The 115343-nt window shown below is 56.1% G+C and carries 102 protein-coding genes and 1 pseudogene (2 of these 103 only partly in view); 39 read left to right on the top strand and 64 right to left on the bottom strand.

Annotated features, from left to right (window positions below; all coding sequences use genetic code 11):
- The 7 genes from eutB to LAC81_RS26610 all read right to left on the bottom strand — a co-directional run.
- Positions 1-764, bottom strand: the 5' portion of a protein-coding gene (gene eutB / locus LAC81_RS26640) for a hydroxyectoine utilization dehydratase EutB (protein WP_223730125.1). It extends 244 nt beyond the left edge of the window; 764 of the gene's 1008 nt are visible here — the first part of the coding sequence; its start codon is at positions 762-764; its stop codon lies beyond the left edge, outside the window.
- Complete coding sequence (locus tag LAC81_RS26635; RefSeq protein WP_223730124.1) at positions 743-1234, bottom strand: hypothetical protein; 492 nt, start codon at positions 1232-1234, stop codon at positions 743-745. Before LAC81_RS26635 ends, eutB begins: the two co-directional genes overlap by 22 nt.
- Positions 1227-4163, bottom strand: coding sequence for a sarcosine oxidase subunit alpha family protein (locus LAC81_RS26630; RefSeq protein ID WP_223730123.1), 2937 nt, complete (start codon positions 4161-4163; stop codon positions 1227-1229). The genes LAC81_RS26635 and LAC81_RS26630 overlap by 8 nt, the downstream gene beginning before the upstream one ends.
- Positions 4160-4426 carry a sarcosine oxidase subunit delta gene (locus tag LAC81_RS26625; protein WP_223730122.1) on the bottom strand — a complete coding sequence of 89 codons (267 nt, stop codon included), beginning with the start codon at positions 4424-4426 and terminating at the stop codon, positions 4160-4162. Before LAC81_RS26625 ends, LAC81_RS26630 begins: the two co-directional genes overlap by 4 nt.
- Positions 4427-4436: 10 nt before the next feature.
- Positions 4437-5693 carry a sarcosine oxidase subunit beta family protein gene (locus LAC81_RS26620; RefSeq protein WP_223730121.1) on the bottom strand — a complete coding sequence of 419 codons (1257 nt, stop codon included), beginning with the start codon at positions 5691-5693 and terminating at the stop codon, positions 4437-4439.
- 10 nt (positions 5694-5703) lie between these two features.
- Positions 5704-6852 carry a M24 family metallopeptidase gene (locus tag LAC81_RS26615; RefSeq protein ID WP_223730120.1) on the bottom strand — a complete coding sequence of 383 codons (1149 nt, stop codon included), beginning with the start codon at positions 6850-6852 and terminating at the stop codon, positions 5704-5706.
- A 154-nt stretch (positions 6853-7006) separates the two neighbouring features.
- Positions 7007-8134 carry a M24 family metallopeptidase gene (locus LAC81_RS26610; RefSeq protein ID WP_223730334.1) on the bottom strand — a complete coding sequence of 376 codons (1128 nt, stop codon included), beginning with the start codon at positions 8132-8134 and terminating at the stop codon, positions 7007-7009.
- 240 nt (positions 8135-8374) lie between these two features.
- Here LAC81_RS26610 and ehuB point away from each other — a divergent pair, with 240 nt between their 5' ends.
- The 6 genes from ehuB (at position 8375) to ggt (ending at position 14357) form a co-directional block, all read left to right on the top strand.
- Complete coding sequence (gene ehuB, locus LAC81_RS26605) at positions 8375-9238, top strand: ectoine/hydroxyectoine ABC transporter substrate-binding protein EhuB (RefSeq protein ID WP_223730119.1); 864 nt, start codon at positions 8375-8377, stop codon at positions 9236-9238.
- Between the two features lie 57 nt (positions 9239-9295).
- Positions 9296-10024, top strand: a complete 729-nt coding sequence (ehuC, locus tag LAC81_RS26600) for an ectoine/hydroxyectoine ABC transporter permease subunit EhuC (protein WP_223730118.1) — start codon at positions 9296-9298, stop codon at positions 10022-10024.
- Complete coding sequence (gene ehuD / locus LAC81_RS26595; protein WP_223730117.1) at positions 10024-10674, top strand: ectoine/hydroxyectoine ABC transporter permease subunit EhuD; 651 nt, start codon at positions 10024-10026, stop codon at positions 10672-10674. Before ehuC ends, ehuD begins: the two co-directional genes overlap by 1 nt.
- Positions 10675-10676: 2 nt before the next feature.
- Complete coding sequence (ehuA, locus tag LAC81_RS26590) at positions 10677-11456, top strand: ectoine/hydroxyectoine ABC transporter ATP-binding protein EhuA (protein ID WP_273700214.1); 780 nt, start codon at positions 10677-10679, stop codon at positions 11454-11456.
- Positions 11457-11458: 2 nt separating this feature from the next.
- A complete protein-coding gene (locus tag LAC81_RS26585; protein ID WP_223730116.1) occupies positions 11459-12187 on the top strand; it encodes a GntR family transcriptional regulator in 729 nt (242 codons plus the stop codon).
- A gap of 421 nt (positions 12188-12608) precedes the next feature.
- The gene (ggt, locus tag LAC81_RS26580) at positions 12609-14357 is read left to right on the top strand and encodes a gamma-glutamyltransferase (protein WP_223730115.1); all 1749 of its coding nucleotides are present in this window, start codon (positions 12609-12611) and stop codon (positions 14355-14357) included.
- A gap of 196 nt (positions 14358-14553) precedes the next feature.
- On the opposite strand, the gene LAC81_RS26575 is transcribed toward ggt, so the two are convergent.
- From LAC81_RS26575 to LAC81_RS26545, 7 genes are all read right to left on the bottom strand, one after another.
- Positions 14554-15348, bottom strand: a complete 795-nt coding sequence (locus LAC81_RS26575) for an ABC transporter permease (protein WP_223730114.1) — start codon at positions 15346-15348, stop codon at positions 14554-14556.
- Between the two features lie 11 nt (positions 15349-15359).
- Complete coding sequence (locus LAC81_RS26570) at positions 15360-16223, bottom strand: ABC transporter permease (protein WP_223730113.1); 864 nt, start codon at positions 16221-16223, stop codon at positions 15360-15362.
- Complete coding sequence (locus LAC81_RS26565) at positions 16220-17293, bottom strand: ABC transporter ATP-binding protein (protein WP_223730112.1); 1074 nt, start codon at positions 17291-17293, stop codon at positions 16220-16222. The genes LAC81_RS26570 and LAC81_RS26565 overlap by 4 nt, the downstream gene beginning before the upstream one ends.
- 20 nt (positions 17294-17313) lie before the next feature.
- Complete coding sequence (locus tag LAC81_RS26560; RefSeq protein WP_223730111.1) at positions 17314-18369, bottom strand: ABC transporter substrate-binding protein; 1056 nt, start codon at positions 18367-18369, stop codon at positions 17314-17316.
- Positions 18370-18418: 49 nt separating this feature from the next.
- Positions 18419-19081, bottom strand: coding sequence for an RraA family protein (locus LAC81_RS26555; protein ID WP_223730110.1), 663 nt, complete (start codon positions 19079-19081; stop codon positions 18419-18421).
- Positions 19082-19092: 11 nt separating this feature from the next.
- Positions 19093-19896, bottom strand: a complete 804-nt coding sequence (locus tag LAC81_RS26550) for a carbon-nitrogen hydrolase family protein (RefSeq protein WP_223730109.1) — start codon at positions 19894-19896, stop codon at positions 19093-19095.
- Positions 19897-19999: 103 nt separating this feature from the next.
- Positions 20000-20896 (bottom strand): LysR family transcriptional regulator, encoded by an 897-nt coding sequence (locus LAC81_RS26545; RefSeq protein ID WP_223730108.1) that lies wholly within the window; start codon positions 20894-20896, stop codon positions 20000-20002.
- A 451-nt stretch (positions 20897-21347) separates the two neighbouring features.
- Here LAC81_RS26545 and LAC81_RS26540 point away from each other — a divergent pair, with 451 nt between their 5' ends.
- On the top strand, positions 21348-21752 hold the full coding sequence (locus LAC81_RS26540) for a DoxX family protein (RefSeq protein WP_223730107.1): 405 nt from the start codon (positions 21348-21350) through the stop codon (positions 21750-21752).
- Between the two features lie 22 nt (positions 21753-21774).
- Entirely contained in the window at positions 21775-22395 is a 621-nt protein-coding gene (locus LAC81_RS26535; protein ID WP_223730106.1) for a TetR/AcrR family transcriptional regulator, read from the top strand.
- Positions 22396-22542: 147 nt separating this feature from the next.
- Here the strand turns inward: LAC81_RS26535 and LAC81_RS26530 are convergent, their stop codons facing one another.
- Positions 22543-23343 (bottom strand): IclR family transcriptional regulator, encoded by an 801-nt coding sequence (locus LAC81_RS26530; protein ID WP_223730105.1) that lies wholly within the window; start codon positions 23341-23343, stop codon positions 22543-22545.
- A 128-nt stretch (positions 23344-23471) separates the two neighbouring features.
- Between LAC81_RS26530 and LAC81_RS26525 the strand changes: the two genes are divergently transcribed.
- The 9 genes from LAC81_RS26525 to LAC81_RS26485 all read left to right on the top strand — a co-directional run bounded on the left by LAC81_RS26525 (position 23472) and on the right by LAC81_RS26485 (position 31700).
- A complete protein-coding gene (locus LAC81_RS26525; RefSeq protein WP_223730104.1) occupies positions 23472-24698 on the top strand; it encodes an ABC transporter substrate-binding protein in 1227 nt (408 codons plus the stop codon).
- 27 nt (positions 24699-24725) lie between these two features.
- Positions 24726-25199, top strand: coding sequence for a MaoC family dehydratase (locus LAC81_RS26520; RefSeq protein ID WP_223730103.1), 474 nt, complete (start codon positions 24726-24728; stop codon positions 25197-25199).
- Positions 25199-26824 carry an acyl-CoA synthetase gene (locus LAC81_RS26515; protein ID WP_223730102.1) on the top strand — a complete coding sequence of 542 codons (1626 nt, stop codon included), beginning with the start codon at positions 25199-25201 and terminating at the stop codon, positions 26822-26824. The genes LAC81_RS26520 and LAC81_RS26515 overlap by 1 nt, the downstream gene beginning before the upstream one ends.
- Positions 26821-27222, top strand: a complete 402-nt coding sequence (locus LAC81_RS26510) for a RidA family protein (RefSeq protein WP_223730101.1) — start codon at positions 26821-26823, stop codon at positions 27220-27222. The genes LAC81_RS26515 and LAC81_RS26510 overlap by 4 nt, the downstream gene beginning before the upstream one ends.
- A gap of 1 nt (position 27223) precedes the next feature.
- A complete protein-coding gene (locus LAC81_RS26505; protein WP_223730100.1) occupies positions 27224-28090 on the top strand; it encodes a branched-chain amino acid ABC transporter permease in 867 nt (288 codons plus the stop codon).
- Between the two features lie 4 nt (positions 28091-28094).
- A complete protein-coding gene (locus LAC81_RS26500; protein ID WP_223730099.1) occupies positions 28095-29045 on the top strand; it encodes a branched-chain amino acid ABC transporter permease in 951 nt (316 codons plus the stop codon).
- Positions 29045-29833: an ABC transporter ATP-binding protein gene (locus LAC81_RS26495; protein ID WP_223730098.1), complete on the top strand. Its 789-nt coding sequence runs from the start codon at positions 29045-29047 to the stop codon at positions 29831-29833. Before LAC81_RS26500 ends, LAC81_RS26495 begins: the two co-directional genes overlap by 1 nt.
- On the top strand, positions 29817-30515 hold the full coding sequence (locus tag LAC81_RS26490; protein ID WP_223730097.1) for an ABC transporter ATP-binding protein: 699 nt from the start codon (positions 29817-29819) through the stop codon (positions 30513-30515). The genes LAC81_RS26495 and LAC81_RS26490 overlap by 17 nt, the downstream gene beginning before the upstream one ends.
- Positions 30516-30578: 63 nt before the next feature.
- Positions 30579-31700 (top strand): alkene reductase, encoded by a 1122-nt coding sequence (locus LAC81_RS26485; protein WP_223730096.1) that lies wholly within the window; start codon positions 30579-30581, stop codon positions 31698-31700.
- Positions 31701-31733: 33 nt separating this feature from the next.
- Here LAC81_RS26485 and LAC81_RS26480 read toward each other — a convergent pair whose 3' ends face one another.
- The 3 genes from LAC81_RS26480 to LAC81_RS26470 form a co-directional block, all read right to left on the bottom strand.
- Entirely contained in the window at positions 31734-32642 is a 909-nt protein-coding gene (locus LAC81_RS26480) for a LysR substrate-binding domain-containing protein (RefSeq protein WP_223730095.1), read from the bottom strand.
- 97 nt (positions 32643-32739) lie between these two features.
- Positions 32740-34200 (bottom strand): aldehyde dehydrogenase family protein, encoded by a 1461-nt coding sequence (locus tag LAC81_RS26475; protein WP_223730094.1) that lies wholly within the window; start codon positions 34198-34200, stop codon positions 32740-32742.
- A gap of 31 nt (positions 34201-34231) precedes the next feature.
- Positions 34232-34651, bottom strand: coding sequence for a RidA family protein (locus tag LAC81_RS26470; RefSeq protein ID WP_223730093.1), 420 nt, complete (start codon positions 34649-34651; stop codon positions 34232-34234).
- Between the two features lie 226 nt (positions 34652-34877).
- Here LAC81_RS26470 and LAC81_RS26465 point away from each other — a divergent pair, with 226 nt between their 5' ends.
- From LAC81_RS26465 to LAC81_RS26430, 8 genes are all read left to right on the top strand, one after another.
- Entirely contained in the window at positions 34878-35513 is a 636-nt protein-coding gene (locus LAC81_RS26465; protein ID WP_223730092.1) for a flavin reductase family protein, read from the top strand.
- A 108-nt stretch (positions 35514-35621) separates the two neighbouring features.
- Positions 35622-36755 carry an ABC transporter substrate-binding protein gene (locus LAC81_RS26460; RefSeq protein WP_223730091.1) on the top strand — a complete coding sequence of 378 codons (1134 nt, stop codon included), beginning with the start codon at positions 35622-35624 and terminating at the stop codon, positions 36753-36755.
- 61 nt (positions 36756-36816) lie between these two features.
- Entirely contained in the window at positions 36817-37851 is a 1035-nt protein-coding gene (locus tag LAC81_RS26455) for a branched-chain amino acid ABC transporter permease (RefSeq protein ID WP_223730090.1), read from the top strand.
- A 1-nt stretch (position 37852) separates the two neighbouring features.
- Entirely contained in the window at positions 37853-39619 is a 1767-nt protein-coding gene (locus LAC81_RS26450; protein WP_223730089.1) for an ABC transporter permease subunit, read from the top strand.
- The gene (locus tag LAC81_RS26445) at positions 39619-40362 is read left to right on the top strand and encodes an ABC transporter ATP-binding protein (RefSeq protein WP_223730088.1); all 744 of its coding nucleotides are present in this window, start codon (positions 39619-39621) and stop codon (positions 40360-40362) included. The genes LAC81_RS26450 and LAC81_RS26445 overlap by 1 nt, the downstream gene beginning before the upstream one ends.
- Before the next feature lie 114 nt (positions 40363-40476).
- A complete protein-coding gene (locus tag LAC81_RS26440; RefSeq protein WP_223730087.1) occupies positions 40477-41448 on the top strand; it encodes an MBL fold metallo-hydrolase in 972 nt (323 codons plus the stop codon).
- Between the two features lie 410 nt (positions 41449-41858).
- Positions 41859-42302 carry a hypothetical protein gene (locus LAC81_RS26435; protein WP_223730086.1) on the top strand — a complete coding sequence of 148 codons (444 nt, stop codon included), beginning with the start codon at positions 41859-41861 and terminating at the stop codon, positions 42300-42302.
- 395 nt (positions 42303-42697) lie between these two features.
- Positions 42698-43723: an IS1595 family transposase gene (locus tag LAC81_RS26430; RefSeq protein WP_223730085.1), complete on the top strand. Its 1026-nt coding sequence runs from the start codon at positions 42698-42700 to the stop codon at positions 43721-43723.
- Here LAC81_RS26430 and LAC81_RS26425 read toward each other — a convergent pair.
- The 11 genes from LAC81_RS26425 to LAC81_RS26375 all read right to left on the bottom strand — a co-directional run bounded on the left by LAC81_RS26425 (position 43720) and on the right by LAC81_RS26375 (position 56331).
- Complete coding sequence (locus LAC81_RS26425; RefSeq protein WP_223730084.1) at positions 43720-44181, bottom strand: hypothetical protein; 462 nt, start codon at positions 44179-44181, stop codon at positions 43720-43722. The genes LAC81_RS26430 and LAC81_RS26425 overlap by 4 nt on opposite strands.
- Positions 44182-44293: 112 nt before the next feature.
- Entirely contained in the window at positions 44294-45208 is a 915-nt protein-coding gene (locus tag LAC81_RS26420) for a LysR family transcriptional regulator (protein WP_223730083.1), read from the bottom strand.
- A gap of 69 nt (positions 45209-45277) precedes the next feature.
- Positions 45278-46225: a PDR/VanB family oxidoreductase gene (locus LAC81_RS26415; RefSeq protein ID WP_223730082.1), complete on the bottom strand. Its 948-nt coding sequence runs from the start codon at positions 46223-46225 to the stop codon at positions 45278-45280.
- 145 nt (positions 46226-46370) lie between these two features.
- Positions 46371-47840 carry a glutamine synthetase family protein gene (locus tag LAC81_RS26410; protein ID WP_223730081.1) on the bottom strand — a complete coding sequence of 490 codons (1470 nt, stop codon included), beginning with the start codon at positions 47838-47840 and terminating at the stop codon, positions 46371-46373.
- Between the two features lie 28 nt (positions 47841-47868).
- Positions 47869-48480, bottom strand: coding sequence for an aromatic-ring-hydroxylating dioxygenase subunit beta (locus tag LAC81_RS26405; RefSeq protein WP_223730080.1), 612 nt, complete (start codon positions 48478-48480; stop codon positions 47869-47871).
- A complete protein-coding gene (locus tag LAC81_RS26400; RefSeq protein ID WP_223730079.1) occupies positions 48473-49828 on the bottom strand; it encodes an aromatic ring-hydroxylating oxygenase subunit alpha in 1356 nt (451 codons plus the stop codon). The genes LAC81_RS26405 and LAC81_RS26400 overlap by 8 nt, the downstream gene beginning before the upstream one ends.
- Positions 49829-50202: 374 nt before the next feature.
- Positions 50203-51681, bottom strand: coding sequence for an amidase (locus tag LAC81_RS26395; protein WP_223730078.1), 1479 nt, complete (start codon positions 51679-51681; stop codon positions 50203-50205).
- 85 nt (positions 51682-51766) lie between these two features.
- Positions 51767-52462, bottom strand: a complete 696-nt coding sequence (locus LAC81_RS26390; RefSeq protein WP_223730077.1) for an ABC transporter ATP-binding protein — start codon at positions 52460-52462, stop codon at positions 51767-51769.
- Positions 52462-54171: an ABC transporter permease subunit gene (locus LAC81_RS26385; RefSeq protein ID WP_223730076.1), complete on the bottom strand. Its 1710-nt coding sequence runs from the start codon at positions 54169-54171 to the stop codon at positions 52462-52464. The genes LAC81_RS26390 and LAC81_RS26385 overlap by 1 nt, the downstream gene beginning before the upstream one ends.
- Positions 54158-55015, bottom strand: coding sequence for a branched-chain amino acid ABC transporter permease (locus LAC81_RS26380; RefSeq protein ID WP_223730075.1), 858 nt, complete (start codon positions 55013-55015; stop codon positions 54158-54160). The genes LAC81_RS26385 and LAC81_RS26380 overlap by 14 nt, the downstream gene beginning before the upstream one ends.
- Before the next feature lie 152 nt (positions 55016-55167).
- Entirely contained in the window at positions 55168-56331 is a 1164-nt protein-coding gene (locus tag LAC81_RS26375) for an ABC transporter substrate-binding protein (RefSeq protein WP_223730074.1), read from the bottom strand.
- Positions 56332-56584: 253 nt separating this feature from the next.
- Here LAC81_RS26375 and LAC81_RS26370 point away from each other — a divergent pair, with 253 nt between their 5' ends.
- Positions 56585-57133, top strand: a complete 549-nt coding sequence (locus LAC81_RS26370) for a bifunctional diaminohydroxyphosphoribosylaminopyrimidine deaminase/5-amino-6-(5-phosphoribosylamino)uracil reductase RibD (RefSeq protein ID WP_223730073.1) — start codon at positions 56585-56587, stop codon at positions 57131-57133.
- A 118-nt stretch (positions 57134-57251) separates the two neighbouring features.
- Here the strand turns inward: LAC81_RS26370 and lhgO are convergent, their stop codons facing one another.
- From lhgO to tnpA, 14 genes and pseudogenes are all read right to left on the bottom strand, one after another.
- Positions 57252-58487: an L-2-hydroxyglutarate oxidase gene (lhgO, locus tag LAC81_RS26365; RefSeq protein WP_223730072.1), complete on the bottom strand. Its 1236-nt coding sequence runs from the start codon at positions 58485-58487 to the stop codon at positions 57252-57254.
- 467 nt (positions 58488-58954) lie between these two features.
- Complete coding sequence (locus tag LAC81_RS26360) at positions 58955-59293, bottom strand: DoxX family protein (protein ID WP_223730071.1); 339 nt, start codon at positions 59291-59293, stop codon at positions 58955-58957.
- Positions 59294-59483: 190 nt separating this feature from the next.
- Entirely contained in the window at positions 59484-61067 is a 1584-nt protein-coding gene (locus tag LAC81_RS26355) for a GMC family oxidoreductase (RefSeq protein ID WP_223730070.1), read from the bottom strand.
- Between the two features lie 72 nt (positions 61068-61139).
- Positions 61140-62561: a GMC oxidoreductase gene (locus LAC81_RS26350; RefSeq protein WP_223730069.1), complete on the bottom strand. Its 1422-nt coding sequence runs from the start codon at positions 62559-62561 to the stop codon at positions 61140-61142.
- A 112-nt stretch (positions 62562-62673) separates the two neighbouring features.
- Entirely contained in the window at positions 62674-63624 is a 951-nt protein-coding gene (locus LAC81_RS26345; RefSeq protein ID WP_223730068.1) for a sugar ABC transporter substrate-binding protein, read from the bottom strand.
- A gap of 47 nt (positions 63625-63671) precedes the next feature.
- On the bottom strand, positions 63672-64664 hold the full coding sequence (locus tag LAC81_RS26340; protein ID WP_223730067.1) for an ABC transporter permease: 993 nt from the start codon (positions 64662-64664) through the stop codon (positions 63672-63674).
- Positions 64661-65632: an ABC transporter permease gene (locus tag LAC81_RS26335; RefSeq protein ID WP_223730066.1), complete on the bottom strand. Its 972-nt coding sequence runs from the start codon at positions 65630-65632 to the stop codon at positions 64661-64663. The genes LAC81_RS26340 and LAC81_RS26335 overlap by 4 nt, the downstream gene beginning before the upstream one ends.
- An 11-nt stretch (positions 65633-65643) precedes the next feature.
- Entirely contained in the window at positions 65644-67188 is a 1545-nt protein-coding gene (locus LAC81_RS26330) for a sugar ABC transporter ATP-binding protein (protein WP_223730065.1), read from the bottom strand.
- Between the two features lie 93 nt (positions 67189-67281).
- Positions 67282-68667 (bottom strand): amidohydrolase family protein, encoded by a 1386-nt coding sequence (locus tag LAC81_RS26325; RefSeq protein ID WP_223730064.1) that lies wholly within the window; start codon positions 68665-68667, stop codon positions 67282-67284.
- Positions 68668-68678: 11 nt separating this feature from the next.
- Positions 68679-69782: an alkene reductase gene (locus LAC81_RS26320; protein ID WP_223730063.1), complete on the bottom strand. Its 1104-nt coding sequence runs from the start codon at positions 69780-69782 to the stop codon at positions 68679-68681.
- A gap of 598 nt (positions 69783-70380) precedes the next feature.
- Positions 70381-70681: pseudogene (locus LAC81_RS38580) on the bottom strand (hypothetical protein).
- On the bottom strand, positions 70681-72249 hold the full coding sequence (gene tnpC / locus LAC81_RS26310; RefSeq protein WP_223728247.1) for an IS66 family transposase: 1569 nt from the start codon (positions 72247-72249) through the stop codon (positions 70681-70683). The pseudogene LAC81_RS38580 and the gene tnpC overlap by 1 nt, the downstream one beginning before the upstream one ends.
- 72 nt (positions 72250-72321) lie before the next feature.
- Entirely contained in the window at positions 72322-72669 is a 348-nt protein-coding gene (tnpB, locus tag LAC81_RS26305; protein WP_223728248.1) for an IS66 family insertion sequence element accessory protein TnpB, read from the bottom strand.
- Entirely contained in the window at positions 72666-73019 is a 354-nt protein-coding gene (gene tnpA / locus LAC81_RS38575) for an IS66-like element accessory protein TnpA (RefSeq protein WP_223730332.1), read from the bottom strand. Before tnpA ends, tnpB begins: the two co-directional genes overlap by 4 nt.
- Here tnpA and LAC81_RS26295 point away from each other — a divergent pair.
- A complete protein-coding gene (locus LAC81_RS26295; RefSeq protein WP_223730447.1) occupies positions 72903-73262 on the top strand; it encodes a hypothetical protein in 360 nt (119 codons plus the stop codon). The genes tnpA and LAC81_RS26295 overlap by 117 nt on opposite strands.
- A gap of 212 nt (positions 73263-73474) precedes the next feature.
- Here the strand turns inward: LAC81_RS26295 and LAC81_RS26290 are convergent, their stop codons facing one another.
- The 7 genes from LAC81_RS26290 to LAC81_RS26260 form a co-directional block, all read right to left on the bottom strand.
- Entirely contained in the window at positions 73475-76018 is a 2544-nt protein-coding gene (locus LAC81_RS26290; RefSeq protein WP_223730062.1) for a DEAD/DEAH box helicase family protein, read from the bottom strand.
- A 534-nt stretch (positions 76019-76552) separates the two neighbouring features.
- Positions 76553-77425 carry an NAD(P)-dependent oxidoreductase gene (locus LAC81_RS26285; protein WP_223730061.1) on the bottom strand — a complete coding sequence of 291 codons (873 nt, stop codon included), beginning with the start codon at positions 77423-77425 and terminating at the stop codon, positions 76553-76555.
- 83 nt (positions 77426-77508) lie between these two features.
- A complete protein-coding gene (locus tag LAC81_RS26280; protein ID WP_223730331.1) occupies positions 77509-78639 on the bottom strand; it encodes a CobW family GTP-binding protein in 1131 nt (376 codons plus the stop codon).
- Positions 78640-78680: 41 nt separating this feature from the next.
- Complete coding sequence (locus LAC81_RS26275) at positions 78681-79934, bottom strand: M24 family metallopeptidase (RefSeq protein ID WP_223730060.1); 1254 nt, start codon at positions 79932-79934, stop codon at positions 78681-78683.
- A 23-nt stretch (positions 79935-79957) separates the two neighbouring features.
- The gene (locus LAC81_RS26270) at positions 79958-81271 is read right to left on the bottom strand and encodes a dihydrolipoamide acetyltransferase family protein (RefSeq protein WP_223730059.1); all 1314 of its coding nucleotides are present in this window, start codon (positions 81269-81271) and stop codon (positions 79958-79960) included.
- Positions 81268-82257 (bottom strand): alpha-ketoacid dehydrogenase subunit beta, encoded by a 990-nt coding sequence (locus LAC81_RS26265; protein ID WP_223730058.1) that lies wholly within the window; start codon positions 82255-82257, stop codon positions 81268-81270. Before LAC81_RS26265 ends, LAC81_RS26270 begins: the two co-directional genes overlap by 4 nt.
- The gene (locus LAC81_RS26260; protein ID WP_223730057.1) at positions 82245-83300 is read right to left on the bottom strand and encodes a thiamine pyrophosphate-dependent dehydrogenase E1 component subunit alpha; all 1056 of its coding nucleotides are present in this window, start codon (positions 83298-83300) and stop codon (positions 82245-82247) included. Before LAC81_RS26260 ends, LAC81_RS26265 begins: the two co-directional genes overlap by 13 nt.
- 725 nt (positions 83301-84025) lie before the next feature.
- Between LAC81_RS26260 and LAC81_RS26255 the strand changes: the two genes are divergently transcribed.
- Together LAC81_RS26255 and LAC81_RS26250 are read left to right on the top strand one after the other, a co-directional pair.
- A complete protein-coding gene (locus LAC81_RS26255; protein WP_223730056.1) occupies positions 84026-85732 on the top strand; it encodes an extracellular solute-binding protein in 1707 nt (568 codons plus the stop codon).
- Between the two features lie 33 nt (positions 85733-85765).
- Entirely contained in the window at positions 85766-86716 is a 951-nt protein-coding gene (locus LAC81_RS26250) for a glutathione S-transferase family protein (protein WP_223730055.1), read from the top strand.
- A gap of 64 nt (positions 86717-86780) precedes the next feature.
- On the opposite strand, the gene lpdA is transcribed toward LAC81_RS26250, so the two are convergent.
- The gene (lpdA, locus tag LAC81_RS26245; RefSeq protein WP_223730054.1) at positions 86781-88241 is read right to left on the bottom strand and encodes a dihydrolipoyl dehydrogenase; all 1461 of its coding nucleotides are present in this window, start codon (positions 88239-88241) and stop codon (positions 86781-86783) included.
- On the bottom strand, positions 88231-88542 hold the full coding sequence (locus tag LAC81_RS26240) for a hypothetical protein (RefSeq protein ID WP_223730053.1): 312 nt from the start codon (positions 88540-88542) through the stop codon (positions 88231-88233). The genes lpdA and LAC81_RS26240 overlap by 11 nt, the downstream gene beginning before the upstream one ends.
- A 151-nt stretch (positions 88543-88693) precedes the next feature.
- Between LAC81_RS26240 and LAC81_RS26235 the strand changes: the two genes are divergently transcribed.
- Positions 88694-89638: a GlxA family transcriptional regulator gene (locus tag LAC81_RS26235; protein WP_223730052.1), complete on the top strand. Its 945-nt coding sequence runs from the start codon at positions 88694-88696 to the stop codon at positions 89636-89638.
- Positions 89639-89647: 9 nt separating this feature from the next.
- Here LAC81_RS26235 and LAC81_RS26230 read toward each other — a convergent pair whose 3' ends face one another.
- Positions 89648-90298 (bottom strand): HD domain-containing protein, encoded by a 651-nt coding sequence (locus LAC81_RS26230; protein ID WP_223730051.1) that lies wholly within the window; start codon positions 90296-90298, stop codon positions 89648-89650.
- A 256-nt stretch (positions 90299-90554) separates the two neighbouring features.
- On the opposite strand from LAC81_RS26230, the gene LAC81_RS26225 reads away from it, so the two are divergent.
- Together LAC81_RS26225 and LAC81_RS26220 are read left to right on the top strand one after the other, a co-directional pair.
- A complete protein-coding gene (locus LAC81_RS26225) occupies positions 90555-92012 on the top strand; it encodes a catalase (protein WP_273700211.1) in 1458 nt (485 codons plus the stop codon).
- 241 nt (positions 92013-92253) lie between these two features.
- Positions 92254-93159, top strand: a complete 906-nt coding sequence (locus LAC81_RS26220) for a LysR substrate-binding domain-containing protein (protein ID WP_223730050.1) — start codon at positions 92254-92256, stop codon at positions 93157-93159.
- 19 nt (positions 93160-93178) lie between these two features.
- Here the strand turns inward: LAC81_RS26220 and LAC81_RS26215 are convergent, their stop codons facing one another.
- The 6 genes from LAC81_RS26215 to LAC81_RS26190 form a co-directional block, all read right to left on the bottom strand.
- Positions 93179-93991, bottom strand: coding sequence for an ABC transporter ATP-binding protein (locus LAC81_RS26215; protein WP_223730049.1), 813 nt, complete (start codon positions 93989-93991; stop codon positions 93179-93181).
- Positions 93984-94991: a FecCD family ABC transporter permease gene (locus LAC81_RS26210; RefSeq protein WP_223730048.1), complete on the bottom strand. Its 1008-nt coding sequence runs from the start codon at positions 94989-94991 to the stop codon at positions 93984-93986. The genes LAC81_RS26215 and LAC81_RS26210 overlap by 8 nt, the downstream gene beginning before the upstream one ends.
- Complete coding sequence (locus LAC81_RS26205) at positions 94988-95977, bottom strand: FecCD family ABC transporter permease (protein ID WP_223730047.1); 990 nt, start codon at positions 95975-95977, stop codon at positions 94988-94990. The genes LAC81_RS26210 and LAC81_RS26205 overlap by 4 nt, the downstream gene beginning before the upstream one ends.
- Positions 95978-96004: 27 nt before the next feature.
- The gene (locus LAC81_RS26200) at positions 96005-96922 is read right to left on the bottom strand and encodes an ABC transporter substrate-binding protein (protein ID WP_223730046.1); all 918 of its coding nucleotides are present in this window, start codon (positions 96920-96922) and stop codon (positions 96005-96007) included.
- A 56-nt stretch (positions 96923-96978) separates the two neighbouring features.
- Positions 96979-99132, bottom strand: a complete 2154-nt coding sequence (locus tag LAC81_RS26195; RefSeq protein WP_223730045.1) for a TonB-dependent receptor family protein — start codon at positions 99130-99132, stop codon at positions 96979-96981.
- A gap of 300 nt (positions 99133-99432) precedes the next feature.
- A complete protein-coding gene (locus tag LAC81_RS26190; RefSeq protein WP_223730044.1) occupies positions 99433-100290 on the bottom strand; it encodes a MurR/RpiR family transcriptional regulator in 858 nt (285 codons plus the stop codon).
- 370 nt (positions 100291-100660) lie between these two features.
- Between LAC81_RS26190 and LAC81_RS26185 the strand changes: the two genes are divergently transcribed.
- The 4 genes from LAC81_RS26185 to LAC81_RS26170 all read left to right on the top strand — a co-directional run bounded on the left by LAC81_RS26185 (position 100661) and on the right by LAC81_RS26170 (position 105020).
- A complete protein-coding gene (locus tag LAC81_RS26185; RefSeq protein ID WP_223730043.1) occupies positions 100661-101110 on the top strand; it encodes a transposase in 450 nt (149 codons plus the stop codon).
- Positions 101111-101179: 69 nt separating this feature from the next.
- Positions 101180-101725, top strand: a complete 546-nt coding sequence (locus LAC81_RS26180; protein WP_223730042.1) for a hypothetical protein — start codon at positions 101180-101182, stop codon at positions 101723-101725.
- Between the two features lie 532 nt (positions 101726-102257).
- Positions 102258-103793, top strand: a complete 1536-nt coding sequence (locus LAC81_RS26175) for a cyclic nucleotide-binding domain-containing protein (protein ID WP_223730041.1) — start codon at positions 102258-102260, stop codon at positions 103791-103793.
- A 210-nt stretch (positions 103794-104003) separates the two neighbouring features.
- Positions 104004-105020, top strand: a complete 1017-nt coding sequence (locus LAC81_RS26170) for a hypothetical protein (protein WP_223730040.1) — start codon at positions 104004-104006, stop codon at positions 105018-105020.
- Between the two features lie 100 nt (positions 105021-105120).
- On the opposite strand, the gene LAC81_RS26165 is transcribed toward LAC81_RS26170, so the two are convergent.
- A complete protein-coding gene (locus LAC81_RS26165) occupies positions 105121-105726 on the bottom strand; it encodes a CDGSH iron-sulfur domain-containing protein (RefSeq protein ID WP_223730329.1) in 606 nt (201 codons plus the stop codon).
- A 138-nt stretch (positions 105727-105864) separates the two neighbouring features.
- Positions 105865-106788: a LysR family transcriptional regulator gene (locus tag LAC81_RS26160; RefSeq protein WP_223730039.1), complete on the bottom strand. Its 924-nt coding sequence runs from the start codon at positions 106786-106788 to the stop codon at positions 105865-105867.
- Between the two features lie 350 nt (positions 106789-107138).
- Here LAC81_RS26160 and LAC81_RS26155 point away from each other — a divergent pair, with 350 nt between their 5' ends.
- From LAC81_RS26155 to LAC81_RS26145, 3 genes are all read left to right on the top strand, one after another.
- A complete protein-coding gene (locus LAC81_RS26155; RefSeq protein ID WP_223730038.1) occupies positions 107139-107771 on the top strand; it encodes a hydrolase in 633 nt (210 codons plus the stop codon).
- Positions 107772-108530: 759 nt separating this feature from the next.
- Positions 108531-109469: a pirin family protein gene (locus LAC81_RS26150; RefSeq protein ID WP_223730037.1), complete on the top strand. Its 939-nt coding sequence runs from the start codon at positions 108531-108533 to the stop codon at positions 109467-109469.
- Positions 109470-109499: 30 nt separating this feature from the next.
- Positions 109500-111275, top strand: a complete 1776-nt coding sequence (locus LAC81_RS26145) for a monovalent cation:proton antiporter-2 (CPA2) family protein (RefSeq protein ID WP_223730036.1) — start codon at positions 109500-109502, stop codon at positions 111273-111275.
- Positions 111276-111540: 265 nt separating this feature from the next.
- Here LAC81_RS26145 and LAC81_RS26140 read toward each other — a convergent pair whose 3' ends face one another.
- From LAC81_RS26140 to LAC81_RS26130, 3 genes are all read right to left on the bottom strand, one after another.
- Positions 111541-112908, bottom strand: a complete 1368-nt coding sequence (locus tag LAC81_RS26140) for a RidA family protein (protein WP_223730035.1) — start codon at positions 112906-112908, stop codon at positions 111541-111543.
- A gap of 44 nt (positions 112909-112952) precedes the next feature.
- Complete coding sequence (locus LAC81_RS26135; RefSeq protein WP_223730034.1) at positions 112953-114476, bottom strand: sugar ABC transporter ATP-binding protein; 1524 nt, start codon at positions 114474-114476, stop codon at positions 112953-112955.
- A gap of 61 nt (positions 114477-114537) precedes the next feature.
- Positions 114538-115343 carry the 3' portion of a sugar ABC transporter substrate-binding protein gene (locus LAC81_RS26130; RefSeq protein WP_223730033.1) on the bottom strand. Its footprint extends 235 nt past the window's final position, so 806 of the gene's 1041 nt are visible here — the last part of the coding sequence; the start codon falls outside the window, past its right edge — the gene reads right to left on this strand; it ends in the stop codon at positions 114538-114540.

Genomic DNA, 115343 nt, shown 5'->3' with positions numbered 1-115343 from the left:
AGCGCTCGGCACATTTCGAAGGTCACGGCGTTATCGAGGCCGATGCCGCCACCGAGGGAATCGGCAAGACTTGCCACCTCCTCGACTTGCACCGGCCGTCCCACGTCAAGGCTCGCCTTCATCGCAGCCCCTCGATCCATGGTGAGGCCGATGACGCGGGCCTTCGGTGACCTTCCTTTCACGGCCGCGGCCACACCGGCTGCAAGCCCACCTCCCGAAAGCGGCACAAGCACTGTCATCACGTCCGGCATCGCGTCGACGATTTCAAGCCCGAGCGTGCCCTGGCCGGCGACGACGTTTGGATGATCGAAAGGCAGCACCAGCACGAGTCCGTTGTCGGCGGCTAGGCGGTTTGCTTCTTCCTGAGCGTCGTCCTGCGATTTGCCGACGATGCGGACATTGGCGCCGAGGCTGCGAATCTCAGCGACTTTGTTGTCGGGAACCAGATGGGACATGCACACCGTCGCATTCGAGCCCTGTAGCTTTGCCGCGTAGGCAAGCGCGCGTCCATGATTGCCCGTGGATGCAGTCACGACGCCACGGGCTCGCTCTTCGGGCGTCAGTGACAGAACCGCATTCGTAGCGCCGCGCAACTTGAAGCTGCCCGTCCTCTGGTGATGCTCAAGCTTGAGGCCAATAGGCGCGCCACACAGCTTTGTCAGTGTAGCTGATTGCACGAACGGTGTGCGGTATACGTAGCGCTCTATACGTTTCCGCGCTGCAACGATGCTCTCCAGTTGGATCACAGGCATTCCTCCAACCATTCTTGGATGCTCTGAGCGAAGGTGCGCGGTACTATGAATTCACCGTCACTTGCAGAAGATCGCATGAACAGCACGGGAATACGGTGCATCGACGTAAACGTTGCCACACCTTCGCTCGCCTCCCAGTCGATTGCGAGGCATTTCGAAACGACGCGCCGCAGGTTCGCCGCACCGACCTTTATGCGTATTCGGCCCTCGCTGAGATGTAGCGCACAACCTAGTTCTGGCGGAATGCTCAACTTGAAAGGGGCGTTCGCCGAAAAGACCCAGAACCGACCAGGTCGCGCGCGCGCGATGGTGAGGTCACCATGAACCGTTATCTGGCCTGTCTCGGCCGGCAAGGGGCCTCCGATATCCTGGGCGACTTTCGACTCGAATGCAGATAGCTCGCCGGCCCAGGCGTCCAATTGGACAATGGGGCAGTTTGAGACAGTGACTGTCAGACTCTCGGAGCTTTGAAGCTTAGGCATGCATGCGTTCTCCGGCAGGGTCTAAGAAGATAGGCGAAACTATCTTGGCTCGAACGATTTCGTTTTTCATTGGGTAGCTCGCTATGATGTCTTCACCAGCGACATCCGCTGCGAGCAAACCGAGACCGATGGAGCATCCGAGTTCAGGGCTGAAGGTCGTCGATGTGACGCGTCCGCGGCCATGCCCCGTCAACGGATCTCCAGGTGCGAATAGAAGCGCGCCACCGCGAAGTCGTTTTCCGGTGTCGATGCATTGCAGGCCCACAACTCGCTGCCGGTTTGCCGTTTGGAAGGCTTCACGGCGGCTCAAGGCCTCACCGACATAGCCGGTTCGCTTGGCGACCATCCGCCCCATGCCAAGATCCGCCAGTGTCGTCCTGCCATCGATTTCCGGGCCGGCGACATGGCCCTTTTCGATCCGTAGCGCTCCGAGCGCTTCGACACCGTATGGCTTCAGGCCACGGCGCGACCCGATGTCGAGTATATGTTCCCACGCGGCCGCTCCTTTCGAGGCACCGACATAGATTTCATAAGCCCGCTCACCCGAGTAGCTCAAACGCAATATCCTGAGCGCGCTACCCTGGAAAGTACCTTCTGTCATGGCCATATGAGGCAACGCTTCACCGGAAACATCCAGCCCGTGGAACGCCTCCGTCAATATAGCGTGCGCGTTGGGGCCAGCGATGGACATCCCAGCCCACTCGTCAGTGATTGAGGAGACCGAAACGCGCAGATCCGACCAAGCGCTGTCGAGCAGGAATTCGAGCCAGGAAAGAACATCCGCTGCCTTTGCGGTTGACGTCGTCATGAAATAGCGGTCCTGGCCAACACGCGTCGTCGTTCCATCGTCGAATACGATACCGTCGTCACGTAACATCACGCCATAGCGTGCCCGGCCGAGCTTGAGGCTCGCGAATCCGTTGGCATAGACGCGGTCAAGAAAAGTGGCCGCATCCGGTCCCTGAACATCGATCTTACCCAGTGTCGATATGTCCATTAGGCCCGCTTCGGTACGGACGAGTCGCATCTCATTGACGTAGGCCGCGTTCACATCGTCGCCGAATTCCCGGAAGAACCAAGGGCGCATCCAGAGGCCAACTTCAACCATCTCCGCGCCGTTTGCGATATGCCAATCATGCATGGGCGTACGACGAACCGGACGGAAATGCACACCGATTGCCCGGCCCGCCAGAGCGCCAATTGCCACTGGCGTGTAAGGTGGACGGAACGTGGTTGTACCGGTTGCCGGAACCGTTGTCCCTCGCAATTCAGCCATTGCTTTCAACGCACTAATATTACTGGTTTTTCCTTGATCCGTCCCCATTCCGAGCGTCGTGTACCGTTTTAGATGTTCGATCGCTTCATATCCTTCGCGCTGGGCCAACTGGATATCATCGAGTGTTACGTCCATCTGAAAGTCGATGAACGCCTTGCGTTGACCAAAGGCCGGCTTGTGGACTGCGCCGGGACCGGTGGAATCGGCGATGTCTGGAGCCGCCAAATCCGCGATCTCTCTATGGTAGCCGACAGCCGCTGCAGCAGAACGACCAGCTCTAAGCCCTTCCATGACTGCCTGTGTTGTGGCCACGCTCCCTGTGATTGCGCCGGCGACGAATTGCCCCTCGGGTAGTTGACCTGGCACAAATGCGTCGATTTCGGACCGGTAGGTTGGTTTAACGCCTTGATGCGATGTCAGGTGTAGGACGGGGGACCAGCCGCCTGACATGCCGACGACATCACAGTCAATGCTTGTTGTTCCGCTCTTGCCCGAAAATTGGACAGAGCGAGTGGCTAGTCCACCCGTTACGTTGCGGATGTGGGTTTCAAGATGAACCTCGGCGCCGGCGTTTCGCACCCTGTCGAGCAACACCGGGTTCAACGAGGGACGCGTGTCCGCAACGGTAACGCGCACACCCTTGCTAGCAAGCTCGTACGCCAGCGCATAGGCGTTGTCATCGACGGTGCTGATGACGACGTTGCGACCGGGCAGGATGGCAAATCGGTTCAGATAGGTCCTGATGGCCGAATTCAACATCACACCGGGTCGGTCGTTGTTGGAAAAGACCATTGGGCGTTCGATGGCGCCTGTGGCGAAGACAATTTTCTCTGCACGCAGCAACGTGAAGATTTTCCGGGCATCGCCGGGTTTGGTCGCAACTGGATCGGCCTCTTCTAGGAGCGCGAGAGAATTGCCGTCATAGTGGCCGAACGCGACTGTTCGGTTCATGACGCAGACGTTCGGCATCGTTAGCAAGTTGGTCCGGACGGCATCGAGCCATGTGGTGGCCCCGGGTTCCGACAGGAGTTGGCCGCCCAGTTCGAAATCCTGTTCGATGAGAACGACACGTGCTCCCGCCTGTGCGGCCGCAGTCGCCGCCGCGAGCCCCGCCGGGCCGGCACCCACGACGGCCACTTCCGTGAAGTCATCTCGAGCGCTGTAACTGTCCGGATCTACCTCAATCGTTCCACGGCCCAGGCCCGCCGCCTTCCGGATGAAGTGCTCGTAGAACATCCAGGCCTTGCGGGTTGGGCCCATGAACGTCTTGTAATAGAAGCCTGAGGAAAGAATCGGGCTGAAGAGTCCATTGATGCTCTGCAGGTCGAAGCGCAGGGAAGGCCAATTGTTTTGGCTGAACGCCTCGAGACCCGAACTGAGCTCGGCGGTCGTCGCAGGAATGTTCGGTTCGCGCCGAGCCCCGCTGCCGATGGTGAGCAGCGCGTTGGGTTCCTCAGCGCCGGCGGACAAGAAGCCCCGCGGCCGGTGATATTTGAAGCTGCGCCCGACAAGCGTGACGCCATTGGCCAGTAACGCCGAAGCCAAAGTATCACCCTTGTAGCCGGAAAATACCTCACCATCGAAGGTAAACTTGAGAACCTGCGAACGATCCAGGTGTCCGCCGGATGGAAGTCGCTTTTTGTTCGACGTCATGCCCGCTGCTTTCTTGCAAATTCGACCGAGCTGATGGAATGGGTTACGGTGTCACGTTCGACTACGAGCCACTGGCGGCATCCAAAGATATGCTGCCAGTATTCTTGGTGCAGTCCTTTCGGGTTCGGCCGAACGTAAACGTACCTAAACCACGCTTCCTGGTCGGCGTTGTCATAGGAGGGCCGTTCCACGGTAGCATCGCCTCCATAGCGAAACTCCCCTTGGTCGCGAACACCGCAGGAGGGGCAGGCAATACGAAGCATTTGTCATCTCCTATTGAAGCCATGCGAACGGGCCTGCTCCGGCCTCATCAATCATGTGTCCCGTCCGGAAGCGGTCGAGCCTGTAGCAACGGGTGAGTTCGTGTGTTTGGTCGGTCGCCAGCATGTGCGCGAAGCACCAGCCTGACGCAGGGGTTGCCTTGAAGCCGCCGTAGCACCAACCGCCGTTCAGATAGAGGCCGTCGACAGGTGTCAGCGAGATAATCGGACTAGCGTCCGGCGTCATGTCCATAATGCCCCCCCAGTGGCGAAGTAGACGCAGCCTGGAAATATTCGGCATCAGCGCGATCGCGGCTTCACAAACTTCCCGTAGCACGCCTGTGTTTCCACGCTGGGAATAGGAGTTGTATCCGTCTAGGTTCCCACCAAAGACGAGCCCGCCCTTGTCCGATTGGCTCAGGTAAAAGTGGTCCGCGCCATAGGCGATAACGTGGTCAACGAGTGGCTTGACGGGCTCAGTCACGAATGCCTGCAGCAAATGGCTTTCGATCGGCAGTTCCAGACCAGCCTTCTGGCCGAGAACCGAGGTGTGACCGGCCACCGCGAGCCCTACCTTTCCTGCGCCGATGCGCCCGCGTGTGGTCTCGACGCCGACAATTCTGTCTCCGTGCCGGATGAAGTCTGTGACTTCGCATCCCTCGATAATATCGACGCCATGGCCGCTTGCGGCGCGAGCGTAGCCCCAGGCGACAGCGTCATGGCGCGCCGTCCCCGCCCGTCCCTGGAATATCGCACCGTGGATGGGAAATCGTGCCGTTTCGGAAAAGTCCAGATATGGCACGAGCTTGCGTACTTCTTCTCGATCGAGAATGTCCGCATCGATTCCATTCGAGCGCATAATGTTCGCACGGTGGCTGAACGTGTCCATCTGATCTGCGGAGTGCGCCGTTACCAGTTGGCCGCGCTGGGAGAACATGACGTTGAAGTTCAGTGCGCTCGACATTCCCTCCCAAAGCTTCATCGAGAATTCGTAGAATTGGGTGTTGCCGTCGAGCAAGTAATTTGAGCGAATTACGGTGGTGTTGCGACCAACGTTCCCGCCCCCGATATAGCCTTTTTCGAGAACCGCAACGTTCCGAATCCCATGGTTTTCGGCGAGGTAAAAGGCGGTGGCGAGGCCATGTCCGCCACCTCCAACGATGACAACGTCATAGGAGGGTTTCGGGACAGCCGCACGCCAGGCGCGCTGCCATCCCGTATTGCCAGTCGCCGCCTGGCGAAGCAATGAGAAAACGGAGTAACGGCCCATGTTCAATTCCCTATCGAACAATCGGACCGAGAGGCGTGCGGGTTAGCACCTCTGCGCCGGTCTCGGTCAGGAGGACGGTGTTTGAGATGAAGTCGTCGCCCTTGCCCGTACCCATCAGCCACGACAGGATATGGAAGCTCATCCCGGTTCTAATTTCGAGATCGGAATCGTGGCGGAGGCCGGTGACCGTGTTGCCGCCAGTCCAAGACGGTGGCTGACCGATGCCGACGCAATAGCCGCAGTGATGCCGCCGGTAGTGCGAGAGCCCCACATCATCCACAACGCCTTGCCATGCTCCATAGACATCGCGGGCACGCACACCAGGCTTCAAGGCGCTTAGCACCGCATTGAACGCCTTCGCTGTGACTTCGGCCATCCTTGCGTCCGCGTCGCTGACGCCTCCAAGCCGCACCAAACGGCCGAGAGGTGCATGGTAGCGAGAGATGCAGGCGGACAATTCGAGGAAGACAGGATCACCATTGCGATAGTTCCCACTGCCCCAGGTCGTGTGTTCTTCACCAAGTCGGGAAGCCGGGCGAATGAAAGGACCGAAGCCTGGGACATGCCCCCCGGAACGGGTCATAGCGGCGATACATTCCGCTGCCACGTTGCGCTCCGGAACGCCATCAGCAATTGCCTCAATCGCCGCAGCCGTCGCCACATCAGTAATCGCCGCCGCCCGACGCATCAGCGCTTGCTCCTCGGCGCTCTTTACCAGCCGGAGTTGATCCACAAGGTTTGAGACATCGCTCCATTCAGCGTATGTCAGTGTTGCCAGGCGTGTCGCAAGGCCGTGGCTCAAACCCGAGGTCCAGAATTCGAGGCCCAAGCGCCTGCCGGTAAAGCCCAAATCGGCAAGGATCCGTGCGGCAAGGTCGGCCGCGGTCTCACTGTCGGGGTGGCCGCGAAAATCGGCCGCTCGAACATGATTTTCGATAGTGACGCGCTCCATGGCACGCGTGATCAGGATAGGCCGCCCCTCAAGTGGCACGATAAGGAGGTGCGGCGCAAAGTAGCCCCAATGATCGAGCCCCGTGAGATAGAAGACATTCTCCGGCGAGGCGAAGATTGCGGCTTCCAAGTTTCGCGCGGCGATTTCGGCCCGCACCGCACCTAGACGGCGCGCGATCTCGCCTTCGGTAAAGGGATTACCGTCCATGTCGATCTCTCTTACTCTCCCGCATCTCGCGGGCGCTTTGGGTTGTGGTCTGCTTGCAAATATGAAGGAGGCTACGCAGTCGTCTGCCCAACCTCGCGGTAATTGCAATCGGCACGTTTCTGTCTTCAGATTGAGACGAACCGATCATCGCGATCTAGTCGATGACGATCAGTTCTCGAGGAGATGAACAGAGTTTCTCTCCGCCTTTGTCGGTCACCACGAATGACTCGGAAATTGCCAAACCGAAGTCTCCGAGCCACACTCCCGCCATGAAGTGGAAACACATCCCCGGCTGGAGTTCGGTCTTGTCCCCCGGCCGCAGGCTCACGGTTCGCTCACCCCAATCTGGGGGATAGGCGAGTCCTACCGGGTAGCCCACACGGCTTTCCTTTTTGAACCCGCGGCTGCGAAGAACGTTCTGCCAGGCCGCCTCGACCTGTTCTGCGGAGTTGCCTGAGCGCGCGGCATCAAGACCGGCGTCCACCCCGTCGACGATCGCCTTGGCTACATCGAGATAGATCTGCGGGGGTTTACCAAAATGGACCGTGCGGGTAAGGGCGGCATGGTATCGCCGCCGGACACCGGCGATCTCGAGGATGGCGAGCCCAGTGTCGGGAAGTGGATCTTCAGTCCAGGTCAAATGCGGGGTCGCTGTTCCTTCGCCGACTGGCATCAAAGGGCAGATCGCAGCGTAATCGCCTCCTAAGCCGTCCACTCCCTTGATCTGCGCATGATAGAGTTCGGCAATCACCTCGTTCTGCGGCACGCCCGGCCGCATTTTTGAAATCGCCCGTTCCATCGCATGCGAGCAAATGACTCCGGCCTCGCGGATTAGCACCATCTCGGCATCCGACTTGATAAGGCGCGCCCAGTTCACGAGATCTCGATTGTTGCAGAAGGCGGCGCCCGGGAGACCCCGGACAAGGTGTTCGTGGCAACGTGCCGTATAAAAGTGCGCGTCCATCTCGACACCGATCCGCGCCCTTGACCACCCTCTTTCACGTATCAGTTGCGCCAGTTCGTCGTACGGGTGCCCGTCCGGATTCTGCACCAGATATTCGGAGAACGGCACGATATTGCGCGACGGAAGCCCTGTGGTCAGGATTGCGCTCTTTTCGTCTTGGGCGCGACCGAACCAGATGGGCAGCTCCTCATCGACATGAACGAGCACGCACTGCGGGACGTAGAACGACCACCCGTCGTAACCTGTCAGCCAACACATGTTGGCCGGATCCTGACTAACAACGACGTCTATATTGGCTGCTTTCATCCGTTCCTGCACGGCGCGAATGCGACGGGAAAACTCCCCCTTAGAGAAAACAGGCGATCTACCCACGACACTCCTCCCACATCAAGTCTATCTAGATGTATACATCAAAGAAGATTCGATGCAAGACAAGCGATGAAATTCCGCGCATTTCGTATTTTTTTATCGAGATCTTGTCAATCAAGGGAAAAGATGTACACTTCTATGGCCTCGGAAGCGCCAAGTCGCCTGGGGATTAACGAAGAAGGGGAACACATGTCGAAAGCAAATATCTCTCGTAGGTACGCCCTTAAGGCAGTCGTGCTTGCGCTAGCGGCCACTTCCTTCGCGGTGAGTGCGCACGCGGAATCTACTTTGGAACGGGCCCGGGCCGCGGGCTACATCCGTATCGGCTTTGCGAATGAGGCTCCTTTCGGATTTGCTACACCAGACGGGAAGCTTTCCGGCGAGGCACCAGAAGTGGCAAAAGCGGTATTGAAAAGAATGGGCATCGCGGAAGTCGACGGCGTTCTAACGGAGTTCGGCTCTCTTATACCAGGGCTAAAAGCCGGGCGCTTTGATATCATTGCAGCCGGCATGTTCATCAATCCGAAACGCTGTGGAGAGATTGCCTTCTCCGAGCCATCCTATGGCATAGGCCAGGCAATGCTCGTGCCCAAAGGCAACCCCAAGGCCATTAAGGACTATTCTTCCTTCGCTGGTCATGACGACCTAAAGCTCGCGGTGATGGCAGGCGCGGTCGAAGGCGGTTATGCCAAGGATGCGGGTATCGCGACTGGCCAGCTTGTAACGCTACCTGACCAGTCGAGTCTTGTCGCGGCTGTCCAGTCTGGCCGAGCCGATGCCGCTGCTCTGACCGCGCTTTCCATTGCTGACATGGCAAAGAAGGCGGAAGGGGTCGAGTCGACGGAGCCGTTCGGGGAGGTTGCCGGTAAGTCCGTAAAAGGCCACGGCGGCTTTGGCTTCCGCAAGGACGATGTAGATTTCGTGGCGGCCTTTAATAAAGAACTCGCTGCCTTCCTTGGCACGCCTGAACACATCGCGCTTGTGGAGCCATTTGGCTTTGGAAAGGGGTATCTCCCGAACAAGACGACCAAAGAACTCTGCGCCGGCGAATAAAAATACAGATGGTGGCGCAACTGCGCCGCCATCCTTCGCGCCTGATGAGGGAACAAGATGTGGATTCGTATGCTGGCCGCCATGCTCGCGGCCACACTCAGTATTATCGCTCTACTTTCGTTAGACGGAGAGTATCGCGTCTTCCTACCGGGGCTTCTCGAAGGCGCCATTCTGACAATAGAAATCACCTTGGTCGGGGCTCTGGTTGCGATGGTTATGGCTCTCCTCGCTGCGCTCGGCAAGCTCTACGGACCTATGGCGGTGCGCTGGCTCGCCATAACTTATATCGAAATTTTTCGCGGTACTTCCGCGCTCGTGCAACTCTTCTGGCTCTATTTTGTGCTTCCGCAGTTCGGGCTTTATTTAAACGAGTTTACGGTTGCCGTGCTGGCGCTCGGCCTCAACATAGGCGCCTACGGAGCGGAAGTGGTTCGCGGCGCAATCGTGTCCGTAGCACGAGGCCAGTGGGAAGCTTCCACCGCCCTCAACATGTCGAGGCCTCAGATGCTCAGGCGCATTATCCTACCGCAAGCCTTTGCTGCCATGATTCCGCCGTGGGGCAATCTTTTCATCGAGCTCGTCAAATCGACATCGCTCGTGTCCCTCATCACCTTGGCGGACCTGACGTTTAAGGCTCAGCAGATGAACCAAACGACCTTGAAGACGGTTCCGATTTTCACACTGGTGCTGCTAATGTACCTCGCGATTTCGCTTACGGTCACGATCGTCATGCGCGTGCTTGAGCAACGTACCGCCATCGGAATTGCACGCGGAAAGGTCGTCTAATGTGGGACTGGGCATTCACTTTTGATATTATCCCCGTTCTTGGTCAGGCGGCAATCGTCACCGTGCAGGCCACCGCCCTCGGGTTCTTAATCGCCGCGATCCTCGGTCTATTTCTCGCCTCTGCAAGGCTGGCATCTCCAGCGGCAGGTGTCGCCGTTACAATCGTGGTTGAGCTAGTGCGCTCAACGCCACTTTTGATCCAGATCTTCTTTCTGTTCTTTGTACTACCGAAAGCGGGTATCGTTCTCGATGCTTTCACTGCAGGTGTAATCGCCATTGGCTTGCACTACGCCGCATACTGTTCGGAGGTGTATCGGGCTGGGTTTGAAAGCGTTCCGAGGGGCCAGTGGGAGGCTTCCATTGCGCTGAATCTCTCGCCCTGGCGCACGTTCCGAGATATTATCCTCCCTCAAGCTCTCCCTCCGGTGGTTCCAGCGTTGGGAAATTATCTCATCGCGCTCTTTAAAGAGACACCCTTACTGTCGGCGATAGCTGTGCTTGAGCTGATGCAAACCGCAAAAATAATTGGATCGGACACCTTCCGGTATACCGAACCTGTCACGCTCGTTGGCGTCTTTTTCCTGGGAATGAGTCTGGTCTCGGCGGGCCTGGTGAGGCTGCTCGAATCCTGGTTGCAGAGGAGATATTGATAATGAACGAAATGCCAATGGTAAGATTCGACAACGTTTCCAAGCGCTATGGCGCGCTCACCGTGCTTGATAGCCTCAATCTGGATATTGGGCGTGGCGAAAAAGTATCTATTATCGGTCCTTCCGGCTCTGGAAAGACAACCGTGCTGCGCATGTTGATGACACTTGAATCCATCAACGATGGCGTCCTATGGGTCGATGGGGAGCCGATGACCCACGTTCAGAAGGGCGGCCAACTTGTTCCCGCCGACGCGAAGCATATACGCAAAATTCGCGGAAAAATCGGCATGGTATTTCAGTCGTTCAATTTGTTTCCACATATGACCGCTATCGGAAATTGTATCGAAGCTCCAATGACGGTTCTCGGATTGAAACGAGCTGAAGCTGAAGAGCGTGCGGCTGAGCTTCTTGATATGGTTGGGTTGTCGGCAAAGAAAAATCATTACCCTTCCCAGCTGTCGGGAGGACAGCAGCAACGGGTTGCCATCGCCCGTGCCTTGGCGATGCGCCCAAAGATCATGCTATTTGACGAGGTCACTTCCGCGCTCGACCCCGAGCTTGTTGGGGAAGTCCTTAATGTGATACGGAAAATTGGGAATGAGCATGAACTAACAATGCTGATGGTGACCCATCAGATGGGCTTTGCAAAGGAATTTTCGGATCGGGTGTGTTTCTTTTATCAGGGTAAGATTTGCGAACAAGGATCGCCCGCTGAAATCTTCGGGAATCCTCGAAACGAAAGGACGAGGCAGTTCTTGAACGCTGTCTTGGAAGCGGGATAATTTTGCAAACTGAAGCATCCGACAGCACGGCCACTGAATCTCTCCAAGGTGTTTCGGCCAAGGAGAGATTTGAACGGATCTACTTTGCCATTCGCGACCGCATATGCCTGCTCGAGTACACGCCCGGCAGTCGACTATCGGAAGAAGAACTTGCGAAGGAGTTCTGCACGAGCAGGACGCCCGTGCGACGAGTGCTTGCGAGACTCGAATCCGAGGGCCTAGTAGAATCGGTTCATGGCGTCGGAACAATCGTCACCGACCCAGACATCAACGAACTCGTTCAGATTTACCATCTACGGATGGAGTTAGCCGTTCTCGTGGGCAAGCTTTCACCCTTGCCCCGTAGCGCCCAGGACCTAGATCGCATTACGAAGCTAATCACTCGGTGCGATACCGAAATGCAGAATCCGACACAAAGAGCGTTTCTCGAATTGAATATGGCGTTCTTCGCGGAAATTCGAGCTTTTACTGGGAATCTGCCCCTACGGGAAATCAGTGAACGGCTTTATTACCAGGTAGTGCGCGTTGTCTTGAAAATGATGCCAAGGCTTGGGTTAGCGGAAGAGTTTGCGGCCTTCCGAAGCGAAATGCAGGCCGTTCGCGCGGCCGCTGAAATTGGAGACTGGGAGGCAATCGGTCATATACGACGAGCACACATCTCCATGAGCTTTCATCGGATGATAGCTTATGCCGATCTATCCGATTCAAATGCGCCGAACCCATCTCAATGAGTTTAACTGCCGCCGTAAGGGAGTCGGCAGCCAGGTGCTACAAACCACCGACCCCACCCGCACACTGTTGGCTTACTGTTCGGGCGTTAAACGAATGCCGTAATATTATTCACGCCAGCCATACACCGCCAATATTCCCTGACGCAAGACATTACAATCTCGATTGCATTTTTGCCAAATCAGATGCGCAAACTTGCCGTTTGATATTTTAGTTGATTGGCAACCACCTTGTATCCGCCGCCTGGTCGATCGAGTGCTCGGGATCGTGATCTAAGGGCTCCCGATTGACCCGAAATATACAAACGGGCGGGACCGGCCCTACGACAATCGAAGCTGAGCTTGCGCAGCCGCCCAGTCGGTTTTCCGGCGAGCGGTTTTGCCTGCTCATCGGTTCTCGGGTATTTTGGAGGAGGAAATTCTTATGTTTCATCATTGTGAACAGCCGGGATTCGCGATCGCAGTCGCCTTGTCTGTCGCTATATCCCAAGTGAATCCTGCACTGGCCGCCTCTAGTGCACCTGTCGAAGCCGAACACGGCATGGTGGTCTCGGCTCATCGACTCGCTACCGAGGCTGGGGTTCAGGTACTGAAGGATGGCGGCAATGCTGTCGATGCGGCGGTTGCGGTCGGATATGCACTGGCTGTTGTCTATCCTGAAGCAGGCAATATTGGCGGCGGCGGCTTCATGACGATTCGCATGAAGGACGGCAAGTCCACATTCATCGACTTTAGAGAGCACGCACCGCTCGCTGCGACGCGCACAATGTATCTCGACAAGGATGGCTATCCAGTCGCGGGCGCTAGCCTTGATGGGTATCTAGCGGTTGGCGTGCCCGGTTCGGTTGCTGGCTTTGAATTCGCTCGCGAGAAGTACGGCAAGAAGTCCCGGCAGGATCTGCTCGCGCCGGCAATCACCTTTGCAAAGGGTGGATTTACGCTCGACCAATATGGTGCGGCGTCTCTAAATCAAGATCGCGATCGCTTGGCAAAGGACGCGGCTGCTAAAGCCATTTTCGTAAAGGGAGACGGGAAGCCTTTCGAGACCGGAGACAAGCTGGTTCAGGTGGATCTTGCCGGATCGCTCGAAGAAATCTCCAAGCACGGCGTGGACGCTTTCTACAAAGGCGAGATTGCCGATGCTATCGTCAAGGCAAGCGATCACAAAAACGGCATTCTGAAGAAGGCCGATTTTGAACAATATGCAGTCCGCGAGCATAAACCTGTTGAGTGCAGCTACCGCGGTTACGATATCGTCTCGTCGCCCCCGCCAAGCTCGGGCGGTGTCATCATTTGCGAAATTCTCAATGTCCTCGAAGGTTATCCGATCTCGTATCTGGGCTACGGGTCTGCCGAAACCGTTCACCTGATGGTTGAGGCGATGCGCCACGCTTATGTGGACCGCAACACCGCCCTTGGCGATCCTGACTTCGTGCAAAACCCGGTCTCAAAGCTCCTCGACAAGAACTACGCAGCTGAGATCCGCAAGAAGATTGAACCAAACGTAGCCGGCGTTTCCGCGGCGCTGATGCCGAAGGGTATGGGCGAACACACGGAAACCACGCACTACTCGATCATTGACGACGAAGGCAACGCCGTTGCGGTCACCTACACCCTGAACGGTTCGTATGGCGCCGGGGTGGTGGCCGACGGAACCGGTATTCTTCTAAACAATGAGATGGACGACTTCACCTCCAAGCCAGGAACGCCCAATCTTTTCGGCCTGGTTCAAGGTGAAGCGAACGCCATCGAACCGAAGAAGGCTCCGCTGTCGTCGATGAGCCCAACCGTGATTTCCAAGGACGGTAAGCCGTTCATGGTGATCGGCAGCCCGGGTGGCTCGCGGATTATCACAATCACGCTTGAAGCGATCATGAACGTCATTGATCACGGCATGGACATCCAGGAGGCTATCGATGCTCCGCGCGTCCATCATCAATGGCTGCCCGACAATGTTATCGTCGAACCTTATGGCCTGTCGCCAGACACCATGAAGATCTTGGCTGGAATGGGTTACAAGGTTCAGAACGACCCTAACTGGCTGCAATGGGGACAGGCAGCCGGTATTATCGTTGGTGGCAAGAACCTTGCTGAAATCAGCGCTGGTAAAGGCGCACGCTATAATGGTGCCGTAGATAGCCGTGCAGGTGCTGGACTCGCCCAGGGCTACTGATCTCGTGCGAAACAGACGGCCGGCAAGTGGCCGGCCGTCACCAAAGAGCGTTGCCTCAGGCCCGAAAAGTTGGGCGATCGAGCGATCCGAAGCGCTGCCAACGTGACAAACGGATCGAGAGCTCTTCCGAAGTTGGACGGCGGCATCAAACACGATGCTCAATCGACTTCGCCCGACGTTCTCGCCGTTCCGGAACCTATTTGACGAACGCCTTGCCGAGCCCCATGGCCCGCTCGACGATCATGATCACGCCCAGCGTCAACAGGATTAGGAGCGCCGATGCCGCGGCAACCAGCGGGTCGGCCTGGTTGTAGACGTAGTTGTAGAGCTCGACTGGGAGCGTGCTGATGCGTGGCCCGGTGAGAAACAGCGTGATCACCACCTCATCGAACGAGACAAGGAAGCATAGCGCCGCGGCGGCCACGATTCCCGGTGTGAGCATGGGAAGCGTGACGCGGAAGAACACCGTCAGTGGTTTGGCACCGAGCGTACGAGCCGCTTCTTCGCAGGCTCCGTCCTGGGTGCCGAGTGAGACAGCAAGGACACGCAGTGCATACGGCAGCGTCACCACCAGATGGGCAAAGACAAGCCCCGGCATGGTGGCCAGCAGGCCCAACGAAGCAAAGACGATCAGGATTGCGAGGCCGAGAACGATCGTCGGCAGCAACAAGGGTGCAGTAAATAGGTTGAACAACAAATCACGGCCGATGAAGCGGAGCCGTGTCATTACCCAAGCGGCCGGCACCGCGACGGCGATCGACAGCAGAGTTACCATTGACGCCAGCGACAGGCTTGTCCAGAACGCTTTCAACATCTGGCTATTGGCAAAGAGCGCAGCATACCAGCGAGTTGACCAGAAAGTCGGCGGGAAGCGCAGCACCTGATCTCCGGAAAAGGAGAGCGGAAAAACCAGGATGACCGGCGCAAGCAGATAGACGAACAGCAGGAACACTATGATGCGCATCGGCCAAGAAGTCTTGTGAATTTCCATGAATATACCTCCTAGTCCAGGCGCCGCAGCACGGCGGAATAGGCCCAGAGCGCCGCCCCGAAGACGATGAGTACGAGGATCGAAAGCGTCGAGGCGAGCGGCCAATTGAGTGTCACGATGGCCTGGTCGTAGATCTCTGTCGCGAGCAGGAAAACACGTCCGCCACCCATCAGTTTGGGCGTGATAAACGAGGATACGGCCAGCACGAAGCAGAGCAGGCATCCGAGCGCGATACCCGGCAGGGTAAGCGGGAGGATCACCTTCCAGAAGGTCCGGGCTGGCGTGGCACCGAGAGTGCGCGCGGCCTCTTCTACACGGGGATCAAGTCGCCCGAAGCCAGCCATCAATGCAAGGATCATGTAGGGCATCAGGATTTCCGTGAGGCCGATAAACACGCCTTTGATGTTGAACATCAGGCTCGGCGCCGGCAGGCCAAGTGCCTTGATGGCGGTGACGACTGGGCCGTCATCGGTGAGAATTGCGATCCAGCCATAGGTGCGGACGACCGCAGAGGTCAGGAGCGGCGAGATCACGAGGACGGTCAGAAACGTCCGCCAGGATCCGGAAGCGCGATGCAGATAAAGCGCGATCGGATAGGAGGCGACGAGGGTGGTCAGCGTGATCGCCAGGCTGATCCAGACGGAGTTGAACACCAGCTCAAGATAGAACGGGTCGCTCAAAAGCCCGGCCCAGTTCTCCCATGTGAAGACATTCTCCATGCCACCGCCGATGCGCGCCCTGTTGAAGGAATAACGCGCGAGGTTAAGCACCGGCAGGATGAAGCCGACCGCATTGATCAAAGCAATTGGCAGCAGCAGAATGACTGCAAGGTTGCCGTCGCGCCAATGGCGAGGAAGGGCGACAACTGTGCTCATTGGCCGCCCACCGGATAGACGAGCGTGTCTTCTGCCGACCAGTTGAGGGTGACGCGGTCGCCGGCGGCGAGAGCATTTCGGCCGCGCCGGGTGGCTTCTTCGACGACAAACTCTTCGTCCCCGACGCGCACGCCATATTGTACGAGATCTCCGACGAATGTGATGTTCGATACGCTCCCCTGGACCTTGTTGTCCGTACCGTTGGCCTCCTGGAGATGGATGCGATGCGGGCGAACGAGAACCTCCACCGAGCCAGGCGCAAGCTTGGCTGCGGAGTGGAGCTGCTGGCCCGCAGCCGCCAATGTGCCCTCGGCAGTGATCATACCTTTGAGGCGGTTCGTACGACCCACGAAATTGGCGACGAAGGCCGTTGCCGGACGTTCATATACCTCCGTCGGAGTGCCGAACTGCTCGATATGGCCGTTGCGCATGACCACAACCCGGTCGCACATCGAGAGAGCCTCGACCTGATCGTGGGTCACGAAGACGGCGGTGATCCCGCTCTGCTGTTGAAGGGTACGGATCTGCACGCGCATCTCATCGCGCAGCTTCGCGTCGAGATTGGACAGCGGCTCGTCGAGGAGCAGGATCGATGGTTCGACCACAAGAGCTCGAGCCAATGCGACGCGCTGTTGCTGGCCGCCCGACAGTTCTTTCGGCTTCCTATGGGCGAGGTGGCCAAGTTGGACCATTTCGAGCGCTTCCGCTGCCCGTTTCTCCGCCTCGCGGGCCGGCATGCCCCGCATTTGCAGTCCGAATTGCACATTCTTTGACACATTCATGTGCGGGAAGAGCGCGTAGCTCTGGAAGACCATGCCCATATCTCGGTCGTGGATGGGAAGGCGCGTGATATCGCGCCCTCCCACCATGATGCGGCCTCGGGAGGGATTGTTGAGTCCGGCGATGATCCGGAGTGTCGTCGTCTTCCCGCATCCCGAAGGTCCGAGGAAGGCAACCATTTCGCCCTTGCGGACCGAAAGATCGAGCGAAGGGATCACGTTGACGGCGCCGAAACTGACACCAATTCCCTCCAGTTTGAGATGCTCTCGAGGAGCGGACGACGTGGGCATGGGCAACTCCTGGATCTGCATCAGCGGCTGAGCGGAATGACGCGGCGGCGCCACTGCTCGGTAATGGCATCTCGGATCTTGGCGACCTCTAGCCAATTGATGTCGATCATCCTGTCCATCGCCCCGGCAGTGGTGCGATGGAGCGCCTGGTCCGAGATAAGCGGTACGGCCTTGGAGTTGGTGGGAGCGTAAAACATCTGCTCGGTGAAGGCGGCTTGCGCCTCCGGGCTCAGCGCATAGTCGATGAACTTCTTGGCGCTTTCGCTGGCAGGACCGCCTTTGACAAGGCCGATCACGTTGATCTGGAACCCGCTGCCTTCTTGTGGCAAGGCGACGCCCAGCTTGCCGTTCGAAAGATCCGAATAGACCTGGGCGCGGGCATTCCAGCCAATGCCCATCGCAGCTGTGCCGCTGGAGATTGGTTGATATGCGTCAGGACGCGGCTCCCATGTCTGGACGTTGGGTGCCAACTCCGCAAGGCGCTTGATACCCGCGTCGACACTCTCCATGTAATTCGTACCACCAGCCATCTTGTCAGTGACAATGGTCAGCGTTGTGCCTTGAATGTCCGGCACGGCGGGGATGGACACCTGCTTGGCATATTGTCTATCCCAGAGCGCGTTCCATGAAGTGGGCACCTGGTTGACCTTGTCGGTATTATAGAGAAGCACGAGGTTGTCGAAAGTGACGCCAACGGCGTTGACCCCTTCCACCTTGGCCTGCGGATAAAGGTTCGCTAGGTGTTTTGTTACCGTGTCATCCATCGGGGCGAAGATGCCTTCGTCGGTGGCGGCCTTTGCTACCGATATGTCCATGATGGCGATATCAATCTGCGGCGAACCGGCCTGAGCGCGCAGCGTTCCCAACATCTGAGCAGAGTTGGCTGTGCCATATAACTCAACCGTAATATCCGGATTGGCTTTCATGAAAGGCTCGACGACGGCCTTGGTGTATTTCTCCTGAAAGATGCCTGCGTAGACGGTCAGTGTCACCGTGTCAGCCATCGCCACGTTTGCGGCTAAGGTAAAGCCAAGCACCGTAAGTCCGGCGCGGGCTGCGAGTTTCATTGCGGTCATCAGATCTCCTCCACTCTTAAACCGAAATTATTCGTACGACTGGGTCACCTCAGGCGGCCGATGCCTCCACGATCTTCGTTGCGCCGGAAATGTCGGGCAGTTTTTCGCCCTTGCGTAGTCTTTCCAGCAGCACGAGCTCGCTCTGCTGCATGCCGATCGCTTTGTCGACGGCCCATTCAGCCTGATCGGGCGCGAGCACGAGCACGCCGCTCTCGTCGGCAATGATGGCATCGCCCGGATTAACCGTCTGGCCCCCGACCGAGACCGGTACGTTGATCGCGCCTTCGAGGCCCAGAATCTTGGTCGTGATCGGCGAGGGACCGCGGCACCACATGGGCAGGTCAACACGACGGATTTCGGAGAAGTCGGTAGCAGGTCCGTCGATGACGGCTCCGACGATACCTCCGAGCTTCATCGAGTGGGTCACGACGCCACCCCAACAGGCGTGCTTGTTGTCGCCGCAGCGGTCGACGACGATGAAATCGCCCGGACGCACCAGTTTTGTGAGGTAGTGCAGAATGGTCGAGTCTGCATGGGGCAGGCGGACGGTGACCGCAGTGCCGCCGATACGCTTTTCGGGCAGGACGGCGCGCAATTCACGATCCATGAATCCCGAATGCAGGAAGTGGCCGACCGTTGCGGTCTCGACCTGTTCCATCTTTTTGATGAGCGCCGGCGCCATCTGCTTCGGCATGGGATTGACGACAAACATGATGCAATTCCTCAGAGAACGTGGTGCTGGGCGACAGGGATGGCACGGCGCACGTCGCCGATGCGGCTGAGGTCGAGCTTGGCCGTGGCAGCGCCGGTGCCATCGGAACATTGCGCGACCATGTGGCCCCAGGGATCGATCACCATCGAGTGGCCCCAGCACCACTTCCTGCCCTCAGCATGGGCACCGGCCTGGCCGACGGCGACGAAATAAGTCTGCGTTTCGATGGCGCGGGCGCGGGCGAGCACTTCCCAATGGTCCTTGCCGGTCATCAGCGTGAAAGCGGCGGGAAGCACGATGACGTCAGCGCCCTTGTCGCGGAGTGCCCGGAACAGTTCGGGGAAACGGATATCGTAGCAGATGGCGCAGCCGACGGTCGTCTCACCAACTTTGTAGGTCACCACATCCTCGCCGCGGCCGATGGTATCAGACTCACGAAAAGAGACGCCGCCAGGCGCGTCGACGTCGAAAAGATGGATCTTGCGGTACTTGGCGATTTCGTTGCCGGCGGGACCGAACACCACGGTGGCGTTGTAGTGGTTGTTACCCGCCTTCTCGACCATGGATCCGCAATGGAGGGTTACGCCGAGTTCTTTCGCGAGCGCGCTGAATCGCTTATAGGTCGCGCCCTCAGGAAAGCTCTCCCCACTGCCATGGACGGCATCGCGTCCTTCGCCGAGAAAGGCGAAATACTCCGGCAACACCACGAGGTCCGGCGTTTCCTCTGCCGTCACCGTCCGCACCATGCGCTCTGCGTCATCGAGGTTCTTGGCCTTGTCGGGGCCGGAATTCATTTGCACAACACTTATCTTCATCGATGTCCTCCAAGTCTCAGTCAGGCCATCGTCGGGCCTTGCGAGGGGAATGACAAACGATAAAGAATTGTCGTTCGTGATAGAAAAAACTTATTGTCATGCCTTAAGCTGAAATGCCGGTTGTATCGAGCGACGCTTCCCGCGCGATCACCGAAAGCATTGACGGAATTAGGTTTTCTGGATCGTCTACGTAAACGGCATGAAGCTTCAGAGCGGGAAAGTCCGGTGTGATCGAGAGCCGCTCAAGCACTCCGTCCGCCACCATCGGCGCCACCATTGTTAACGGCAGTAACGCGACGCCGACACCGTCGAGAGCGAGCTTCGACATCGCCGAAAGCGAGTTGGAGTTGGAGATCACCGGCGGCTGGACCCCGAGTTCTTCGAACTGACGGAGCAGCCAGATATGCGGCACGCTGTTGCGCGAGAAAGTGAGCACCGGATAGCCGGAGAGGTCCTGCAGCCGCAAGTCCAGGCCTCCGAGCTTGAACGAGGGGGCGGCGACCCACACGCATTCCATCGTCCCGAGGTCGATGTTCTTGAGGCCGGGGCTCAAAACCGGTCCCATCAAAAGGGCAAGGTCCAACCGCCTGTCGCTGATCTCTCGACCGATCGCCAGCGACGTGTCGACATTGAGATCAAGTCCGAGGGCGGGAAAACGCTCCTTCACCCGCTCGATGAACCTCGGCAGCCAAGCATGAACGATGGAATCGATCGTTCCGATCGATACCGTTGCGCGCAGATTTTGAGGGCTGCCGATCGCGACCTTAAAACTGGTCGCCGCCTTCAACAGTTCTTCTGCTGGCTGCATGGCGCGCTGGCCGATGGTCGAGAGCCGCACGCCACCCGGCATCCGGTCGAACAGCTCGCAACCCATCTCCGCCTCCAGGCTCGCGATGCGGTTGGAGATGGCCGCTTGCGTGGCGTTCAAGCGTTCAGCGGCTGCGCGAAAGCTTCCAAGCCGCGCGACCCACACAAATGTCTCGACGAAACGCAGATTCATCGGCGGTCCTCATTTCCAAGCAGCCGCGCCCCCGGGCAAAATCGCAAGAAGCCATCGCCATTTGTGTCTTGCTCACGGATCATGAAAGTCTCTGCCGCCGCAGTAGCGAATGCACCACACGGGGGTCGAGAATGGTGGGCCAGCATTTAACCTGCATACGCCGCGACTTCAAGCTGCTCGCCGCCGCGCCTCAGCAGAGTGCAAGTCGGGAGGCGGCAAGGCGAAGGTGACCCCAGGGCCGACAATTCCGGGTCAAGATCTCAGGCCGGACCCCGGTGTTCGAGCAGAGACCCATTCGGGTGGGCCCCGGCGGCATAACCGCGTTGGCGCGGTCCTTTGGTGCCACGCGGGATCAACTCCGGGCAGATTTGGAAAGAAGAATTACATTTTCCAGACTCGTCAGTTCATAAATTATATAGTAGACCTGCGAGTCTGATAAATGGAGAGGTTCATGGACGCCCTAATCACATCCGTGTTGACGCACCCGCACTTCGCACTCGCCGGTAAGATCGTCTTAACGTCCCTTTTCTGGATCGCCGGTCTGTTCGGAGTGTTCAACTTCAACGCTGTTGTTCAAGAAATGGTCGACGTGGGACTGCCGACGCCACAAGCCTTCGCAGTTGCTACGATCGCCTGCCAGCTCTTCGGATCGGCTCTAATCATTACAAACGTTGCAGGACTCGGTTGGGTAGGCGCCATTGCTCTGGCCGTGTTTACGCTGCTCACCATCCCATTTGGCCACGCGTTCTGGCAGTTCGAAGGCCCTAAACGCATGCATGAATTTCAAATTGCCCTGGAGCACCTTACGGTGGTTGGCGGCTTGGCTCTGGCCGGGATCCTCTCAGTGAAGTCCTGAAGTTTAAGCGTGGAGCATTCGAATGATTGACGAGAAACGCCCCCGAGGTCGGCCACGGGACGTTACGAAACGGACCGCTGTTCTAGATGCCGCGCGAACACTCTTCTTGACGAGAGGACCCGAAGCGACACTTGATGAGGTGGCAGCGTTGGCAGGGGTCGCGAAGGCGACCCTTTACGCAAATTTCGAGGACAAAGACAGGCTAGTTGAAGAAGTCATCCGGCGTGAAGCAAATGCGACAATTCTGGACGACGAATTCGAATCCATCAAAGAAGCGGAGATATCGGCTGCGCTGATTTCGTTTGGCATCCGTTACGTGGAATTTATCAACAGCCGTGACCTTCTTGGATGGGATAGGTTGATCGCCTCGATTTCAAACCGCTCTGATCTCGCGAGACGGGTTTTCGATATCGGTCCCGGTCGAGCGCAGCGGCTTCTCAATCAGCTGATTGCGAATGCCGCTAGCCGGGGCGATCTAAATGTCGAAGACGTTGAAAGAGCAGCCGACGAACTGACAGGCCTTTGGCTCGGTTTCGTGAACCTGGAGGTCAAGTTGGGCGTACGCCCACCTCTTACGACCGACGAAATTCAGCAGAGAGTCATGCGCGGGGTGTCGATCTTCCTAACGACTTACCGGGCATAAGGCAGTCGGCGTGCCATTTTCTGCCCCATACCGTTTCTTTGAGTCAGGCCCTTCAAGTGAAGCCGCAGAATTACGATAGCGCTTGCACGGCATGGCGACCTCAGTGTTATCGTCGCGGGATCTAGATCTACTTGTCATTGGTTTCGATCAGAATTGCACCGCGTCCGTTTCGCGAGTCCTCACCGAGGCCAATCTAAGACCCCGTGCAATAGCATCGACCGCGGCATTCAGTATATCCGCGGTTTGCTGTTCGGTCCGTCTTAACATCCGATCGATCAAACCGGCGGTTCCAATGCTGTACATAATTCCAATTGAGGGCAGAGGCACAGGTACTGCGATGGCCCCCACGCCGCTCTCCATCTCACTCCAGCACGTCGCATAGCGCCGAATACGAGCCCCCTCATATTCAGCCTCGATTTGTATCCGATCCGTTTTGCTGTGTTCCGTTAGTTTAGGAAGCGGCTCAGATAATGCCTTCTCAATAATTTCCGGTGTTTGGAAAGCTAAGATCGCTTTAGCGGATGCTGCAATATTAGGGTCAAGCGAATGTCCTGGAACCACGTAACTGCGCAGTCCGCCACTTGGCGCCGCCCAGGCTATTGAAACAACCTTGTGACCCACAAGACGCGTCAGAAAGCACGTATCCCCAATTTTGTCCGCCAGTCCATCAAGAATCGGCTGCACCGCGATCGCGATTTTCGCACTTTCGCTGCCCGCGTGGAGGAGACGTACCAGACGGTTTCCTAGCTGATAGTTCATTTTTTTTGCCCCTCCTCCAGCGACAAGGCCGGCGGAGAGCAAGTTCTGAACAAGTCGATGGGTCGTCGGAATGGGGTACGCGCAAGCTTCGGCAATCCCTTGCACGTTAGCTCCGTTTTCCAGAAGGGCTATATTTTCCAAGACTTTAAAATACCGCTCAAGCGGCGAGTCTATTTCGCTTTTCGTCAAAGTGATGAACTCCGATTTGGACTCCAGAATACCTGAGCTCCTTTGCCCTTGACAGATAGCTTTTTGCGGAGCTTAATCTCGATTATCGAAATCATATCTCGATTATCGATAATAGGGAGGAAATCAAAATGTTTATTGGAACACGCCATTTTTGGCGTGCGGCCTCGTCGTTGTTTGCGGCCGCACCCCTGCTGTTGACATCCGCATTTTACGTACATGCCGACGAACCCGGAGTGGATCAGCAAGCCATTAAAATTGGCATTCTGGGCAGCTTAACTGGACCGGCTGCTGTATTTGGCACGGGGAACCTGGCGGGAGCGACCCTCGCTTTCGAGGAAGCGAATGCCTCTGGCGGCATCAATGGACGGAAGCTGGAATGGGTATCGCTGGACGACGAGTCCTCGCCACCAAAAGGGATCGTTGCTTACAAGCGCCTCGTCGACCAGGAAAATGTATTCGCCATTTTCGGGCCATCGTCGAGTGCGGTAGGCCAAGCGCTTGTACCGACGTTCAAAAGCACCGGGACACCGACTTTTGCAACGATTTTCTCTACTCCAGCTGTCACAGAACCGCCGATCGACAACGTCTTTCGTTCCGGAACGATGAGTGATAGCCAAGCTGGTCAAGCAATAGCCGACTATGTGATTGATCATCTGGGCGCGAAGTCTGTCGCTCTAATCCGCCAATCCGATGAATACGGCCGACACGGCGGCGACAGCGTGGTCGAGGAGCTCGCCCATCGGAAGATTCCGTTGGCAAGCGAGGAGCAGTTTAACGTCACCGACACTGACTTCACTTCGCAACTAACCCGCATCGCTCAAACCACGCCAGACGTCCTGGTGGTCTACGGATTCCCGAATCCGTCCGCAATCATCACGCGTCAGGCGAAGCAACTTGGGCTCACAGCAACAATTATGGGGTCCAATGCTGCAGGCAGCAGGAAGTATCCCGATATTGTTGGTGAAGCTGCTGCGGGGACCCACAACGTAGTAACTTTGAAGACGCTTCCCGAAAGCACCGAGGGTGAAGCAGCCGAGTTCTCCTCCAAATTTGCCGCGCGCTTTCCTGACCTCGCCCGTCAAGGACGACCGGATCTTGCCGACGTGCTGGCATATGGCGGCGCCCACGTCTTCTTGGAGGGGCTAAGGCGTGCAGGCGACACTCCCACGCAACGCGGATTCATCTCCGCCTTGGAAACCATCGAAAACTTCGAGGCGCCATTCATTTTGCCAACGACGTACGGCAAGGGAATCCGCGAGGGTAACCAAGCCGCCCGAGTGGTTGAAATCCAGCCCGACCTAAGCCGCAAGCTCCTTCCAGTGGTCCTGACGGCACCTAAGGAAAACTCACAATAAATGTAAGCCACCAAATTGGAGGAACCCATGGAAACGCAGCTATTCGGAGACGACTTCGCAGTCGGAGACGTCTTCGAAGGTATTCCACACGAGATTGGCGACGAGCAGTTCAACATGTTCGCACAGCTAACCGGCGACAATCATCCGATCCACTATGACGACGCCTTCGCCGCGAAAACTCGTTTTGGAAAGCGCTTGGCCCACGGACTGTTGCTCGTCTCGATGACGGCACTCGGCGCGACTCCGATGTCAGCCCGTCTAGAAGACGCACTCGTCGCGTTCGTTGATCAAGAGTTTCGGTTTCTAAGACCGGTCTTCATCAACGACGTACTCAAAAGCCGGTTCGAAGTGATCTCGGTCATCCCGAAAGCGGCCAACACGAAGTCATTGGTGCGCTTCAAAGTTGAGCTGATCAACTCTCGCTCCGAAATCGTGGTGGAAGGCCACCACACATATCTCCTGCACTGCCGTCTGCCACTGCAAAAGGAAAGAACGATCTAATGGCCTCCAGAGAATATCAAACCGTTCTCCAGTCCTTCGACTGGAAAGAGGCTCGAGCGGCGCTTGGTTGGAACGAAGATCGCACGGTTTCTCTCGGCGATGCTCTCGTTGACCGTCATGCGAACAGCGGTCGGACGGCGCTCATTTCCGCTTCCATCGACGGGACTGAGACACAAATGACGTTTGCCGAATTGGCAAATGCTAGCAACCAGTTTGCCAATCTCCTCACTCGGATGGGCATCGGACCTGGAGACAGGGTCGCCGGTCTTATGCCTCGTGGACCGGAAGTATTCATAACTATTCTCGGAACGCTTAAAGCCGGTGCCATCTACGTCCCCATATTTACGGGCTTCGGTCCGGACGCGGTCGGCTACCGTCTCGAGCAATCTCAAGCGAAACTGCTGATTACCGATCTCGAGTATTACGACCGCATCCCCGGCGATGCCTCGGTAAAAAGGATCGTGGTCGCTCCCGCCAATAGCGAACCGGCAGGCACTTTCAACTTCCAGACCGCGTTGGAAGAGGAGGAGCCAATCTTTACGCCGGTTTTGCGCGAAAGAGATGACCCCGCAGCAATCATTTACACCTCAGGTTCGACCGGACAACCCAAGGGAGGAACGCTTGCTGTCAATTTCTTGGCCGCGATCAATCCATATATCGTATATGGTCTAGGCCTCACCCCGAGCGACATCCTGTGGTCCACCGGCGATCCAGGCTGGGGTTATGGTTTCGTCTGCTACCTTGGCGCACTCGCAATGGGCGCTACTGTCCTCACGGTTAGGCAGAACCCCTCGGCGGAGCAATGCCTCGCGGTCATCGATCGCTACGACGTCACGAACCTGGCTACGACGCCAACGTTGTTGCGCAGCATCATGTTGCTCCCCCACGAGAAGTTTGGGGCGAAGAAGCTGAAGTTGAGGGCGATTTCTAGCTGTGGCGAACCGCTGAACGCAAAAGTTATCGACGCCTTCCGCCAGGCACTTGATATTACCCCAATGGATCATTTCGGAGCCACCGAATACGCTCTACCCATCGGCAATTACAATGCCATCCCGATGGAAGTCAAAGCAGGATCTATGGGGCTTCCCTCACCCGGCTATCGCATGGCGATTATTGACGAGCAAGGCAATGAACTTCCCGTCGGCGAAGTCGGTTTCATAGCTAAGCGAGCCGATGCCGACTGCCGGTATTGGCTAAAATATTGGAACGACCCTGCTGCCAGCAGCGCTTTGCTTATTGAAGGCTGGATTGTCACACGAGATCTCGGTCGCATTGATGAAGAGGGATACTTCTGGTTCGAAGGGCGAGCCGACGACATGATCAAGAGCTCGGGCTACCGCATCGGCCCATTCGAGGTCGAGAGTGCATTGCTCAAGCATCCAGCGGTGGCTGAAGCTGCCGTCATCGGTCAACCCGATGAAATGCGGGGGCAGATCGTCAAAGCATTCGTCGTCCTAAGAGACGGATTCACCGGCACCGACGAACTCAGCGAAGAATTGGTCACGACGGTCAAGACGAATGTCGGTCGCCATCAATTCCCGCGCGTTATTCAGTACGTCGATAGCCTTCCGAAAACCGAAACCGGCAAGATTCAGCGCTTCCAGCTCCGTGCGAGGGCATCATGAACACCAAACCCTTCAAAGCACTTTTCTCAGATCAGCCTTGGAACCCAAGGCTGACATATTCGCCGGCGGTACAGGTTGGAAACTTGATTTTTCTCTCCGGCACCACCGCAGGGGACGCCGAAGGAAACCTGATCGGCGCGGGCGATATTGTTGCACAAGCGCGTTTCATTTTCGAAAAGTTCGAAGCGGTGCTTAAGCTTGCCGGTGGTGGGCTATCCAACATCATCGAGACTACAGACTATGTCCTCACATTGGACGACTATAACAAAACCGCTGCGCTCCGAAGAGAACTGTTCGGGGGCCCGCCGTGGCCTGCATCCACAGGGGTCGTCGTGAGCGGGCTGATACGTCCCGGCGCGCTGATCGAAATCAAAGCCATCGCAGCGCTTGGTGATTGAGATGCTTGGACAATTGCTCGTCAGCTCCATCACCTCTGGAGCTGTCTATTCCCTAATTGCTCTTGGCTTTGTGCTCATTCACAAAGGCACGGGCGTAGTACACTTCGGTTACGGGGATCAAGTTACCTTTGGCGCCTATGCCGTATTGATTGGCCAGGCCCTCATCGGTTTGCCTTTCTGGCCAGCGGTAATTCTGGCGCTTTTGGCGTCCGCTCTTCTCGGCGCATTGATCTATGGCACGCTCATGTGGCCATTGCGGAACTCCACGCTCTTGACCAAGATCATTGCGACGTTGGCGGTGGGCACTCTTCTTCGAGAGTTCCTCCGGGCCTATATGGGACCGAGCGCTTGGCCCTTTCCCTTCTTGCTCTCTCCCGCACCGGTCCAATTTGCTGGCCTTTATCTGGTACCGGCGAACCTCGCAATTGTCGGAGTTTCGCTCGTACTACTGTTTACTCTGTTCTTTCTTTTCGAAAGGACGATCGTTGGTAAAGCCATCGTAGCCGCATGCGATAACCGTATCGGTGCGAGCTTGGTGGGCGTCCGAGTATCATCGGTTTTTTTGGCCATATGGATCCTCGCGTCGCTATTAGCGACGATCGCGGGCGTTCTGGTCGCTCCCCTGCTGTCGTTATCTCCAGATATGGGCTTGATTGGTATCAAGGGGTTTACGGCCGCCATCCTGGGCGGGTTCACAAGCCTCCCGGGCGCGGTTATTGGCGGTATCACGCTCGGTGTGCTTGAAGCTCTTGCGGGCGCATACATCTCAACAGCTCTCAAGGACGTGATCACTTACGGTATCCTTATCGTCGTAGTCCTCGTGAGACCACAGGGATTGCTGGGTACGCTCGCAGTTAAGAAGGTATAGCGAGATGTCTTTTCGAATCGCGCCACTCATCGTCTGTGCGCTGGCGTTTGCCGCCGCGCCCTATTTCTTGCCCGAGTTCAATCTGTACCAGGTCTGTCTCATCGCCGGCACCGCGCTGGTCGTCTTAGGGCTCGTCGTAGTAACTGGTTTCGCCGGGCAGGTTTCCCTCGCGCAAGCCGCGTTCGTGGCACTTGGGGGTTATGGTTCCGCGGTGCTCCACAGCTTTTGGGGCCTCCCTCTCTGGATCGGAATACCGCTGGTGTCGGCAATTGTGGGATTACTAGGTTTCGTTTTGGGCCTTTTAACGCTGCGGGTGTCGGGTCATTACCTCGCCCTGGTTACTATGGCACTCACGGCGATCGTTCAGCTTGGCCTCATCTATAGCGATCCATTGACTGGCGGCGCCGCAGGCATGCCGATGCCATCCTTCGAAATGTTTGGATTTACATTAAGCGAAGGTCGACAACTCTACTTCGCGATCGTACCGACGACGGCATTCTTCTTCGTCATTGTTCATAATCTGCAGAACTCGCGGTATGGCCGAACTCTTGCTGCAATTCGGCAGAGCCCAACCGCTGCGCAAGCGATGGGCATAGACGTACTTCAGTTCAAGTCTCTTGCGTTTGGCGCGAGTGCGTTTCTAGGCGCGTTCGGTGGCGGCATACTGGCCGTTTTATCAACGTATCTCGATCCCGCGCAGTTTGGCATCCCGCAATCCGTCTATTTCCTTACCGTAGCAGTGGTCGGTGGCCTTATGTCACCGCTCGGGGCAATCGTTGGCAGCGTTGTATTCGTGTTCCTTCCGGATTTCCTGCAAAGCTTTCAGACATATCTTGGTTTGGTTTTCGCGCTGCTTCTGCTTTGCTTCATCTTGCTGCGCCCAGATGGCCTGATCAGTCTTTGGCAGTCCCCTCGCGGCCTAGTCCGCATGATCCGTACGGGAGGAGCCAACTGATGGCAAACGATATACTGAACGTGGATTCCGTCACTGTTCGCTTCGGGGGCATTGTCGCCCTTAACCAGGTTTCCATCGGAGTAAAAACGGGAACGATCCAAGCGGTAATTGGCCCAAATGGGGCAGGCAAAAGTACTCTTCTGAATGTTGTGACCGGACTATACCGCACTACAGCAGGTAACGTGAGCTTCGCCGGCGAAAGCATTTCCAATGTCCCTCCCCACCAGATAGCTCGGATGGGTATTGCGCGTTCGTTTCAGAACACGGAGTTGTTCAGCACGATGAGCGCTCTCGATAACGTGATGATTGGCCTCGATCGGCATTTTGCAGCGGGGACATCGAGTTGTGCTTTTCATACTCCTAACTGGCGTAGATCAGAGGCCGCAGCGAGAGAGAGAGCGAAAGAGCTTCTTGCGCTAGTGGGCCTCGAGGAAGATGAGGCAACCGCTGCTGCGACGTTGCCGTTTGGGAAACAACGGCGCCTCGAGATTGCACGTGCGCTCGCGACCAGTCCAAGCCTTCTATTGCTCGATGAACCCGCGGCTGGGCTACGTGCCGCCGAAATCGAAGCACTTAACCAGATACTCCTTGGGCTCCGTGACCAACATAAAATGACGATTCTTGTAATCGATCACGTAATGGCGCTCGTGATGGCCATCTCTGACCGCGTAAGCGTCCTAAGTTTTGGAACAAAGATCGCTGAGGGCACGCCAGACGAAGTCCGGCGGTCGCCAGAGGTAATCAAAGCATATCTTGGGGAGAAAGCTGCAAATGCTCTCAATTCGTGACCTGAGTGCTAGCTACGGCGCCAAGGATGTCCTTCATGGGATTAGCCTGGATGTCCCGCGCGGAACAATCGTAACAATTCTGGGAGCAAACGGCGCCGGTAAATCGACATTGATGAAGGCGATCGTCGGTCTCGTCTGTCGCACTACTGGTTCCGTTGAAATTGATGGAAAGCCACTACCCAATGAAACGCCGGACCGCGCCCTTCGTGCGGGGGTCTCTCTCGTACCCGAACAAAGAGAGCTATTTCTGGATCTTAGCGTAGCGGACAATCTACGGCTCGGAGCCTTCCTTCGGCGAGGAGCAAAGGACCATGCGTCGGAGCAGGAGCGATTGCTAGAAATGTTCCCCAATCTTCGCGCTCGTCTCAACCAACCAGCTCGCGCTCTATCCGGCGGCGAACAGCAAATGCTTGCGATTGCGCGAGCGTTGATGGGCCGACCGTCCTACTTGCTACTGGATGAACCGTCGCTCGGCCTCGCCCCAAAAGTCGTCACTGAAATATTCGAGGTAATGGAACGTATCTGTACAGAAGGCACATCTGTCTTGCTCGTTGAACAAAACGCTTCCATCGCGCTCGATATCGCTCACTCAGGGTATGTACTTGAGCTTGGCGAGATCACGCTTTCTGGACCTTCCGAAGCACTGAGAAGCTCGTCCGTCGTCCAGACTTCATATCTGTAATTCGCAGCGGCAGGGCTGTCCTGCGATAGCGCAGCCCGTGACGAACATAAAGAAAGTAGTGGTATGGTGAAACTTTTCGAACCATTCAAACTCGGAGGGATTGAACTCCCCAATCGCCTGACCATGGCACCCCTCACCCGCAATCGGTCTCCGGGCGCAGTGCCGACTGCACTCGCCGCAAAATACTACGCTCAGCGGGCGAGCTCCGGTCTGATTATCTCCGAAGCAACGGCGATCAGCCACGAGGGCCAAGGCTATGCTGACGTCCCCGGACTCTATGCCGAGGAGCAAATCGCAGCATGGCGATCAGTGACGGAGGCGGTTCATGCGCACAACGGCCGCATATTCGCGCAGCTATGGCATGTAGGTCGTATCTCTCATACGAGCTTGCAGCCGGGCAATGCTAGTCCCGTCGGCCCATCTGCCATCCGCGCGAAGGCTAAAACGTTCCTCATCGACAATCTTGGCAATGGAGCGTTCATCGAAACCTCCACGCCGCGCGCTCTTACACTTGAAGAAGTCAGGCGTGTCCACGATGATTATCGCCGCGCTGCCGCAGCCGCCATCAACGGAGCCGACTTCGATGGAGTCGAACTCCACGCCGCCAACGGATATTTGATTGATCAATTCCTTCGATCGGGTAGTAACAATCGGACCGACCAATACGGCGGGCCTGTAGAAAATCGCGTGCGTTTTCTTACGGAAGCAGTCGATGCCATCATTCAAGAAATTGGCGGAAGCCGGCTCGGCGTTCGCTTGTCGCCTATGACTCCATCGAACGATATGCACGACATGGATCCACAGCATTTGTTCGAAGCAGCAGTGCGTCAGCTCGCAAAACGCGATATCGCTTATGTCCACATCGTCGAGGGCTCAACGGGAGGGGATCGCGAGTTCGAACAAGCGGGGCAAACATTCGACTATAGAGCTCTTAAGGTTGCCTATCGTAACGCCGGGGGTCGAGGAGCGTGGATGGTCAACAATGGCTACGATCGTGAAATGGCAGTCAGGGCCGTCGAGTCTGGCTACGCCGACTTAGTGGCGTTCGGGCGATTGTTTCTAGCGAACCCCGATCTGGTGGCCAGGTTGGCGGGCGGACATCCACTCAATCCGATGCGCAAGGATGTTCTATATGGCGGCGGAGAAGTTGGCTATACGGACTACCCCTTTTTGGCAGAAGGGTGATACCTTTGCCTGCCTATGCCGGGCTCGCGCACTTCACTCCGAAATGCGGGAATAAGCACGCTGTGCGTGGCGCAGAAATCGCTGGACGATCGGACTGCGGTCATTCTGTCGCCACGCCATGGTGACGACAGTCGACAGCATTGGGCTGACGCTACGGTAGGCGACGCCAGGAATGTTCAGCCTTCTTACACAATTTGGTGCCAGAGCAACTCCTAACCCGCATCCGACGAGCGCAGCAATAGTCGACCACTCGGTCGCTTCCTGCCCGATAAGCGGCTGGAAACCCGATAGCCTACAAGCGGCAACTATACGGTCATAAAGCGCAGAACCCGACTGGCGTGAAATCAGGATAAACGTCTCGTGTCCGAGCTCGCTTAAATCAACCGTATCGAGTTTCGCCAGTGGGTGATTTTCTGGCAGGACGACCATTAGTGGCTCCTCGATCAACGGTCGCGACTCCAGTGACTGCACCGAATACGTCTCACGCAAAAAACCAATATCAATGTCCCCCATAAGCAAACTGTTCACTTGGGGCTGCGACGTCATCTCATGAAATGCCAATGTGACCTTATCGTTTTCACGTCGATAGGTTTGGAGAACACGCATTAACTCTGTTAAAGCCAATGACGGATTGATCCCGATCCGCAATACACCCTCCTCGCCACGCGCCGCACGTCGCGCGCTATCAAGGCCGTCCTGGGCTTGTTCCAAGATTTTGCGGGCCGTATCAACAAGACTCTCTCCGGCGGCCGTGAGGACTACTTTTCTCGTTCCTCTATCGAAGAGTGTAAAACCAATCTTACTTTCCAAACGGCGGATTTGCTGGCTGAGCGGGGGCTGAGCGATTCCAAGTTTCGCAGCGGCCCGTCCAAAATGCCCCTCTTCCGCGACTACGATGAACGACCGCAACTGTCGCAAATCGAATTCGGGCTTTCCCGCCATTTCATCCACCTCCCCAACGAGCGCCTAGTTGAGTATCGATGTTGTTAATAGACGCGGCAGCTGGCGACCGAAAACTACGATCGCCAGCTTTCGCAAACTAGGCCGAGACCTTTGCGTACCCAACTACGCCCTTTACCTCAAGGAATTCTTCGAGCCCGAAATCAGCATATTCGCGCCCGTTGCCAGACTGCCGGTACCCACCGAACGGCGCGCCCGAGTCCCAAGCAGGGTAGTTGAGGTAGATCGTTCCGGCACGCATGCGGCTCGCCACCCTCTGCCCTTTCGCAACATCAGCCGATTGCACATAAGCCGCAAGACCGTAGATTGAATCGTTAGCGATCCGAACGGCGTCATCCTCGTCCGCATAACCAATGATCGACAAGACCGGACCGAAGATCTCCTCTCGTGCAATTGTCATATCGGGAGTCACGTCCGCGAAGATTGTCGGACGTACGAAATAGCCGCGATTGCGGTCGTCTGGAAGTCCGGGCCCACCGGCAACAACCGTGGCGCCTTCCTGGATACCAATCGAAATCAGCCCTTGGATCTTGTCAAACTGAGTCCGATTTGCCACCGGCCCCAGGTCGCTCTTTGGATCCGAAGCCGGGCCAACACGGAAGTTAGACGCCGCCTCACGGGCGACTTCGACCACTTCATCGCGTCGCGACAACGGAACCAGCATGCGGCTGGGAGCGTTGCATGACTGCCCACTGTTTCGGAAAATCGCCGCCACGCCCTTCCGGACGGCTTCGGGGAGATTTTCATCATCGAGAATGATGTTGGCCGACTTGCCGCCCAATTCTTGGTGCACCCGCTTCACAGTGTCGGCCGCTGCCTTAGCCACGAGGACGCCCGCCCGAGTCGAACCCGTGAAAGAAACCATGTCGACGTCGGGGTGGCGGGAAAGGGCATCGCCTACTACAGCGCCAAGTCCATTGACCAGGTTAAATACGCCCTTGGGAACTCCCGCTTCGTGGAGAACCTCGGCAAAGATCAGCGAACTGATCGGAGACACCTCGCTGGGCTTCAGAACCATGGTACAACCCGCGGCGAGAGCGGGAGCCACCTTGCAGGCGATTTGGTTCATAGGCCAGTTCCACGGCGTGATTAGCGCGCAAACACCAATTGCCTCCTTGGCTACCAGGGTGGTGCCGCGCATCTCAGAGAAGCTGTAATTCTCGAGCACCGAGATGATCTTCTCGAAATGCGCAAGCCCCATGTAAGACTGCGTTTCGATGGCCAACTTCAGCGGCGCACCCATTTCCCGGGTCAAAGCGTCCGCGATGTCTTGACGCCTCGTTTGGTACACCCGGACAATATTTCTCAACAGCTCCAAACGTTCAGAAGCTGTCGTGGCCGAATAGCTGGCGAAAGCTCGGCGGGCGGCCTTTACAGCACGGTCGACATCTGCCTCGCTACCAAGGGCGATGCTGGTAAACGCCTCTTCATTGGAAGGATCAATAACTTCAACCGTGTTGACCGCCGTGTCGACCGCGCCGGCTTCTCGTGCCGGTTCCACCCACTCACCGTCAATGTAGAACTTTAGGTTCTGTGTCATTTTAGATTTCCTTAGATTTTCGTCGCCCAACTCACGCTGAAGCGACGGCAGGCTTCAGTCCGACGATCGCCTCGATTTCGAGCTTCATCCCGGGGAATGCCAATCGGGTGACTTCGAACAGAGTGCTCGCAGGACGAGCGTCGCCGAAGTATTTCTTACGCAGCGGATTGATCTTGTGACGGTCGTCGACGTCTGTCAGGAACAACGTTACCTTTAGAATATCAGCGAACGTCGCATTCGCCTGTTTAAGGATCTTCTCCATTGCCTGAAAAACGGCCTCGGCCTGGAGTTCGACGTCACCCTCACCGACAAGCTTCTGGTTTTCATCAAGAGGCGCCACGCCCGAGATGAACAGCAGGTTTCCAAAGCCGACAGCATCACAATAGTGGCTGATAGGGGGATTTAGGCCCGGGGTCATGTATTCGATTTTTTGAGCTGCAGATTGCGCCATTGGTGGCCCTTCTCAAATATGTCCATCAGGAAATTGCGCGAGCGCAGACCAAACGTACAGGCCCCCATGGCGTGCGTAAAATATCAATCATGGGGTAAATTGAGACGGCAGGAGATATGAAAGACCTACAGTTTGATGAACATATCAATATCGTTCACACGAGATATTGGACTCACGTTGGAACACGCAGCGATATTGCCCCAGAATTTTCGTGGGAACGCTTGATATGCACTATGACGCGACTGACAACAATCACGGACTAAAATACGACCCTTTCAAAGCGATCGTCGCGCCAAGACCAATTGGCTGGATTACGACGATGAGCGCTGCAGGGGAAATAAATTGCGCTCCCTACTCGTTCTTTAACGCAGTCTCAGATTCTCCGAATATGGTCGCCTTTTCCAGCCGAGGCATGAAAGATTCCGCAACGTTTGCGGAGGAAACAGGCGAATTCACATGTTCGTTCGCGACTTTCGAATTGCGTGAGCAAATGTATCTCACCTCAATGATGTTGCCGCGCGGCGGCAACGAGTTAGAACATGCAAGCTTAGAAGCTGCGCCCTCTAACTTTGTAAAGCCTCCACGCGTTGCAGCGGCCCCGGCCGCATTAGAATGCAAATGGCTGTCAACTACTCCGCTTCCATCTCGGGCCGGCATTACTGAGTACTATCTCGTTATCGGCGAAGTTGTGGGTGTCTACATCGACGACCGCTTCATTCAGAATGGCTTGGTAAACACCGCGGGTATGCGGCCAATCATGCGGGCTGGGTACGACCATTATTTTTCCGTCGGCTCAGATCAGTTGTTCCGCATAAAGCGGCCCGACGACAATCCAATGGCACCGGTTCTTACGCGTCCGTGACTTAGACAACTCGGCCTGCTCGGGGGCCGCGCACAGCCTTGCTTCCGATAAATCAACCACCAAACGGGCTCCATAGCACGCCCGAAGAACTATATGAGGGATGAAACAATGAAGACCATTCTCGCGGCCGGTGTAACCGGCGTCTTGCTTACTGCAACCCCGACGCTGGCAGACATCGCGGTATGTGTGACGGTGTCTGCGACCGGGCCAGCAGCCTCTTTGGGAGCTCCACAGCAGGCAACCGTTTCCCTGCTTCCAACTGAAGTCGCCGGTCAGAAGATCAAATACATCACTTTTGACGACGCCAGCGACCCAACAGTGGCCACCCGCAATGTACGCAAATGCATTGAAGAACAAGGTGCCGACATCCTCGTCGGTTCTTCTCCCACCCCACCGACTATCGCAATTGCCGGTGTAGCCGGAGAAACCGAGACGCCCTTGCTCGCCTTGTCCCCAGTGACTTTGCCCGAAAAGGCAGAGCATTGGACATTCCGATTGTCTCAGCCAGTGCAACTTATGGCCGCCGCCCTCATCGAGCATATGAAAGCCAACGACGTTAAGACGCTGGGTTTTATTGGCTATTCGGATGGCTACGGCGAGCTATGGCTTGATGTCATTACTCGTATGTTGGACGGAACTGGCATCAGCCTTGGTCCTGTAGAACGTTATGCGCGGACAGACACTAGCGTTACGGGCCAGGCTCTAAAGTTGGTCGCTGCCGCACCGGACGCGGTCCTTGTTGCTGGCTCCGGAACTCCAGCGGCGTTGCCGAACCTAGCGTTAGCCGAGCGTGGCTACACCGGCCAAATCTACCACACACACGGTTCCGCAAGCGTCGACTTTCTTCGGGTAGCAGGTGCCACAGCGGACGGCACAATTCTTCCGGTCGGTCCGGTGATGGTTGCAGCCCAGCTTCCCGACGATCATCCATCCAAGACTTTGGGAACAAAGTATACGGTGGATTACACGGCCCAGCACGGCGAGAATACACTATCTCCTTTCGGCGCGTATATGTTTGACGCGGGTCAGCTGATCCAAGCGGCAGTGCCAGTTGCGTTGAAGACTGCATCGCCAGGCACACATGATTTTCGAATGGCACTCCGCAACGCCCTTGAGAACATCAACAACGTTGTTGGTGTAAATGGCACGTATAGCATGTCTCCTGAGGATCACGATGGCCGTGATCAGCGCAGTCGTGTTCTCGTAAAGGTACAAGATGGCGCGTGGGAATATCTTCACTAGTTAGATCATTCCCAGAACTTCTCCCGCTTCGACGCCTCAACATCGGGGACGCCTACTTCCTATGAACTCCAGTATATTTCTCTTTCTCCTCCAGGACGGTGCGATCAACGGCGCAATTTACGCTCTGCTCGGCGTCACACTGGTGCTTGTTTTTACAGTGACGCGTGTCATCCTGGTTCCTCAGGGTGATCTGGTTGCATTCGCTGGATTGACGCTGGCCGCCCTGGAGGCCGGCGTCGTTCCACAATCAGTTTGGCTTCTCGCAACCCTTGCAGGCATCGCGACGGTAATGGATCTCGTTCAAGCGCTTAAGGAGAGAAGCATTTCCAAGGCTCTTAGAGCGACCTTGGTGAATTTGGTGCCAGCCGCAATTGTCATAGGCGGCGTCTTTCTGCTAACGCCAATGCATCTCGGATCCTTGGCGAACATGCTGATGTGCGCAGCAATCGTTATTCCGATGGGCCCGTATGTTTACCGAGTAGTATTTCAGCCAGTTGCTGATGCCTCCGTGCTTCTCTTGCTCATCGCTTCGGTGGGCGGCCACCTAGCATTAACGGCGCTCGGCCTAGCTATCTTCGGTCCAGAGGGATTTCGAAGCACACCATTGTTCGTCGGCTCCATGAAAATCGGTGCCCTGACGGTGACCTATCAAAGCATGCTTGTAGTAACCACAGCGCTCTTTTTGCTAGCTGCGCTGGCTGCTTTTTTCGGGCGGACGTTCGTCGGTAAAGCTTTGCGCGCGTCGGCCATAAATCAGCGCGGCGCGCGTCTGGTAGGTGTTTCGCCACGACTATCTGGTCGCATTGCCTTTGGCATGGCGGCAGCCATTGCGGTTGTATCTGGAGTGCTGATCGCCCCAATGACCACCCTCTACTACGACAGCGGATTCATCATTGGTCTCAAAGGATTTGTAGCGGCAATTATTGGTGGCCTCGGCGCGTACCCAGCGACGGTGTTTGCAGCGTTTGGCGTCGGAGTGTTGGAAGCATTTTCTGCGTTCTGGGCGAGCGCTTACAAAGAAGTAATCGTATTCTCGTCGATCCTTCCAATTCTCTTATGGCGCTCTTGGCGGACGAATCCGCACGAGGAAGAGTGATATGAATAACTTTGCAAAATACGGCTTTTCCGCCTTTGTTCTAGTAGTTTTGCTGGTCCCGCTGCTCCCTTTTGTCCCTCTCTACTGGGTCACCCTTTCAATTTTTATCGGCCTCGCAAGCTTAGTGGCGCTCGGCCTTGTGGTTCTAACTGGCGTCGGGGGCATGACGTCATTTGGCCAAGCGGCCTTCGTAGGCTTCGGCGCTTACACAACCTCCTTACTTTCCACGTCGTTTGGATGGTCGCCCTGGCTAACGCTTCCTGCCGCATTGGCTGTGACTGGCCTCGCTGCTTTCGTGATTGGTGCGATTACCGTACGCTTGTCGGGACACTACCTCCCTCTGGGAACCATCGCCTGGGGCATCTCATTCTATTTCCTGTTTGGCAATATCAAGTCGCTAGGCGCATACGACGGCATATCGAGTATTCCGCCACTTAGCATCTTTGGTTTAGAACTTGTCGACAGCAGGCAATATTACTATGTCGTCTGGATTGTAGTTCTCCTTGCGCTGGCCGGGACGGCTAACCTGCTTAACTCTCGTGTGGGCCGGGCAATGAGGGCTCTTCGAAATGGTTCCATGGCAGCAGAGTCGGTCGGCGTCGATGCATGGCGCGCAAAATTAGTCGTGTTCGTATATGCGGCGCTGCTGGCAGGATTGTCGGGTTGGCTTTATGCCCATTTCCAGCGTGCAGTCACACCAGGCGTTTTCAGCATCAACGCAGGCATTGAATATCTGTTAATGGCAGTTCTGGGTGGGCCGGGCCATGTCTATGGAGCGGTGTTGGGTGCCGGTATAGTTATTCTCTTGAAGAATGCTCTACAGGACATTCTGCCCATCGTCTTCAGCGCTGATGGCAACTACGAAGGCATTGTTTTCGGAACTCTACTGATTATTGGCTTACAGCTCGCCCGTAATGGGTTGTGGCCGCTGATGATTGCTTGGCTGAAACCCATACAACGCATTGTCGCTCCAGCATCTCCTATGCCGGTATACGGCTTTAAGAAGACGACGGGACCGCTACTCGTGGTTGAAGAACTTCGCAAGGCCTTTGGCGGTCTGATCGCCGTGAACAATGTATCCTTTTCGGTCGCGCAGGGTCAAATTGTCGGCCTAATCGGCCCGAACGGAGCTGGGAAGTCGACGACTTTCAATATGATAAGCGGCGCGTTGGACGCCACTCAAGGCCGCGTCCTGATTGACGAACAGCAGATATGCGGCCTGTCAGCCGTCGAGGTGGCCAAGTGTCGGGTTGCGCGGACTTTCCAACACGTCAAGCTATCCCCGCGTATGTCGTTGCTGGAGAATGTCGCCCTTGGAGCACACTTGAAAGGTCGGAAGGGTTACCTCTCTGCAATCCTACGCCTCAACCGTGCTGAAGAGGCTGCCATTTTCGCAGAGGCAGCCCACCAGATTGATCGCGTCGGGTTAAAGGATTGCATGCACAAATGCGCTGACGAACTCGCGCTCGGGCAACAGCGACTAGCCGAAATCGCCCGGGCGCTCATGCTGGAGCCGCGTCTGTTGCTCCTTGATGAGCCGGCCGCTGGACTTCGGCATCTGGAAAAAAAGGCATTGGCAAAACTTTTAGCCGATCTGCGCAGCGAGGGTATGAGCATCCTCTTGGTCGAGCATGACATGGACTTTGTGATGGGCCTTACCGACGAGATCGTGGTCATTAACTTTGGAACTCGGATCGCTGGCGGAACACCGGAGGCGGTTCGAAAAGATCCTGCTGTCATCGAAGCTTATCTTGGAGCGGCGCTGTGATGGATAAGCAGGCAATACAAATGCAGGTTAGCGGGCTTTGTGTGAACTACGGGCGTGTCCCGGCGGTGCAAACAGTATCGCTTACCATCAAGACCGGGCAAATAGTCACCGTCATCGGGGCCAATGGCGCAGGAAAAACTACCTTACTTGCTTCGCTAATGGGCCTGTTGCCTTCAGACGGTATGGTCAGCTTTCAAGGCACCGATATTCGTCGTCTATCAGTCGAGCAGCGCATGTCCCTTGGCATCAGTTTGGTGCCCGAGCAACGGGACCTTTTTGGCTCTATGACGATCGAAGATAATCTCGACCTCGGCGCATTTCGTCGTGGCCGCGCGGATCTACGCCGTAGTAAGGAGCACGTCTTCGCGCTGTTCCCTCGCCTGAAAGAGCGTAGGCAGCAAATCGCCGAGACCCTGTCTGGTGGAGAGCGGCAAATGTTGGCGATGGGTAGAGCGCTGATGGCGCAACCTCGGCTTCTGATGCTGGACGAGCCTAGCCTAGGCCTCGCGCCGTTAATTGTTCGCGGGATCCTTCAGACTGTCGAGAAGCTGAGAGATGAAGGCGTGTCGATATTGCTTGTCGAACAGAATGCCCGAGCCGCACTGCAAATCGCGGATTATGGGTATGTGATGGAACTCGGACGGATCGTCATCGAGGGCGATGCGAATAACCTCGCAACCGACCCCCGCGTCGGCGAAGTCTACCTCGGGGGCGGAAAAGCCGCTGCGGAAGCGGTTAACTGAAACTATTTAACCGCGCTCTGGAGCACCTCTCCAGCGTCGAATCCCACGAATAGGAAAGCGCCTCACGTATGCGGCGCTATCGCCATCACTTCCAATCGAAAAGAGGAAACTTCTATGGAAATCAACCGCCGAACGACTTTGATTGCCGGAACAGGTGCCGTCCTAGCACCGTTGGTGGGCTTGCCTTCGCACGATGCCCAAGCGGCTCAGGCGATCGCTGATGCGCAGGTTCCAGGCCTGTTGCGCAAGCGCATTGGAGAATACCTGGTTACAGCAATCGCGGATGGCTATCTCGATCTGGGCCAGGAACTGTTCTCCGGGATTAGCAAGCGTGAGATTGACGAACTTCAGACCAACACGTTCATTCGACCTGGTCCGATACGCGCGGCAGTGAGCACCTATCTTATCCAGAAGGGCGACGTTGCAATCCTCATTGACAGCGGCGCAGGGGATCAGCTCGGAGAGACCGCGGGTAGGATGCATGGCAATCTAGCTGCGGCCGGTGTTCGGCCCGCCGATATCACTGCGGTTTATTTGACGCACATGCACCCTGACCATATCAACGGTCTCGCAAAAGACGGCGAGCCGCTGTTTCCCAACGCGCAGCTAGTTGTTCATCAGACAGAGTTGGCCTTCTGGACAGATGAGGGAAACACATCCGCCGCCCCCGATTTTGTCAAACCCTACTTCCTAGGCGCTCAAGCTACCGTCCGCTCCTACAACGGCCGCACGTCTGTCTTCTCTGGCAACGATAGCGACGTGGGCCACGGCCTTCGGTCAGTTGAGCTGCCGGGGCATACGCCAGGCCACAGTGGCTTCCGTCTTTCATCCGGCACTGATGATCTTTTAATCTGGGGCGACATTGTACATGCACATAGCCTCCAGTTCGCGAGGCCGGAATGCTCAGTCGGGTTCGATGTCGATGCGTCAACAGCTGTCCAGACGCGTAGGAAAATATTCGAAACCGTAGCAAGCGAGGGAACGTTAGTCGCAGGCATGCATCTCGATTTTCCTGGCTTTGGACATGTGCGCGCAGCAAAGGTGGGCTACGAATTTGTCGCTCAGCCTTGGCCGTACGACCTCTGATCGCTGAAACCCACGAGAGCGTTGCGGGACTCTATGAATGCGCATAGAGCCCGTGACATCTTCAAGGCGCTTTCTCAAACACATGCGATTCTGCTACCTTAAACATCTCTACCCCGCGCAAAAGTCCGGCATTAGGTAGCAAAAGCCACCGACAGCGATCTATCTAATTGAATTAGAATAGCAATTGCGACATCGCTATTTGGTCGCAGCCTTCGTCTTGAAAGCGCGCCAGTCCGCTAACCCCCCTATGTCGTTAACTGCTCTTGACATTCCCGCATGACGGACCCTGCCTTCCGAGCTACATAGATGGAGACGGATCGGTTTATGGTAAGCGGTGTTGCCCTCGCTCCTTGTCAATCAAGCACACCGCGACTGTGAGCCACGAGCGGCAAATGGAATGTTCTAGGGGCATGAAGCAAGGTGATGAAGCCGCACCTACCGTAGTTCTGGGCCTTTTAAGGCTCGGAGCGCTCTTCGGAGTCATCGCGGTTGTCGCTTACTCCTTCTGGGACTTGTACAGTGAGTCAGCAGCCCTAAATCGTCTCGCTGCGACTGCTAAAGGCTATCATTACACGGAAAGCTGCGATGCCGAAGGCAACCTCGTTTCTTCATTACCAGCCAACTGCGTCGACCTGAATCATTATGTCTTTATCGATGGCCCTATTATGAAGGCGATCCGCCGGAACTGCGCTGGAAAGTCGGCAGCGACGCTTACTTTCGAGAAGGGCAAGGTAGCTAGGACGGAAATAAATAACGTTGAGAAGATGTTACAGTTCCGCGCTCGCAACGGAACGAATTCCCCGTGTGGGCCATATCGTCAGAAGACAGGAGGCACCAACAGCAAGGCCAGATGACCTTGTGGGGCCGACTGCGGTCTCTGGTAGTTTTAAACGCTCGAACAATTTCAGGGCACGCAATCGCGGAGATCGCCCGGATCGCCACTAAAAGGCCTTCGATCTCCCGTCAAAAATTAACCATTTGATCCTCCCTCGATCGACTTCTGCGAGAAGCAGAGGTAAGAACCTGGGTCATGTTCAGGATGATACGCATACAGCTCTGATCTCCCCGCAGCCGTTTTCGGCCGCCGATCCGCTGTGCCTGCCGTCGACTTTCTGGAGCCTGAACATGAGCCTCATCGCCACCGCCGCCGTTGCCCATCGCTCCCACGCTGAGGTGTTGACCGTCAGTGTCTTGGTCGGGGGCTTGGAAATACGCCCGACCTTCCTCCGGATCGCGGAGGGGTTGAGCCATGGCGAACCCCGAAGATACGCCCAAGGGCCAGCACTTCCTGCTGTCGCCAGAGTGCCGAACGCTGACAGTGCTCGATCTCGCCAAGATGCGGGATGCGACAGCCTACGACTGGTTTAAGCGCCTGCGCTGGCACGAGACGGAGGGCGTGCCTTACTGCCCCCAGTGCGGGACGGTGCGGTGCCACACGATGAGCCGCAACCGCTTCAAGTGCACCGAGAAGACCTGCAAGGCCGTGTTCAGCGTCACCTCAGGCACGGTCTTCCATGCACGTAAGCTAAGCTTCAAGAAGATGCTCATCGCCATCTGGTTCTCGGCGAACTCGGTGAAAGGCAAGGCCGCGCTCCAGCTCTCGCGCGAGATCGGTGTTCAGTACAAGACCGCCTGGGTCCTCCTGATGAAGCTGCGCGAGGCGATCGCCTGGCGCAGGGAGGAGATGGTGCTGGATGGCGAGGTGGAGATTGACGGCAAGTACGCTGGCGGCCACATCCGTCCTGAAAACAAGGCCGAGGATCGCATCGACCGCCGCCTCAAGAAAAACCAGAACATGAAACGTCTGTGCGCTCTTGCGATCCGCCAGCGCGGACTGGGAGGCCAGACGTTCACCCGGATCATCCGAGACGAAGACAGCAACGCAGCCTGGGCGGCCGTTCGAGATCACGTGTCGCGGGAGGCGACGGTCTTCGCTGACGAGCATGGCAGCTATAACGACCTGGCTGGCTTGAACAAGCTGGAGCGCGTCAACCACTCAAAGGCCTATCAGACCGACGATGGCACGAACACCAACCAGGTCGAGAGTTTCTTCTCGCGGGTCCAACGGGCCTATGTCGGCATCCACCATCGGTTTTCGTTGAAATACTTCGACTGGTACGTGGCCGAGCTCGCATGGCGCGAGGATTGCCGACACGTGAGCAATCGCAGTCATACGTTCCAGGTGCTGGGCCAGGCACTGTCTCGCCCGACGTCACGCTATCTGTGTGGGTACTGGCAGGGCAACAAGCCGCCGGACCTGATCTGGGAAGGCTAAGCGGCGACCTCCCACAGAACCTTACGACCGTCGAACTGGCCGGACTGCCGAACGCGTCCCGCAGTCGTCAGTTGGGTAAGGACCGCTGACAGGCGGTGTGCGATGTCTGAGAGATTGGCTGGCTCGCTCGCGATGCCGATCTTGACTGCAAACTTCGCTGCGCAGTCGGTCACCGAAATCGGTTCCCCTGCCTCGCGCAGGACCTCCAAGACGGCTTGGCGCTTGTTTACGCCGTTCATGGCCGCTTTCACCTCGGACGACGACGGCTTGGCCTTTCGAGAGCGGTTACCCTGTTCAGGTCCCGTCAGCGCCGATCCCTGATAGTCGGGCTCGTAGCTCATGATGACGCGGTCCAGCGCTCTCATCAGCTCCTCAATGTCTACCCGCTCCCTTTCAAGCTGCTGCAGCCTGTCAGTCAAGGCGGCTCGCTTCTGCTTCAACTCGTACGCTACACTCATCCGAGGCTCCGTTTTCACCGGAAACCAGGGTAGTCGGGATGCAATTTCAGGTCTGGTGGCTTTTGCTACCTAATGCCGCAAAAGTCACTCGCCGCGTGCTGACGATGCTCGACTAGCCGTACACCTCAACGGCACTAGCCAGAACAGGCGTTCCTTTGGCAAAGGAATGGTCTGAGAAGACCTTCACCAGGAAATTTATGGTTTGTTTGATCCGCTTTGAGCGCGCTAGTTCTTGTCGGAGTACGAGCCAGAGCTCAATATTGCAAAATTCATTATCGAGCTGAACCAGACCCGGGCTTTGCTCGGCGAAAAACTTTGGCAGTTTCGCCACACCCAGACCGGATTCGCAAAGTTGTCTAAGTAGAATATAGCTGTCCACGCGGCAGGTGAGGTTTTCCGGTTGCCGATACAGCTGCTTTTGCCGCTCATCCACAAGCATAAACTCGTGATCCCGATGCCAAAAATCTGAAGCCATCGAGATAACGCTCATCTCCCACCTTGGAGTATCTTTGTTCGCCTCAAAGTAGTCCCGCGAGACGTAATTACCAAACGGGATGTCAGCTAGCTTTCTTACTCCACTCGAACCCCGTATCGGGCGGGCGGCCCTAACAGCGAGGTCGACGCCCTCTTTTTCAAGATCGACGAACCGCGATTCGGTCGTGATATCCAAAACAATGCCAGGGTGTTCGTGACGAAATCTCTTCATCCCATCGATGATTAAGCTCGCGAAAATATCGAGTACCGTTATCCGAACGAGGCCTTCCTCATTCATCTTTTCGGAATGCGATCGGAACTGGGTCGCGCCCGATTCCATATCGAGAGCCGCATTCAAAAGATGCTCGCATTCGGGCAATAAAACGATCCCGTTGGAGTCGCGGGTAAACAAGCTACTGCCGATGCTACTCTCAAGCGCCTGTATCTTGCGTCGGACTGTTGAGATATCCATATTTAGGGCCTGAGACGCCCCCTCATAACTACGGGCCCTCTGCAGCGCGAGAAAAACCCTCACAAGCTCCCAGCTTTGCATCTCAAGCCTTCAGTCTAGCCGCCAATTCACTTCAGCGGACTCCTTTCAAAAAAGTATACGTCTGAAAGCTTAGATATCAAGCACGATGCGGCTCGATATCGCCCGTGAGCAGCACAACGCAAACCGAGGATTCTCCGTTCTTTCTGCTTGCGTCTGGTAAGAATCTTTATGATCGGCCTCGCCGTCGAGCAACGGAACCATGCACGTCCCGCAAATTCCTTGCTCACAAGATACCGAAATCCGCATTCCGCTTTCTGAGAGAGCTTGCGCCGCTGTTTGATTTGCGCGGACCGTTATATCGCGGGCGCTTCGCTTGGCATGTATGACGAACTCTCGCGCGTCCGCACCGGGACCTAGGGCCTCAAAAGTTTCGTAGTGGACGTTCTCGCGCTTCCACCCAAGTTCTTCAGCTTTCTCCCGAATGTAGTCCATAAATCCGCTAGGCCCGCAGACGTAAAGGTGCGCACTGTCAGAAGGGTCAGCGAGCGACTCATACGGATTGAATGTTGTTTTCCCGTCGGCGTTATCAAAATGCCAACGAATATTGCTTCCGAACGGAGACTTACTTAGCGATTTATAAAAAGCCGCATGGAGTTTGGAACGCGCACTGTAGTGAAGTTCGAATGCGGCTCCGAGGTCGGACAGGCGATAAGCCATTGCCATTAGGGGCGTGATGCCAATCCCACCGCCTATCAGGATCGATTTCGCCGCGTCCTCTCGCAGCCGGAACGCATTGCGAGGCCTACTTATTCGACACTTTTCACCCACCTTTAGCGCATGCATCGTCCGCGAACCACCGCGTGATTTGTTTGCCAGCATCACACCTAGCCGATAGATATCACGCTCACCGGGCGCATTGCATAGCGAGTATTGACGGGTTAGTCCTTCCGCCAAATGGACATCAACATGGTCACCGGCGGCAAATGGAGGCAGAAGCTCGTCCGTAGCGCTAGCAAACTCAATCATAGCAACGGATGCCGTCTCGCGAGATCGCCGCGTGACCACAACATCCAGCAAGTCTGAGGATCCATTTACAGATCCCAAGTTCATTGGTGCTTCTAACATTTTTCTACCATTTTGGGTCGCAGAGAGTGGGGTCTGTCACCTCGTCAGCATCAGACCCTTGTCTTTCTCTCAGTTAGGGGAGCGAGCCTCCCGTCTTTTAGAAGTTCTCGAAGTACTCGAGGTGCTCCCAATCCGTCACGGCCGCCAGAAAACGCTGGATCTCGTGTTGTTTCATCGCAACATAGTAGTCCACGAACTCCGAACCCAAAGTTTCGCGGAAGAACGTCGAGTCATTTAGCGAGGCCACCGCTTCCATCAGGCTGACGGGCAATGGCGGCTTCTCAACCTGGGCATACGGATCATCAAGCGGCGGACCTGGATCGATTTCTCGATCAGTCCCATCAAGGCCGGCAAAGATTTGGCTAGCCATATACAAGTAGGGGTTGGCGGCTGGTTCACCGGACCGGTTTTCCAAATGGGTCGACTTCTGTCCGGGCCCGCCAATGATCCGGCACATCGCCGCCCGATTGTCCACCGACCACACTGCCCGCTTAGGCGTAAGAGGGTTCGCGTTGAGACGTTTGTAACCGTTGATTGTTGGATTCGAGAAAGCGGTGGCCGCCCGGACATGTTCCAGAATCCCGCCGACAAAGTTGAGCCCGACCTGCGACAAGACAGTTTCATTGGAGGAGAACAAGTTCTTCCCACTTTTCATATCAACGAGTGACTGGTGCAAGTGCCAGCCGCTCGAAAACACGTTCGGCAGCCCCGGCTTTGCCATGAACGACGCAACCATGCCCCTACGTTTAGCAAGCTGCTTAACCGTGGTACGTACGAGTGCCATCAAATCCGCGGATTCTAGATCTGGAAGTGGATCGAAGGTGATTTCGATCTGCCCCGGTCCGAGTTCAGATTCGATAGTGCGCAGAGGCAACCCTAGTTGATGTAGGACGTCGCGGAGGGGATCAATAATGGGATTGACCTCGTCATAAACCAAATCCGACATGTGTTGAAAGCCGTGCGAAATCGGCTCAACGCTGGGAGGCGGTGCTGGTTGTGTGTGGTCTCTCAGATTAAGTCTGGGGTCCGTGATCCTGAATACGTGACACTCCACTTCAATGCCGCCGAGATAGGAATATCCGCGACTATTGAGCGAGTTAATTGCCTTCTTCATTAAGCTGCGCGGATCAAACGGACAGCTCTGCCCATTGGACATAAATAGATCGCAAAGCACCCAGCCTGTCCGATCCGCCCATGGCAATACACGGAACGTTCCCAGATCCGGGAGACCTAGAACGTCACCCGCTCCGCCCATTTCCTCATGCCCGAAGCCGCCGTCGCGAGAGAACAGGGGCTTAAAGACGAAGTTTCCTGTGTCCATGGCCAGCACCGCCGTAGTAAACGGTACACCGTTGCGGGCTGCCTGTTGGAAATGTGAAGCTTCAATCGGGCGTATCCGTACGATACCGTGGGCGTCAACAAAACCGACGCGGATGACCTTTAGCCTCTTTTCCTCTATTATACGAAGGACTTCCGCCAATTTTTCTTTTCGTTCCGCCGTATCCCTCCCAGTCACGGCCACGAAGTTTGTTCTTCCCAAATCGTTGTTTGTTACATCATTCAGCATGTTTGCCATCCTCCCAACATTGTTCCGATCACAGCGTGAAACTATTGTTTTCCTGCGGGTGATCGGCATCGAACAGACTTATACGCTTCATTGCGATGCGCCACTCATCGTCGACCTTTCGAAGGATGAACCCGTTCCATCCGGCACGCGGAGTCAGCTTTCCCACCAGGCTGGTCTGAATCAGGAATTTGCACATAACGTGCATGACGTCCGAATTGAACGCCATTACCTCAATGTTGGTGTACAAGTGCGCCGTTCGAGTGGTCGGGGCCTGGCTATAGGCCCTCTCTGTTGCCAAACGTTCCACGCGCTCTTCCAAACGGCGACGGTCATTCATTTCCCAGCTCACGGTCGTGCGCGGATCACGCTCGGCGTTGTCCGAAGGGATCCAGTACACCGCGTCGTCCGTGTACAGACCGAGCCATTCCTCTAGTCGTTCCTGATCGAGTAAACGTGCCTCCACGAACAACAGACGCTCAGCCGCCTCCCTACCCTCTCGGGTTGGCAGCAGCTCCTCCGGAATAGAGTCCAACTCTTTCCAGAATTGCACTATCGATTGTACTCGCGCATACCAATCCATCGAGAAATAGTCGAGATCAACGGTATCCGCGAGCGCACCATCCGCACCGAAATCATGCATTTACATTGTCCTCCCCAACACCCTTACTGGTCGCGCGCTCCATTACACGGCTCCATTCGGCGTAATACACACGCATATGGAGATCGGAAGTGACCGGCTCAGTATAGTAACCGTCGCTCTCAACCGAACCAGCGCCCGTTCTCATATGACGACTGATATCGATCCATTCGAGTTCAGGAACAGTCTCCATTCCCTCCTGACAACTTTCCCATTGTGCGGTGTCGTCAACTTCGCCGAACGAAGGAAAATCCTCCTGCATTCTCATACGTGTTGCATTGATGTTCTCATCGCCTCCCTCCAATGAAGTCGAAAAGAACGTGATGACAGTTTTATCCACCGCCACCGGTTCCACGATCTGAATCTGGTTACCGATGAAGAGCAGGTTCGGGAATACACTAAGGTTCATCCCAGCGCCTGTGGACGCGTCAAGAAGTTTCCTACCCTCCTGGGGGCCGAATTTGTCGAATACCGCGGCTTCTGCCGCCTCGCGACCCGGGTGTACATGCTGTCTGGCCCAAGCAGATTCTGAATGCATCGCTACCCGTTGATCAATCAGAGTATGGCCGTTTCCAAGGTCTCGCGACGGGATCGGCCCTTCATCAGCTCCCGAAGGAAAATAGGACATGTCCGTTTCGTCGCCGTAACGTCGCGCGAACACCCTCAACATCGACTCGTGCGAGAACGGTGGATGGTAGCCATCACCAGCGTTGTCATACACGGTCTTCCAGTTTGAATGAGAGGTGAAACGCATAGCGCCATTGTTGACGACAACTTTTTCGCCGTTGCCACGATCGAGCCATTGATCGATGTAGGTCGCGGCTCCAGCGAGATGTTCCCTGAGTGGGGGAACATCCTGCGTCATCGACGCAAACACAAATCCGCGGTAATTTTCGACACGCGCAGGCTTCAGAAGACTGTGGTTTTCGAGCTTAAAATCATCCCCGTACGCATGTCGAAGGGGTATGGCGACGCACGAACCGTCGTTCTCGAAGCTCCAGGCATGGTAACCGCATGTGAACCGCTTGGCATTGCCCTTTTCGAACCGGCAGATCAGGGCTCCACGATGGGGACAGCGATTAATGAGTACGTCGACGGATCCGTCATCCTTCTTCACGAAAATGACTGGTCGTCGGCCAATGCGGCGACGTATGAAGTCGTTTGGATTTGGCAATTCAGTCTCGTGGCCTATGAAAACCCACGTATTTCCAAAGAGATAATTCATCTCGTCATCGAAGATCTGCTTTTTGATGTAAAGATCGCGATGGACTGCCCCGTCTCGAAAATATCGGCCATAATTGGCACCAAGCGGCCCCGGGACTACTGTTCGCTCAAGTACTTTTTCGACCATGTTGTTTCGACCTCCCTATACGAACTGCATGTCAGTTTTCATTAAAGTCAAACCCGCGAACCGAACCACGTCAAACATGCAGAAACAAAACGCAAATTTGCATGCTTCGCTTTTTGTAGGAAAATCAGTTAGTTACTCAATAGATCGGCCAGATTGCACGCTCTACTCGCGGCAACGTATTGCCGCCTTGCAAAAGCGATCTTGCAGATGTGCTACTATGCGGACGCCACGCGTTACTCGATCGGCTTGTCGGCGGATCGGAAACGGGTCCATCGCCCGACAGATCAATGCCTACCACGGTGCTTGGAGGCAACAGTAAGGCAGACTACAAGCGTCGTTGATTCAGCTGTTTACGAATGCTCGGCGACGCTTAATTAGAAATGCCGCTCTTTACCGGGAACGGCGTAGATGGACGCCCAGGGCCGCGCCCTCTCGAAAGCCGCGCACGCTGCGATCAGATCAACATCCCTATTGCGCTTTCCAATCAATTGCAGGCCCACCGGAAGACCTGCTACTAAACCTGTCGGAAGGACCGCAGATGGGTTTCCCGTCAAGTTGGTAAGAAAGGTCATCGCCCAGCCTATCCGCGGCTCGAGAGTTGTTTCCAACAAATGGTTCGGCCCGACGGTGTCTCCGCCGTCCGCGTTCGGTACCGGCATGCAACATGTAACTGGGGAGCAAATGAAATCAAAGTGCTCAAACGCCGCCGTCAGCGTGTCAAACACTTCAGTCCGCATCGCTTGATCCGACTGAATTTCCCTCAATGTCATGCGTTCAGCGCGTTCCACCCAGGCAATCAGCTGGTCAGGCAAATCGTCGGAGTGCTCGCCTAGAAGGTCAAAACCATTCTCTGCCAAATTCGTCAGCGCACCGAAAGTAACCGCGGATATCATTCGGCACCACAGCTCTGCGAGTTCGACGGCTGAATAGGGAAGCTTCAACGAAATCGGTTCAACAATTGCGCCCGCGGCGGTAAATGCCCGACTGGCCTCCTCCACCTGCGTCCTAATTTGTGGATCGACCGGGAAAACACCAAAGTCCAACGTGAGACCTATTCGCATACCTTCCACCGATTGTAGCAGCGCGGCGCCAAAATCTACGGGGCACGAAGTATTGTAGGGGTCCTGCACATTCTTTCCGGAAAGCACTTGCATCGCAAGGGCAATGTCTTGGACCGATCTCGCCATCGGGCCTTCAAATATGAACGGCGCAGTCGCTCCAAACGCGTTGGGACGCATAACCATAGGCGATACCCCGAAAGAGGGTTGGTATCCAACCAGTCCGCACCACGATGATGGTATGCGTATTGAACCTCCAGCATCCGATCCCTCCGCAAGTGGGACCATCAAGCTTGCAACTGCTGCGCTGCCGCCGGACGATCCGCCGCTATTTAGGGCCGGATTAAAAGGGTTCTTCGTCGGGCCAAAGAGCTTGTTGTCAGTCGTCCCGGCGAAGCCCATTGTGGCACTGTTGGACTTTCCGATAACGATCGCATCCGCAGACTCCATGCGGTGAGCAAAGTTACTATAGAAATCGGGAACGAAATTTCGGAGCGCTTTCACGCCTCCAAGAGTATTTGCCCAACCCGGTTTGAAGCTGAAGAGATCTTTCATCAGCGTCGGCACACCTGCCATCAAACCCGTTGGCTCCCCTGAAAGAAGCCGACGCTCGAGACGCTGCGCAGTCAGACGAGCGTCCTCATAGCCCTTCAGGATCACGACGTTTAGGACGCCGTTAGCAGCCTCTACCCGTTCGATCGCGCTCTCGACCACCTCAACAGGAGAGATTTCCTTCCGTTTGACCAATCGTGCTGTTTCGGTCGCTGAGAACATTGCAAAATCTTGCTTGCTCATCTTTCGTTTCCAATAATTGATGAAGCCAGAATTACTCGCGCGTACCGGCGGTCGGCTGCGGAGGTGCCGTTTCTGCACCTGCTGCCTAAAACAAGTAAGCTTCGTGCAATCGCTCGGGAGTCTTGATCAGCGATTTGCACTCTTCCTTGAGCACAATTCTGCCCCCGCTCATTACGTACGCAGTGTCGCCGTACGACAGTGCGAGATGAGCGAACTGCTCGACCAAAAGCACACCAAGTCCTTCAGACACCAATTCTTTGAGTGTAGACAAAAGCCGCCGAACAATGATCGGCGCCAAACCCAGAGACATCTCGTCGATCATAAGTACCCGCGGCGCGCATAACAACGCGCGCGCGATCACCAATAACTGCTGCTCGCCACCCGACAGCATTCCCGCCCTCGTGTTTCGGCGCTTAGACAGTTCCGGAAACCACGTGAACGCCGCGCTTATATGCTCCTTTGGCCGACAAACCAGCAGGTTTTCTTCGACTGTTAGCTCTGAGAAGACGGTGCGCCCCTGCTCCACGTGTCCCAGCCCCGCTCTTGTTCTCTTTAGTGGCGACGCGCCGTTCAACTCGATGCCCCCGAGTCTCGCACTGCCGTGAGCAATTGGGATGCCCCCTGACAACGCCTCTAGAAGAGTGGTTCTCCCGGCCCCATTCGCACCAAGTAGCACTGTCATTTCGCCAGTCGGGGCGGTCAGCGAGACATTGGATACTACAGGAAGCCCCAGGCGGTTGACCGAGATGTTCCTTACCTCCAATTCCGTATCGTTTTCCATCATGCGGCTCCAAGGTAAGCTTCGAGGACTTGCGGTTGGCCTAAGACTTCCTCTGGGCTGCCCTCCGCTATGACTCTTCCGAAATCCACAACGATGATCTTGTTGCAAACCCGTCGAATGATATCCATGTCGTGCTCGACGATCAGCACTGAACAGCCAAAAACCTCCGGGATTCTTGCTATATGCTCGGCGAGTGTCGCTGATTGATCAGCGGACAACCCCGCCGCAGGTTCATCTAGTAGTAACACCCTTGGCCGCGCGGATAGACTTGCCGCGACCTCAATCAATCGTCTCAATCCAATTTCAATTTCCGAAATCAACGTGCTCGATGGCGGACAGTCCAAAAAGGCAAGAATTAGATCTATGTCGTCGTCCGACATCTCACCTCCCGATGAAAGGCTCAAATATTGTCCCACCGTCAACTCCGGTATGGACCGTCCTTGCTGAAAGGTTCGCCGGATCCCTATCCGAGCGCGGAGAGTCGGCCCTTGTTGCATAAGCTCAACATTGCCGAGCTTTACCGTCCCCGTCGCCTGCGGTAGAAAACCCGTTATCGCATCGATGATAGTCGACTTGCCTGCACCGTTAGGGCCCACGAGGCCCGCGATGCAGCCTGGCTCTAACGCAAGACCAAATCGATCGACAGCAACTACATTTCCATAATTTACGCGGAGATCGGCTATCTCGAGCTTCGAAACCACTTCGAGGCGGAAGCGCGCGCTGTCTAGTCGGTTGATTTCGAGCCCGGTTTCGGGCGGTCTAGCGATTTCTGCAGCCTTCCGGTTTTTCCGGATTTTCAGTGTGCGTCGGAGCCCGCCTGCGAAGCTGGTCCTCTTCCTAAGAGCGTCAATTGCGCCAATAGCAAAAATCACTGCATCCAGGTCCAGTGGCAGACCAAAACGCCTTAGAACCTCAGGCACGCCCACTGAGAGTAGACCAGCAACTATGGCCCCCTCCCAGTATTTTCCACCAGCGAAGATAGCAAGCGCGAATAGAGACAGTGACGATAAGGGGCTGAAGTTGGAAGATGTCAGCATCCCCAACTGCGACGCCGTGAGACCTCCGACCAAGCCAGCGATACCCGCACTGATCGCGAACGCCGACAATTTCGCCCGGGCCACGGAAATTCCCATAGACGCCGTAGCACGCTCCGAGTATCGAATTGCCTCCCAAGACGCTCCCAGTCGGCTACGAGATATTAGGCGCAGACCGACGATCACCAAAAGCATCATCGCAATGCAGAAAGTGAGGAAGACATAATCGTCCGCGAGATAGCCAGGACGCTTGAATGACTGCATCGAACTGCCGCCTGGAAACCCTTTCGTGGAGAAAACAGCGTCCACGGCCACGGCAAAGGTCAGGGTAATCGCCGCCAGGTTCAAGCCCCGCAGTCGCAGGGCCGGAAGCCCCAACAATATACCCGCGCAAAGCCCCGCTCCAGCTCCGAGGATGAGCGTCAATATATACGGTATCGAGGGCATGTGGATATTCAGCCAGCATACTGCCCACGCCCCGATTCCGGCAAAGGTCATATGGCACAGAGAAATCAGCCCTGCTTGGTCGGTCACAACGCCCAGTGAGCGTACCATGATAGCTACCAACACCCCTGTGGTGGCGAGAAAGACGAAATACGGCGGAAGCCAAAACAATCCCCCGAGCGCCACCAACGAAAGCAAGGTTACGACATGAAAATTGTTACCGTGCCGCATCCCAAACCTCCTTGCGTTGCGACCATATGAGAGTTGCAAGCACCACCAAAAAAGGTAACGCCTGGCGGTACGGCGCCAATGTCTCAAAGTAGGTTGCCAGAGCTTCGATCATTCCTAGGACCAAACCGCCTATGAGTGCGAGATAGATCGACCTGAATACACCGAATAGCGAAGCCGCTATTGCCGGCAACAACAGAAGGCTCAGTACCAAGAAATTGCTTGGTCTGGTGGGCATGATCAAGGTGATACCAAGAGCTGCAAGAGCGCCGGTCAAAGCCCAGATCGTCATCGAAAGCATCCCTACGCGGACGCCGAGAAGTTGGGCGGTGCCGGGACGCTCTGCGAGTGCGCTCATCATAACTCCGACGCGTGTCTTCTTTTGAGCCACCTGGAGCGCCACAGAGATGACCGCCGCAAGTAGCAACCCAATGATCGTGGTCATCGAGAAGTATATGCCTGCCACTTCAATGCTCGCATTTGGAAACAGACGGGGGGCCGCACGCGGATCATCGCCGAACAGTCGCGCTCCCGCTGCGAAGATGCCGAGCATCAAAACGATTGTAACCGAGGATTTTGTTTGCACGTCTGAACCGGTGAACCACGCGACCATGATAGCACCAACGAGGACACCCACGGCTGCACCAGCAAGAATACCAATCAGCGCAGCCCACGGCTGGGGTATCCCGGCGCTTACCATCTCAAGACCGATGTAAGCACCGAAGACACCGATGGCTGTCTGAGCGAAGTTAAGAACGCCAAGCGTTTTGTATGTTAGGGTGATGCCTATCGCCAGGAGCGCATAAGCGCAGCCCGGAATTAGGCCAGACAAAAGATATGAAAGCATATGCTCTGCACCTTTGGCAGCGCCGGCAGAAGACGAGCACATCATCCAAGCGGCGGTGCGTGAAATGAGCGGATCGCAAGGCGATCGGACGCGGTGGATGGCAACAGGGGACCGCCTCCCCTGCGCGGTGCAGAGGAGGCCATGGGTCCCAATTAATTTGGAAGTACGACGAACTCCGGCGTCGCCACTTCCCAGGCACCATTTCCCAGTTTCACGAACTTGGAGGAACTGTTGGAGGCATGTTCCGTCTTCTCCCCAACAGAATAGGGAGTCCCGATCAGAGGGGTCTCGTAGCGGTCTAGTTTACGAAGTGCATCGGAGACGGATTCTCTAGTGATTTCGCCGTTGATGCTCTTGAGAACGTCGACGAAAATCGTTGCGGCAAGGTAACCGCCTTGTGAGAAGGAAGTCACAGGGATATCCCGCTCCGTCATGAGTTTCTGCCAATCCTCCAGAGCTGGCGACTTAGAAAGAAACGGCTCGAATTCAGAGTTGGCGTAAATTCCCTCACCCGTCTCGCCGAGAACCTCCGCGACTTTTAACGTATAGGCAGGCGTTAGAAAGATCCAAGTGATGCCCTGGATATTTTGCGCGGCAACCGATTGCATCCAGCTTACCACTTGTGGCTCGATGCCCACGAACACCGCGGCCTGACAGCCTGCTCCCTTTGCCTTCAGCACGAACTGCGTCATGTCGTCCGTGTTTCCAACGTTTCGCTCGTCTACCAAGAGCGGTTTCTTACTTACGCGATTGTAACGCGCTATCGCTGCTTCCCAGCCTGGCTGTTGAACTGGGTTGCCGGTAGCAAACGAACAAACCTTGTCAAACCCGAGGATCTCCGCTGCATAGTAAAGTGAGACAACAAGCCCCGTGTAGGGACCCGTATTCACGGGTGAGATATTAGGAGTATTGAAGCACGCCGGGTCGACGCCCGTTCCCTGTAACGAATACACACCGCGCGACTCGTAGAAGCCGGCGTTCGCCGTGCATTCCAGTAGACTGGCTGAGGCTACGTTAGCGTATACGCCTTCATCGTCCACCAGACGGCGCGCCGCCTGTGCAGCGGAACTAGGGTCCATGCGGTCATCTTCTACGGTGTACTGTATCATCCGGCCGCCCACGCCACCGTTCTCATTGACGCGGTCGAATACTGCCTGCGCCGCAGCAGTAGCCTCTGGAAAACTAAAGGAACCTGTCAAAGTACTAACCGCGCCAATTGGGATTGGGGAGGCTTCCTCCGCTACTGACTGTGAGAAAGGCACTGCTGCCGCAACTAGGACGCAAGTTGCCAACGTAATCATTCTATTGAAATTCATCTGCGTATTGCTCCCCTTTTATGCTCCCTGAGCGACAGATTGTGCCGATCTGAAGAGCGTCTTAATTTGTTTCCGGGAGAATTCTGCAATCTTTGACTTTTGTCATACGCAACAATGCGACTCGCTTTCGTAAAATCGCATTTGCCTTACGGAACGTATAAGGATCGTGTCCCATCGAGTGAGGGGCGATGCGGGCAGCAGTGTTTTTCGCTAGGGTCGGGGTTCAAGACAAAATCTGACGGAAAGATCACTGATGACCACTGACATGATGAAGGTGCGCTCCCTCGTTAAAAGAATGGGATTGAAAATGAATCGCGGCAACGTAGGTGCTTCTGATCACACACAGGACGAATACTTTATGAAGCTTGCCTTGGACGCGTCGCGCGGAGCGTTGCCAGGATGCATTCCGAACCCTCCCGTCGGTTGCGTACTCGTGAGGAAAAACGAGCTAATTTCGACAGGGTTCACTCATCCTCCTGGCGGTTTCCACGCAGAAGCTCACGCACTTAGTCAGGTTATCGGCGACCTTGATGATGTTACAGCCTATGTGACTTTGGAACCGTGCGCATTCCGGGGCCGCGCCCCATCCTGCGCAATCTCTATGCTTGAACGGAAATTGAAGGCCGTTGTTGTAGCGCTGGTGGATCCGGATCCACGTAACAATGGCAAAGGCGTCGAACTGTTGCGCGCCGGTGGTATCGAGGTCAGGGTCGGGGTGTTAGCCGAGACCGTCTCAGCCTTTATTTCACCTTATCTAAACATGCCGGCCAATCATTCTGTGAACTGCGGTGCGCACGTTTAAGAAATGTCAGCCTGAAATCCCGAAACTCGGTCTAAGCCGGGACTGCTCACAAATCGACCAACCCGCGACAACTTTGGTCAGCATGAGTCGGCGTCCTCGTCCAAAATCAGAAATGGAGTTAGGTGTGATTTTCATGGCGTGTCCCCATCTGGGTGTCGTTATCAGGAACGCCATTTAGAAGCCGTTCCACGATCATCTGGCCGATCGGAATTGCCGATGTCGCGGCCGGAGAAGGCGCATTGCAGACATGCAGCATTCGCTGCGTCTGCTTGAACAGAAAGTCGTGCACGAGGCTGCCGTCTTTCATCACAGCCTGCGCGCGGATACCCGCGTGCGGCATCGTGAGATCTTCGAGCGTGAGCGACGGGCAGTACTTTTGGCATTCCTTGAGGTACCGCGTGCGTGACAACGAGTTTGCGAACTCCCTGACGGCGGAGCGCGAGTTCTTGCCTGTCATCTTCCAGAAGCCAGGAAAGACCGCCATGCTGGCAACGTCCGATAATGAGAAACTACCCTTCGGGTAACCTTCCCGCGCAAAGCCGAGCACCGCATTGGGGCCGACTGTCATCCCGCCATTGATAGTTCGGGTAAGGTGAATGCCAAGAAACGGCAAATCGGGATCGGGAATGGGATAAATAAGGCGTTGCGTCACGTCGGCCCTTGTCTGCGGCAAGACATAGTATTCGCCTCTAAACGGAACGATGCGGTGTTCGATCTTTAGACCCGCCAATAAGGCGAGGCGGTCGGACTGCAAGCCAGCGCAGACGACAAGACGGCGCGCCTCCCACCGATTGTGGCCACATTCAATCTGGACGGATGCGTCCTGTTCGCGGATCGCGGTGACTGCGGCACAGAGCCGAATATCAGCGCCGTCCTCCTTTAATCGCGCCGCGATTGCACGGCAAACCACGCCATAGTCGACAATGCCGGTTGCGTGAACCAATAGCGCTCCGAGGCCGGCAATATTGGGCTCATCCTTTCGCAGATCTTGGGTGGAGAGGCGCGTAAATGCTATGTCATTCTCTCTCGCGCGCTGCTCCAGAATTTCCATGCGCCCCATCTCGGCGTCATTCGTCGCGACCAATAGCTTGCCGCAAGTCTCGAACGGAATGTTATTTTCGCGGCAGAAGGTCTTGGTCGCTTCCGCGCCCTCGCGGCATAACTTCGCCTTTAGAGAACCCGGCGCGTAATAGATGCCTGCGTGAATGACGCCACTGTTGTGTCCGGTCTGATGCAGAGCAAAGCCATCTTCCTTTTCGAGCAGCAGAAGCCGCGCACCAGGTATACGATCGCGCAACGCCCTTGCGGTTGCCAGCCCGACAATGCCGCCACCGATGATGCAAAAATCATACATTCTTCCCACCCACCTGCTCAGAGCCGCAACCGGTAACTTCAGATCTAATCTGCTGCCCTCGATATTTCGCGTTTCTGAAAGTCAGCAAAAACCCGGCATCTCGCAGGAGGTCGTCAACTAAGGCCGCGCCTGCCGCTCGGCCTGGTGACGTACGAGATCGCTGTGTGAGCGATCTTCACGGGCAGGCCAAGCCTTCCACGAGTTAACCACCGCTGTATGCCCAGGAAGAGTGGTGGCGAGCAATCGCCGTCCGCTCAAATGGGCATATCAAGGCGAGCTGTCACAATCAAAGAAGCGGATTGTCGCGTCACCTGCTGCTAACGCCCCGCAACGTCTCAGAGAGAATGCTTCAGTCTCACCTGACACAGTTGCATCCAAACAGCCAACCCGCGACAACGGGTTGGAGTTTGTGTTTTCCTATTGACACCGAACCTTTGTCTAGATGCCATCGACATTGATCGAAATGCTCAAGTGCCGTTCCAATTCTGGAGAAGTACGCCGATGCTGATGGCGAACATGAGTGCGGGCAGCATCATACGGAGCCATTCACTCGTTTTAAACAATGAGAACAGAACACCGGTTAAAATGGTAAGCGCTACGAGAGCGCCATAGCCGCTCCATCCAGGCACGAGGAATGCGATGGCTGCTGCTATTTCGCATGCGCCAACTGCGTATCTCAACCAAAACGGATAATTCCAGTTCTCAAACTCCTCTTTGACGAAGTTGGGACCGGTAAGATTCAAGCTAGCAGATATTGCGAACAAGGCGGCCATCGACCACAACACGCTGTATTCAAGTATATTCATTTTTCCCTCCCATAGAAAAGTGTCCGTCCACACCACTAAGGAGTGACTTGGCGCGAAACAGATAAAGTTTTTTCACTTCGCCGATACCGTTCAAGGGCGAGAATTCTCATTCTGATAATCCAATAAGATAACTTCGGAACTGTTGGATCACCCGTTGGCACCAGTCCGTTAGTGGTCGACGGTCCGACCGCTACTTTTCCTTGATAATATCTGCCGCCTTCTCTGCAACCATTACCGTCGGAGCGTAGGTGTTACCTGCAGGTATTGTGGGCATCACGGAAGCATCCACCACCCGTAAATTCGACACGCCGTAAACCCTCAATTTGGGATCGACAACAGTCATAATGTCGCCAGCCCTTCCCATCCGGCACGTTCCAACAGGGTGGAAGAAGCTCGCTAGCTTGGTTCGGATCCAATCGTCGATTTCAGTATTGCTCTGAATGAAGGGCCCCGGATATGTTTCAATACCGTTGAACGCTCGTTGCGCGGCAATACCCCGCACAACATTCAGACCGGATCGTAAAGCTGCCAAGTCTTGGGAGGACGATAGGTAGTTCAGCCTGATAATTGGCGGGTCGTCAGGCGACACCGATCGGAGCGCCACCTCGCCGCGGCTTTCGGGCTTGACGAGGGTGATATGAATCTGGAAACCGGGGTACGGGCGCGACATCATGGTTCCCGGTTCCAACGCCAGATCGAACAAGGTCAATTGTAAATCCGGATTAGCGCACTCAACGCGGCTTCGAACAAAGCCACCAACCTCGTAAAGATTACTGGCACCAACTCCTGTTCCGCTCAACAGCCACTGCAGACCGATTAATTGCTTTCTTGGGAAACGATCGGCACCGAAAAGCGCATTACTCGGCGTGCGATACTGGACGGTAATATCCGGATGGTTCTGTAAATTCGCCCCTACACCAGGCGCATCTACCACGACGCGGACTCCCAGCGGTTCGAGCTTCGTTTTGTCGCCAATTCCCGATAGCATAAGCAATTGAGGGGATTGGTATGCCCCAGCGCAGATTATAACTTCGCCGGCCCGAATAGATCGTTCCGTCATGCCATTGCGAACTCTGATACCTTGAGCCCGTTCGTTGTCGATTTCGATGCGGGTTACTTTGCAGGATGCGGCGACGGTGATGTTTTCTCTGGGCTCACTTTTAACAATGTATGCGCGATATGCGCTTGAGCGTACCCCCTTGCTCGTTGTTCGATCATAAAGGCCAAAACCTTCCTGTCGAGCTCCGTTAAAATCGTCCGTTGTCATGTAGCCTGCGTCCGTCGCGGCCTGCAAAAACCCAGTTTGCGTGGGAGAGAGCGCAACTCTATTTGGCGACGACACACCTAAAGGCCCATCCTGGCTGTGGAATTGTCCTTCCCTGGAACAATGCCCTTCAGCTTTGAGGAAATAGGGCAGAACATCGCGATAGGCCCAACCTTCGCATCCCGCTAGAGCCCACTCATCGTAGTCCGCCGGGTTCCCCCTAACGTACATCATCCCGTTGATGGCCGTGGAGCCCCCGAGCGTACGACCTTGAATTTGGCTCAAGCCACTCCCGCCCCCAGCATCTTCGTCATCGAAAACCTGACTGAACCGTCCGGTGTTTATCGCAGCTCCCACCGCAGCCGGCATATTGACTAGCAATGAGTTTGAACTCGCCCCCTGCTCTACCAAGAGAACCTGGGCTCCCTCGTCTTCACTCAGACGGCTGGCAAGAACGCATCCAGCGGCCCCAGCTCCGACGATGATGTAATCATAGTGATCTTTCAACATATCGTTCCCCGATCTGCACTGCATACGCGTCCGGACTAGACCTCCAAGCCCGACGTCCTTCCCGGTGGACGGCTAAATTCTGCCGAGAATTCTGTCTGCCGTACGCAGCGCCTGCGCTACTGTGGTAAATGTTGGATTTCCAGCATTCGAGGTTCCCAACACGGAGTTGTCGGCAACAAAGATTCCTTCGTAGCCCCACAATTTTCCAAACCGATCGACGACTGAAGTCCCGTCGTCTTTCTCCCCCATCCTGCACGAACCCATGAAATGGGTGGATCCGCCGCCGGGATAGAGAAAGGGTTGCCAGCCCCTGTCCAAATCCCCCACTTCGGCGGCTATGAGGAAATGTTCGCCTAGTGCTGCGCTGATACGCCTGTGATCACAAACCGACAAACGGAAGTCAGCAGATACATTTGGCAAGCCAAACGGATCCAAATTTGTCTCATCGAACACGAATCGATTTTCTCTTGAGACATCAATCGGAACGAAAGTAAATATGTCGGACGTGTCGACCTCTCTCACCCCCTGAGCGAGACGAGTACCGTCCGAACTGAGAGTGAACCGGCACAATTCATTCTGCCAGGGATGGGTCGAAGAATATGGCACCCAGATCGAGTAGATCGGCTCGTCGTCGTGAACCAATTGCCGGAGCTCTGAATTCAGCGTGACGCGCGAACCGATGCAGGCATGCTCGTGAATGTATCGGCCAAGCGCCTCGCTCGTCTCTAGGCGCGATCCGGCAAGAATCTTTGCGGAACCGACAGTGCCACCGCAGACGACAACGACGTCCGCCCTTAGGTCCATTGAGCTTGCAGGAGCCTCCCTGTTCGTAGCTTTCACTCCGATCGCTCTTGCGCCATCTACAAGTACTTCTTGAACGATATGGTCGGTCAGAATTCGAAGGTTGGCGCGTGGTTCGTTACCGCGAAAAAAGAGCTCGTTTGCCGACGTGAACTTGAGCGCAGTTCCATTTCGCTGCGCAGCCAACGGCATGGGGCGAATTTTTCTTTCTGCTTGGCGCTCTCCCAATGCGGCTTCAACACGGCTGAGAAGGGATGCGAACATCGCACTTCCGCCGCCGCCAGTCTCATCGATAAGCATGAGTCGATGCGCACGATCAAAATAGGGCGCCCACTCTGCGAATGGAAGCCACTCGGGCAGTTCCTTCGGGTCCGGGACCGGGCAATTACCCATCCAAAGCGAGAACATGCCACCAAGTATGTGGGCCACCTTCAGGTCGAAAAGCGTACCGATCGGATGCTTCGCGTAACTTGGATAGGTCAATATCTCGTCGTAAATGACATCTGCGACTCGAGACAGGTCATCCTCAGATGTAAAAACATTACGTATATGCGCTCCAGCGGGATCGAATCTCTTGGAGCCAGCCTCAAGAACGAGTACGTCAACGCCCGCCGCGGCTAGTTCGCCCGCGACCGCAGATGCGCCGGCGCCGGAGCCTACAACAATTACTTCAGAACTGAGTTGCCTGGACATATTGCCTCAAACCCACGGAAACCAGCCGCATTCGCGGTCTCGGAGAGCAGACGGACTGATTAACTAAACTCTGGCGCGCCGACTAGTCCGGGCGCGCCAGAGCCTTCTCATTTTAGTAGCCGAGGTCCGCAATGGTTTTGCATTTGCGTTCCTTAAGCGGCTGACCAAAACCGTCCGCATTCGCTTTGGTGATCACTGGCGCTTCGAGGGTGATATCGTTCTTCACCTTTTCCCCCTTGCTCAGCTTATCAAGCATCTCGACGCCGATGCAGCCCATCGTGAAGCCCGAGAACTCCGTTACAGCGAGCAAGCCGCCGTCCCGCACTGAGTTAACGCCGTCAACAGTACCATCCATGCTCACCACAAATGGTTGCGGTCTTCCCGCTGAAGCGAATGCCTCGAGTGCAGCAAGAGCCATATTATCGGAGTCCCCGACGACTCCATTGATGTCGGGAAACTGCTGAAGGAGATTTTCAGTGACCTGCAGTGCCTGGCCGCGCTGATAGTTCGCCGGCTGAATTGCGAGAACCTTGATATCGGGGTAGTTCTTCAGTGCCTCAAGTGCGCCAGCGGTGCGATTATCGCTCGTCGGAGATCCTTTGATGCCTTCGATGATGATCACGTTACCCTTGCCGTTCATAGCTTTGGCCATGACCTCGGTAACATCTCGCCCAAGCTTGCGATCGTCGTAAACCACGAAACCATCGTAATCGCCGACTCCCTTATCAATGAAGTTCACGATAGGAATGCCGCTTTTCTTTACCTTGGCGACCGAAGGCTTCAGCCCTTGTGTATCAACTGGGACGAAGAGCATCCCCCTAGGCTTCCGAACGATTGCATCTTCCACCTCGGATATCTGTTCTTGGAAATTGTTCGGTTGCGTCGGTGCATACTGGACCGCCTTCAGGCCCAATGCAGTGGCGTTGGTTTCGGCCCCGTATCGTGCTTCTTCGAAGAACGGGTCAACCTTGTTCTTTGTGAATACGGCGATCTCATTCGAATCTTGGGCCCAAACTGATGTAGCCGCCAAGACCAAGCATGCCGCAAGTACCGCAGTTTTCATATTTTCCTCCCTTGTGCCGATCGACTATCGATCGGATTTCGTGCGACTTATTGCTGTCGAAGTTGCTTCATTAACGCATCGACAAGTACGGCGAAGATCAGCGCTACACCGGTCACCAATGGTTGCCACTGCGACGGGATGAGGAGCATATTCATCGCCGCCAATACCGTGGTTAAAATGATGGCGCCCAGTGCGGTGCCCAAAAGTGTCCCGACGCCACCAAACAAGGATGTTCCACCGATCAGGATCGCTGCCATGCAAGGCAAGAGGTAAGAGTCGCCCATACCTGGGTCGGCAGAATTCACCCGCCCAAGCAATATGATGGCGGCGGCAGCCGCGCCCACACCGCTCAGAATGTAGGAAATCAGCAGGTTCCGAACCACCGGAACGCCTGACAGGGTCGCTGCGGTTTTGTTCGATCCCATCATGTACAGCTGTGTGCCGAACGTGGTACTACGCAACGCTGGAGAGCCAATCAAAATAATGGCAATCATAACGATGATTGTTACTGGCACTCCGAGGATGAACCCGCTTCCGACGCTCCGAAAAGCCGCTGGGAAACCGGTTATGGGAGTTCCCGCCATCAGCCAAAGGCCGGTACCAGATACCACCCACAGCATCCCGTATGTGACCAAAAATGGCCGTAGACGCAGGATCGCGATGAGGAGGCCGTTTACAATCCCAACAGCCAGCCCAACTGCGATGGCCGAGCCAATCCCCAGAACTGTGGAACCCGTAGATTGGAGAACCATGGCACAGACGGCAGCCGACAAGCTCACGGTCGCGCCGACGGAGAGGTCGATACCCCCGGCAATCAAAACCAATGTGGCTCCGGATGCCAGGACGAACAAAAAGCTGGATTGGCGCAAGATACTCAGTACATTGAACCAACTAAAGAAATTCGGATTGGTCAACGAGACTGCGAAAAAGATGATAAGAACGAGGCCGATCCTGGCTATTGACGCGTACACTTCCGGGCTGATGTGCTCAGGTGTAACCGAAAAGCGCTGTGGTTCTTTTTTGATGTCCTGGGTAATCATTGCTCGCCCTCGTTTCGGAAAAAGCGATCGAAAATCTGTACGATGAGCACAAGCGCGCCGATCGCGATGACCTGCACCGACGTATCAATTGCCAGAAGGTTAAGACCGTTGCGGAGAACACCTATCACGATTACACCTAGCACGGTGCCCGGCAGCGAACCGTTTCCACGTTCGAAGGTGGTCCCGCCGAGTACGACAGCTGCGATAGCGTCAAACTCGGTTCCCAATGCAATTGACGGATGCGCCGCGTTCGTTCGGCCGATTAGGCATAGAGCCGCCAGACCACATGCCGCTCCCAGCACCGCGTATACAGCTACATGGACCCGAAAAACATTGACGCCGGCCAAACGAAGCGCATGGGAATTCCCGCCAACCGCAAAAACATAACGGCCAAAAGGCGTCCAGTACAGGACCGTATGCACAGCGAGGTAGCTTCCCAGCGCGACATAAATCAACAAAGGTACGCCGGCGATTTCAAACGAGCTGAACGCTGACAATTCTTCGCCCAGATTGGAAACCGCGTTCCCCCCCGTTACGACGAGCGCGATGCCATACGCGATGCCTGAGACACCCAGCGTCACCACGAAAGGTGGCATTCCCAAGCCTGCTATCAAAAAACCGTTTGCGCAACCGAAGAGAAAGCCAACGCAGATGGCCAGCACACTGGCCACGCCCAACGAGTACCCGGAAACCAAGAGAAGTGCCAACACGACGCTGCAGAGACTTACGACGGAACCAGGCGAAAGATCCAAGCCTTCCGTCAAAATCACAAGCGTCACGGGCAAGGCCACAATCAAAAGTATTGAGCTCTGCAACCCAATATTGATCACGTTCTGATAAGTCAGAAAGTGTTCGGTGACAGTGGAAAATAGCGGAATAAGTATAAGCAGTACCACGAGTGCACCTGCAGCGCGTCCGCTGGCAAGACGTCGAAGCCGCCACGAGGCCCCTTGTACGTTTTGAAGCATCATTCTACTCATCAGACTGTTAACCTCATGATCTCGGCTTCCGTTATCTGGTTCCCCGATAGGCAGCCGGCTACGGAATGGTCCCGCATGACGTAAACGCGATCGCAAGCGCTGATGAGCTCCGGGAGCTCGGAAGATATCAGCAGCACTCCCTTCCCTTCAGTGACGAGATGCTCGAGGATTTTCAGGATTTCGCCTTTTGCACCGATGTCGATTCCGCGGGTCGGTTCGTCGATGAGGAAAAGGTCGCAATCCAGTGGCAACCACTTACCAAGAACAACCTTCTGCTGATTGCCGCCACTCAGTTTGCGCGCAAGTTGCGACGGCCCCCTGGCTGAGATCTGGAGCTTATCGAAGATCTCCTTCGCCAATTCTCTGCAACATTTGTGAACGATGACGCCCGAGGGAAACAATTTCCAGAGAGACGGTAGGACCAAATTCTCTCCAATCGTCCGCTCTGTCGCGAGTCCCTGTCCCTTGCGATCCTCTGGAACAAATGCAATGCCCTTTTTGACCGACATTCGCGGCGTTGGATCGCTGGCTTCCCCCTTGAACCAAAGGGAGCCGGAGGTGATTTTGTCTGCACCAAAGATAGCTCGGGCGACTTCGGTTCTGCCGGAACCCATTAGTCCAGCTAGCCCCACAATTTCCCCTCTGCTTACTTCCAAGGAGACATTTTTCAGACCGGCCGATGAGCAAACTTGTTCCAACTTGACGAGTGTATCTCCGCGCGCCGAGAAAGCGGAACGGGTGAACACTGCCTCGGCGTTTCGGCCGATCATTTGTTGAATGATCAAATCCTGTGTCGTTTCAGCCCGAAGCGACGAACCCACTAACTGTCCATCACGCAAGATGCTGACGCGGTCAGCCAATCGATCCACTTCCTTCATACGATGAGAAATATAGACGATGCCGACTCCCGAGCGCTTGAGGTCTGCGATGATGGAATAGAGGTTCTCGCAATCATTCTCAGCAATTGACGCTGTTGGCTCGTCCATGATCAGGATACGGGCGCTCTGTGAAAGCGCCTTTGCGATTTCTATCAGCTGCTGCTTGCCGGTTGACAGGCGGTGGACTGGCGTTCGAAGATCATCCGAAAACCCAAGTCGTTGAAGTATCCCTTGTGCCGCTTCAAACTCGCGCTTGCGACTAATCAGTCCTGGAACTACTCCCCGAATTTCGCGTCCTAGCATCACGTTTTCGATAACGTTAAGGTGCGGAACAAGTGCAAGTTCTTGATGGATCACCGCGATCCCGGCGGCCTTGGCCGTTGACGGCCCTGAGAAGGAGACCTCGACCCCGTCAAGTAATATAGACCCAGCATCCGCGCGTAACGCACCGCTGAGGATGTTCATCAGCGTCGACTTTCCAGCGCCATTCTCGCCCATCACGAAATGGACTTCACCAGCATGGATATCTAAGTTGACGTTCTGTAGGGCAATGTGTCGACCAAAAGACTTCGAGACACCGGAAGCTCGCATGATAGGCGAGCTTGCTGCTGGTGTCGCGTATGCCTCTGCTCGACCGCCGACGCGCGGTTCAAACATGGCTACCATGGTTCCCTCAGGCCGTTTACGGCTCTTGATTTCGATAGTTTAGTGCGTTTCGCCGTTGCGGCGAAACGCTATTTCACCAAAAATAACGCACTCTTAGCAACAAACCGGATTTCCGAGGCGCCCAAAACGAGGCTTCAGAACCCCTCCTGCTGCCTTCCGGATACGGAACGCGGATTCACCCGCTCCTGCCACGACAGCAGGAATGTCAAATGTCAGAAGTTTTCCATGACGTTTGATGATCCGGCCGTCGACGAGTACCGTGTCAACGTTCGCCGGTGTTGCGGACTGGACAATCGAAGTTTCGATGTTTCCAACTGGTGCGATATTTAGATCGGTAGTGCGGATCAATATAATATCCGCCCGTTTCCCTGGCGTGATCGACCCGATCTTATCCCCCAGCCCCAGCGCGATCGCCCCATTGATTGTGGCCATTTTGATGGTTTCATAGAATCCGAGGGGCTGTGCGTTCTCCGTGTCCGTTTCCTTCCAAGGGATCGTAGAATTCCACGTGAACCTCATGTTTTCAAACATGTTTGGGGGTGCCAAGGAACTTGCGTCCGAGGAGAGCGTGATGAGAACGCCAGCGCCAAGTGCTTTGAGGAGGGCCGATCGAGGATCGCCGTAATCGCCAAGCCGCATTTCAGAATGCGTCGCGAAGCTAAGTGGCGTTTTCGTCCTAGCGAGCGCTTCACGATCGCTATCAGTGGCCGCGATATAGTGGCAGAAAAGAAAATCCGGGCCAAGGTAGCCTCTCTTTTCGTAGTCGGCCGCATCGTCGACGTTTGGCTTTCCCTGACTCGCATGGACTGAGATTGGAAGCTGCATAGGCAGAATCCTTTCCATCTCCGAGTGGAAAACCTCAGGGTCACTTTGCAACATTCCCCGCAGGTTGACGCCCAAATGCACGAGTCCATCGAACGTTGAACTGTCGCTAAACCACTCGTTTCGAACGCGGTCTAAATCTGCAAAGTCATTGACAACATCGACAGGAAGTTGGTCGATATGCCCAAACGAATAGCGCGCGCGCAGGTATGAGTGTCGATGGGCCCTAAGCTCAGCATCTACGTGAGCCGGAGACCTGTTGTTATGCGACCAATTATTGACGGTCGTCACACCATTATCGGCAAGCTCAGCTAAACCTAAAAGCACACTATTGTAATAGTCCTCTGGCTGATAGTGTCCCGCTGTCGCCCACTTTGCTTGATAATACTCAAACCCGTTGTCACAGAGGAAATTTCGACCAACTGTACTCCACATATGGTAGTGCGTATCTACCATTCCGGGCATAACAATCATACCTGATGCGTCAATCACCTCGGCGGTTTCCGACGTCAGTCCTTGACCGACGTCGATAATCTCGCCCCCGTGAATAAGAACATCCCCCTCCGCCAGAGTTCCGATCTTGGGATCGACGGAAATGATCGCGCCGCCTTTGATAAGATACTCACCTTGTGGGATCGTAGTTTTTTCTCGGGTCATGTTTAAAACCTCTATGCACTGGCCTCATGAAGCGTAGGATAGTCGATATAGCCCTTCTCTCCACCCGTGTAGAACGTCGCTTGATCCGGAGCATTGAGCGCCGCGCCAACTTTGAAGCGATATGGAAGGTCAGGATTTGCGAGGAACGGCGCGCCAAAGGAAATGAGGTCCGCAGCATTGTCGTTAACGACTTGGTTGGCCCTTTCCAACGTATAGCCGCCATTGGCCATCAAGACTCCATCCCACAACCGGCGGAAATACTTGATATCTGGCCACTCGCCTTTTTCGACAGTATGCCCTTGCTGAGGCTCGACGACATGAAGATACGCCAACGAACGGCTGGCTAGTTCTCGAACGGCGACCGCGAAAGTGTCTGCCGGATGGCTATCGGCAATATCGTTGAAGGGATTTGTAGGAGACAGTCGTACACCTACCCGCTCGGCACCCCACACATCAATCAAAGCGTCAGTTGCCTCCAGGAGCAACCTAACCCGGTTGAGCGCGGTGCCACCATAAGCGTCGGTGCGGCGGTTGGTCTTGTCCCTAATGAACTGATCGATGAGGTAGCCATTGGCACCATGCAGTTCTACGCCATCAAACCCAGCGCGCTTAGCGTTTTCGGCCGCGGCTTTGTACTGGTCAATGATTTCCTTGATCTCGCTGAGCTCGAGTGCACGTGGCGTTACAAATGGCTGCATCCCCGAGAATGTGAAGATCTCTCCAGCCGGCTGGATAGCCGATGGACCGACCGGAAGACCATTGTCCGGCTGCAGCGACGGGTGAGAAATTCGACCGACATGCCAGAGCTGCGCGAAAATGCGCCCCCCAGCGTCATGAACGCGTGAAGTCACTTTTTGCCAACCTGCAACCTGTTCGTCGGAATGGATTCCGGGCGTACCTGGATAGCCGAGCCCTTGGCGCGAAATCTGAGTTCCTTCGCTGATAATCAGGCCAGCGCTCGCTCGCTGCTCGTAGTAGGTGGCCGCAATCTCGAGAGGTACTTCATTGTCTCCGGCGCGGCTCCGCGTCATTGGGGCCATTACAATCCGACTAGGCAGATCCAAACCGCCCAGTTTGAAGCTCGAAAAGATTCCTGCGCTGTTACCTGATGACATTTTGCGTCGCCTTATGCTGGTGGAGTAATTGTTTAAAGTAAAATCGCAGGGGTTCGCTCGGAGAGGAATTATCTTTATTATCAAATTGAGAATCTACGATCTGTCGCGTTATAGGGCGCAGAATCCAGGGGTTACCAGAGCAGGCCCGCGTCCTCGGTACGCATGAGAACCTACACCGTCGTTCGCACTGGAACATCCGGTTGGAAATCCCCTAAACTATCGGCCAACGGCTATAGCCTCAGACACGGATAGGTAGCACTGAAACGGCTCGACTAAAAACACTGGAGGACTTTGGACCACCGCGGTGCGAAGTCTAGTCAAAGACGTTTTGCTTTTGCTACCTGTGTGATCGTTTCAAGAAACTTTTCAATTTGAAGGATACAGTTAAATGCCGTCGGCAAACGCCACAATTTTCAAAACTACTAAGTTCAGCCACAAGAACCTCGACTACCTCGTGTCGGCCTTCACTGAACCTAGGACTCCCAACCAGGTCAAAATCGATGTCACGCACAACGGGCAGCCGGTTGTAATTACCTACCCCGACGGCTTCAGGTGAGCGTCCGGCGAATGCATTTTTTGCCGTGCTCGAGGCGCAGAGTTAGGGCGCGCGCTTTAGCTCGTCGGTCATTATGCGCTCGATCGTTTCAGGGTCGCATTGTTCATCGACCAAAAACTGGCGAACTCCTCCGTGCCATGTCCGGATATCCGCTAGGAACTCCTCGATGCATTCGACGCCTCGGTCCGTGAAGCCGGTTGTGCCCTCTTCGGTCGTGGACGTGCACCATTTCGCCGTAGTCGATATTGTCCGAGTTGGCGGAGATTTCTCTGAGCAGTTCCAGGTTTTCGCCGATCATGGCGGCGACGTTTTCGATCGTATAAATGTGCATCGAACGAGCCATCATACAGCCTTCTGCAGTGCGGAACCTGCTGGGAGCATATTCCATGGCAACAGATCTTCCAGCCTGTCTATTGGGTAATCCTTGATCCGGGTTAGGACGTCCGTGAGGTAGATTTCGGGATTGTGGCCATGCAGTTTGGCCGTTTCGATGATGGTCAGGATATTGGCGATGCGCTCTCCGCCCTTGTCCGAGCCGGCGAAGAGCCAGTTCTTACGGCCAATCCCGAGGGGGCGCATCGCACGTTCGGCTATATTGTTGTCGATTTCGACACGGCCGTCGTCGATGTAAACGCTCAATGCGTCCCATCGCGAGAGTGCGTATCGCATCGCTTCCGCCAGCTTCTGTTTCTGCGGCAACGTCGGAAGCGTATCCTCGATCCACACCTTCAAGTCCCTCAGGATGGGCCTGGCATGTTCCTGGCGCAGTGCGCGTCGCTCATCAGCCGGAATGCCGTGGATACGATCCTCGATATCGTAGAGCGCGCCGATGTGCGTCAGCGCCTCCCCGGCGATCGGTGATGGCTTGAGTTTGATCACGTCATGGAACTTGCGGCGCACATGCGCCATGCACGCGGCCTCGATGATCTGATTGCCGTAAAGCTTCTTATAGCCACCATAGCCATCCGCATGCATCACGCCGCTGAAGTCAGCGAGGTGGTCTGCGGGATGTGCGCCCTTGCGGTCGGGGCTATAATAATAAGCAGTGGCTCTGGGAGTTGGATCTTGATAGCCACTGCCATCGAAGACATAGACCCAGACCCTACCGGTTTTTGTCTTTCCTCGCCCAGGATCGAGAACATCAACCGGGGTATCGTCCGTATGTATTCGATCGACCGCGGCGATATGGGCTCTGATCAGCAAAATGAGGGGCGAAAGCAGAACGGACACACGGCCCATCCAGTCCGCCATCACGGACCGGGAGATGTCTATCCCCAGCCGGTCGTACATCTCGGATAGACGATAGAGCGGAATGTGGTCGTCGAATTTGGCGACCATGATATGGGCGAGCAAGCCCGGTCCGGGTTTGCCTCGCTCGATCGGCAAGGTCGGCATTTCGCCGGATACCGTCGTATCGCAGTCCTTGCAGATCATGCGCTTTTCGACGTGGCGGACAATCTTCACTGACGCCGGTACGTGCTCCATCACCTGGACCACCTTGTCCGCCGCCTTCAGGAAAGACCTGCCACCACAGGTCGGGCAACGGCAGGGGGCCGCATAGACCAGCTCTTCGGTTGCCAGGCCATCCGGCAGAGGTCTGCGCTTCGGCTTACCAGGTGCGTCATCCAACTCCGGCAAGGGGGCTTTCCCGGAGCGCATCTCGGCCTCCGCGCGAGAGGCCTCGATCTCCTCCAACATCAGCTCAAATTGCTCGATCTTCCGATCGATCTTTTCCGAAGAAGGGCCATGCTGCCGATGGCGGAGCAGTTCCAGTTGCGCGCGCAGAAGGCTGATAATGGAGTCGCGTTTGCCGACCTCCGCTTCTTGCTCGCTGAGTTTCGCCGCCTGTTCAGCGACGAGCACCCGCAAAGCAGCAAGCTCGTCCTGACTGTCCAGCGGCGTTGTTTTCATGCCCAAAAACGTAGCCGATTTGCGCCTCAAGCGCTAGCATCTTTGCCTGGATTCCCTTGTAAAATAAGGTGTTTACCCCGTTCGGCCGGGAGCGGAAGTCCACGCCGGTCGACGCCAGTCGATCCCCTCGATAAGCATGGAAAGTTGGGCCTGTGTCAGGTGCGCCACGCCATCCTTCGCCGTCGGCCAAGGAAAATATCCGCGCTCCAGAACCTTGTAGAATAGGCAGAACCCCTGGCCATCCCACCATAAAAGCTTGATCCGATCCGCGCGCTTGCCGCGGAACCCGAAGATGGCGCCGGACCCTGGCGCTTCCTTTATGACGGTCTCGGCCAGCGCCGAGAGACCATCAATCCCACGACGCATGTCGGTCACCCCACAGGCCAAATAGACCCGCACATTCCCCGATGGCCCGATCATGCTGCCTCCACACAGGCGATCAACGATGCCAGCGTCTTTCGCTCGATGTCTGCTGGAACTTTCAAACCCCGCCCGTTTCGGAGCGAGATCTCGATAAACACTGGCGTCGGCGAAGCTACAGGCGGCTGCCCGAGGCCTACTTCGTCGACGAGCTGTACCGGAAGAAACGAGGTTGACGCCTCGAAGTGGCTAAGTGTCTGCCGCCATAAACGGATCTGAGCCGGATAGATGTCATGGCGACGAGCTACATCACCAATGCGGACGCCAGGCCGGTCGGCTTCTGCCAATATCTCCAGCTTAGCTTCTTTCGACCATCGCCGCCTACGCTCAACGCCGGAAATGATCTCCATGCGAGCCATGCCAACCTCTCAGATCTGGAATTAGTGTCAGCACTAATGCTGGTTCTAATGCCAGAACATCGCCTAACTGGCTCGTTCAGCAAAATCCGCTCACCGGACGCTTACGGCTTCAGGGCCACCCTCGGATACTATGTAGACCTGGAAACCCGTATTGACGTGTCCATTGCGATGGGGATTAGCGCGGTGGACGCGTTGATGAAGACAGCGGAAGCTGACATACGCCAACTGGTATAAGGCCACCTACTGCTCCCGCGATAGTCGTATAGTTTGAGGAGCGCCAGGACTGTCCGACTACTGGCGTAGGAAACGGTTGTCGGAGCGCGCTCGTCCGGACCCACGCATGATGCCCCCTTCGTGTGGGGCGAAAGCCGCCTCCCAACGTCATGATACGCTGGGAGGCGATTGCCGAACCAGCGTATCATGACGTATGGGCAGTAGCGACGCTGTCACTTCTTCAAACTTTTGAGCTTCGTCTTCGCAAGCGCTCGGAACCACCCAGAGGTCTGCCATTCAGAGAGCCCGCCAATTTCGTTGAGAATTGTCCATCGTTCAATCGCGGTCCGCCCCCTCGTGTCGTCGACTTTTGCCGTAAACTCCAAGAAACGCGCCGCGAGGGCTTGAGTTTCAACGAGGTAGAGGTGGTCCGAGGGGCTCGCTTCCGCCTTACATACGCCAGGCGGCCCGACGAGAAGCAGTCCTTCCCAACTGACCTCACCCTCGTTATCCGCCAACCACTGAATATGGTTATGGGCTTGGCCGACCTCCTGCTTGGTGTATTCCGCCGGGCTGTTCTTTTGTGTTTTAAGTTCGAACGCGGCTCCGGCCTTGGTCTCTGGATCGATCCAGGTCACGTCAGGTCCGAGACCATACTCGTTGTCTGGGCGCGACGCTTCGAAGCCAAGGAGTTCGCCGAACAGTCGCACGGCCTCTTCCTTCGCTCCGGATGATGCGTTCGCTTCCAGGAGTATCTTGGCTTGGTTTTTGAGCTTCCAAACCAGGTCGCCGACCGCCTGTGGGCCATGATGGTTGGTGGTCAAGAGAGTTCGTTGCAATGGAGTTCTGGCACCCTCGGCCTCGACCTTTGCGTCGATCTCTCCTCTAAATGGAACATTCAACCATGCCGACAATCGCGACCGAGCCTTCTTGTAGTGCGCAAGGCTGGTCTCGTTGTCACCCTCGTTTTCATAGGCAGCGCCCAACCAGACAGAATACCACCCCGCAAGTCTTGCGTCTGCAAGAGCCGTGGCATCGAGGATCTCCAGCAAAGCTGCGCGTGCACCATCGATATCGCCCTGCCACATTCGGGTCATAAACTCGCATTCGGCGACCGCGGAGGTGGCAAGTTGGGCTTCGCGCTCCTTCACCTTGTTCAGCGCATCCGGTGAGACCTCTAGACCGTCGACCGTATCGCGATAAAATTGGAGCCAACCTGGATCGCGAGAGATCACCTGGGATATAAGAGCAGCAATATCGGAAGCCCCGCCTTCACCCATCCCTTCTTGGACTGTTTGGCCAAGAATTACCTGCTTTCGAATTAGCGGCGGCAGCAGCGCGACGTTTCGCTCCGTCTTCAGCCAAACGTTCAAGTCCGAGCCATGAATAATGAAGGCCCCGTAGTCACTTCTGCCTCGATTAATTCGGCCCAATAGCTGCGTGATCCGCCCCGCCATCTTTGTCGAGAACAGATTGCTTAACGAAAGATGCTGAAATAGGTACTGATCCATCAAACTCGTGCCGGATGGCGCCCCATCGATAAGCATGACGCGGCATGTGTTTTGCGGAAGATCGATACCGTCGATACGCGACACCAGGATGAATGCCCCGGATGACGCATTTCGGAATGCCTGAAGTTCTGAGGAAAAACTTGCCCTACTCGGAGGCGTGCCCACGTTTTTCCAAGTTTGCGCTCTTGGGTAAGACGGCACAGAAATTAGAAGCTTGTTTGACTTCATCACCTCTGCCGCGATGTCTTTTGGATCCGATTTGGACTTGAAGAGGCTACTCAGCAAGATCAACCGTTCTCCATTACCCGCATCATTGTCGGGAGCGATCTGATTCAAGATCCGACGGCCAAACCCGCGCACGAAATCAGTCTCAAACTCCAGAGTAGCAGACAAGTAGACGCGGCGAATACCCTTTCCAAGGAAGCCGTAGACGCCGGTTGGAATAAAGGGGGGCGTGATTTCGATCGCGTTCGACGACACATAAATCGCGCAGTTGCCAATATTATCCCAGAGCCGTAGTGCTGGGTACAGCAGATCGCTCCCGGGTTTATTCCAGTCCTTTACGCGTTTAATTGCCTCTAGGACTTGACCTTGGCATCGCGCCGCTGTCGCCGGAGGGCACATCGTAACCGCATGCATTCCATGTTGCTCCAACACGGAGTTTAAATGAGCCCCTTTGTTCAGTTTCTCAAACTCCGGCCGGACCAAGGCGAGGACATCTGCATACAGAGTTGGGTAGCTTTCCTTCGAGATCGAGAGGGTAAAAGCATCTCGGATCATTCGTTCCGCCACATGAGCATCGTCGAATATGACCCCGGCAGGTGTCTTTCCCTTTGTGAACGTCGTGTTTGCGACGAAGAGCGCTTGATAGGTTGTTATGCAAAAAGCCTTACCCGTCTCAAACTTGTCGTCTGAGAACTCACCCGACGTCCGCGTTGTAAAAGGAATGCCGAGGCGCTGACACTCGCGCGCGGTTTGCTCTACCAGGTCAATCGTACTGCACGCGAAGACAATAGGACCTATTTGCTCATTGACGAGGCTCTGTGCAATCAAAACGCCAACGATGGACTTCCCCGCACCAGTGTTGAGAAGGATTGCGTTATCATCCTGATCGCGGTTCGCATGCCAACGCGTAAGCGCCTCTGCCTGTCCTTTCCAAAGATCGTTCGGAGCATTGCTAAGGTTGGGAGTTTTCGCGAAAATCTCCAAAGGGTCTAGCGGCGCAGAAGTCGTCTTAGGGCGCGAAAGCTTATTGAAATCGATCATCAACAGTCCTCCATAAGCGACATCATCGCGCAACTTAAAAATGAAGAAAGGCGTTCTTGTAAATCTCCACAACTTAAGCAAAACGACGCCGTCAGCTTTTGTGTCAGACTGTGCGTCGGGAACAAGCATCTGCCTGTCGCCATTCTGCGCAGGGTCCCACGAGCCGGGGTTTCTGCCGAATAACCGAGTTATTTCACGCGGCGTTTCGTAAACGGCTCAGCTGACTTCTTCGTTGGGGTAGTGTCGTGTAAATTGAGTCAAACGAGCATTACCTTGCGCGGCTGAAGCTTGTGCAGTCTTCGCGCACCCGCGCCGACCGACTGGAAGTCAGCCGCCGGCGGGTCTCAGACTATCGTGAAGGCGCTTACGAGCTATCAAACACTGTCTGCGCTATCACTGTACCCTATATGTCGAGACCGGTTACTGCTGCCGCGCGCTTAGCCGCGCAAAGGCAACCGATCCACCACCTTTTTTGTCGCGGTTTTGACGCCAGAGTAGAGGACGCATGGGCGCGCATCCCTTCTAAACCTCGGTTCAGTTCGCCGACGGATCCAGCGTCCGTTTAAGGATTACGAAAAAGTCCTTCTCTCCGTCTCCACCATCGACGGCCTTCGCATATTGCTCGCGAATTGCTGCCAAAATTGGCGCTGAATTCTTTTGCTCACGAGCGGCTAAGGCGATTATGTCGAGATCCTTCAGCATTCCCGCGAGACTAAACGCAGGTTCATAGTTGTCCGCTAGGATCATGGACCTCTTATAGTTTAAGAGAGGAGTTGAAACGGCACTATGCGAGAAAACCTCAAGCGCGGTAGCGAGGGTGACGCCTCCCTCAACGGACAACTTAAGCGCTTCGCCCAGGAGCGGAGCCATGGCCCCAACCATCGCGTTCAGCGACAACTTCATGTAGCGCGCTTCTTCTTCCGGGCCCAGATAGAATATACGGCTGGCGAACGAGGATATGAGGGGACGCACTCGGTCGAAGGCAGCCTGGGGACCGGAGCCAATCGCAGTCAGTTCGCCCCGTTCCGCCGTTGCGACGGAACCGGATACTGGGAGCCGTAAATACGGAACGCTTCGCTCGGAAAGCGTTTTTGCTACTTCCGACGAGGCTAGCGGCGACACTGTACTCGTATCAATAAAGATTTGATCCGCTGAGAGAGACTGCGCGAGCCCACCCGTAGAAGCGATTATGTCGTACAAACTATCATCGTCATAGATCGAAGAGATAACAATCTCGACGTCGCGACATAATGCGGAGATGGCCTTCACGGAATCAAATCCATGGTGGGCTGCTCGTTCACAGCCGGCCGCATTGCGGGCGTATACGACCACGGTATTACCCGCTTCGCGAATCCGTTTTGCCATTGGTAAGCCGAGTTTGCCCAGGCCGATCCATCCTATTCGCATCACATTGCTCCTCGAATTCCCACGTTACGATCATAATTTCGTCGGCCCCGGACAACGACTGTATAACAAGGGCCGGTTACCACCTAAGAGGAAAGAGTTCTGCCGCGCTCCCGCGCCTTAAAGGTGCGTTCGCTAATCCGAGCAATCGTCTCTACCATTTCCCGAAGCTCCGTGCCGACTACGCCCTGCGTAATGAAGACAATACGGCTGCGTTGATCGCCGTCCGGCCAATGATCGAGCCACGTCATGGTATGCAGGAGATGTTGCGCGCCTTGGATGACGGCTGGCCGACCAGGCTCCTCCCTTATGTTCACGAGGCCCTTTACGCGCAAGAGCCCGGGCCCAAGGTTCTGAGTGATCGTATCGAGCAAGAATTGGAGCTCTTCTCGGGAGAAGGGAATGTCTCGAAGGAGAACGAAGCTATCCACGCCCTTTCCATGCAGGTGAAAATGCTCCTCATGGTCATGGTCATGGTCATGGTCATGGTCATGGTCATGGTCGTGGTGGTGGTCGTGTCCGAGGTGATCCTGCATCTGAAGCCAAGGACGCGGATCCGAGTCGGGATTGAATGGATCAAAACCTTCTTGAGATAGGAGTTCTGCGATATTTGTGGTTTCCCACGCGATGGAGGATATATCCGCTGTGGCGTTAACCTTCCGCAGCTGTCGCGTGAGATCCTCCTTGCGGAAGTGCTGCGCGACTAGATCCTTTTTGGTGATAATGATTTTGTCCGCGAACGCGACCTGACGCGCGGCTTCGTCATGCCTTTCATAGGTATCCTTCCAGTTTACCGCGTCCACTAATGTGACCACGGAAGCAACTCGAAAGAGTCCATCAAGAGTTGGCTCCGACAAGAACGCCTGAAGGATCGGCCCGGGCTCGGCAAGACCAGAACTTTCAATTACAACTCTGTCGAACCAAGGGATACGTCCTGAAGCCCGATCATGATAAAGACCGTTAAGCGTTCCGACGAGGTCACTTCGCACTGTGCAGCACAAGCAACCGTTTTCCAGCACCAGGACTTGGTCGTCGCTGGAAGCCACCAATTGGTGATCAAGCCCGACCTCACCGTATTCATTGATGACTACGACAACCTTGGACATCTCCGGTGCGTGCAACGCTTTGTTGATGAGCGTCGTTTTTCCACTTCCCAGAAATCCCGTAACCAAGGTGACGGGGATACGTTTTGTCGCCGCAGTGATATCGTGTTGCACGGTCAAAATAGCACCTCCGTCTTCCTTCTCGGTCCATCGGATCAGAATACTTCGCAGCCCGGCAAGCCGCACGAAATGAGTCGATCGGACGGAAAATTGGTAATAATTTCGCAGCCGTCCTTGGTTACGACCACTTCCTCTTCAATACGGGCTGCGCCGCTGCCATCTTCAGCGCCCTTCCATGTTTCGAGGGCAAAAACCATTCCCTCCTTGAGGGGGGTGTTCTGTCCGCGGAACCGTTTCGAAAAGATTGGCCTTTCCCATAGCGACAGGCCGACGCCATGCCCATACTGCAACAGGAATGCTTCAGCCTCATCTCGGTAGCCGAACTCTTGTGCATCAGGCCAAACCGCAGCAACTTCGTCCGGGGTGACGCCGGGGCGGATCATATCAATAGAGGCGCTGATCCATTTCGATGCTGTTTCATAAGCGTCGATCTGAGCGTTGTTCGGCTCGCCGCAGATGAAGGTTCGGTAGTAGCACGTACGGTAGCCGTTGAACGAATGCATAATATCTAGAAAGAGCATATCGCCGGGTTGGATCATGCGATCGGAGAAGGTATGCGAATGTGGGCGACCTCGTTGGCCTGAAACGGAATTTACACACTCGACTCGTTCCGAACCCATCCGGAACAAACGGTCATTGGCGATGGCCACTAACTCGTTCTCTTTCGTACCTGGGCGGATGGCGCGCGCGATGTCCACATAGGTTGCGTCCACCATCGCGGCGGCCATTTTCAGGAGTTCGATTTCGTCGTTGGTTTTGATCTCGCGCGCATCAAGCAGAGCTTGTTGTCCATCAACAACCTCAATCCCCTCTGCTTCGAGCGCGCGCAGCATGCCGAGCTCCATCACATCAATGCCCAAGGGCTCGTTCGCGATGCCATAGTGGACAAGAGCCTTTTTGATCTGCCGCGCAAATTCCCTCTGTACGTTCATATGAGGCGGGATCGCACCCTGCATAGTTGTAATCGGCGCTGCCACGTTATCGGCTATCCAAGGTGACGATATGCGTTTCGCCGGTGGAGCGGGATCCCAAAGGAACGGCGAGCCCTCTGCTGGGCAAAGCGCATACCGCATGAATTTGTCGCGAGCCCATTCGCCGATATGCGTTGCGGTGACGTAGCGAATATTATCGAAATTGAAGCACAGCACAGCCCCCAAGCCGGCAAGCTTAATCGCTTGCTGAGCGCGTGCCAGACGCTCTTTCGATAGACGACTGTAGTCAATGCCCTGCTCCCAGTCCTTGGCAATTTGGCCCCAGGCAGCAGTCGAGTGTGGGCGATTGTATTTCATCAGAAGGAACTCCAGCTTGAAATTCAGGTAAAGTCTGCGGCCCAGTCGCGGCTTTCGATGATCGTCTTAAAGCGCGAAAGGAATGCCGCGGAATATGCGCCATCGAACGCCCGATGATCGAAACTCTGACCAATCATTCCCGACAAGCGAGCCGCTACGAGCGGCCCTTGTTCGGTTTCAACAACTGAGGGGCGCATTTTGATTGCGTCTGTCGACAATATCGCGACTTGCGGTGCATTAATGATCGGTGCGGTGAAGTTGGTTCCGAATGCGCCGTTGTTCGAGATGGAGTAGGTTCCTCCCGACAAATCGCCAGTGGTCAGCTTTCCGGCTCGAGCTTTTTCGATCTGCTTTCCGATCGCTTTTGCCAAACCGGGAGTCGTTAAATCATCCGCGCCGCGAACGACTGGTACGACAAGCCCGTCATGTCCCAGATCGACCGCAATGCCAAGATTTACCTCTTGATTTAGAGCGAGCGCATCTCCAACAAACTCCGCGTTCACCCAAGGAAATTCCCGTAGGGTGATGCAGACTGCACGAGCGATAAATGGCAGGAATGTCAGATTATGCCCGAACTCTTTCTTGAAGTTCGCTTTTTGCGCGGCTCGAACGGCGTCCACTCTCGTGAAGTCTACTTCAATCGCCTGGAAGACATGCGGTATGGTCTGCCAATTCTGTTGAAGTCGTGCGCCGGTCCGCTTTCTAATAGAGTTCAATTGAACAAGAGGCCGCCCTTCCGCCGAGTTGGGCACCTTTGGCTGCGTCGCCGGGCTCTGAACAGCCTCCGGTTTGTCGTTGGTACGCGCCCCGACAGCGTCGCGGCTGGCCAATGCTTGTGCTACGTCGTTACGTGTTACTTTTCCTCGGCCCTGTTCGGCTACAGCCTTAGCCAACGTATCGAGGTCCAAACTGTTTTGGGCTATCAAACGCCTCGCTAGTGGAGTTGCCTTCACTCCATTTGCTGCTTTCGATGATCCAAAGTCCTCAAGGGGACTGGACACTTCCTCGAACGGTGAGCGAAACGCCGCCAAAATGGCGTCCCCTCGGCCCCGGTCAGCGTCACTGGCCTGCTGCGAGGATACCGGCAACTGAGGAAGGTTGTCTAAACCCAAAACCGCTACCACGGCTCCTACTTTTGCGGTTTCACCAGCTTGAACAAGTATCTTACCAAGCTTCCCAGCGGAGACAGACTGTACTTCCATCGTTACCTTATCGGTTTCGATTTCGAAAAGAACGTCCCCCTCGTCGACCTGCTCACCTTCGGATTTAAACCACGTTAGGATCTTGCCTTCCGCAACGGTTTCCCCGAGCTGCGGCATGATAACGTCGTTAGTCATAGCCGTGATCCATTCATGACGCGCGAAATCCGTTCGACAATCCGGTCCGCATTTGGAAGGGCAAGATCTTCAAGATGGTCGGCCGCGGGCAACGGGATGTGGGGAGTCGTGATACGGACTATGGGGCCGTCGAGATCCCAAAACACCTCGTCTACCGCGATAGATGCAATCTCGGCGCCCCACCCACAAAGTCGTGGGTTTTCCTCGACGGTAAAGAGGCGTCCGGTCTTGGAGATCGAATTTAGAATCGTGTTCGTGTCAAGGGGAACCAGCGACCGGACATCGATCACTTCGCAATCGATACCATGATCTCTTGCGAGGCGTTCGGCAGCTTCCATCGCTCTGTGAACCATGAGTCCTAGCGCGAGGATCGTAGCGTCACGCCCAGATCTGAGGATCTTCGCAGTTCCGAGTTTGTCGAGAATTTCACCGTCTGGAACTTCGCCCTTTATCGCATAAAGGGCTTTATGTTCGTGAAATATCACGGGATCATTGTCACGTACGGCGGCGGCCAGTAGTCCGACTACGTCGATTGGCGATGACGGGGCGACAACTTTCAGGCCGGGGATCATCATTGTCCAATTTTCGATGGATTGCGAATGCTGCGCGCCGAAGCGTGCCCCCCCGCCGTTTCCTGTTCGAACGACAAGCGGACACCCTAGCTGGCCGTTCGTCATGTAGCGCAGTTTTGGAAACTCATTCGCAATATAGTCAAAGCAAACTGCTGCAAAGTCGGCAAACATGATCTCGGCTATTGGCCGCAATCCTGTCATCGCGGCGCCCATCGCCGCACCCAGGATTGCCTGTTCTGAGATTGGCGTGTCCCTTACCCTTGTTGGGCCGAACTTGTCATAGAGACCCACCGTCGCCTTGAATACGCCCCCCGCTTTTGCGATATCTTCACCGAGAAAGACGACGTTGCGGTCCCTTTCCATCTCTTGCGCGATGCCCCGCGCAACAGCGTCACGATACGTTAGTTCCGCCATTCCCATCCTCCATTTGCATAAACGTCTGCCGTAAGAAGCTCAGTTGGCGCAGGAGGAGATGCCTTGCACACTTCGGTGGCGGCTTCGACTTTCCTTTTCGCTTCTGCCTCAATCGCTTCAAGTTGTTGATCGGAAACACCAAACTCGCGCAGACGATCGCGGTAAATTTTGATCGGATCTCGCTCCAGCCATTGCTCAAGCTCTCCTTCAGGCCGATACTTTGCTGGATCTGCGCGAGAATGGCCGGAATGCCTATAGGTAAGGCACTCAATCAGCGAGGGACCGTCTCCCGCACGCGCCTTGTCGAACGCGGACTGCGCGACTCTAAAGACAGCGTCCGCGTCGTTTCCGTCGACAATAATGCGCTCGAGACCATAAGCTGATGCGCGGTCGGCTGCCGGGTACTCAACCGCCGTGACATCCGCGATCGGGGTGTACTCCATATAGAGGTTATTCTCACAAATGAACACGACAGGAAGCTTCCATATCGCGGCAAAATTTAGGGCTTCATGGAACGCGCCGATATTGGTGGTGCCATCTCCAAAGAAGCAGACCGAAACATCATCGTCGCCCAGGTATTGGGCTCTCCAAGCCGCGCCACAAGCGATCGGCAGATGCGCGCCGATGATTGCATACGACCCCATGACCCCATGCTCAACTGAGGTCAGGTGCATCGACCCGCCTTTGCCCCGCATGAGTCCATTGTCGCGGAGCATCAACTCGCCAAGCACTTTCTCCATCGGCACGCCGCGCGCCAGCGTGTGCGCATGACCGCGGTATGTACAAAATGATTTGTCACCCGGCCTCATTGCGGTAGCGACACCCGCCGCTATCGCTTCTTGCCCAAGCGAAAGATGACTTGTTCCCTTGATGAGGTTCTGGAAAAACAGGTCATTCGCCTTCTTTTCGCATACCCTTATCTCGACCTGGAGACGGAATAGTTCCATCCGGGTTTCAAGGTCCAAATCGTCGTTTTGAAGTGTCAGGGGTCCAGCAGTTTTTTTCGCAGCCATCTTGTCCATCCGCGTTGTCGCAATGATCATGCCAACCCTCTGCGCGCCTGGCAGCGCTGAATTTTCTCAAAATGATAATCCTGGACAACGCGCTTCTTCTCGTATGATGATCAACAAGGAAGGGCGCTGTACGCTGACGAAGTTTGCGGACGAAAATTCGTATCCATCATCCGACGGGAGGCACGTTTCCCCCGAAGTTGTTCCCGGCACTTCTCCGTCGTAGGTGGCAGCAACCCGTGCTGTTTCGCGCCCTGGCGACCGTCAGACATGCCTGTTCAGTCACGTTGATTTGCAACTCGCCCTCCAAGGCTCCCGGCGCATTCCAACTCGGCTAGTGCTCCCATAGAAATTTGCCTCACAGCACGTCGGCGACCATCGCTGTCATGCTCGAATCTCATTTTGAGAGGATTGCGGCTTCAAAGGCGCCGCCTGGCACGCCAGATTCAATGTTTGCAAGACCAGGAGGATAGCAATGGCCAGCCTGAAGCGACGTGAGGGAAATACTTACAGCAGTGCGTGCCAAGACCTGCTTGAACAAGATCCGGCGCCTTATTGCCTCCTGGCGATAGTGAGGCCGGTTAGCCGACCCAGTGGCCCCCTCCTCTTACTCAAAGAGATCGGCGAAAAATCAATCCTTTAAGGTCTCGCTCCCGGAGTGCGGTGTTGCAGTCCGCAGGTACAGTCGTAGCCGCGAAACTTCTCGATATTTGCGGGCTCCTTGCGTTAAGCTGCCGGAAAACACAGCGACGAAGCCTATGACGGAATATGAGCTACTAAGAATTATTTCCTTCCTGGAGAAGATCCGAGCCCCTTATGACGAGGGGATCGGACTGGCCCGGCCTGATGCTTATTGGAACATCCTCCTCTGTCTGATGAAAGCCACCCTCAAAGGCGAAGCAATTACGAAGTCGACTTTGGCGCAATCCGCCAATATTCCGTTCCCAAGTGCAATGCGCAAAATAAGTCAGCTGATTGAGGAAGGCGTGATACTTGAAGTACCGAAACGCCAATATGGAAGCTCGTACGTCCTCAAACCGAGCCAGTGCCTAAGAGACGACTTCTCGAACTACGCCTCTAAGATCAAGGTGCTTTTAGCAGCGACCTTTGGTTTAGGAGTGAGGTCGAGCACGGATCCCGAAGAATATTACTTTGGTGGCTCGTACATGGAGGGACAGGTGATCCCCCCGCTTAAACTTATCGAGAACAGGAGTGAGAAGGAAGGAAGTATCCGCTTTTTGTTGCATGATGATAATTACTTCGCATCCATGTCACACATGTGGACAGACTTTCGCAGCGGCTTGTCCGCGCGAAGCAACTTTAAGTTCCTTCGACTACCGGCGCTCCGCGAAGAAATCCTTGAGAATTCAGCCCAAGCGGAAAGTTCGTACGACATAGTCGCCATAAACGTTCCGTGGTTGGGAGAAATGTCGCACAAGTCCATCGTTCGGCCCTTGGACGATCTCATCAAAGACAGCGGGATAAACCAACTCGACTTCCACCCCGACATCTGGGCCACCGGTACGTGGTCCGAAATGCAATTCGGAGTGCCAATCTATTCGACGATTGAAACGTTGAATATACGCAAGGATCTTTTTGACGAGCATAACCTCCCAACACCTGGGAGTTTCGAAAAGGTTTTGGAGGCGGCTGCAAAGTTGCATCAGCCAAAGCGCGGGATTTCGGGGATCGTTTGGGATGCTGCGCGGGGGATGCCTGTCGCCTCAAGCTTCATGTTCTTCATGGCATGTTGCGGAGGAGGGGTTTTGAACGTTCCGTCTTCCAAGCTTTTTTTGGACTACAGCCGCCTAGACCCGGAAATGTATCGCCCGCGCGTGGACAGCGTCCAAGGGCTTGAAGCTCTTTCCTATATGCATCGCCTGATAAAATACTCGCCCCCGGACATTCTTCAAACTCACTGGAACAGTGCCCTGGAGCGCTTCCTGAATGGCAGCGCGGCAATGATCTATTGTTGGACAATGCGGGCGGCACGCTTCGAGTATGACATCCGCTCAACCGTGAAGCGAAAGGTGGAATACCTTCCTCTTCCTCACGGTTCGCGGGGACCAACGCTCAGTCCGGTGGGGGGGTTTTTGCTTGCGATACCGAAAAACGTCTCGCCTGAGCGTGCGCAACTGGCGTTTGACGCAATCTCATGGATGACCTCGCCGGCTGCGATGAAGGAACACGTGAAGAATGGATTTCCGGTAGCGCCTCGCTTCAGCGTTGCAGCCGATCCAGAAGCGGCCGCGACTACCCCGATAGTGAGAATGGTCGACAGATTAGCAAAGCAAAACAAGCTTCACAGGTGGCCACGCCCTCCGATCCCCGAGTACGCGCTCATTGAGAGAATTCTTGGAGATTTGATATTCGCAGCGCTATCGGGCGACATCACGGATCGTGAAGCGCTCGCACGCTCTCAAACCGAAATCGACCAAGTGATGCGAAACGCAGGGTACTACTGAGTAGTCCCCATTTCATTTTCGGAAAGGGAAGAAATGCTAGTCAATGGAAAGTGGCAGGGCGATTGGCATCCAGCCTGGGTAACGAAGAAGACGCCAAAAGCAACAAGCGGCATTCGCAACTGGATCACTGAGGACGGCGAAGCCGGGCCGGTCGGGGACCGTGGCTATCAAGCCGAGCCTGAACGGTACCATCTGTACGTGGCACTCTTGTGTCCTTTTGCGACTAGAGCGTTGATCGCACGAAACCTTCGGAAACTGCAGTGTGTCTCGGTGAGCTATGTTGAATCTGAACTTACTCCCCAAGGCTGGAGGTTTGCGCCTGGAGCCGACAGCATAAATGGCAAAGAGCACCTTCACGAAATTTATACTATGTCGGACTCATCGTATTCGGGAAGGGCCACCGTTCCGGTTTTGTGGGATAAGAAGCGCCGAAAGATCGTCAGCACTGAATCGGCCGACATAATGCGGATGTTTACCACCGGATTCAAGAATTTCGGGGATCTCAAGGTGGATCTCTATCCCGCCGAGTTTCGTGCAGAGATCGATCAACTTGCTACTGATTTACACCATAGCCTGAACTTTGGCGTCTACAGAGCCGGGTATGCAACTACCCAGGCTGACTACAATGCAGCCTGCGAAGATATCTTTAACTCTCTCGAGGAACTCGAGGCCCGATTAACGTTTGGGGGACCCTTTCTTTTCGGAAACCAACTCACGGAATGCGACATTCGCCTGTTCGTAACGCTCGTTCGATTTGATTGCGTCTACCATGGCTTATTCAAATGTAACATTCGGCCCATGTCTGATTTCGCAATGCTCACGACGTATGTTCGGCGGATATTGTCAAATCCCGATGTCCGATCGGCGGTCGACTTCGAACAGATAAAACGAGGATACTACTCAATAAAGGCGCTCAATCCTTCAGGCATCGTCCCAGTCGGGCCGGATATGTCGCATTTAATTGACGAAAGCAAAGCCGCCTGAGGTAAGAGTTGGCTGCGGCCCCCGCCTGTGGACTTGCGGGGGCACCGGCGCCGTCAGATGGTTTTTATGAATTGAGAGCACGTCCGTACGCGTCCAGCACACTTTCCTTGAGCGTTTCCGAAATCGTCGGATGAGGAAACACCATATGAAAAAGCTCTTCTTCCGTCGTCTCCAAGTTCATGGCTACTACAAATCCTTGTATGAGTTCGGTGACATCGGCGCCAACCAGATGGGCACCCAGGAGTTCGCCGGTCACCTTATCGAAAATGGTTTTGACAAGGCCTTGATCTTCACCGAGTGCGATCGCTTTTCCGTTCCCCACGAATGGGAAGCGGCCGACAGCAACATCGTGTCCCTGCTCTCTCGCCTTGGCTTCCGTAAGACCCACCGAGGCAATTTGCGGGTGGCTGTAGGTACACCCAGGGATTTTCTTCCTGTCGATCGGATGAAGGTTCGGAAGTCCCGCGATCTTTTCCACGCATAGCACCGCTTCATGTTCCGCCTTGTGCGCGAGCAGCGGAGGGCCAGCCACATCGCCGATCGCGTATACTCCCGGTACATTCGTGTTGCCGTACCCATCCGTCACAACGAAACCGCGGTCGGTCTTCACGCCCAGAGCTTCAAGGCCGATATTTTCGATGTTTGCTTGAACCCCGACTGCAGACAGCACTCTATCGGCTGTGATCTCGACAGTCGTTCCGTCCCCTTTTTGGATGGTAGCGGTCACGGACACCGCCCCTTTGTCGACATGGACGACCTTTGCTCCGAGGAGGAATTCAGTGCCAGCACGCTCGAATTGCTTTTTCGCCAGAGTAGCTATCTCGGCGTCTTCCGCCGGCAGAATCTGGTCCATCATTTCAACGACTGTCACGTGCGTGCCCATAGCGCAGTAGAAGTTGGCGAATTCGATCCCGATCGCACCTGACCCTATTACGATAAGTGATTTGGGTAACGAGTCAGGCTTCAGTGCGTCGAAGTAGGTCCAAATCAGGCGGCCGTCCGGCTCAATGCCGGGCAACGCGCGGGGACGGGCACCGGTGGCAACGATGATATGCTTGGCGGAGTACGTGCCGGCACCCAGCGTTTGCCGAGGTACGGGGCCGACTGGCTCAACTGGATTCCTAGCGTTCCCGACAACAACAATTTCTCCAGGGGCTGTCAGCCTTGCTTCTCCCCAAATAACATCAACCTTATTCTTTTTTAGAAGGAACCCGACACCGTTATTCATGCGGTGGGCGATGCCACGAGAGCGCGCAATAATTTTCGAGAGGTTTGGTGTGATCGATCCATCAAATTCGAGACCAAACTCGGCACAGTTCTTGGCGTACTGGAAGATCTCTGATGAGCGCAGGAGCGCCTTGGTCGGAATACATCCCCAATTCGAGCAAATTCCCCCGAGATGCTCGCGTTCCACGATCGCGACTTTCATCCCAAGTTGCGCTGCACGGATAGCGGCAATGTAACCGCCCGGACCCGAACCGACAATCAGCGTATCATACTTCTTCAAGGTGCTATCAGTCGCCATTTGCTGCTCCCATCGTTTCTGAAGGCTTGGCTAGCAATGGCGGAATCAAAACTCCCATGCGAACGGGAAGATAATCATATTGAGAATCTGAACGAGCTCCGTGCAAATTGCTCGGCGTCTTTTTTGCCGTCGGGATGCTTCCCGATAGGAGGCCTGCCAGGGTGGCGCAGATCTCAGCCGAGCAGTTATTCGTTGTCTCGGGCCAAAACTTAACGGGGCCAACCCAACCCGACAGCCATCTCTGCGCGGTGGCTCGCATCCCAATTTGCTGCGCAACATTAAAGAGCGTGGGGTCCTGCATTCCGTGGCGTCCTCGGAGAACCTTAAGATTCAGAAATTTGTTGGCACGTCGTAACTGATTGCATATGAGACCTTGTTCGTGCCGAAGTAACGAGCAACACCGAGATGCGCATTTCCGAATTTGGGGTATTGCATTGACCAAGAGTATTGGAATGCTCGTCTTCGATGGTGTCCAATCCCTCGATGTGTCCGGTCCGCTCGATGTCTTCGCTGAAGCAAACGGATTCGTTGAAGAGAGCGCTGGCTACACGATTTGTCTAATAGGGCCAGAGAATTGCCAGGTCCATGCCTCGAACGGGATGATCCTAGGCTCCAACCTCTCGTATGGACAAGCTCAAGGCCCCTTCGACTTGTTCCTCGTCCCAGGAGGGCCATCGCTTCCCACCCGAGAACCTGCTCAAGAACTTGTGCATTGCGTGCGACGTCTGGCCTCGCGGAGCGCTGTGTATGGCTCCGTATGCACCGGCGCTTTTTTGCTGGGAGCAGCGGGGCTCCTTGATCGGCGCAAGGTCACGACACACTGGCAGAATGCCCGACACCTGGCGAACCGCTTTCCGGCCGCTGATGTTGACTTCGACCGAATCTACCTGCGAGACGGCCCGCTCGTGACATCGGCTGGAGTCACGGCGGGAATTGATTTAGCCTTGGCTTTAGTACGAGACGACCATGGACCCGCAGTATCCCTGGCGGTCGCGAAACGGATGGTCGTAGTAGCGCAGCGACAGGGCGGCCAGTCGCAGTTCAGTCCGTATATCGAGGTAACCTCGGACCCCAGCTCGCCAATTGCAAGCGTGACCGCTTACGTAATGGCAAATCTAAGCCGCCAGCTTTCCGTGGCACAGCTGGCTTCCGCCAGCTCGATGAGTGAGCGTAATTTCGCGAGAGCGTTCGTCGCGGCTACAGGATCGACGCCGGCGCAATTTGTCGAAAGCGCGCGCCTCGACGCGGCGCGCGCAATGTTAGAGGGAAGCGGAAAGCCACTGAAAGTCATCGCCCACGAATGTGGATTTGGCAATCCGAAGCGTATGCGAGAGGTTTTCCTCAGGCGACTTGGCCTGCTTCCAACTCAGTATCGAGATCAATTCCTGATCCGCTGAGATTGCAGATCAGCTTTCCCACTTCGAGTTCAAAATCATATCGACGAAGTTCTCGCGCTTGTAGGTTGGATCCATGTAACTGAGGACGTCCGCTTTGACGTTGCCGAACGTCGTCTCCGGTTTGCGGATCGTGCCCAGGCAAAACGATGATACGATGCCGTGCTTGAACTTCAGGCCACGCGGATGGCAGGCGCATACTTCCTGACGCTGCGCCTCGGTGAACTCATCATACGCGATGCCGAGCACGTCCATTTCGACACCCGCGGTCACGAGCGCAACGGTCGGGCGCTTGTGCTGAGGGATCCCCGGAGTTGTATGGAGTGCAATCGAGTCCCAGACATCATCAACATCGCGCTCGGTAACGTCATAGGCTGATAGGAAGTCGCGTGCTGCGTTGGCTCCATCGACTTCAAATCGATCGTGGTCACTGGCATATTGATCCATGATGCCCATGTCGTGGAACATCGCACCGATGTACAGAAGCTCGGGGTCGTATTTGAGTCGTTTGCGTTCTCCTGTTAGAGCACCGAACAAGAAAACGCGGCTGGAATGGTGGAAAAGAAGATCCGTTTCCGTGTCCCGGACCAGCTCCGTTGCCGCTTTCGCCATCGCGCTGTCAGGAACCTTAATGCCAGCAACTACCTTCGGCTCGTTATTCATGGGTTTACCTCATCACTTAAAGGGTGGCGGCACTTTTGTGCCGAAGCGACGATCAAGCCGCTGACAATAGGATCGACGGCTCGCGATCCTCAAGCAACTCGCGTGGGCGCCCTTTACCTGCCAACTAGGGCTGGAAATCCGCCAAACGCCGTCAGAATTCGATTGTGACGGATTACCTCATAATCAAGTAGTTTTGTTATCATTTTAAATCGATCGGATTGGTGGCACGGTTTGCGAAATCGAAACGGAGCACACTATGAAGACCGAAGAAATGCGACCGCCGCTGACCTATGCCAACGGCGCCCCTGTCAGCGACAATGTGAATATCCAGACCGCCGGTCCTCGGGGCCCAGCGTTATTGCAGGACATTTGGCTCATTGAAAAGCTCGCGCATTTCGATCGCGAAGTTATCCCCGAACGGCGCATGCATGCCAAAGGCGCCGGCGCACACGGTACGTTCACCGTCACCAAGGATGTGACCGGTTACACTCGGGCCAAGCTATTTTCTGAGATCGGCAAGCAGACACCGGTCTTGGCCCGGTTCTCCACCGTTGCAGGCGAACGGGGCGCCGCTGATGCCGAGCGCGACATTCGCGGCTTTGCCCTCCGCTTCTACACGGAGGAAGGCAATTGGGATGTCGTCGGCAACAATACTCCAGTCTTTTTCTTCCGCGACCCTCTGCGCTTCCCGGACCTCAATCACGCCGTCAAACGCGATCCGCGAACGGGCATGAGGTCGGCGGATAACAATTGGGACTTCTGGTCGCTTCTTCCGGAAGCGCTCCATCAAGTGACAATCGTAATGAGCGAGCGCGGAATTCCGCGATCCTATCGGCACATGCACGGTTTCGGAAGCCACACTTTCAGCTTCATCAACGCTGAGAACCGACGCACATGGGTCAAATTCCATTTTCGGACACAGCAAGGCATCGAAAACTTAACTGATGCAGCTGCAGCCGATGTCATCGGCCGAGACCGTGAATCCCACCATCGAGACCTCTACGAGAGCATCGAGCGTGGTGAATTCCCGCGCTGGAAAATGTACATCCAAGTGATGACCGACGAAGATGCGAAAGATTACCCGTTCAATCCCTTCGATTTGACGAAGGTGTGGTCGAAGAAGCAGTTTCCGCTGCACGAAGTCGGCATTTTCGAACTCAATCGGAATCCAGAGAATGTTTTCGCCGAAATAGAACAAGCTGCATTCACACCAGCCAATGTGGTGCCAGGTGTTAGCTTCTCGCCTGACAAGATGCTACAAGCCCGTCTGTTCTCTTATGGCGATGCCGCTCGATACCGATTGGGCGTGAACCATCACCAAATTCCCGTCAACGCGCCAAAATGTCCCTATCACAGCTACCACCGGGATGGCGCGATGCGGACCGATGGAAATCTTGGGGGCACGCCGTCGTATTGGCCGAACAGCAAGGGCGAGTGGCGCGATCAATCGTTTTTGAATGAGCCACCGCTTGAAATCAATGGAGCCGCCGACCACTGGGACCACAGGGTAGACGAGGATCATTACCAGCAGCCTGGGGATCTGTTCCGTTCGATGTCATCGGCACAAAAGCAGGCGTTGTTCGACAACACGGCTCGCGCAATGGGCGATGCTAGGACAGAGGTCAAGAACCGTCATATCGAGAACTGCTCAAAAGCCGATCCTGAGTACGGGCGAGGTGTAGCAGAGGCACTGAAGCGCCTGAACGGACTTTGAAGCGTTGGGTCATAACGAAGGCTGGATCGTCGGGGGAGTCCCCCGACGATTTCTTTTCGTAAGCTACCGTTTGGCTCCGAGGCATCTGAGTTTGCAGGGCTGCAGGAGGAATCCTGCCAAACCGACCCGGATTTCAGCCAACATGCGCTACCGACGATGCTACGAGACGACGTGACTGTTATAGCGATCTCACAGAAATGGTGCGGCGTGGCTTGTGTCGGCCACGACCCGGTGGCTTTTCATGACCAATGTAAACTATCTTTCGCTGAGGGACCTTGAGTACGTCGTTGCAGTTGCTGACAACGGCAGCTTTATCGGCGCAGCCAAGCAATGTCGTGTAGCCCCACCGTCGCTCTCCGCACAGATCAAGAAGCTTGAGGGCAGCATCAAGATCACTGTTTTTGAACGCACGACAAGGCGGGTCTTTCTCACTCGAGAAGGACAACGTTTTGTTGAGCAAGCAAGGCGAGTGCTGGCAGAGGCCGGCAAATTAATCAATCTTGCCGAACAGTCCAACCTTCAGTTCGGAGGTGCACTAAGGCTAGGAGCAATTTCCACGCTCGGCCCGTACATTTTTCCCCTTGTGCTCCCCCAGGTACGTCAACTCTACCCTGAGCTAAGTCTCGGACTGGAGGAAGGTTTCACCCACGATTTAATACGTAAGCTACTTTCGGGGTCCGTGGACGGTGTCCTTTTGTCATTTCCCTTCGACGAACCGCTCCTATCAAGCGAAATGTTGTTCGAAGAGCCTTTTATGCTTGCTGTGCCAAAGTCGGATAAGCCGAGGGTTTACGACCTTATGCTTCTTGATGATGCGCATTGTCTTCAGGGCCAAGCGTTAGCAGCTTGTTCGACTCTCAAACGCGGAAAGCGGCACGCAACGAGTCTAGAGACATTGAAATACATGGTCGCTGCTGGCGAAGGTTGCACGATCGTCCCCGCGCTCGCGGCAGGCAGAAGCGATCCTGTCGACTATTTGCCTGTTTCCGGCGCGGACAACAGTCGAACTATCGTACTTGCGTGGAGGCGCAGTGACCCCCACGCTCGGGAATTCGCCGCCTTGGCCAAGACTTTGAGACAAATTGTAGTGAGCACGGGGTTGGTCCGACCGGTACAAGGACCTGAGCTTAAGGCGGCGATTGCATAAACAGTGCGTCCGTTGTGGGTTACGCTGTCCCTTTGGCGAGCCGCACCAAGGGTATGCAGAGCGGGCTGCCTTCCACCGGATGCGGGATGACCATGGCTTGCACCCCGAATACGGCCCTAATTAGCTCAGGCGTCAGGATCTCAGCCGACGGCCCGGCCGCGTGGATGCCCCCGTCCACGACCGCAATGACATGGTCGGCATAGTGCGCCGCGTGGTTCAGGTCATGGACCACCATGACGATCGTCCGCTCCTGCTCCCTGTTCAGCGATCTTAGGACCTCGAGCACCTCCAGCTGGTGCGCGATATCGAGATAGGTCGTCGGCTCATCGAGCAGCAGGAGCGGCGTTTCCTGAACGAGCGCCATGGTGATCCACGCCCGCTGACGTTGACCACCGGAAAGACGGGAAAGATCCGTGTTGGCGAGCGGCAGGAGATCGGTGATGGCCAGCGCCTGCTCGATGATCTCCTCGTCACGCTTTGAAAGTCTGGAGAGGAGATGGCGATGCGGGTGGCGACCGAAGCGGCATAGCTGGCGCACGGTGAGGCCGTCAGGCGAAACCGGGTTCTGCGGCAAGAGCGCCAACGTTCGAGCGATCGTCCGGTTGGGCAAAGCTGCGATCGACTGGCCGTCGAGATAGACCGTTCCGCCCGAAGGTCGGATGACGCGGGCGAGCGTACGCAGGAGCGTCGACTTGCCGCTGCCGTTGGCGCCGATCAGCGCCGTGATCCGGCCGTCCGGGATGGTGACGTCGACATCCTTAAGGACCGTCGCCTGGCCGTAGCCGACCGTGAGGTTCCGGCAGTAGAGTCGCGCGGGATGTTGCTCAATCATTTCGGCTCTTCTCCTTCAACAACAGGAAGACGAGGTAGGGACCACCGATGACGGCTGCGACGATGCCAGCCGGAATCTCGTTGGGAAGCGCAACGACGCGTCCGGCCAGATCGGCGATCGATAACGCCAGTGCCCCGAGAAGGGCGCTTGCGGGAATCAGGTATCGGCTCCGCGCTCCGACCACCAGACGAGCCGCGTGCGGCGCGAGCAGCCCGAGGAAACCCATGCTGCCGACGGCCGCGACGGCGCCACCGGCGAGCAGAACCGAAACAAGGATCAGCCCGCCGCGAAGCAGCGACGGCGCAAGTCCGATGCTTGTCAACGTATCGTCACCGAAGCCACCCGCGTCCAACCGGCCGGCAGCAATCAACACGAACGGCAGGCATAGGAGAAGCCAGAGCGAAAGTGCTGAGACATCCGCTCCGGTGCTGCCGTAGACGCTTCCGGCGAGCCAAACCATCGACTGTTCCGCCCGGCTGGGGAAGAGGACCATGGCATACTGGATCAGCGCCTGCGCGAACATGCCAAGCGCGACGCCCGTCAACGCAAGCACCGTGGTGCTGCCACCGAACCGTCGGCCGATCACAAGCAGGGCGAGCGCTCCGAAAAGGGCCCCGGCCATCACACCAAGCGGGATCGCCCATGCGGACCAGGCAGGAGGGGTCATCAGCCCAGCCGAGAAGGCGCCGAGCCCTGCCCATTTGGTAATGCCGACTACGTCGGGAGAGGCGAGCGGATTGCGCAGCGCCCCTTGGAGGAAGACGCCGGCAAGACCGAAGGCGGCTCCGGCCAGGATGCTGATCGCGACGCGCGGCAGGCGGTATTCCATGACGATGAAGGCATTTTTGCCGCCGCCGAAAGCGGCCATCACATCGCCGACGCTCAGCTTGACGGCACCGATCACCATGCCGAGCAGCGACACTAGGCAAAGGAGCAACAGAATTAAGACGCAGACGAATGCGGCACGCCGACCTTCGCGGTGTTCGCGCGCATCCTTCATCGGGTCCTCTTGCCGTAGAGGATGAGCAGGAAGGCCGGAGCCCCGATGAGCGCCGTGACGACACCCGCAGGCATTTCAGCGGGGAAGACGACGATGCGGCCGAAAAGATCTGCCGCGCCAAGCAGCAGCGGTCCGACGATGGCAGAAAGCACAAGGATGACCGCGATATCCCCGCCCGCAAGTCGGCGAACGATATGCGGAACGAGAAGCCCGATAAAACCGATCGGTCCGCATACGGCCACGGCCGATCCCGCGAGCAAGACAATCAGGATAGCGGCGACGCCACCGGTACGCTTGGCATTTTGCCCGAGCGAGAGGCCCGTCGTCTGATCGAGGGCCAGAACACTGAAATGCCGCGCGCCCGTGAGAGCAACGCCTCCGCCAACGAGGGTGAAGGGCAGGATCAGCGAGACCTTCGGCCATTGCGCGGCGCTCAGAGAACCTGCCAGCCAGTAGACGATGTCCTGCGCGGCATTGTTGGCGATCAGGATCGCCTGGACGAGGGCCGACAGCACTAGCTGAATGGAGACACCGGCAAGTGCCAGCTTCAATTCGTTCATTACCCCGGATATCGACAGCGCCCACATGGCGAGGCCGACCGCCGCGGCGCCGGCAAAAGCAGGCCCGACAGTGCCCGCCCCCTTGAGCGAAGGAAAGGCGATGAGACAGGCGACGATGGCGAGCGAGGCACCGGCGTTGATACCGAAAGTTTGCGGCGAAGCCAGAGGGTTTCGGGTCAGAGTCTGGATCAGCACGCCAGCGATCGCGAGGTTTGCTCCGACGAGCATGGCCAGCAAGGCCCGCGGCAGACGGACGTCCCAAACGAGCGCGCTTTCGGGCGAAGCATCCGGAAAAAACAGCAGCTGCAAGGCGTGCCCGACGGAAAGCCCGGACACGCCGAACGAAACACCTGCAGCCAGAACGCCAGCCAGGAGGACCAGACCGAGCGCCGCGATCAGCACGGGATGGCGCGCGCGGTCGTTCATTCGCTCTCCGTCATCGCCGAGCGGCGCTCAGTTGGCATCATAGACCTTGGCAAGAATTTCGCCGGCGATCATCTCCGCAGTTTTGAGACCGCGGAACCGTGCGAACTGATTGCGATCGACCTCGAACACCATCTTGTTTTTGACGGCGGGGATGGCATTCCACACGGCATTGTCCTGCCACTGGTCGAGGACGGTACCGCCCGGATCGGTGGCGACCAGCAGAATATCTGGAGCGACCGAGACAAGTCGCTCCAGGCCCGCGCCGCTTTCAACGGCATCGCTCGAATCGATCGCGGGCGTCAGCCCCATTGCTTTGAAGACAGAGCCTGTGAACGAAGCGGACGTGTGCAGGCTCATGGAATCCGGCGTGGCGACCGCGAGCAGTATCCGCCGCTGTTCACCTTTGGGAATGCGGGCAACGAGGGTGGCAATGCGCGACTCGTGATCGGCGATCGTCTGTTCGCCCCGCGCCCGGTCTCCAAGAGCATCGGCGATGGTGACGACTGAGGTCTTGATGGTTTCATAGTCCCCTTCCCAGCTGTTGAGCACGATGGTCGGGGCGATGGAACCAAGCTGCTGGTAGATGGCCGAATGCCGGATTTCGTCGGCGATGATCAGGTCCGGCGCAAGGCTGCTGATCAGTTCGAGATTGGGCTCCAGGCGAGTTCCGACGGAGGCGTATTCGATCGTCTTGCCAAGCAGTTGCTCGATGCGCTTCGGCTGGTTGTCGTCGGCAATGCCGACCGGCACGACACCAAGCGCATCGAGTGCCTGGACGAAGGAGAACTCCAGCGCGACGACCCTATGCGGCTTGCCGCCAAGCTCCGTGGTGCCGAGCCGATGCTCGATGGTACGTGGTCCGTCCCCGGCCTTGGCAAAGGAGGCCGCGGTGACGGCCGCAATCACGACGGCGAGGCTGAAGGCGCGGCGGGTCAGGCTGCTCATTGGGCTATCCGGCTCCATATTGGTCTTGCTGCGCCGGACCGGCGCACCGCTGTTGATCAGAACGCGATCGACGCATTGACGAAGAAGGTCCGCGGCTGTCCGACAAACTTGCCGCCGTTGTTGTCTGTTGAGCGCGTAAAGTATTCCTTGTCGAGAAGGTTTTTGACTCCGAAGGCAAGTTTGGGAGCGTTTTCTTTGCCTTCTGGCTGGTAGGCCAGTCGGAGGTTCACCGTTCCGTATCCCGGGATGTCGCCGAGACGCCCGGTCGCATCCTCTTCCTCCACGTAGGTCGCACCCTCGACGGCATTGCCAGGCGACCGCTGCTTCGACTGGGCCGACAGATCGGCGTTGAACAGCCAGTCCTCGTAGCGGTAGCTCGCACCGATCGTGCCGAAATGACGGGAATAGAAAGGAAGGTCGCGGCCTGCGAAGGGCCCGGCTTCGTAGGTGGCCTCGGTATAGGTGTAGTTCGCGTAGAGCGACAGGCCGTCGAGCGTGTTGCTGAGGCTGCCCAGATCATAACGGGCCGCCGCTTCGATGCCCTGGTGCTTGGTGGCGCCGAGATCGGTCCATAGCCCCTCGCCGACGATGTTGCGGCTCAGATAGAGTTCCTGGTCGAAATCGATGAAGAAGGCGGTCAACTCGCCACTCAGGGCATCGCCTTCGTAGTGGGTGCCTATTTCGTAGGTCTTTGCCTTTTCCGGATGCAGGCCGTCCGTGGTCGACGCCAGGTGGCTGTATTGCTGCGGCCCGAAGGAAACCCCGGCATTGGCAAAGACGCTCCACACGTCATTGACCTGATAGGCAACAGAGAGTGTGGGGAGAAGCTCGCTAGCATTGATTTCAGGTGATCGTTTGCCTGTCACCACGCCGCCGGCAAGATCCGTGACCGTATTGTCTGTGCTGATCATCTCGTAGCGGATGCCGGGCGTGATGGTCCAGTTTCCGATGCCGATCTTGTCATCGATGTAAACGGCATGCGCCGTCGTGCCGCCCTCGCTCGTCTGGTAGGTGTTCATCGGCAGATCGTATGGATTGATACCGGAAGCGCGCGTGTAGAAGCCTGTCCGCGCAGCGACTTCGGAACTCTCCTCCCAGAGGTAGCGATAGCCGACCGTTACTTCGTGCGTGGTGTCTCCGAGCTCGAAAAGGCGCGAGTAGCGTGGCTCGATGCCGAAATACTCGTAATCGCGCGGAGCGGACGTCAGGCGGTATCGGCCTGCATTGCTGCCAGTGCCCTGCTGTTCGACGTGGCTTCCGCGGAAGGAGTTCACATAGTAGCCGAGCACTTCGAAATTGTTCTCCCCGTCGTCATGCTGATAGCGCAGCGAGATGTCGTTGCGGCGTCCACTGAACTCGTCATAGCGACGCGTCGACTGGAAGGGGTCCTCGGCATACTCCGCAGTCGTAAGGCCGCCGGGCATGCGGCCCTCGCCGCTATAGTGGTGGTACTGCAGGCCAATGGTGTCGGTGTCCGTGAGCTCATACTTCCCCTTGAGGATCAGGTCGTCGATGTCGGTTCGGTCGTTGTCGTCGCGATAGCCTTCGCCGTGAATGCCGGAGTAAAGTAGTGCTGCACCTAGCCCGTCGTCGTTGGTGCCGCCGACGAACAGGCTGGGAGTCGCCTTCACGCCGCCATTGGCCTCGGCACCGGAGGAAATCCGGGCGGTGAACTCATCCGGGATCGGATGCGTGACGAAATTGATGATGCCGCCGACATTCTGCGGGCCGTAGCGCACAGAGCCTGCGCCACGCACGACGTCGATCGCTTCGACGTTGCCGAGCGTGAGGGGGAACAACGACAATTGCGGCTGGCCGTAAGGCGCATAGGACAGAGGGATACCGTCCATCAGCACCGTGGAGCGCGGCGAAAGCCTGGAGGTAAGGCCACGCACGCCAAGGTTCAGCGAAACGTCGCTGCCGCCTGTACCATTGCTTTCCTGCACTTGCACGCCCGGAATCTGGTTGAGCGCGTCGCGAACATCCATCGCGCCCCGCTCCTCGAACTCTTCTTTGTCGACGATCGTGCGGGCCCCGGGATGCTTCAGCATCTTTTCCTTGTTCGGCTCCTCCAGCCAGTTGCCCGTGACGGTGATGGCCTCAAGGCGTGTTGCCCCGCCCGTGCCTGCGTCTTGGGCAAACCCGTGTGCCGGAATGAGTGCAGCGGAAGCCAGCAGCGCTGACCTGACAAAGTGGCGATTGCGAAACATCTGTCCCCCGATTGAAAAGAACGTGCCGACACCCCGCGCGATGGTTCATCGCCCGGGTGGAGATCTAGAGATGGAAGTGATGACGAGCTGCGAGCTTCGACCGCATTGGCAGCCGACATGTCTGCAAACGTTAGCGTCTCGGACTTCGGATGATCGTCATGTAGAGCCCCGTCAGGCAAATGAAAGCGACCGCAACAAGCAGCCGTGTCGGAGCTACTACATTATTGAAGCATGCACTTCAACAAACATTACTGCTGCACTCATATTTTTTATGGATGCCCAGATGAGCTAGACGGGACCTTACGGCAAACGTCCGCGCAGATCGGCGAGGCCCCTACGCGTTGCCACCGCTCTTTCCTGGTTGCGGGCCGCGATACCATAGGCCAGCAAATCCAATACGACGATAGCTCCGAGTGTCCAACTCGCAAGACCTGTCGCTGAACCAACGCACGTAAGAACCGCCGAGACCCTGTCCCGGTATAAATCCGTGAGCTGCACGCCACAGATCAGCACCACGCCACACCCAAGCTTTGCGGCATGCTCGATGACGAGGCGAAATTCTGGCGTATCGCGCGCCGCGTGGAAAATAACGACGACGTCGGCGGCACGGAGGTCGATGAGTTCGTTCGCGAGAGAAAAGCCCGCGGCACCGGTATGCCGGGCGCGCAAACCTACTCGGCTGAGCGCAATCTTTCCGTGCAATGCCTCGACTTCCGATCTGCCGATCCCAATACACCAGACTGTATCGGCTTGCTCCAGGAGCTGCATGGCATGGGAGATCTCGGCAAGGTCCAGCTTTTCCTCGCAAGACTCCATGATCTCGTGCACAGTGGAAAAAACGCGCTGTTTGATTGATACGAGATCATCACCCGTAGCCCGGAACCGCTGCAAGAGCCGTTCGGCAGTTGGAATACTCTTGGCCATGGCGCGACTGCACAGTCTTTTCAATTCCGGCAAGCCGCTGAAGCCGAGCCTCCGCGCCGCTCGAATCACGGTCGCATCGCTTGTGCCACTTTGCGCAGCGATTTCCTCGGCATTTTGGAAAACGAGGACATCCATCGGCGTCGTCAGCAGATATTCGACAACAGCCAATTCAGAGCGACTGAGCCGTTCCTTGTGCTGTTCAAACCGATCGCGAAGGGTACTTTGGCCTTCCATAATATGTACATCCCGTGTATTAGCGCCTGCGCAAGCTGCAAAGTCGACAGCAGGCGTCGACGCCGCTGCCAACTTGTTCAAATACCTCTAGCATCACATCCTATATGAAATCGCAGGCGGAACGAGCGTTAAGGCCCATCAGGCGACAACGCGGCGATTTCCACCATACGTTGACCCACGTCAAACACGTACCCGGTTGAAATTCGATCCCTGCCGCGCCCCTACTGGGACCTGCCAGATCGCATGCCGGCCACGTAGCATGCGTTGGGTGCCATGTAATGGCGCGAAAAGTCATACGGTTGCCGAGAAGCTGTTCCTAGAGTATCTAATTGATCAGGTTTGATGGACTCGCTGCCAAAGATGGAAACATATGGCCGAAAATAACATTGACGAAGACAACGTTCCTGCCGCACCAGAGGTGAAGGCGGGCGACGAAAAGAAGGTAAAGGCGGCCCGTCAAAAGAAGCCGACTTCTTCCGCGAAGGCGAACACTGGGCATAAAGCTCCGCGTGCCGCGCGTCATACAGAGGAAGAGAAAACCGCAAAGCTGGCAAAGATCGCGGATCTTGTCGGTGATGGCAGTTTGACTTTGAAAGAAGCCGCCACGCGCATGGGTATCTCCGAGAATACCTATTACTTGTGGAAAAAAGCGGCAAGCGTTAAGCCACCACCGCTTCAACAGCCGGCAGAAATTCAGACCGAAAGTAGCCTTTCCGAACTGATCGATCTTGAGCAAGAGAACATCCGACTTCGAAAGAAGCTTGTTGGCAAGCTACGGGCGGAAAACGCTGAGCTGCGAAAGAAGCTTGGTGTCGAGTGATCGACTGACGTTTTGCGCATTCCCACCCATTCTAATATTTGGCGGCAAGCAAGAGGCGTGTGACGCGGCTTGAAACAGAAACGTAATTTCATTGTTGAACACAAGAACAGTCGAAAGCGGCGGTTCGTCCGTCCAACCTCGATTTGGGGCGATACCGATCTGAAATCGCTCGCCCGCGAATTCGAGGCGTCGACTGCCGTCCATGTGGGTCCATTCGTCGAATCTACTGCCCCAACCTTCGAAACGTCTTCTGGGCCAGGTGTGGTTGAGGACCATTCGCTGAACGAGCTCGCGTCAAAAATGGTAGATGCTCCGCTCGAGGACTGCCTCGAGGAAACCCAGCGAGCAGATTTGCTAGCTTCGCCGCAGGATATTTCAGTGGTCGCGCCGCGCCGCGCGCCAAATAAGCGACGACCGAAACGCGGGCCTGCTCCAGTGCAAAACTCCGAAAGTTCTGCGGGCTTCCCCTCTTCAGCGGGGGACGAGCTCGAGTTCCTTGAGGCAGAAAATCTCGCACTCAAGCAGAAACTCACGAAAAGGTTGCGAGCCGACAATGAACTGCTGAAGCTGATGTTGGAACGCTTGGCGTCTCGATCTGGGATCGGCTCGGTCTAGTGCCGGCCCGAGGAACGTTGCGATCGAACGCACAAGCCTGCGCCTGACGCAGGAACTTCCCGTGGCCGGAACGAACGTGAAGGACGGCGAAGCGGTTGCGAGTTTCTCCTGGGCCCGGACGAACACCGTTCACGGGTGCAACGGCGCTTCTCTTTTTCTTTCAGTTCATATGCCCCCAGATGTCGCCGTGACAGAATCGAGAGCTGCCCAGTTTGAGACCGCAGCACTATTTGGCGCACGGGGTGTGACGCGGATAACTACCCCTACATCCCTACATTTGAGGCCACGAAATCGGCGGCGAAGGCACCGAATATGAACGTGGTTTTGCCGGCTACGGCAACAGTGGCTGGTAAGCTGGCCCCGACTGACATTCCAACTGCTGAGTGGTCGATGTCGGAAACGCTTTGGTGATACAATTTTCTTCGTGATCAGTCTCTCGCGTTGGGAAGATGATCATTTAACATCGACTTCCGTTCCACAGTCTCTCTCCGCACGCTATAAGCTCTTTTGTCTAAAGCGCGTTGGGCTCGCCATGTGGTCAGATATTCTCCAAGATCCAATTTTTCAGTTCGCATCACTTGTTATTCTCAGCGCTACGGCACGATTGATTGTGGGCAACAACCCGACGCTTCGGCTGCTAGCCAATATCACGTTTTTCGCGCTTCTGACGGTAAGTTTATTGTCCCACGGGCTCGAGCCATATGCACCCGACGTTCACGTAGAAGACCTTTCATGGCGGGTATTCGCGGGGATCGCAAAGTCCGTCTGGTGGATCGGCGGAGCCATGGTGCTAGTAAGTTCCGTTCGCCTCTTCCTCATCCTCGAAAGAAAACCTCGTGAGGGCCGCCTGCTTCAAGATCTGGTCATCGGCGCGATCTATCTCGGGGCGGGTTTATCAATCGTCGGATATGTCTTTAGCGCGCCCATTGGCACGTTGATCGCAACATCCGGGGTCTTCGCGATCGTCCTGGGTCTTGCCCTGCAAAGTACATTGAACGACGTCTTTTCCGGTGTCGCGCTCAATTTGGGGCGACCTTACACAGTCGGGGATTGGATCGTATTGGACGAGGAGGTCCAAGGACGTGTGATCGAGACGAATTGGCGCTCAACTCATCTCTTGAATGGCACGAACGACGTCGTGATCGTCCCAAACAGCGTTCTTGCAAAGAGGCGCCTGACAAATTTAACCAGCCTCGACGAAACGCATGGTGTACAGATCAGGATCCGTGTGTTGCCGACCAGGCCACCGGCCGCGATAGAGGAGACTATGCGAGAGGTGCTCCTTAGCAGTAACCTAATCCTCAAAGAGCCAGCCCCTTCTGCGAATATCGTAGCCCTCGATGGGAACGGTGTTGAGGTTGAGCTATCGTTCAGGGTTGCCGGACTCGGGCGGGTTTCGGCGGCGAAGAATGAGATTTTCGATCTCGCCTACCGGCATGTGAAGGCGGGCGGACTTCAACTATCCGCACCCACTGGTGAAATGTTGGCGGACAATAGACCTGCGCAAGATGAGCTACTTGCAAAGCACCCCGGCTCAGCATGGCGTCTCCTCAACACCGTTCCTCTTTTTGCGACACTTTCGGAGGAGGAAAAGGAGATGTTGGCGGAAAGTATGACGCGACAAACCTTCCGGAAGGGAACAGTGATCGCGGCACAGGACACATCGTTGACCTCACTGCTGATCGTTCGCAGCGGCGTAGTGGTTGTTGAGCGGGACACTGGGCACGAGCACGTGGAATTGAACCGGCTTGCCCCCGGAGATCTCTTCGGCGAACGAGGGGTTCTCATGGGGGCGCTTGAACCCGGGAACATAAAAGCACTTACGTTTGTCATTGCCTATGAAATTGCAAAGGATCAATTGGCGGCGGTAATGCTCCAACGCCCTTCGCTCGCAGACGAGTTGGGCATCGTGCTATCTCGCCGGCTTGATTCCGAGAAGCATCTATTTGGCGACGGGATGCTTCTGGAGGGAGGTCACCCATCAACGTTGACGGCCAAAATTCGCCATCTCTTCCAGATTCAGCATGCTCGCCGCCATAAAACTGACCCTCTGAGCCAAGAATTCTGACCGTCGCCTACCCCATGGCGTGACTCGATAAAAATGCTAGTGGGTAGTAAGCCTTTGTCCTGACCGTCTTACGCAAACGTTCGGCATCGGAAGCAGGTATGCAAAAGGCGCACCCGGGGATGCTCTTTGCAAGGACGTATTAGCCGCAGGGCGGCGAACCACTATTGAGACCTCATGAGCGCCACTCGCGCACTAACACGAAGCAAGACAATGTTCGGACCGCAGCACCTTACCCACATAATTCGATACCTTGACGGTGTGGACAGCACTCTGTCTCAACGCATGCTCCGAAAATATCCACCGGATGAACCCGCTCTCACTAATGAACTCTGCGCTCTGCTCGACGCCGACACCCAACGCGCGGAGGAACGCCTCTCGTACAGCGTTGAGCAACTCAATGCCGATCTAGCAGCAGTCGGGGACGGCCTCGACTTCGAGGTTACACTGGATACCTATCCACACAATACCGCGATGGAGCGCTACGTTTCGCAGTCGGATTTCGGGCTCGTCATTACCTATGACAACCGCGTGCTGCCCGATGAAAACTGGTCTAAGGCGTATCTCGTCCAAGCAAAGCGGCTCTTTCGGGATAGCAGTTCAACCGAATATGACCACCGAGCGAGATTTCAGGCGGTCGATGGCGAACAGCAAACGCGGCTTAATCGACTCACCGCAATCCTCGGCGGCGGCGCGGTGCATTATGGCCTGTATTGCCCGCAAACGTCGGCCATCCCAGACCCAACACGTACCCAAGTGCGCGCTCTTCATACGAGAAACCTTGCTGACGAAATCTTCGATTTCGGACGTGGCCTTGCACTGAGGGACACTTTGACGACAAACGGCGGCATTGATGCTGGCATCTGGCTTCGGTCGATCGAAGGCAAACCGACAGGTCTGCTCGCGCTACACAACGAAGCTTTTCGCTCGGCGCTGCCCTTTACCTGGTTTGTAATCGAGCACTTCGCTCCACGCTCCCACCACCGTTCCTTCCGCGGTCTCATACACGGCGGCCCTGTTCTCTCAGAGCGCCAACCCGACGACCGGCTCAAGCGTATTGTCATGGGAGACCAACAGGCGGTCCGTGAGTTGATCGACGAAATCGCCGCGTTTGGTGAGGAGCGCGAAGCGCCCGCTAATATCACCGTGCTGCCACGACATACTATCACAATCAAAGTAACGGTCGGAAGGTCACTCCCACCCGATACCGCGCGAGCACATATCGACTAAGCGGGGCGGGTTTCGCGCCATCTCCAATCAACAACGTTGCGTTAGCGCGATTTTGTAGCGCGACGTAGGTTCGGATCGCAAATAAGTTAAGTGGCGGATTTCATTGATCCGTGAAGCCGATCCTCGCATGGGAGCCGTCGCAATACGGCTTGCTGGTCGATGCGCCACAACGACAGAGGGCAACAACCATCTTCCGATCGACCGTCCGACCTGTGCCGCTCACGATCTCCATTGCACCTGTCACCTTGAGCGGACCGTTCGGGAGGGGCTCAACGTCGAGGAGGCCATTTCGGACTGCTAGAGGCTCCGATGGTCGCGTGTCTGGTTCACCCGTCGCGAGAAAACCGGCCTCGTGATGGCTTCCGTCGCAATAGGGTTTCGCACGCGATGCGCCGCACCGGCAAAGCGTGCGACGCATCCCGTCGGGTGCACCTCCAATTGTGAGCTGCGCGTGAATGGCGTAAGGCCCATTCTCACGGACTCGGATAAGGTTCACGATCGGGGCTTCTTCCGAAGGCCCGTCAAGACGCTTGTACTGTATAGCACCTGAGGGACAGCCGTGGGCGATTTCGACAATGGCCTCGGCAGGCGCTGCGTCAGGATGGATCCACGGACCTTCTGCATTCGGTACAAAAACGTCGGGACGCCCTAGCACGCACGTACGAGAATGGATGCAACGAGAGCTTTCGAAATCGATCTTGATCATGCTGCCCCGATATTGTTCTTCGGCCATCGCTCCCTCCGTGTTTAGGAACAATCATAGTGGAACTAGGGAAGCAGACTATTCGTGCTTGGCAGAACCCTGAGTTCTGCTGTCGAGAACACTGGACGTGGTCGGGATGACCTATGAGGCGCGCCGGAGTTCCTCCTCCGTCAACAACTCACGGTCCCAGAACGGTTCGTTGCCAAGGGATTCGACCAGGAACTCAACAAAGGCGCGCAGGCGAATGGGCATGTTCTTCGATGGGTAGACCGCATACATTCCCATTGGCGGCCGAATGTGATCGCGAAGAACGATCTCGAGATCACCCCTCCGCACGGCCTCATGCGCAATGAAGGTTGGCAGGACAGCTACGCCGAACCCCGCTATGGCAGCCTCGCGAATTGCTTCGCCGCTGCTAAAAGCAAGCCGCGATCTCACCGCCGGTGACCGGCCGCCGGCAAAGCTCCAATAACGGCTCTCCTCGACATTGGAGTAACGGATGCCCGGCATTGCCACGAGGTCATCCGGCCGCTCCGGGCGACCATATCGGTCCAGCAATGCCGGGCTTGCGCAACAGACATGACGGATGGCGGCTATCCGCCGCGCTATCAGCGTAGAATCACGCAGTCGAGAAATTCTGATCGCCAGATCAAAGCCTTGGTGGATGATGTCCGCGATCTTGTCGTCGGTATCGATCTCCACTGATAGATGAGGATTGGCTTCCGTGAATCGACCAACGACTTGAACGAGGCAGTGCGTGGTCAAAGGGACTGATGCGGTAATCCGCAGCCGGCCATGAAGCTCGCCATTGCCGCGGCCGACCGCGCTTTCAGCCTCGTTTAATTCAGCGAGGATTCGAGTGGCGCGCTCAAAGAAATCCTGACCGTCATCTGTAAGATGAATCCGGCGGGTACTTCGGTGGATGAGTGGTGCACCCAGCCGTTCTTCAAGATCGCGCATACGGCGACTGACCGCTGATTTGGCTAATCCAAGTCGCCTGGATGCCGCCACGAAGCCCCCGGCCTCAACGACTGACACGAAGGTTTTCAGTTCCTCAAATCTCATTACAGCTCCTGACGATCCCTGCGGGCACGCCCCCTCGATTTGTTTTGGTTCCAATTCCGAGAACGCGTTACCTAATAGTATTCCAATTGGAGAACATTGGACCCGGCCTGTTAGGCCGATTATGAAGAACACAGAGTTCTCCGAATGCTTGCTGTCTGACCGGGCCTCCAGCTTGATTTGGTCATGCATTTCAGATCGCCGCGGATTGTTTTCATTCTCAAGAACATAGTGTTCTTCAGATGACGACCAGACCTTCTGACGAGAGATGGGTACGGTAGCCGGCGACCACAGGTGCAACCGCGCACTCATGTCTCATGGTAACCAGCTTTTTAGCAGTAAGAGAGAATGCAATGACAAGCGAACCTATTCGTGATCCAAAATTCGACCACCTCCTGACGCCGGAAAATTGCGCGTTCCTGCTGATCGACTATCAGCCGATTCAGGTCAGCTCTATCCGCTCAATGAGCCAGGAGGAGCTCGTCTTCAACATCGTGAACAGCGTTAAGGCGGTTCTCAACTACCACGTTCCCGTAGTCCATACAGCCGTGAACATCGCGACGGGTATGAACAAGCCGCCGATCCAGCCTCTGATGGATCTACTTCCCGACAACCCGGTCATCGACCGGACCGCGATCAATGCGTGGGAAGATGCTGAGTTCAAAAAAGCGGTCCTCGCCACCGGCCGCCGGAAGTTGATCATCGCCGCCCTCTGGACCGAGGTATGCCTTGCCTTCCCTGCGCTGGACGCGCTTCGCGAAGGGTTTGAGGTCTACGTGCTAGCCGACGCGATAGGCGGGACTTCGGTCGCGGCGCATGAGCTTGCTCTGCGTCGTGTCGAGCAAGCCGGTGCGAAGCTCATTAGCAGACCGCAGCTCTGGTGCGAGCTACAACGCGACTGGAATCGGGAGGCCACGGTTCCCGGGTTCATGAACGTCTTCGACAGCTGGGACGACTTTAATCCCGAAAAACTTGCTAAAGATTAGTTCTGTGCGGAAGTCTAGGGCGTCCGGCGAGCGGATGCCTTAGCTCTCACCTAATCCTATGCGGTTCCGAGCCCATGCTGGGGCGCACAAAGCGCCGGCGATTAGATGCTCGCCCGGTCGTGTAGATTGTAGTCGCTATCACTCTCCCTGCCGCCAGCAGCCCGAAGTTCTTTGTCGTTGCGCCACTCGTGAACAATTGGGAGGTTATCGGTTTGGGGCGGTGCTTTCGTTATATCACCACCACTCTGGAGGAGGTTTTCAGAATCCTGATTGAAATGCCACTGTGTCGGTGCAGTCTCTCGCTTTGGCACACCTCCCGTGCTACCCGCATCTATAAACCGGCGATCATAATCTTTGTGTTCGCGTTCGCTGAATATCGCTGGCGTCGTGTGGCTCTTCCAGAGCGCACGCCACTCCCCGGGACGTAGTTTTTCAACTGCGCACAGCGGCCCACACCCCAAGGGTTGGCGGTTGCGGAAGGGGATTATCTCCCCACGAGCTAGTTTCTGCTGGGCTTGCGGCCTGCACTACGGTAACCATGCCGCTATAAGCAAATCGCAAGGGTCTCCACTTGAACGAGCGCGAACGCCAGTCGTGCATTCTGACGTGACGCCCTCCTATCTCTTCTCACGAACGATCCTCTAGAGGATCCTCTTACGGACGCACAACGTTAGAACATTCTTGCCATCGCCGATCGTCGGCCGTCGACCTGAAATGGTGTGCGGATCGGATGTCGAAACAAGCCAAAGGATCATTGATATGAGTTGGAATCCAAGTCTTGAGCCGCATTGTCCCGAAATGGGCGAACTCGACGCGATCGAAATGCAGATCATTCCGCGCACGCGCGACCTTGGTGGTTTCGAGGTCCGCCGCGCCCTGCCCGCCCCTGCGCGACAGATGGTAGGACCGTTTATTTTCTTTGATCAGATGGGGCCGGCCGAATTTCTGACCGGCGGCGGTATCGACGTACGCCCCCATCCGCATATCGGGCTGGCGACGGTAACCTATCTCTACCGCGGGGAATTCCAGCACCGGGACTCGTTGGGAACGAACCAGATGATCTATCCGGGCGAAGTGAACTGGATGATTGCTGGACGCGGCGTGACTCATTCTGAGCGCACGAGCCCTACCACACGCGCCGGCAAGAACAGCCTGTACGGCATCCAAACATGGGTAGCACTGCCCGAGCATGCCGAAGAAGCCGGTGCAAGCTTCGAGCACCACAGTAAAGATGCGCTTCCATTTCTCGAAGGGGAAGGCAAACAAGTGCGCCTGATCCTGGGATCGGCGTGGGGCGCAAAGGCGCCGGTCAAGACGTTCAACGAGATGTTTTACGCCGACGTGGTGCTCGAGCCTGGTGCAAGCTTGCCCCTTCCCGATGATCATGAAGACCGAGGGATCTACATTACTGAAGGTGCGATCGATGTCGCCGGCGAACGCTTCGACGGTGGCCGTATGATGGTCTTCAGGCCCGGTGACGCGATCACGATCCGAGCCGGCGAGCGCGGCGCGCGACTGATGTTGCTCGGCGGCGAAACGCTAAACGGCCCGCGATATGTCTGGTGGAATTTTGTAGCCTCCTCGCAGGAAAAAATCGACGCTGCAAAGGAAGCCTGGGCTAAAGGCGATTGGGCACATGGCCGTTTTCATCTGCCCCCCGGTGATGATCAGGAATTCATCCCACTTCCCCAAACCTGACGCACGACCATCGCCATACGGAGCTTTTTTATGTCTTTCCTGAGCCAGGCTGCAATTTTCCTGTGCGCCGCCGTCGTCGCGGTTCCGCTGTCCAAAAAATGCGGGTTGGGCGCGGTGATCGGCTATCTTGCCGCTGGCAGCGCGATCGGCCCGTGGGGACTGCGGCTGGTCCAAGATGTCGACAACATTCTCCACTTCTCGGAGTTCGGCGTCGTCCTCTTGCTATTCGTGATCGGGCTTGAGCTCCAGCCCAACCGTCTCTGGACGATGCGCCGTCCGGTGTTCGGCGCTGGCGGGCTTCAGGTTGCCGCGACGGCGACCATCCTCGGCGGGGCCGCGATTTTATTCGGCCACGATTGGCGCATCGGTCTGGTCGTCGGGCTGGCGATGTCCTTGTCCTCCACTGCCTTTGCCCTGCAAATCCTTGCCGAACGAGGCGAGCTCAGCACCCGCCCGGGCCGAACCGCGTTCTCAATCCTGCTGTTTCAAGACGTAGCCGCTATTCCGATCCTCGCCCTGGTGCCGTTGCTGGGCGGCGCGGCACAGCGAGAGTCGGGCATGGAGCAGGTCGTCTCAGTACTGACGGTCGTAGCCGCGCTCATCGCCGTGGTCATCATCGGTCGTTTTGTCCTTCGATACGCGCTGCGGCTTATCGCCCGGTCGGGCGTTCGTGAGATTTTCACGGCCTCCGCCCTGCTCACCGTCATCGGCATGGCATTGTTTGTGCAGCAGCTTGGGCTCTCTATGGCGCTCGGTGCATTCCTGGCCGGCGTACTGCTGGCGGACTCGGAGTTTCGACACGCGTTGGAAGCCGATATCGAGCCCTTCAAGGGCCTGTTGCTCGGGCTTTTCTTTATTGCGGTGGGGATGTCGGTAAATTTCGGTCTGCTGGCGACCCAGATATGGCTGGTCCTTGGCCTCGTCGCAGGTTTGATCGCGGTCAAGGCGGCAGTGCTCTACACGGTCGGCCGGCTGTTTGGGCACGACCACGCGGCGGCATCGGGACTCGCCGTCGTCATATCTCAGGGCGGCGAATTCGCCTTCGTTATTCTCAGCATCGCCGTCAGCGCGCAGGTCCTTCCGCTGGCGACGGCTGAGCTTCTCATCCTCGTCGTTATTATTTCCATGGCTGCTACACCACTCCTACTCCTGCTCGCCGATTGGCTTCGCGCCCGGCGCGGCAGCCGACAGGCGAGGCCTTTCGATGTTGCACCGAACGAAGAGAACAGCGTCATCATCGCCGGGTTCGGCCGTTTCGGGCAAATCGTCGGCCGCATTCTTCAGGCGAAGAAGATTGGCTTTACGGCGCTGGAGATCAGCGCCGACCATGTCGACTTCGTCGCAAAATATGGCAACAAAGTCTATTACGGCGATGCATCGCGTCTGGACCTGCTGCAGGCTGCCGGGACCGGGCAGGCCAAGGTCTTCGTTCTGGCCATTGATGGCGTCGACCCGTCGCTGCGAACCGCGGCGCTGCTACGTGCGCATTTTCCCAAGCTGCGAATTGTCGCTCGCGCTCGCAACCGCCACCACGCCCACCGGCTGATGGATATCGGCGTGGATGTGATCCTGCGCGAGACCTTCTTCTCCGGTCTCGAGGCGTCGCGCAACGTACTTGAGATTCTCGGTATGTCCAGCCGCGAGGCGGAGCGGGAGGTTAGCACCTTTCGAGACCACGACGAGCGTCAGCTTGTCGCGCAGTACGCCATGTACGGCGACGAGCGGCGGTTGATTGAGGAGAACCGCACATGGGCAAAAGAGCTCGAGCAGATCTTCGATCAGGATAGAAAGCCGACACAATGCTGACTACGGTCCCAAGCTGGACATCGCACGCAGTCATGCTCGACAGATCCGTAAGGTATTACGCTACACCGTTTATTGCAGGCATACAGGATTGCTCTCGCCACCCGTCTCGCTTTGTTTTTATGGACTGGGCCCAGCGGCCCTCTCACGCTATGCATTGCTCCCTGCAGGCAGAAAACGAACTTGTAGGCTAGCGTATACTTATGGAGTGAATGGGATTCGTTGTGTCGGGGCGATCCTGCGCGTTGCGCAGGACCGCCCCAGCATTTTACGGTACGTAGGCGATTATATCGAGGAGGGTGTGAGCTCCAGGTACGACAAGCTGCCCACCGAGGATGATGGTCGTGGAGACCGGCTTCAGACCAGGAAAATGACCCGCCCATTCATCCATAGCCCCGGCGAAATTTTCACCATGGTCATGGAAGCACGCGCGACGCACAACGTTTTCGAGTGATGTTCCTGCTGCCTCGCAGATCGCGGCCACATTCTGCAGCATGTATTTCATTTGCTTGCGGGATGGCTCGCCGTAGTACGGAAAGTTGGGATGACGAGCTAGACCTTCAGCCAAAAGGCCGTTCTCATCTGCAGGAAGCTGCTGGCTCAAGAATAGCAGATTGTCGACTTTGACCGCCTGCGGTTCGTGGCTGAACGGCTTCACTGCCTTATCGGTGTGGATCGTTTCGATGACCTTCTTGCTGTCGTTCGCAAGCAAAGTCAGGGCGACCTCAACCCGGCTCCCCTTGCCGCCGAGCCCCATGTAGGGAATGACGACGCGCGCCGGAGGATTTTCCGGGAACCACCGTTTCCACACCTTCTCCATTCCTTGGAAATCGGACGGGTCACCGATATAGACCTCGGCCTTCACCGTTCGCGACAGGGAGGTACCGGCTTCTTCGGCGATTTTAGACAGCTTCCAGAGCGTGTATTCCGTCTGTTTCTCAATCTCGGAATCGTACCACAGGTAAGGATTGACACGGGCTTCTTTCGCAAGTCCACTGGGCTCACCAAGATGCACGGGGCTCTCAAAGTCTCCTTTCCAGTCCGTCGGCAGTTCGCCCGATAGAAAGATCCAGTCACCGCGGCGAATTGCAGGCGAATATCCGGCGAGCGGGCTGGGCACACCCTCCGGGACCGTGAAGCCCGAGCTTTCCTCATCGTCGTCGATGCAGATCAGATCAACCTCGAGGATCGTATCCTTCACGAGCAACTCCTTGACCCCCATTGCCGTCGAAGCCGGACGCGGATCATGGATATGGACGTTGCGCTCGATGATATGAGGCGTCGTTGAGATGCGCGGCCATGTGTTCCCGTCCTTGAACTCTTCCATGGTTGGATAGGGCGACGTGTACCACTGCCAAATACGAACCGAATCGCGATCAATGTCACGTCCGGCCGCGGCCACCGTTTCCGCCAGGTTCTTCATAATGAAGCGCGACTGTAGGGTCAGCTGATTGGCGAGGTTCGGGTTCTCTGTTTTTGCCTCAGGTGCAACACCGGTCTCGAAGTCACTTGCAAGCTGTCCGGCAACGAACAGCCAACCGCCCGCTTTGATGGCCGGCGTGTAGGGCATGAGTGGCTTCGGAATTCCGTTTGGCCACACGGCGACTGGCGCCCGGCTGTTGTTTTGCTTGTCCATTTTCTGCTCCTCTCAGGTTTAATTGGCAAAATGCCAGGCAACGCCTATGGCAAGGCGTATTCAAGAATGGATTTGTAGGTCGCGTCAGTACCCGGAATAGTCTGTACGATCCGACCTGACCGCATGACGTGAATCGTGTCAGCGAGACCCAGTAGTTCTTCAAACTCAGATGTTGCGATGAGGACGGCGCAACCATTCGTGTAGGCCGCTTCGCGTAGAAGCGTATGGATCTCTGCCTTCGCACCCACGTCCACGCCCTGAGTAGGTTCTTCAACGAGGAGCACCCGGGCTTTGGCTTCGAGGGCTCGCGCGATCACGACTTTCTGTTGATTGCCGCCGGAAAGCGAACCGATTGGCGCATCAATGTTCGCGGGCCTGATCGACATACTTGCTACATAGCTGTCGGCGAGATCGCATTCCTTGGAGTGCCAACGCAAACCAAACCGCCGAGCATCCGCCCGAACGCGTGCGCTCAACGCGATATTTGATTTGATTGACAGACTGGGTACGATCGCCGATCCCCGCCGATCAGAAGGGACAAAGAGGACCCCGGCCCGCACGGCACGGCGAGAAGAGAAATGACTGACTGGTTTGCCTTCGACAACCAACATGCCACCGTCGAATTTTTCGGCTCCCGCAAGGGCCCTCATGAGCGCTCCGTGACCCGAGCCCTGCACACCGGCGACACCTACTATCTCACCCGGCTTGACTGAAAACGTTACGCCCGAGAAATGCGACGAGGAAGTCAAATTCTCTGTCTGCAGCGCAGCGTCAGCTTGCTCTTGTGTCCGCCGCGGCAGCGCTTTTACAGGCGCAGCAACTGCGCCTTCTTTTGCCATGCGGGTGACGATCTCTTCACGTGAGATCTCCCCCCGGGAAAAGGTGCCAACACCTTTCCCGTCACGAAGTATCGTAATCCGGTCGGCCATACGCATCACCTCCGATAACCGGTGTGTCACGTAGAGGATCGTCTTCCCTTCGTTGCGGAAGTGCTCAAGCCTCGACAATAGGTGGTCGGCGTCTGGCTCCGAAAGCACTGCCGTTGGTTCGTCCAGGATCATAACGTCGCCTGGCTGTAACAAAGCTCTTGCGATCTGGGCGAGACGGCGCTGGGGTACGGTCAGTGCGGCGGTCTTCACGTGAGGCGAAAACGAAGCACCCGCTCGAGACAATGCGTCGGCGACGAGGTTCGCTTCCTCTGCGCTCAGGCGACCTTTCGACGCAAATCGTCGCTCCATTCCAAGTAAGATATTTCGCCCAATGGACAGTTCTGGGACCATGAAGATGTCTTGGGGAACAACCTTTACACCGGCCCGTATTGCGTCCTTCGGCGATTTGAAATGGACCTGTGAGCCGGCTAGCCACATGGTTCCCTCATCCGCGATGTGTGCGCCAGTCAACACCTTGATGAGTGTCGATTTACCCGCACCGTTCTCTCCGAGCAGAGCGTGTATTTCCCCGGGGTAGAGTGTAAGGTCAACGTTATCGAGCGCGACCACGCCAGGGAACGCTTTACGAATCCCTGCAAGGGCGAGGGTGTGTTTTCTATCCTCTACTGAATCCACCATGTTCATCCCTCCCGTGATGAAAAGGCGAAAGGGCACTCCGAAAAGCGCCCTTCCCTGGGCATTAGTTTCCGAACTGCTTGAAGTCCGCCGGGAGGATATTGCTTTCTTTCCACATCGGGTCAGATAGCTCCTTGGCTGACATCGCAACTACCGGCAGGCAGTTTCTCTTCGGAATTTCCTTACCCGCGAGAACATCAAGCGCTAGTTTGACACCGAGGTAACCCGCAGAGATGGGAAAATCAGGAATGACCGCTGTCATCCTGCCTTCACGCAACCCTTCTTCGGTTACATTCGAAAGGCTGCCCGCAACGTAATTTACGTTGGCGAACTCTTCCGGAATTGATTGCGGAGCAAGAAGGAATGAACCGGTGGCGTAAACCCACTTCATCTCGGGGTTTGATTGCGCGGCATTGAGGAATTTGGTCAACCCTTCTTGAGGGTCGACGTTCGTGCTGACGGTCGCGCCAACCGGGTAAGCGGCCTGGATTGTATCGAGGAACCCAGCAACGCGTCGCCGTGCCCAGCTCGCTGTAGCTGGCCCACCCATGATGATACCCGCTCCGCCTGAGGGCAACTGAGTCATGATCGAACGGGCTGCCATGACGCCGTGGGTATAATCGTCCTGGACAAGCTTGTGAGAAAGCGTCGAATTGGACAGGGAGCCGACATCGAATACTGGCGTACCGCCTTCAACCACTTCGTCCAGGAAGGGGGCCAAACCATCAGGATCGGCGGGATTGATGAGTACAGCGTCAGGTTTCTTAGACAACGCGTTTTCAAGCTGAGTAATCTGGGACGCAGGATCCATAAAGTCAGTGCCTGCGGTAATCGATAGCGTTACGCCGGCTTCATCAGCAGCTTTTTTGG

Origin of the sequence: Ensifer adhaerens (assembly GCF_020035535.1) — a bacterium.
Taxonomy (GTDB): domain Bacteria; phylum Pseudomonadota; class Alphaproteobacteria; order Rhizobiales; family Rhizobiaceae; genus Ensifer.
The sequence above is the reverse complement of the archived record's forward strand: the minus strand, read 5'-3'. Positions and strand labels throughout refer to the sequence as shown.

Excerpts from the sequence above, each read along its gene's own strand:
- LAC81_RS26195 (WP_223730045.1), bottom strand. The coding sequence starts at position 99,132 with ATGTTTCGCAATCGCCACTTTGTCAGGTCAGCGCTGCTGGCTTCCGCT.
- LAC81_RS26505 (WP_223730100.1), top strand. The coding sequence starts at position 27,224 with ATGCTTGGACAATTGCTCGTCAGCTCCATCACCTCTGGAGCTGTCTAT.
- LAC81_RS26190 (WP_223730044.1), bottom strand. The coding sequence starts at position 100,290 with ATGGAAGGCCAAAGTACCCTTCGCGATCGGTTTGAACAGCACAAGGAA.
- LAC81_RS26285 (WP_223730061.1), bottom strand. The coding sequence starts at position 77,425 with ATGCGAATAGGATGGATCGGCCTGGGCAAACTCGGCTTACCAATGGCA.
- ehuA (WP_273700214.1), top strand. The coding sequence starts at position 10,677 with ATGAACGAAATGCCAATGGTAAGATTCGACAACGTTTCCAAGCGCTAT.
- LAC81_RS26340 (WP_223730067.1), bottom strand. The coding sequence starts at position 64,664 with ATGATTACCCAGGACATCAAAAAAGAACCACAGCGCTTTTCGGTTACA.
- LAC81_RS26545 (WP_223730108.1), bottom strand. The coding sequence starts at position 20,896 with ATGAATCTGCGTTTCGTCGAGACATTTGTGTGGGTCGCGCGGCTTGGA.
- LAC81_RS26490 (WP_223730097.1), top strand. The coding sequence starts at position 29,817 with ATGCTCTCAATTCGTGACCTGAGTGCTAGCTACGGCGCCAAGGATGTC.
- LAC81_RS26385 (WP_223730076.1), bottom strand. The coding sequence starts at position 54,171 with ATGCGGCACGGTAACAATTTTCATGTCGTAACCTTGCTTTCGTTGGTG.
- LAC81_RS26335 (WP_223730066.1), bottom strand. The coding sequence starts at position 65,632 with ATGCTTCAAAACGTACAAGGGGCCTCGTGGCGGCTTCGACGTCTTGCC.
- LAC81_RS26410 (WP_223730081.1), bottom strand. The coding sequence starts at position 47,840 with ATGCTGAATGATGTAACAAACAACGATTTGGGAAGAACAAACTTCGTG.
- LAC81_RS26290 (WP_223730062.1), bottom strand. The coding sequence starts at position 76,018 with ATGATCGATTTCAATAAGCTTTCGCGCCCTAAGACGACTTCTGCGCCG.
- LAC81_RS26540 (WP_223730107.1), top strand. The coding sequence starts at position 21,348 with ATGGACGCCCTAATCACATCCGTGTTGACGCACCCGCACTTCGCACTC.
- LAC81_RS26565 (WP_223730112.1), bottom strand. The coding sequence starts at position 17,293 with ATGCCCACGTCGTCCGCTCCTCGAGAGCATCTCAAACTGGAGGGAATT.
- LAC81_RS26270 (WP_223730059.1), bottom strand. The coding sequence starts at position 81,271 with ATGACTAACGACGTTATCATGCCGCAGCTCGGGGAAACCGTTGCGGAA.
- LAC81_RS26510 (WP_223730101.1), top strand. The coding sequence starts at position 26,821 with ATGAACACCAAACCCTTCAAAGCACTTTTCTCAGATCAGCCTTGGAAC.
- lhgO (WP_223730072.1), bottom strand. The coding sequence starts at position 58,487 with ATGTATGATTTTTGCATCATCGGTGGCGGCATTGTCGGGCTGGCAACC.
- LAC81_RS26165 (WP_223730329.1), bottom strand. The coding sequence starts at position 105,726 with ATGATCAAGATCGATTTCGAAAGCTCTCGTTGCATCCATTCTCGTACG.
- LAC81_RS26450 (WP_223730089.1), top strand. The coding sequence starts at position 37,853 with ATGAATAACTTTGCAAAATACGGCTTTTCCGCCTTTGTTCTAGTAGTT.
- LAC81_RS26330 (WP_223730065.1), bottom strand. The coding sequence starts at position 67,188 with ATGGTAGCCATGTTTGAACCGCGCGTCGGCGGTCGAGCAGAGGCATAC.
- LAC81_RS26140 (WP_223730035.1), bottom strand. The coding sequence starts at position 112,908 with ATGGACAAGCAAAACAACAGCCGGGCGCCAGTCGCCGTGTGGCCAAAC.
- LAC81_RS26150 (WP_223730037.1), top strand. The coding sequence starts at position 108,531 with ATGAGTTGGAATCCAAGTCTTGAGCCGCATTGTCCCGAAATGGGCGAA.
- LAC81_RS26230 (WP_223730051.1), bottom strand. The coding sequence starts at position 90,298 with ATGAATAACGAGCCGAAGGTAGTTGCTGGCATTAAGGTTCCTGACAGC.
- LAC81_RS26550 (WP_223730109.1), bottom strand. The coding sequence starts at position 19,896 with ATGAAGATAAGTGTTGTGCAAATGAATTCCGGCCCCGACAAGGCCAAG.
- ehuB (WP_223730119.1), top strand. The coding sequence starts at position 8,375 with ATGTCGAAAGCAAATATCTCTCGTAGGTACGCCCTTAAGGCAGTCGTG.
- LAC81_RS26355 (WP_223730070.1), bottom strand. The coding sequence starts at position 61,067 with ATGTTGAAAGATCACTATGATTACATCATCGTCGGAGCTGGGGCCGCT.
- LAC81_RS26220 (WP_223730050.1), top strand. The coding sequence starts at position 92,254 with ATGACCAATGTAAACTATCTTTCGCTGAGGGACCTTGAGTACGTCGTT.
- LAC81_RS26475 (WP_223730094.1), bottom strand. The coding sequence starts at position 34,200 with ATGACACAGAACCTAAAGTTCTACATTGACGGTGAGTGGGTGGAACCG.
- LAC81_RS26205 (WP_223730047.1), bottom strand. The coding sequence starts at position 95,977 with ATGAACGACCGCGCGCGCCATCCCGTGCTGATCGCGGCGCTCGGTCTG.
- LAC81_RS26380 (WP_223730075.1), bottom strand. The coding sequence starts at position 55,015 with ATGCTTTCATATCTTTTGTCTGGCCTAATTCCGGGCTGCGCTTATGCG.
- LAC81_RS26535 (WP_223730106.1), top strand. The coding sequence starts at position 21,775 with ATGATTGACGAGAAACGCCCCCGAGGTCGGCCACGGGACGTTACGAAA.
- LAC81_RS26400 (WP_223730079.1), bottom strand. The coding sequence starts at position 49,828 with ATGGTCGAAAAAGTACTTGAGCGAACAGTAGTCCCGGGGCCGCTTGGT.
- LAC81_RS26495 (WP_223730098.1), top strand. The coding sequence starts at position 29,045 with ATGGCAAACGATATACTGAACGTGGATTCCGTCACTGTTCGCTTCGGG.
- LAC81_RS26425 (WP_223730084.1), bottom strand. The coding sequence starts at position 44,181 with ATGAGTGTAGCGTACGAGTTGAAGCAGAAGCGAGCCGCCTTGACTGAC.
- lpdA (WP_223730054.1), bottom strand. The coding sequence starts at position 88,241 with ATGGCGACTGATAGCACCTTGAAGAAGTATGATACGCTGATTGTCGGT.
- LAC81_RS26325 (WP_223730064.1), bottom strand. The coding sequence starts at position 68,667 with ATGACCCGAGAAAAAACTACGATCCCACAAGGTGAGTATCTTATCAAA.
- LAC81_RS26615 (WP_223730120.1), bottom strand. The coding sequence starts at position 6,852 with ATGGACGGTAATCCCTTTACCGAAGGCGAGATCGCGCGCCGTCTAGGT.
- LAC81_RS26210 (WP_223730048.1), bottom strand. The coding sequence starts at position 94,991 with ATGAAGGATGCGCGCGAACACCGCGAAGGTCGGCGTGCCGCATTCGTC.
- LAC81_RS26570 (WP_223730113.1), bottom strand. The coding sequence starts at position 16,223 with ATGAGCACAGTTGTCGCCCTTCCTCGCCATTGGCGCGACGGCAACCTT.
- LAC81_RS26320 (WP_223730063.1), bottom strand. The coding sequence starts at position 69,782 with ATGTCATCAGGTAACAGCGCAGGAATCTTTTCGAGCTTCAAACTGGGC.
- LAC81_RS26630 (WP_223730123.1), bottom strand. The coding sequence starts at position 4,163 with ATGACGTCGAACAAAAAGCGACTTCCATCCGGCGGACACCTGGATCGT.
- LAC81_RS26560 (WP_223730111.1), bottom strand. The coding sequence starts at position 18,369 with ATGACCGCAATGAAACTCGCAGCCCGCGCCGGACTTACGGTGCTTGGC.
- LAC81_RS26525 (WP_223730104.1), top strand. The coding sequence starts at position 23,472 with ATGTTTATTGGAACACGCCATTTTTGGCGTGCGGCCTCGTCGTTGTTT.
- LAC81_RS26460 (WP_223730091.1), top strand. The coding sequence starts at position 35,622 with ATGAAGACCATTCTCGCGGCCGGTGTAACCGGCGTCTTGCTTACTGCA.
- LAC81_RS26440 (WP_223730087.1), top strand. The coding sequence starts at position 40,477 with ATGGAAATCAACCGCCGAACGACTTTGATTGCCGGAACAGGTGCCGTC.
- LAC81_RS26255 (WP_223730056.1), top strand. The coding sequence starts at position 84,026 with ATGACGGAATATGAGCTACTAAGAATTATTTCCTTCCTGGAGAAGATC.
- LAC81_RS26275 (WP_223730060.1), bottom strand. The coding sequence starts at position 79,934 with ATGAAATACAATCGCCCACACTCGACTGCTGCCTGGGGCCAAATTGCC.
- LAC81_RS26250 (WP_223730055.1), top strand. The coding sequence starts at position 85,766 with ATGCTAGTCAATGGAAAGTGGCAGGGCGATTGGCATCCAGCCTGGGTA.
- tnpC (WP_223728247.1), bottom strand. The coding sequence starts at position 72,249 with ATGAAAACAACGCCGCTGGACAGTCAGGACGAGCTTGCTGCTTTGCGG.
- LAC81_RS26420 (WP_223730083.1), bottom strand. The coding sequence starts at position 45,208 with ATGCAAAGCTGGGAGCTTGTGAGGGTTTTTCTCGCGCTGCAGAGGGCC.
- LAC81_RS26265 (WP_223730058.1), bottom strand. The coding sequence starts at position 82,257 with ATGGCGGAACTAACGTATCGTGACGCTGTTGCGCGGGGCATCGCGCAA.
- LAC81_RS26520 (WP_223730103.1), top strand. The coding sequence starts at position 24,726 with ATGGAAACGCAGCTATTCGGAGACGACTTCGCAGTCGGAGACGTCTTC.
- LAC81_RS26295 (WP_223730447.1), top strand. The coding sequence starts at position 72,903 with ATGGCGACGAGCTACATCACCAATGCGGACGCCAGGCCGGTCGGCTTC.
- LAC81_RS26480 (WP_223730095.1), bottom strand. The coding sequence starts at position 32,642 with ATGGCGGGAAAGCCCGAATTCGATTTGCGACAGTTGCGGTCGTTCATC.
- LAC81_RS26455 (WP_223730090.1), top strand. The coding sequence starts at position 36,817 with ATGAACTCCAGTATATTTCTCTTTCTCCTCCAGGACGGTGCGATCAAC.
- ehuC (WP_223730118.1), top strand. The coding sequence starts at position 9,296 with ATGTGGATTCGTATGCTGGCCGCCATGCTCGCGGCCACACTCAGTATT.
- LAC81_RS26175 (WP_223730041.1), top strand. The coding sequence starts at position 102,258 with ATGTGGTCAGATATTCTCCAAGATCCAATTTTTCAGTTCGCATCACTT.
- LAC81_RS26390 (WP_223730077.1), bottom strand. The coding sequence starts at position 52,462 with ATGGAAAACGATACGGAATTGGAGGTAAGGAACATCTCGGTCAACCGC.
- LAC81_RS26240 (WP_223730053.1), bottom strand. The coding sequence starts at position 88,542 with ATGCAGGACCCCACGCTCTTTAATGTTGCGCAGCAAATTGGGATGCGA.
- LAC81_RS26430 (WP_223730085.1), top strand. The coding sequence starts at position 42,698 with ATGGCGAACCCCGAAGATACGCCCAAGGGCCAGCACTTCCTGCTGTCG.
- LAC81_RS26635 (WP_223730124.1), bottom strand. The coding sequence starts at position 1,234 with ATGCCTAAGCTTCAAAGCTCCGAGAGTCTGACAGTCACTGTCTCAAAC.
- LAC81_RS26145 (WP_223730036.1), top strand. The coding sequence starts at position 109,500 with ATGTCTTTCCTGAGCCAGGCTGCAATTTTCCTGTGCGCCGCCGTCGTC.
- LAC81_RS26235 (WP_223730052.1), top strand. The coding sequence starts at position 88,694 with ATGCTCGTCTTCGATGGTGTCCAATCCCTCGATGTGTCCGGTCCGCTC.
- LAC81_RS26515 (WP_223730102.1), top strand. The coding sequence starts at position 25,199 with ATGGCCTCCAGAGAATATCAAACCGTTCTCCAGTCCTTCGACTGGAAA.
- LAC81_RS26445 (WP_223730088.1), top strand. The coding sequence starts at position 39,619 with ATGGATAAGCAGGCAATACAAATGCAGGTTAGCGGGCTTTGTGTGAAC.
- LAC81_RS26620 (WP_223730121.1), bottom strand. The coding sequence starts at position 5,693 with ATGGGCCGTTACTCCGTTTTCTCATTGCTTCGCCAGGCGGCGACTGGC.
- LAC81_RS26470 (WP_223730093.1), bottom strand. The coding sequence starts at position 34,651 with ATGGCGCAATCTGCAGCTCAAAAAATCGAATACATGACCCCGGGCCTA.
- LAC81_RS26225 (WP_273700211.1), top strand. The coding sequence starts at position 90,555 with ATGAAGACCGAAGAAATGCGACCGCCGCTGACCTATGCCAACGGCGCC.
- tnpA (WP_223730332.1), bottom strand. The coding sequence starts at position 73,019 with ATGGAGATCATTTCCGGCGTTGAGCGTAGGCGGCGATGGTCGAAAGAA.
- LAC81_RS26485 (WP_223730096.1), top strand. The coding sequence starts at position 30,579 with ATGGTGAAACTTTTCGAACCATTCAAACTCGGAGGGATTGAACTCCCC.
- LAC81_RS26405 (WP_223730080.1), bottom strand. The coding sequence starts at position 48,480 with ATGCATGATTTCGGTGCGGATGGTGCGCTCGCGGATACCGTTGATCTC.
- LAC81_RS26185 (WP_223730043.1), top strand. The coding sequence starts at position 100,661 with ATGGCCGAAAATAACATTGACGAAGACAACGTTCCTGCCGCACCAGAG.
- LAC81_RS26215 (WP_223730049.1), bottom strand. The coding sequence starts at position 93,991 with ATGATTGAGCAACATCCCGCGCGACTCTACTGCCGGAACCTCACGGTC.
- LAC81_RS26360 (WP_223730071.1), bottom strand. The coding sequence starts at position 59,293 with ATGAATATACTTGAATACAGCGTGTTGTGGTCGATGGCCGCCTTGTTC.
- ggt (WP_223730115.1), top strand. The coding sequence starts at position 12,609 with ATGTTTCATCATTGTGAACAGCCGGGATTCGCGATCGCAGTCGCCTTG.
- LAC81_RS26155 (WP_223730038.1), top strand. The coding sequence starts at position 107,139 with ATGACAAGCGAACCTATTCGTGATCCAAAATTCGACCACCTCCTGACG.
- LAC81_RS26625 (WP_223730122.1), bottom strand. The coding sequence starts at position 4,426 with ATGCTTCGTATTGCCTGCCCCTCCTGCGGTGTTCGCGACCAAGGGGAG.
- tnpB (WP_223728248.1), bottom strand. The coding sequence starts at position 72,669 with ATGATCGGGCCATCGGGGAATGTGCGGGTCTATTTGGCCTGTGGGGTG.
- LAC81_RS26435 (WP_223730086.1), top strand. The coding sequence starts at position 41,859 with ATGAAGCAAGGTGATGAAGCCGCACCTACCGTAGTTCTGGGCCTTTTA.
- LAC81_RS26345 (WP_223730068.1), bottom strand. The coding sequence starts at position 63,624 with ATGAAAACTGCGGTACTTGCGGCATGCTTGGTCTTGGCGGCTACATCA.
- LAC81_RS26465 (WP_223730092.1), top strand. The coding sequence starts at position 34,878 with ATGCACTATGACGCGACTGACAACAATCACGGACTAAAATACGACCCT.
- LAC81_RS26500 (WP_223730099.1), top strand. The coding sequence starts at position 28,095 with ATGTCTTTTCGAATCGCGCCACTCATCGTCTGTGCGCTGGCGTTTGCC.
- LAC81_RS26200 (WP_223730046.1), bottom strand. The coding sequence starts at position 96,922 with ATGAGCAGCCTGACCCGCCGCGCCTTCAGCCTCGCCGTCGTGATTGCG.
- LAC81_RS26575 (WP_223730114.1), bottom strand. The coding sequence starts at position 15,348 with ATGGAAATTCACAAGACTTCTTGGCCGATGCGCATCATAGTGTTCCTG.
- LAC81_RS26160 (WP_223730039.1), bottom strand. The coding sequence starts at position 106,788 with ATGAGATTTGAGGAACTGAAAACCTTCGTGTCAGTCGTTGAGGCCGGG.
- LAC81_RS26170 (WP_223730040.1), top strand. The coding sequence starts at position 104,004 with ATGTTCGGACCGCAGCACCTTACCCACATAATTCGATACCTTGACGGT.
- LAC81_RS26350 (WP_223730069.1), bottom strand. The coding sequence starts at position 62,561 with ATGTCCAGGCAACTCAGTTCTGAAGTAATTGTTGTAGGCTCCGGCGCC.
- LAC81_RS26370 (WP_223730073.1), top strand. The coding sequence starts at position 56,585 with ATGACCACTGACATGATGAAGGTGCGCTCCCTCGTTAAAAGAATGGGA.
- LAC81_RS26260 (WP_223730057.1), bottom strand. The coding sequence starts at position 83,300 with ATGATCATTGCGACAACGCGGATGGACAAGATGGCTGCGAAAAAAACT.
- LAC81_RS26395 (WP_223730078.1), bottom strand. The coding sequence starts at position 51,681 with ATGAGCAAGCAAGATTTTGCAATGTTCTCAGCGACCGAAACAGCACGA.
- ehuD (WP_223730117.1), top strand. The coding sequence starts at position 10,024 with ATGTGGGACTGGGCATTCACTTTTGATATTATCCCCGTTCTTGGTCAG.
- LAC81_RS26555 (WP_223730110.1), bottom strand. The coding sequence starts at position 19,081 with ATGTTTGTCGTCAATCCCATGCCGAAGCAGATGGCGCCGGCGCTCATC.
- LAC81_RS26375 (WP_223730074.1), bottom strand. The coding sequence starts at position 56,331 with ATGAATTTCAATAGAATGATTACGTTGGCAACTTGCGTCCTAGTTGCG.
- LAC81_RS26135 (WP_223730034.1), bottom strand. The coding sequence starts at position 114,476 with ATGGTGGATTCAGTAGAGGATAGAAAACACACCCTCGCCCTTGCAGGG.